This window comes from Haloplanus sp. GCM10025708 (assembly GCF_042663985.1).
GTDB classification, from domain to species: domain Archaea; phylum Halobacteriota; class Halobacteria; order Halobacteriales; family Haloferacaceae; genus Salinirarus; species Salinirarus marinus.
This window is the reverse complement of record NZ_JBHSZA010000011.1, coordinates 1,454,867-1,564,872: the sequence shown is the minus strand read 5'-3', so window position 1 is coordinate 1,564,872 and position 110,006 is coordinate 1,454,867. Positions and strand designations below refer to the sequence as shown.

Below are 110,006 nucleotides of genomic sequence, written 5' to 3'. Positions count from 1 at the left end.
TGGTCTTCGGCGACGGCGGGGAGTTCGTCGACTTCACGAAACTGCTGACGACGCCCTACGTGACCGGCCTGCCCGGCGGCGGGCGGACGTGCTTCCAACCGCTCTGGGTCGGCGACCTCGCGCCGATGCTCGCCGACGCCGTCGAGGACGACGCCCACGTCGGCGGCGTCTACGAACTCGGCGGCCCCGAGGTGCTCACGCTCGCAGACGTCACGAAACTGGTCTACCGGGCCGACGGCAGAGCCGTCCGCGTCCTCCCGGTGCCGATGGCCCTCGCGAAGGTGGGCCTAACGCTCGGTGCGCTGCTCCCCGGGTTCCCGATGGGGTCCGACCAGTACCGGTCGCTCCGACTCGACAACACGGTCGACGAAAACGACGTCCGGGCGCTCGGGCGCGAGCCGTCCGACCTCCGGACGCTCGACTCCTACCTGACGGGTGACTGACGCCGCCGAGGGCGGTCCCGACGGAGCAGACCACGACGAGCGCCGGGGGCTCCCCGTCGAGCGCCGTCGGTCACCGCGTTATCGTCCGGTAGAACGCCACCGAGAAGACGCCGAAAAAGCCCCCGACGAGCGTACCCAGCGCCACGACGACGAGCGCGACGCCGAGCGAGGCGGCCAGCGACAGGTGGGGGAGCGCGGCGACCTCGGGCGGCTGGGGCGAGGACAGCAGCGACAGCAGGCCGAAGCCGAGGCCGGCGAGTCCGCCGATCACGATGACGACCGCCGTGTAACCGAGCGTGCTCACGAGGTTGTTCCGGACGACGGCGACGCTGTGTTTGAGGCCGTCGAGCGCGCCGTATCCGTCGAGGACGATGGCCTGTCCGTAGAACTGGACGAGGAAGACGAACACGATGTAGGCGAGGACGACGACGAGGGCGACGACGCCGAGGACGGCGATGATGCCCATTCCCACCGCGCCGAAACTGGCACCGCCGAGGAACGCGAAGCCGCCGACCAGGGCGGCGACGAACGCGACGAATCCGAGCACGAAGTTGACGCCGACGATGAGCAGGTAGGCGACGAGCACCGACACGTAGTTCGATTTGCCGTCGTCGACGAACGTCGAAAGCGACGTCCGGCCGCCGAGAGCCTCGTCGGCCATGCCGATGACGCCGGCCATGAAGAACGGCGTGAGGAACACGAACACGAGCGAGATCGCGAGCGAGACGACGCTCGCCAACAGCGGATGCACCGACCGCAAGATCAGTTGCGGGAGCTGGAGCAGCATCACGACCAGCACCGGGACGAAAACGACCGGGTTGCGCTGGAGGGCGCGCGGCGTCTGTCGGAGGGCTTTCAGGACGGACATGTCTCGTGGTTCGAGTGACGGCGGAGAAAAGTGTTTTCAAACCGATCAGTGCGACGCGGCTCCGCGTCCGTTCAGTCGGCGACGTACAGATACGCCGTACAGACGGCGAGCAGGGTTTCCGCGGTCTTCGCGACGACGGCCATCACGTTCAGTTCCGGTCCGCGGTAGAACGCCGCGAGGAACTCGATCTCGCTCCCGGGCGGCCACACGAAAAACGCCACCAGCGTGAGGAGGCTGTAGACGGCGGCGACGAGGAACAGTTCCCGGCGCCAGAACCGGGACAGATACACGAGCAGACCGACCAGGAAGCCGATCCCGTTGAGCGCGAAGAGGGTGGCGAGCGTCTGGCTGAAGCCGACCACCTGCGGTGCCAGCGTCAGGTGGACGATCCCCGTGACGAGAGCCAACGCGATCGCGACGTATCCGATCGGAGTCTGCGGGAGGTTCACGAGCGATTCGCCGCCGGTCGCCGTGCCGAATTCGGTTCGTGCCATACCAGTACTGTCAGATGAAGAAGTAAAAGTACGGGTGGTCCGATTCTCAAACACTGGGACCGGCGACGAACGCTCCGAAGCCCCTATCAACGTCCGCCGTCCAACTCCGACTATCGTGTGTGGTTCCGGTGAGAGACGAGCGACGTCGGGCGGTCCAGTCTCGACTCCATGAACGACAGACGCCGTCTCGCGGCCATCGTCTGGAGCGTCCTCGTCTCACAGGTATTTCTCTATCCCGGCCTCGAGGATACGGTCGCCGCACTGGGCGGTGACGGCGACATCCTCGCCGGCACGTGGTTTCTCGTCGCCGAGTTCGGGGCGTTCGTCGTCTGTGCCGTCCTCTGGGGCGTCGTGAGCGACGCCCTCGGTCGGCGGACGCCGCTGGTCGCCCTCGGCGCGGCCGGCGGGGCCGCGAGCTACGTGGCCGTCTCGCTGGTCCCGCGAACGGGCCTCGGATTCGGCACGGTCTTGCTGTTACGGGTCGTCGGCGGCGCGTTCACCATCGGCGCGTTCTCGCTGTCGGTCACGATGCTGATGGACCTCTCCGGGGGACACGGGCGGAACATGGGGGCGGCCGGCACCGCCATCGGCCTCGGCGCGGCGCTCGGATCGGTCGTCGGCGGACAGCTCGCGTCGCTCGATCCGCTCGCCCCGCTGTACGGCGGGGCCGCCCTGCTCGCCGGTGCCGCGGCGCTCGCGCTGACGATCCCCGACCGCAGCCCGGGTGACGGGCTGCCCTTCGACGCCCTCCTCGACCGCGTCTATCGGCGGCCGACGCTGCTCGTGCCGTACGCCTTCGGCTACATCGACCGTCTGACTGCGGGCTTTTTCGCGCTGACCGGCGTCGCCTACTTCCGGGAGACGTTCGGCATCGACGCGGCACAGGCGGGGATCACGCTCGGGTTGTTCTTCGTCCCCTTCGCCGTCTGTCAGTACCACGTCGGGGCGCTGTCGGACCGTATCGGCCGCTTTCTCCCCGTCGTCGTCGGGTCGATGCTGTACGGCGTAACCATCGTCGCCGTCGGCCTCGCCCCGGGGTACGCCGTCGCCGCCGCCCTGATGGTCGTCGTCGGCGTCTGTGGCGCGTTCGTCTCGCCGACGACCATGGCGCTCGTGACCGACGTCGTGCCGGCGTCGGAACGCGGCGTCGCGATGGGCGGATTCAACGTCTTCGGGAGCCTCGGGATGTTGAGCGGGTTCCTCGTCGGCGGCGTCGTCACGGAGCTGTACGGCTACTTTCCCGCGTTCGTCGCCGTGGGCGGTCTGGAACTCGCCATCGCCGTCGTCGCGTCCCGGTCGGTCCGGCGGATCACCACGGACCAGGGGCGTTCTACGGCGCGGTGAGAGGCGGTCTCCGTCGCGTAACGGGCCGGCCCCTACAGTCGGCCACCGCCGACGTACGCGAGCGCGAGGCACCCGACGAGAATCGCTCCGCCGAGGACGACGTCCGGGACCGGGAGACGTGACTCGCCGACGAAGCCGACGGCGACGAGCGCTCCCGCGACGACCGTCGGGCGCGGATGCGACCGTAGCTCCCGGCCGAAGGCACGGAACGACCAGTAGGCCGTTTCCGGCACCGACGCGATCGCGGCTCGGAGTGGCCGATTGCCGTCGGGATTCCCGGCCGGATCGAACGAGTCGAACTCGCCGGCGCTGACTCTCACGACGTCGCCGGTGTGGACCCGGCGGCCGTCGGCGTCGCCGACGCGGAGCAGCGTCACCGTCTCCCGCTTCGACCGACGACGCGGTAGGTGCCGTCGGGACAGTCGGCATCGGTCGGGCGGACGTGGTCGTAGACGGCGGGCGAGGTCATGCGTGGGTGGAGCGTTCGTTCGCGGCGGCGGAAAGAATTGCGTTGGTGTCCCGTGCGACGCGTGGAATCTGACCTGCCGAAGCTCCACGCTGACGGATCGCTACGGCGGTCGCTCGAACTCGTTGCGTCGGTAGGAGTTGTGCGTGGGTGATGTCCCGTGAAGGAATCACCCGCATCGTGTCCGGTGGAACGTGGTTCCACCCGTGCGATGCGTGGGACCGGATTTGAACCGGCGGACCTCTACAGGACAGCGCCCTCAACGCTGCGCCGTTGGCCTGGCTTGGCTACCCACGCTCGCTGTGTCTTGTGCACTCTTCCGTACCGTGGCCCCGATTAAATGACTTTCCTTTCGCCCGTGACGCGGCGGGCGGTCACACCCAAACAGTACCGCGTTCCCGTGGGATTTTGACGGTGGAGGCCCACCGTCCGCGCATGGAACTCCGGGCCCGCGATCGCGTCCCCGAACTGACGGTACTGCTCACCGCCGCGTCGCTGGCGCTCGTCTTCGGGGCGGTCCTCGGTGTCGTTCCGCGCGGGATCTTCCCCCGCGCCTCCGACGCCGTCGTCGCGGCGATCCCCCACGTCAACGCCGTCGTCAGCACTGCGGCCATGTTCACCATCGCTGCCGGCGTCGCGTTCATCCGCCGCGGCGACGTCCGCAAACACCGCGCCTCGATGGTGGCCTCGCTGTTTCTGTTCGCCGTCTTTCTCCTCCTCTATCTCTACAAGGTCGTCCTCGAAGGGCCGGCGGACTTCCCCGGTCCCGCGTCGGTCCACCAGTTCGTCTACCTCCCCTGCTCGCCGTCCACATCGTCCTCGCCATCGTCTGTATCCCCCTTCTCTACTACGTGTCGCTGCTCGCGCTGACGCGGCCGGTGTCGGACGTCTACGACACGGCTCATCGGACCGTCGGTAGGGTGGCGGCGACGCTGTGGTTCGTCTCGTTCGTGTTGGGGAACGCCGTCTACGCCCTCCTGTACGTCGTGTACTGAGTCATTCGACGTACAGCGAGTAGATGATGACCGCGAACCCGAGGAGCGTGAGGCTGCTCTCGAGGGCGACGCTGTAGGCGAGGCCGAACGGCGACAGTTGGTCCATCACGCCGGCCAGTATCGCGCCGAGCGTGACGATGCCGAAGCCGATGGAGAGCGCTCGAAGCGACGGCGACCCCGTCCGCCGATACGCCTTGAACGACAGGTAGGTGATGAGGCCGCCGAGGATGAGCGTCAGCGTCTTGATGACGACGACGGCCGTCTGGACGTAGCTCATGTCTCCTTGCGCACCTCCCCCAGAGCGACGCCAGCCGCTCTTCCGCGGTCCGCGCGGGTCGGCTGATGGAGACGTCGAGGTCCTGACTCTCGGTGAGGCCGAAACAGACCTCGTCGAAGTCGATCTCGTACCGCGTCGCGTGGTGACCGTCCGGCCGAATCTCGGTGGCTTCGGACAGGAGCGACGCGTCGGCTAACAGGTCGAGTTTGCGGTAGGTGGTGGACATCGGGATATCACACTCCTCCGACACCTCCGTGGCCGTCATGGGCTCGTCGAGGTGTCTGATGATGGTCCTGCAGTCGGCGTCGTCCAGTGCGTTCAGGACCGACTGCAGGTCGGGCGTCTCATCGCCCGATAACGGGTCACGCACCATGGCGGGCACTCGCGAGGGGAGCTACTTAGACGCCTCGCTTCGCGGTGCGTCGCCCCGAACATGTTCGCACGTACCCTTTCGGGGGTTCGCGTCGTCGGGATACGTATGAGCGCGAGTCGGACCCATTCGGAGACGACGGCCACGAAGACGACGGTGACGGTGCGTGCCACCGGTCACGTGCTGACGGCACTGGGCACCTCCGGGATCGAATTCACGTTCGAGGGCGACACCCTCCGGGAGTTCCTCGAGGCCTTCTTCGCGGACCACCCGGAACTGGAGGAGATGCTCATCGCCGAGACGGAGGCGGAGGCGACGACGCGGGGGTGGGCGAAAGCGCCCGACGACCTCCCGGGGACGTGGCGGAAAAATCCCGAAGGGGAACAGACGCGCACGTACGCCCGAGTCCTCGTCAACGGCCGTTTCAACGAGAACCGTGACGGCTTCGACACGAAACTCGAAGATGGCGACCGGGTGAGCCTCGTCTATCCGTTCATCTTTTGTTGTTGAGGCGGCCGTTCGAACACCGCCCCGACCGTCCAGGCGTCGAGAGCGGTCTCTCCGTGCTTCGGGTTGGCCGGTGCAGATCCGAACGCGACGCGAGTCCGTGGACGCGCCGGCGAGCGGCTGGCTCGGTGCGCTGGTCGTCGCCGCCGGCGGCCTCGGTAGCATCCGACTCGGTGCGGACAGTCACCTCGACGGCGCGCTCTGGTCGCTCCTCGGCGAGGGCCCGGATGCCCCGACCGAAGCCGGCCCGTTCCCGAGCCGATCCCACCGTTCCCGAGCCGACCCCACCGCTCCCGATCGCCGACCCCACCGCTCCGACGGCAGTGATACGTTCGTCCACTCCTTCCGTCCTTTATCACAAACCTCAGAACATCTTCGGGATCTGTCTTCGGAAATGGGAACCAGATACCCGTCTTATGGTGATCCTCGCCCTCTCTCGAACTGTGAGGTGACCACCAATGCTCGAAACGACGCGGCGTCGGACGCTCAAGGCGATGGGCGTCGGCGGTGCGACGGCGGTGGCGGGTTGTGCGACGAAAGCCCCCTCGGCCGCGGAGTCACAGCGGCAACGCGAGACCATGGAACAACAGTCCAAACCCAAGACCGACCGCGTGGCGGCCGATCCGACCGACATCCCCGGTCCGATCACCCGGAGCGAACCCGCTGAAGTCGACGTGACCCTCCGCGCGGAGGAGGTGACCGCCGAGATCGAACCCGGCGTCACGTTCGACTTCATGACCTACAACGGACAGATTCCCGGACCGTTCGTCCGCGTCCGCCAGGGCGACACGGTGAACCTCACCTTCGAGAATCCGGACTCGAACGTGATGCCCCACAACGTCGACTTCCACGCCGCCGCCGGGCCGGGCGGTGGCGCGGAGGCGACGATGACCGCCCCGGGCGAGACGACCCACCTGAGGTTCAAGGCCACCTACCCCGGCGCGTACATCTACCACTGTGCCGTCCCGAACATGGACATGCACATCAGCGCGGGGATGTTCGGCATCATCCTCGTCGAACCGCCGGCGGGGCTCCCCGAGGTGGACCAGGAGATATATCTCGGCCAGCACGAGATCTACACCGACGGACAGGCCGGCCAGGAAGGCCACCACAGTTTCGACGTGGCGTCGATGAAAAAGGAGGAGCCGACGTACGTGCTGATGAACGGCGAGAAGTACGCCTTCACGCCGGACGTCTACGGCCCGGCGGCGACGCTGGAGACGGGCCAGAAGGCCCGCGTCTTCTTCGTCACCGGCGGTCCGAACCTCACCAGTAGCTTCCACCCCATCGGCAACGTCTGGGAGGAGTACTACCCGCAGGGGTCGCTGAGTACGGACCCGCAGAAACACATCCAGACGTCGCCCGTCGTCCCCGGGAGTACGGCCATCGCGACGATGTCGTTCCCGGTGCCGGGCGACTTCAAAATCGTCGACCACGCGCTGACCCGCGTCGCGCGCCGGGGCTGTATGGCCGTCGTCGCCGCGGAGGGCGAGGAGAACCCCGACGTGTTCGACCCCAACCCGCAGTCGAACGCGTCGGCCTGATGGCCTGATCCCCGTCCTCCCCGAATATATTCGGGAATTCATATACTGCTCCGCCACGTAGGGTGTCGCATACGACGATGCCAAACGCGAAACTCAACGTCACGCTCCCGGAAGGGGTGTGGATACGCGACCTGTCCAGCGAATTTCCGGACGCGACGTTCCGCGTCCTCGCGGCGCTTCCGGACGAAGAGACGGGCGTCGGTCTCGTCGAGATCAGATCCGACGACCTCCGGAACGTCATCGAGACGATGGACGAGCTGGAGGGCGTCTCCGCGATCGACCCGCTCCGGGTCGTCGAGGACGAAGCCCTCGTCCAGTTCGAGACGGACGAACCGCTGTTGTTGCTCTCGATTCGGGACTCCCGGATCCCGTTCGAACCGCCGGTGACCATCTCCGACGGCGCGGCCGCCGTCGAGATCACGGCCTCGCGGGAGCGGCTCTCGGAACTCGGCGAGCAGTTGCGCGCGTTCGGGATGCCGTTCGAGGTGGAGTACATCCGCCAGTCCATCGACTCGCGCGACCTCCTGACCGAACGCCAGCGCGACCTCCTCCGGACGGCCGTCGAGAACGGCTACTACGACACGCCGCGCCGGTGTACGCTGACCGAACTCGCGGAGAACGTCGGCATCGCCAAGTCGACGGCGAGCGAGCAGCTCCACCGCGCGGAAGAGACGGTCGTCAAGGAGTTCGTCTCGGACGCGTTCGGCGACTCGTTCGACGACCAGTAGGCCTACTGCGGGCCGCGGCCGTGGGTCTCACCGTTGCCGCGACTCCGCTGCTCGTCGTATTTGATCAACAGGAGGACGCCGAACAGGACGGGCGAGAGGAACGCGCCGACGACCGTTCCGCTGACCACGAGCGAATCGAAGCGGCCGATGCGCAGGCCGCCCGACTGTCCGCCGCCGTGTTGGCCGCTACTGGATTCCGAGCCGCTTCCACTGCCGGAACCACTCTCACTACCGGAGCCGCTTCCACTGCCGGAGCCGCTTCCCGACCCGCTCTCGCCCCCGCTGCCGAGGGCGACGTCGCCGACGACGACGGCCCCTTTCATGCCCATGGCGAGATGCGGCTGGCAGTAGTACTTGTAGACGCCTTCGGTTTCGAACGTGTGTTCGTGTTCGAAGCCCTCGTTCTCGATGGCTTCGTGGCCCGCCCAGTCAGCGTCCGAGGGCTGCTGTTCTATCAGGATGTTGTGCGTGTCCGACATCCACGAGAACGTCACCGTCGTCCCGGGGTCGACGCGGACGGCGGCGGGCGTGAACCCGTACGGCCCGCCGTTCGCCTCCGTGCCGACTTCGACGGTGACGGCGTCCGCGCCCGTCTCGTCGACGACGCCGTCGTAGTTCCCCGTCTCGCCGCCCGTGTTGCCGCCGAACCACTGGTCGAGCGTGGTCTGTGCGCCGGCCGTTCCGACCGACCCGAGCGCCACGCCCGCTCCGACGGCCCCGGCGGCCGCTCTGAGGACCGTTCGCCGACCGACCCGCGTGTCGTGTGCCTCGCTCATCTCGGTTGTTCGTAGGCGACAGTCCCTTCAAAAGCGTTGTCAGTTGCGTCCGGTCGGGCGTTCGCGGGCGGTCGTCGCGGGACGTCCGCGTTAATCGTCGGCCGTCACGGGTTCGTCGCCGATGGGCGGCCGCGTGACGTCGCGGTCCGTCGTCTCGCCTTCGATGTCGTAGGGGTATTCGCCGGTGACACAGCCGAGACAGAGGTCGGCCCGCGACTCCCCGAGGACGTCGGCGACGGCGTCGATAGAGAGGTAGGCGAGGCTGTCGGCACCCACGGCGTCGCGGATGTCCGCCGTGCTCTTGTCGGAGGCGATGAGTTCCTCGCGGGTCGCCATGTCGATGCCCATGTAACAGGGGGCGACGATGGGCGGCGCGCCGATGCGGACGTGGACCTCCTCCGCTCCCGCCTCGCGGACCAGGTCGACCAGCTGCGTCGAGGTGGTCCCGCGGACGATGCTGTCGTCGATGATGGTCACCGTCTTCCCCTCGACGGTGCTTTTGATCGGGTTGAGCTTGAGGCGGACGGCGCGTTCGCGTTCGTCCTGTGTGGGCATGATGAACGTCCGGCCGACGTAGCGGTTTTTCATCAGGCCCTCCGCGAATTCGACGCCGGCACCGTCTTCCTCGTTCTCCGCGGCCTTGGCCGCCTCGGCGTATCCCGAGGCGAACGCGCGCCCGGAGTCGGGGACGGGCATCACGACGTCCGTCTCGATGCCGCTCTCCTCCCAGAGCTGCCGGCCGAGATTCCGGCGCACCTCGTAGACGAGGTTCTCGTCGACGACGGAGTCGGGGCGGGCGAAGTAGACGTGTTCGAAAAAGCAGTGGGCGGTGTTGTCGCGGTCGACGAGCTGGTAGGAGTCGAAGCCGGAGCCGTCGGCCTCGAGGACGACGAGTTCGCCGGGGCGGACGTCGCGGACGAGGTCGCCGTCGAGCGTGTCGACGGCGGCGGATTCGGAGGCCAGCACGTAGCCGTCGTCGAGTTCGCCGATGCAGAGCGGGCGGTTCCCTTCGGGGTCGCGCACGCCGAGCACCGTATCGTCGTGCATGATGGTCAGCGAGTACGATCCGTGGATGCGCTCCATCGTCCGCTTGACCGCGCGGATGAGGTCGCCGTCCAGGAGATTCCGCGCCATGTCGTGGGCGATGACCTCGGTGTCGCCGTTCGAGGTGAAGGCGTGACCCTCGGCTTCGAGTTCGTCGCGGATCTCGTCGGCGTTGACGAGGTTGCCGTTGTGCGAGAGGCCGAGCGATCCCGACTTGAACGAGACGGCGAACGGCTGGGCGCAGTCGGCGTCGACGGATCCCGAGGTCGGGTAGCGCACGTGGCCGATGCCGGCGGCCCCGTTCAGGTGGTCGAGGGCGTCCTCGTCGAAGACGTCGCCGACGAGGCCCATCCCGACGTGGCTGTGCTGCTGGAACCCGTCGTGCGTGACGATGCCCGCGGACTCCTGGCCGCGGTGCTGGAGCGCGTACAACGAGTAGTAGAGGGGCCGCGCGACGGCGCGGTCCGCGAGGGCGACGCCGACGACGCCGCACTTCTCGGTCATCCCGTCCGGGGAACGCTGATGGTCCCGCCCTTGAGGCATACGCGTCGGTTGTGCGTCCGGGGGTAAAAATCCTCGTAGTCGTGTCGAAATCCCCCGTCGCCGTCGTCGAATTATTCACATATGTGCATACCCGAGCTCGGGTCGGCCCGCGTCGAACGGCGGTCACCGTGACCGTCGCTCGGCGGCCGCGAGGCTCCGGGCGTGCGTCGACGGGAGAGAGAACGGAGAGTTACTCGCCGGCTTTGGTCTGCCACTCGTAGTCGCGGCGTTTGGCGGACTTGCCGAAGCCACAGGACGAGCAGACTTTCTTCTTGACGTGATACGATTTCTCGCCACACCGACGGCACTTGACGTGCGTGGTGGTGTTTTTCTTCCCCTGGCTCGGGGTTCCTGCGCCAGTCATGTCTTGATTGTCACGACGTTATCGCCGCGTATAATGGTTGTGTCTTCGATTGCTTCGACTTCGAGTTCGCCGAGAGCGTCGCCGTCGACGTCGCCCGCGGGGTCGAGGACGACGTTCATGTGTTGGTCGTAGCCGGCGAGGCTACCGTGGAACGCCCGGCCGTCTTTGAGGTGAACCGTCACGGCTGCTTCCAGCGACGCTTCGAGAACGTCGAGAGGTCGTCCGCTCATGCTCCGAACGGGGTGTGTTTGGCTATTAAACGTACCGAAGCCGCTATCGGCGGTTCGGACCGTGGCCGACGCCGCACGCGGAACGAACATCGCCAGGAAAGCCCGGGCCGCTCGGGTGGCTGTTCCGCCTCGCTCGGCGGAGCCCGCCCAGTCGATCTCGGGCGGGACGTCGCTCCGGGCGACCCCCGCGAAGCGAGGTTCACGGGCCGTAGACGGCAGCGAAACGCGGGAACGGCGGGCGTTCGAGCGCCACGCGACCGTCCGGCGCGTAACCGAATCTCTCCACCTCTCCCCGTCACCGACCCAATCAGTTTTTAATACCCCGGTGTGTAGGGGATAGCAAGAACGCCCGCGGGTAAGTGCGACGACGCGTCGCACGCGGGGACCAGCGACCGACGTGCTGTAAGACGCCGGGGCCGGTGGCCCCCGAGCCCTGCTTTCAGTGAGCACCGTTGCCACGTACGTGGCGTTTCAATGCTCGGATAACCATGGAAATCGAAATCGCAACCATAGGCGGATACGAAGAAGTCGGGCGGCAGATGACTGCCGTCCGTGCCGGTGACGACGTCGTCGTCTTCGACATGGGCCTCAACCTCTCGCAGGTCCTCATCCACGACAACGTCGAAACCGAGAAGATGCACAGCCTCGATCTGATCGACATGGGTGCCATCCCCGACGACCGGGTGATGAGCGATCTCGAAGGCGACGTACAGGCCATCGTGCCCACGCACGGCCACCTCGACCACATCGGGGCGATCTCCAAGTTGGCCCACCGCTACGACGCCCCCGTCGTCGCCACGCCCTTCACCATCGAACTGGTCAAACAGCAGGTCGAAGGGGAGAGCAAGTTCAGCGTCGGCAACGACCTGGTGAAGATGGAGGCCGGCGAGACGATGCAGATCGGCGAACGCTGTGAACTGGAGTTCGTCAACGTCACCCACTCCATCATCGACGCCATCAACCCCGTCCTCCACACGCCGGAGGGTGCCGTCGTCTACGGCCTCGACAAGCGGATGGACCACACGCCGGTCATCGGCGACCCCATCGACATGAAGCGGTTCCGCGAGATCGGCCGCGAGGGAGAGGGCGTCCTCTGTTACATCGAGGACTGTACCAACGAGGGAGACAAGGGACGCACGCCCAGCGAGTCCGTCGCCCGTCGCCACCTCCAGGACGTGATGTACAGCATCGAGGACTACGACGGCGGCATCGTCGCGACGACGTTCTCCTCGCACATCGCCCGCGTCTCCAGCCTCGTCGAGTTCGCGAAAGACATCGGCCGCCAGCCCGTCCTGCTCGGGCGGTCGATGGAGAAGTACTCCGGCACTGCCGAACGCCTCGACTTCGTGGACTTCCCCGAGGATCTGGGGATGTACGGCCACCGCAAGTCCGTCGACCGGACGTTCAAGCGCATCATGAAAGAGGGCAAGGAGAACTACCTCCCCATCGTCACGGGCCACCAGGGCGAACCGCGCGCGATGCTGACGCGGATGGGCCGCGGCGAGACGCCGTACGAACTCGACGACGGCGACAAGGTCATCTTCTCGGCCCGCGTCATCCCGGAGCCGACGAACGAGGGCCAGCGCTACCAGTCCGAACGGCTCCTCCGGATGCAGGGCGCGCGCATCTACGACGACATCCACGTCTCCGGTCACCTCCGGCAGGAGGGCCACTACCAGATGCTGGACGCCCTCCAGCCCCAGCACGTCGTCCCCGCCCACCAGGACCTCGCCGGCTTCGCGCCGTACGTCGATCTGGCCGAGGGACAGGGCTACGCGCTGGGCCGCGACCTGCACGTGACGCGCAACGGTAACATGATTCAGCTGGTGGAATGACGTCGGACGCGACGGAACGGCGGGTACTCGACACCGTCCAGGAGCGACGCGCCCTGGTCAACGAGGCCATCGACGACTACCTCCCGATGGCCGACCCGGAACGCCTCTACGAGGCGTCGCGCTACCTGCTGGAAGCGGGTGGCAAGCGGCTCCGGCCGACGGTCACGCTGCTCGCCGCGGAAGCCGTCACCGACGTCGAACCGCTCTCGACCGACTACCGGGAGTTCCCCACCGTCTCCGGCGACGTCATCGACGTGATGGCCGCCGCCGTGAGCATCGAGGTGATCCAGTCGTTCACCCTCATCCACGACGACATCATGGACGACGACGACCTGCGCCGAGGCGTCCCGGCGGTCCACGAGGCCTACGACACCGAGACGGCCATCCTCGCCGGCGACACCCTCTACTCGAAGGCCTTCGAGTTCATGACCCAGACCGGGGCCGACCCGGCCAACGGGCTGGAGTCGACCCGGCGACTCGCGACGACGTGTACCCGCATCTGCGAGGGGCAGGCGCTCGACGTCTGCTTCGAACGCCGGACCGAGGTGCTCCCCGAGGAGTATCTCGAGATGGTCGAGTCGAAGACGGCCGTCCTCTACGGCGCGTCCGCCGCGATTCCGGCCGTCCTCGTCGACGCCGACGACGACGTGGTCGACGCGCTCTACCGCTACGGCATCGAGGCCGGGAGCGCCTTCCAGATCCAGGACGACGTCCTCGATCTGACCGTCCCGAGCGAGAAACTCGGCAAGCAGCGCGGATCGGACCTCGTCGAGGACAAGGAGACGCTCATCACGCTCCACGCCCGACAGCAGGGCGTCGACGTCGACGGCCTCCTCGACGCCGACGACCCCGAGGAACTCACCGAGGAAGCCATCGAAGCCGCCGTCGCCGAACTCGACGCCGCCGGCAGCATCGACTACGCCCGCGACAAGGCGGAGTCGCTCGTCGACCGCAGCCAGGAGCGCCTCGAAATCCTCCCCGACAACGCGGCGCGCGCCCGCCTCGCGGACATCGCCCGGTATCTCGTCACCCGCGGCTACTGACCGCGCGGGGCGATCCACGGCTGTTTTTAGCGGGCGGCCGGAATGGTGGCGTAATGGACTCCGAACTGCGCGAGCGGGTCGAACGCGAGGCGCGAAAACACGCCCTGCTCAACGCCGTGAAATACGACAGCGAGGCCGACGTCGGCGCGGTCATGGGGCCGCTGATGGGACAGAACCCCGACTTCCGCCCCCACGGCGACGAGATTCCGGGCGTCGTCGCGCAGGTGGTCGCCGAGGTGAACGACGCCTCGCCGGGGAGCGACGCGAGCGGCTGGCCGAACTCGCGCCGGATCTCCTCGAAGAGCTCGAAGCCGAGGAGGAGGGCGAAACGCAGGTGTTGCCGGACCTGCCGAACGTCGACGGCTACGACGAGGTGCGGATGCGCGCCGCGCCGAACCCGAACGGGCCGTGGCACCTCGGCCACGCCCGGATGCCCGCCGTCATCGGGACGTACAAGGAGATGTACGACGGCTCTTTCGTCGTCCGCTTCGACGACACCGACCCCGAGACCAAGCGCCCCGACCTCGACGCCTACGACGCCATCCTCGACGCCATCGGCTACCTCGGCTTCGAACCCGACGAGGTGCTTCGCGCGAGCGACCGCCTCGAACTCTACTACGACCACGCCCGTCGCCTCGTCGAGCTGGGCGGGGCCTACACCTGTTCCTGTCCGGGCGAGGCGTTCTCCGAGAAGAAGAACGCGGGCGAACCCTGCCCGCACCGCGACAAGGACGCCGAGACGACGATGGCGGAGTTCGAGGCAATGGTCGACGGCGAGTACGACGCCGGTGAGATGGTCCTCCGTGTGAAGACCGACATCACCCACAAGAATCCCGCGCTCCGTGACTGGGTGGCCTTCCGCATCATCGACACGCCCCACCCGCGCCCCGAAGCAGCGGAGTACCGATGCTGGCCGATGCTCGATTTCCAGTCCGGCGTCGACGACCACCTCACGGGCGTCACCCACATCATCCGCGGCATCGACCTACAGGACTCGGCGAAACGCCAGCGGTTCGTCTACGACTACTTCGGCTGGTCGTACCCCGAAGTCGTCCACTGGGGCACGTCCAGGTCGACGAGTACGACGTGAAACTCTCCACCTCGACCATCAAGGAGCTAATCGACCGGGGCGAACTCGACGGTTGGGACGACCCGCGCGCGCCGACGCTGGCGAGTCTGCGACGGCGCGGCATCCGCGGCCAAGCCATCGTGGACGCGATGATAGAACTCGGCACCTCCACGAGCAACGTCGAACTCTCGATGAGCAGTATCTACGCCAACAACCGCGACGCCGTCGACGACGAGGCGAACCGCTACTTCCTCGTCCGCGACGGCGTCGAACTCCCCGTCGTCGGTGGTCCCGACGCCGGCCATCCGCCGTTGCACCCCGACCACGACGAACGCGGGACGCGCGAGGTTCCCGTTCCCGGGGCCGTCCTCGTCGAACCCGACGACGTGCCGCCGAACGGCAAGCGGGTCTGGCTCAAGGGGTACGGCTGTGTCCGGCACAACCGCGACGCCTTCGAATACACGGGCGACGACATCGACGCCGTCCGCGAGGAGGACGTCCCCGTCGTTCACTGGGTCCCGGCCGACGGCGGCGTCCCCTCCGCTTGCGGACGATGGACGGCGACGTCGACGGCGTCGCCGAACCCGACTTCGCCGACGCGGCCGTCGACGACGTCGTCCAGTTCGAGCGCGTCGGGTTCGCTCGCGTCGACGCCCGCGGCGACGACGAGTCGGTGGCGTACTTCGCGCACAAGTAACGAATCCGACGGACGGCGCGCGTTCGTGGTCATCCTGGTCGGTGCGGTTCGATCCGAAGATGGGGGTACATTTATCCCGCAATAGGACTCTTTCAAGATATGAGCCACGGGAAAGTCCGTCCCGAGAGCGGGGCGATTCCGCACTGGTACACCGCGGGCGACGACGTCGTCACCCTCACCGAGGGCGACGGCGCACGCGTGTACGACGACGAGGGCAACGAGTATCTCGACTTCGTCGCGCAGCTCTACTGCGTCAACGCCGGTCACAGCGAGCAGCGCATCGTCGACGCCATCACCGAACAGGCCCAGCGGATTCCGTACGTCGCCTCCGCGAGCGGCAACGACACGCGGGCGGAACTCGCCGCACGCATCGGTGACGTCACCCCGGGCGACCTCTCGGAGGTGTTTTTCTCCGTCTCCGGGAGCGAGGCCAACGAGATGGCCGTCCAGTTCGCCCGCGAGTACACCGGCGGCCGGAAGGTGCTGACGCGCTGGCAGTCCTACCACGGCGCGACGTACGGTGCGGCGTCGCTGACGGGCGACCCGGCGACGCGAAACGCGATGGAGCGCTACGGCGGAACCGCCTCGACGAAGTTCCTCCCACCGTTGACCTACCGGTCGCCGTTCGACGGCGACACGCCCGAGGAGATCGGCCGGCAGGCGGCCGACCACCTCGAGTTCGTCATCCGGAACGAGGGCCCCGACGACGTCGCGGCCGTGATGATGGAGCCCGTCGGTGGGTCGAGCGGTGCCTACACCGCGCCGCCGGGGTACTTCGAACGCGTCCGCGAGATCTGCGACGAGTACGACGTTCTGCTCGTCGCCGACGAGGTCATCACCGGCTTCGGCCGGTGTGGCGGCTGGTTCGGCGTCGGCACCGAAGACGTCGTCCCGGACCTCCTCACCTTCGCCAAGGGCGTGACGAGCGCCTACGTCCCCCTGGCCGGCGTCGTCGCGCGCCCGCCGCTGGGCGATTTCCTCCGCGAGGAGGGGATCGAGGTCGGACAGACGTTCGCCGGCCACCCGCTGGCGTGTGCGGCGGGCGTGGCCGCGCTCGACGTCTACGCGGACGGCCTGGTCGAGAACGCTCGCGAGGTCGGCGCGTACCTCGGCGAACAGCTCGCGGAACTCGAAGCGCACGACGTCGTCGGCGACGTCCGCGGGCGGGGTCTCCTCCGGAGCGTCGAGTTCACCGACCCCGAGACGGGAGAGCCGTTCCTCCACCCGTGGGCCGAAGACGGCGACAACCCCGTCGACGAGGTCAAAGAGCGGATGAAAGAGAGGGGCGTCCTCGTGGGGAGCGGCCGGCCGAACGTACAGCTCCTGTTCTCGCCGCCGCTCTGTGTCGATCGAGCCGACGTCGACGCGGCGGTGTCGGCGCTCGACGAGTCGATCGCCGACGTGTTCTAGATCGTTTGGGCACCATTTAATACCGCGCGGCCCCGCCTACCGGATATGCTACACGCCGAGGGACCACTCCTATCCATCGACGTCGGCGACCGGACGACGGAACTCGAAGCGATCGACGACGTCCTCGAATCGTTCGTCGGGGGTCGGGGCGTCGGGACCAAACTCGCCCACGACCGCGTCCCGTTCGACGCCGACCCGCTCGGCCCGGAGAATCGCCTCTTTTTCACGACCGGACCGATGCAGCTCTCGCAGATGAGTTTCACCGGTCGGATGAACGTCACCGGCGTCTCGCCGCTCTCGAACGGCCTCGTCTCGTCGAACGCCGGCGGCTTCCTCTCGCGCAACTTCGCGGGCGCGGGCAACAGCGCCGTCGAACTGAAAGGCGAGAGCGACGAACTCGTCGCCGTCCACGTCCGCGAGGACGGCGTCGAGTTCGAGGAGGTGCCGGAACTGGCGGCGGCGACGGTTCCTGAGGTGACCGAGTACGTCGAGGAAGAACACGGACTCGGCGAGGACAGCGTCGCCTGCATCGGTCCGGCGGGCGAGAACCGGGTCCGCTTTTCGGCCATCATGACGACGGAGAGTCGGGCCTTCGGTCGGGGCGGCCTCGGGGCCGTCCTCGGGTCGAAGAACGTCAAACTCCTCACGTTCGACGGCGACGCCGACCCGCCCGTGGAGATCCCGTCGGTACAGATGGACGTCCACCGCGACGCCGCCACCAGCGACAACATCATGAAACGCCAGGGAACCGCCAGCGTCACCGACCTCGCCAACGAGATGGGCACGTTCCCGTCGTACTACTTCGAGGACGTCCGCTACGAGGGCTTCGAGGGGATCAACGGCGACGCCGTGGAGTCGAAGAAATACGAGAAAGGGACCTGTTCGGCGTGTGCGTTCGCCTGCAAACTCCCGACCCGGGACGAGGAGACGGGCCTCGAAACCGAGGGGCCGGAGTTCGAGACGATCATGGCCTTCGGCGGCAACTGCGACGTCGACGACATCGTCTCGGTCATGCAGTCGAACGAACTGTGTGACACCCTCGGGATGGACACCATCTCCTGTGGCAACGCCGTCGCCGCCTACCTGAAGGCCAACGGCGAGTTCGGCAACGACGACCTGATTCACGAACTGGTCGAGAAGATCGCCTACCGCGAGGGCGACGGCGACGTGTTGGCCGAGGGGATCCACCGCTTCGCCGACGATCTCGGCGTCGACGACTGGACGGTCAAGGGCATGTCGTTCTCCGCCCACGACGGCCGCACCCTCAACGGACAGGGGCTCGGGTTCGCGACGGCCAACCGCGGCGCGGACCACATGTACTCCACGTTCTACGCGTTCGAGTACCCCCTCGTCGACAAGGAAGACGCCTTCGACCCGTCGGGGCTCTCGGCCGCGAAGGCGCGCAAGCTGGTCGAGCAGGAGAACAAGCGCGCCTTCGAGGACTGCGGCGTCGTCTGTCGGTTCTCTCGGGGAACGATGACAGACGAACGGTTCGAAGCGCTGTTCGACGCCGACTTCGACGACCTCCTGTCCGTCGGCGCGCGAACCATCGAACTCGAACGCCACTTCAACAACCAGCGTGGCTTCGACCGAACGGACGACACCCTCCCGTACGAACTCCCCGACTTCGACGACGCGCTCGACGCCTACTACGAGACGCGCGGGTGGACAGACGAGGGCCGCGTCCCCGAGACGGACGCCGCCGGCGCGACGGCGGATTAGTCGGGACCGATCCGTCTGGCGCTCTCCCGGCCGCCGCTACGCTCGCGCAGACCTGCTCGGCGGCATATTTTAATAGCCGGCCTCTCTGTTCGTAGCTAGCAATGCCCATCGACCCGAACTTCGAACAGAACCGCGAGAAGGTAGGCGAGGAGGACGGCGTCGCGGTGTGGGGACCGGTGGACCCGCCGGAACAGCTCGGCATCCACGGGACGCACGTCGCCGTCGACTTCGACATCTGCCTCGCGGACGGGGCCTGTCTGGAGGACTGCCCCGTCGACGTCTTCGAATGGGTTGACTCGCCCGGCCACCCCGAAAGCGAGATCAAGGCGAATCCGACCCACGAGGACCAGTGTATCGACTGCATGCTGTGTGTCGACGTCTGTCCCGTCGACGCCATCGACGTCGACCCCGGCCGCGCCGGGCGCATCTGAGAGGCCGGCCGTCTTCTCCTCGGCAGCGACGTCCGTCGCGGTTCGACCGGCGTATCGACGGACGTCGTACCGACGGCGTACGAGCGTCGAGATAGTAAGAACCGTGATAATAAAAGACTATTACGTTATGATGCCGACGTTTCGGCACACTCATGGTAGCATTGCACACGGCAGTGTTGACGAAAGGCGTCCCCGACTTCCGCGAGGGACAGGTCTCCTTCGACGAGGAAGGGCATCTCGAACGGGGGAAGACGCCGACGGTGATGAACCCGAACGACCGCTTCGCGCTCGAAGCGGCGCTCCAGACGCGGGTCCGACACGGAGGGACGGTCAGCGTGATGAGCATGGGACCGCCGGGCTACAAGGACGTCCTCCGGGAGGCGATGGAGACGGTGTACGCCGACGACCTCTATCTGGCTTCGGATCGCGAGATGGCCGCCGCCGACACGTGGGCCACCGCGATCACGCTGAGTACCGCACTCGAAAAACTGGGGGGACTCGACCTCGTGATCGCGGGGTTCAAAACGGCGGACGGCGAGACGGGCCACACCGGCCCGCAGGCCTGCTGGGCGCTCGACCTCCCCATCGTCACGCACGTCGTCGCCCTCGACGTCGACCCGGAGGCCGAGCGAATCCGGGCGAAGCGACTCGTCGAGGGCGATATCGAGGAGATAGAGACGGTGGAAGCGCCGCTCCCGGCGTTCGTCGTCACCGACCCCGAGTTCGATCCGTCCTACCGGACGGCGGGCGACCGACTCGAACTGAAGGACCTCCGCGAGGAGACCCAGAAGCGCGCCGAGAACTTCGAGGATCACCTGACGACGTGGGACCACGAAGCCCTGAATCTCGACCCGGACTACATCGGCCTCGACGGGTCGCCGACCATCGTCTCGTCGGTCGATCCGATTCCGAAAGCGCCCGCCGAACGCGAGGCGACGATGGTCGACCCCGACGACGAGGAGGGGATGCAGGAGATTCTGGAGACCGTCCAGCCGTTCGCGGGGGTGACTGAGCGTGGGCGACCCACTCGACCCGAGCGATTACACCGTCGACGAACTGCGCGAGGAGCTAGAGACGGTGGAGACGGCCGACGAACTCGAATCGGTCCTCGAAGCCGAGCGGACGAGCAAGAACCGCAAGACTGCGCTGGAGGCGATTCGCAACCGCCTCGACGACCTCGGCGTCCCCGAGGCGGAAGCGATCGAGGAGGACACTGACACCGAAGGCGAGTATCTGGAGGCGGGCGGCGAACCCCCTTCGACCCCGCCGAGTTCGACATCGCCGAACTGGGACCGAAACTCAAAGACGTGGAGGACATCGACGCCCTCCGTGCCCTCCTCGACGCCGAGGAGTCCGGAGAGAACCGCGACAGCGTCGTCACCCTCGTCGAGAGCCGCATCGACAAACTGAGCGAGAGCGAAGTCGAGGGGAAGTCGACCCGACGGAACTGAGCGTGGCGGAACTCGGCAACGCCGTCCAGAACGTCGACGAGGTGGAAACCCTCGAAGCCATCCTGGACGCCGAGGAGTCGGGCGAGAACCGCGAGACGGCCAAGAACCTCATACAGAGTCGCATCGAATCGGTGAGCGGGGGCGAGCGCGAGGAGGCGGAGGCGGCCGTCCCGCCCGAGGAGAAACACCCCGACCTCGACCACCCGACGGCCGACAAGCGCCACGTCCGCGCGCTGGAAGACGGCACCTACGGCGACATGTGGGTCTACTGCGAGACGCAAGCGGGAGCGCTGATCGACGTCTCGCGGGAGATGCTCGGGAAGGCCCGCGAACTGATCGACGGCTACAACGACGACTACGACGCGGACGAACGCGTCGTGGCCGTCCTCGTCGGCGACGACGTCGAGAAACACGCCGAGGAGTGCATCGCCTGCGGCGCGGACGTCGTCGTCTACCACGAGGACGACCGACTCGATCGCTTCCAGCACAAGGCCTACACCGAGATCTTCTGCGACATGGCGCGGTGGGGCGGCGACCCGGGCGAGGGGAACCCCGGCGAGGCCGACTGGCGCGACTACGACGAACCGCGCTACGTCGTCTTCCCGGCGACGAACAACGGCCGCGACCTGTCGGCGCAGGTGCAAGCCGAACTCGACAGCGGTCTCGCCTCGGACTGTTCGGGCCTGTTCATCGAGGACGCGGTCATCTCGAACCCGGTCAAGACGGGACAGCCGGGGACGAACAAGACGTTCGAGCGCGTCCTGCACATGAAGCGCCCGGACTTCAGCGGCTTCGAGTACTCGACCATCCTCTGTCTGGACAACCCCAACCGGGAGTTCCACCCGCAGGGGGCGTCGGTCATCCCCGGGAGTTTCGAGCTCCCCGACCCGGACCCCGACCTCGAGGGCGAGGTGGTCGAACACGACGTCGCCCTCGACGACGGCTGGTTCCGCGTCGAGGTGACGGAGTTCGACCAACTGGAGGCGGGCGTCGACCTGACCGGCCACGACGTCATCGTCGCCATGGGCCGGGGCATCGGCGCGGATCCGACTCGCGGGATGGAGCTGGCCGTCGACCTCGCGGACTGCTTCGAGGACGCCGAAATCGGCGTCACCCGCGGTATCGTCACCGGGTCGTACAACTTCGAGGGCCACGTCGAACAGTACACCCAGGAGGAACGACAGATCGGAGAGACGGGACAGGTCGTCGAACCCGACCTCTACGTCGCCGCGGGCATCTCGGGGGCCGTCCAGCACAAAGTCGGGATGGACGAGTCCGACACCATCGTCGCCATCAACACCGACCCCGAGGCGCGCATCCGCGACTTCTCGGATTACTTCATAGAGGGCGACCTCTTCGAGGTGTTGCCGCGTCTCATCGACGCTATCGAGACGGGCGAATTGGACCTCGGTGCGGTGACGGACGGCGGACGCGACGCGAGCGAAACGACTGCGAGCGACGAAGGTGATACCCATGAGTGACGAACACGAACATTACGAAGCGGTGGTCGTCGGCGCGGGGCCGGGCGGTGCGGCGGCGGCGGCGGCCCTGGCGAACTACGGCGTCGAAACGCTCGTCCTCGAACGCGGTGTGGACGCGGGGTCGAAGAACGTCTCCGGCGGCCTCATCTACGCCGAGGAGTCGGCACCCTACACCATCGACGACCTGTTCCCCGACTTCCGCGAGGAAGCGAGCGAACGCCCGGTGACTGAGTATTACCTCCACAACGTCGCCGGCGACAAGGTCAAGACGGTGGACATCACCGACCTGCACGAACACGACACCGAGTGGTCGGATTCGGTCCTCCGCCGGCGGATGGACTCGTGGCTGGCCGAACGCGTCCACGAGATGACCCGCGAGACGGGGGCGGCCTCCTGACGGACGTGCGGGTCAACGGTCTCCTGCGCGAGGGCGGCGAGATCGTCGGCGTCACCTGCGACGAGGTCGACCCCATCAGGGCGGACCTGGTCGTCGCCGCCGACGGCGTCAACTCCGAACTCGCCCGCGACGCCGGCCTGATGGACTGGGAGGACCCCGAGGAGTGGTTCCAGGGCGTCAAGGCGGTGGTCGACATGCCCCCGAAGTCGTCGCCGACCGGTTCGACGTCGGCGAGGACGAGGGCGTCGCCCACCTGTTCTCGGGCGACCTGTTCGAGGACGTGCGCGGCGGCGGCTTCCTCTACACCAACGAGGATTCCGTCTCCATCGGGACGGTGTTCCACCTCAACAGCCTCGTCGCCGAACGGGCCGAACCCCACGAACTGCTGGACGCCCTGCTCACTCACCCCCTCCTCGCGCAGTGGTTGGGCGACGACTACGAGGAGCGCGAATATTCGGCGAAGCTCGTCCCCGACTCGAAGAAGGTGGCGCTGAAAGAACCCCACGAGGGTCGGCTGGTCGTCGTCGGCGACGCCGCCGGACAGATGCAGGCACAGGGGCCCATCATCAAGGGGATGAACCACGCGGTGTCGGCGGGGGCGCTGGCCGCCGAGGCGTTCGCGGAGGCGAAATCCCGCGACGACCCATCGTCGGCCGGACGGCGGTACGCGAAGAAACTCCGCTCGGAGGGCGTCATGAAGAAACTCCGGCCGCCCCAGTACCGCGCCGTGAGCGCCCTCGGCGAGCGCGACGCGGTGACGAACGTCGTCGACGGCGTGCTCACCTCCGGGGTGGGCCGCACTGCCATCAAGGCGCTCTCGGGACAACTCGACCGGCTGTTCGGGTCGCCGTTCCTGACGTCGATGGTGCCGGACACCCGAACCTCGTACGTGACGCTCCCGACGATCATCGCGGAGGAACTCGGGACGCCGGTTCGCGAGGAGAGCACCGTCGAACCGCCGACGCTCGCCGACCGCATCGGCGACCTCACCTACGACACCGACATCGGCAACCCGCACATCAGGCTGGTGGACAACTCCGTCGACGCCAGCGGCGCGGCCGTCTCGGCGTGTCCGGTCAGCGCACAGGACTTCGGCGGCGGCTGTTACCGCGAGGAGACGGTGACGTCGAACGGCGACGAGGAACGCGTCGTGAGCCTCGACACGCAGCCCTGCGTCGAATGCGGCACCTGCGCCGTCGTCGCCGACACCGAGTGGGAGCATCCGCGCGGCGGGAAAGGCGTCGAGTTCCGCGAGGATGAGCCGGTTCGAGGAGCGCGTGCGGTCGCTGGCGGCCGAGGCCCACGAGGAACGCGAATCGTTCGACCCTCCGGAGTCACCGCCCGCGCCGGACCGGGCGCTCGACTACCTCCAGGAGGGCCTCGCTCCCGTCCTCTCGCTCTACATCGAGTCGCGGACGGGCGACTACGTCGCCTTCTCGGAGGCCGAGTGGGTGCTCCTCGAACGGGCGCTGAACGGCTGGCTGGAGTGTTACGCCCGCTGTTACGGCGTCGCCATCGACGCCGAGTTCTCGGTGCGCGAGGCCGCCGAACTCCTCGTCGAGACGCACGACTTGCGCGACACCGCGCAGTTGCTCACGCGCGTCCCCGAACGGGGGAGGCGACGAAGAGTTAAGTGGCATTGCTGTGTGACATCATGGGACATGGAGCTCACCGACGACCTGGAGTTCGACAACGAGGACCGGAAGGACATCTACGCGTACGTCGAACGGCACGGGACGGTACGCGAAAACGAGGTCAGGCGGGCGCTCAACCTCGATCCGGAGGCGTTCGGTAGCCACGTCACCATTCTCCGGCGCGACGGCTACCTCCGGAAAGACAACAAGAAGCTACAGGTCGCCTATCAGGCCGAAGACGAGGAGACACACGAGGTAGACGGCACTACCTACACGATCCGGGCGGCGTCTCAGCGCGACCTGTCGGGTCTCATCGACGTCATCCGCGAGGTGGCCGAGGAGGGGACGTACATCGAGGCGGAGACGGTGGCCAATCTCATCGACCACGAGGAGGTGGTCCTCCGGCACACCGAAGTCCGGTCGCGGATGGTCTTCGTCGCCTGCGTCGACGAGGCGGTGGTCGGGTGGGTCCATCTCGACCTGCCGGAAGCGGAGAAACTCGCCCACACCGCAGTGTTGACCGTCGGGCTCCTGTCCGAGTACCGCGGTCACGGCATCGGGAGTGCGCTCCTCGAACGCGGCGTCCGGTGGGCGCGAGACCACGACTACGAGAAACTGTACAACAGCATTCCGGCGACCAACGACGCGGCCATCGGCTTTCTCGAGGCCCACGGTTGGGAGACCGAAGCGGTCCGCAGCGACCACTACAAGATAGCGGGGGAGTACGCCGACGAGGTGATGATGGCCGACTTCCTATAGCCACGCGTCCTCGGCCCCGTCGAGGGGTTCGGCGACGACACCCTCCTGTCGGGCGATGGCGCGGGCGTGTGCCGGGCAGACGTCTCTGTCCGCCTCCCACGGGACGTACACCCGGACGGCCGCGGGGCGGTCACAGTCGTCCTCCGCACACTGCTCCATACCCGCCTCTCGTTGCTCCGTCCTAATCGGTGTATCGCCCGCGTTCGGCGCGTGCGTACTCGTCGCCGTAGCGATCGACCAGCGGCTGGAACGCCTCGCCGAGCGCGCGCATGCACTGTCGCGTCGACACGTAGTCGAGTTCGCCGGCGACGACGTCCCACGGCGCGGCCTGCAGGGGTTTCCGGACGAGCAGTCGCTCCTGACGGGGCGCGAGTTCGACGTCGCCGTCGAGGAGGTGGGCCAGGGCGAGTCGCCGGAACGCGCCGGGCGAGGTGTCGTACAGCCCCGGGCCGTAGGCGGCCCCGACGACGACGCGCCACTCGTGGGCGGTCAACGCGACGTCGACTCGCCCGGCCGTCCCCGCGAGGGCGGCCCGAACCACGTCGGGGTCGGCGTCGTCGAGGGCGTCGAGGAGCACGTCGGCTACGCGGTTTCGGAACCAGCGGGCGTGTCGGTCGTGGAGCGCCCATCCCGCGTCGCTCGTCGGCCGGAGCAGCAGCGCGGAGTACTCGCCGCTGGTCGCGTTGCGGGTCGTCGAGAGGTGTATCGTCCGGTAGTCGTTGCGCCGCCAGAAACGGAGGAGGCGCTGCGTCGCGCCGAAACCGACGCCGAGCCAGTCCACCCGGTCGGCTACGCCGTCGTGAACCCGGTCGAGGAGGCGGGAGCCGAGGCCGGTCGAGCGAACGGCGTGGTGGGTCGCGATGCGGAGGACGCGGTAGCCGACGGGGGCCGCGGCGACCGGGTCGCGCAACTGACTCGTCAGTACGTCCGGGAGCATGTTGCCGCGGACGCGAGCGCCCGTGTACATCTCCGCTCTCCGTTCCGCCGAGAGGCCGCCCTCGCGGGCGAGCAGCGCAACCGAGACGACCCAGCCGTCGTGTTCGAGGACGCGGAGTTCGACGTTCGGTGCGTCCAGCAGTCGGGCCAGATCGTCCGGCTCGGTCCGGTAGTGTGCGAGGACGAGGAGGCCGAACACCTCGCGGAGCAACTCCTCGTCCTCGACCAGCTCCGCGCCCGAAACCGCGCGATAGGTCGTCGTTTCGGGCGTCGCGTCGGCGACGACCTGGTCGACCGCCGGGCGGGCGTCGAGCAACAGCGCCCGGAACGCCCACACCTCGACCGGATCTCCCGGGGCGTACCGGATGGGTTCGTCCATCCGCACTTCGGCGACGTCGACGTCGCTCTCGACGAGCCGGTCGCGAAACCGGACGGAGAAGCCGCGGCCGGCCCCTCGTAGCCGTGGACGGTCGTACAGAACCCGGCGGCGGGGGCGTCGAGGAACCGCGCGAGGAGTCGAACCGGGAGCGCCGCCGCCTCGTCGACGAGGACGACGTCCGGATCGTCGGGGAGGTCGGCGGCGGTCGGTGGCTCTTCGAACCGGATTCGGCCGCCGGCGTCGGTCTGTAGGCGGCGGTCGTCCGCGCCGTCGCCGGCGACCGTATCGAGCGCCGCCAGCGTCTCGCGGGCGCGGGCGAACACCTCGCTCGCGTTTCGGAACTGTGGCGCGGTGACGAGGACGTCCCGTCCGTCGGCGGCGAGACAGGCGGCGGCGATGCCGGCGGCGCTCGATTTGCCCCGGCCCCGATCGGCCTCGACGACGACGGCCCGCCCCGGTTCCCGGAGGCGTTCGAGGGCGGCGACGGCCTCGGCCTGGTCGGTCGTGAGACACGCCTCGTAGGCGGCGTCGGGGAAGGTGCGGTCGGGCGGGAGGTCGACCCGGCGGTCGGTCGTCGCGGGCGGCGGGTCCGTCGTTCCGTCTCGTTCGACCGTCTCGCCGTCGACGTCGACGACGGCGACGCCGGGATGCGTGCGGAGCGTTTCGACCAGTCGCGCCCGGAAGCGGCCGGTCACGTCGTCGACGTCGAAGGGCGGGACGGCGAGCGTCGCATCGAAGTTGCCGCGGCGGGCGGGCCAGTCGTCGAGCGGCGGCGTCAGGAGGAGGAGGAGGCCGCCGCCGTCCACCGCGCCGACGACGCGGCCGAGGGCGTTCGGCGAGAACGCCTCGTGGGCGTCGAGGACGACGGCCTCTCGGGTCGTCCCGAGGAGTCGACCGGCGTGATCCGGGTGGAGGCAGTCGTCTCCGGCGTCGGAACGAGTCGTGACGAACGCCGCGTCGGCGACGTCCGCGGCGTCGACGACGGTGTGCGCGGCCGCGAGGCCGGTGTCGCGATCGCCCGCGAGGACGACGAGGCGGCGTTCGTTCGCCCGCGTCGCCTCCGCGCGGAGCGTGGCGGCCAGTCCCGCGAGGTCCATGGCCGTGATTTCGTCGCCCGACGCAAGGACCTTTCTCTCCGGAATCGCTCGCCACCCGTGTGTCGACCTCGCACGGCGTCTCGGCTTTGAAAGCGCTTTTATGGGGAGAACTGCTACTGATCCGTACACCCTGTCCGGGGTTGATGATGCTCCCCGCCATCAGGGACCGGCCATCTGGTGGGGGGCGCGAGCCCACGGAGAGGAGAGGAAACACCATGTCAGTTTACGTCAACTACGATGTACCAGCGGATCTCGCGGAGAGCGCGCTCGAAGCGCTCGAAATCGCGCGAGACACGGGCACAGTCAAGAAAGGAACCAACGAGACGACCAAGGCCGTCGAGCGAGGCAACGCGGAACTCGTCCTCATCGCCGAGGACGTGAGCCCGGAGGAGATCGTGATGCATCTGCCGGAACTCGCCGACGAGAAAGGCATCCCCTACGTCTTCATCCAGACCCAGGACGACCTCGGCCACGCCGCCGGCCTCGAAGTCGGCAGCGCCGCCGCCGCCATCGTCGACGCCGGCGACGCGGACGACCAGGTCGAGGACATCGCCACCAAGGTCGAGGACCTGCAGTAAGCGACCATGAGTGCCGAAGAAGGAGCCAGCGACTCGACGTCCGCCGAGGTCATCGAGATCGTTGGCAAGACCGGGATGCATGGCGAGGCCATGCAGGTCAAATGTCGAATCCGAGAAGGATCGAATCAGGGTCGAATCATCACTCGAAACGTGCTGGGGCCCGTCCGCGAGGGCGACATCCTCCAGCTGCGCGAGACCCAGCGCGACGCCGACTCCATCGGAGGGCAATAATGGTCGAGAAACGCACCTGTGACTTCAGCGGCGACGAAATCGAACCCGGTACGGGGACGATGTTCGTCCGTACCGACGGAACCATCCTCCACTTCAAAGATTCGAAGGCCGAGAAGAACTACTTCCTCGGCCGCGAACCGCGCGACCTGGAGTGGACACGAGAGGGCCAGCGACAGGGCGGCGAGGCCGAGGAATGAGCGACCACGAACGCACCTTCGTGATGGTCAAACCCGACGGCGTCCAGCGCGGCCTCGTCGGAGACATCGTCTCCCGATTCGAGGACCGCGGGCTGAAACTCGTCGGCGCGAAGTTCATGCAGATCTCCGACGAACTCGCCCACGAACATTACGGCGAACACGAGGGCAAGCCCTTCTTCGAGGGGCTCGTCGAGTTCATCACCTCGGGCCCCGTCATGGCGATGGTCTGGGAGGGACAGGACGCCACGCGGCAGGTCCGCCGCATGATGGGTGAGACCGATCCCGCCGACTCCGACCCCGGAACCATCCGCGGCGACTACGGACTCGACCTCGGCCGGAACGTCATTCACGGCTCCGACCACGAGGACCCCGGCGCGAACGAGCGAGAGATCGACCTCTTTTTCGACGAGGACGAACTGCTCGATTACGAACGCGTCGACGAAGGCTGGCTCTACGAATAAGCGACCGACGCCGCCACTTTTACGCGCGGTAGCTCTCGAGGATTTCTCTGTCGTTCGCGTCGCTACCGCCCCGTCCGTCGTATCAGAGACACATCACTATCTTTCATTATGGATGCTCACCAACAGTACTCGCCATGAGCGATACCGAATCCTCGGCGGATGCTCACGAGCATCACCACGACCACCACGAGGGACCGGGATACGCGACGCCGGCCGAGATGCGGACCGAATCGACCCGCGAGAAGACGGCGTTCGTGATGGCCCCTCGGGTCGGGATGGACGTCGACGGGCCGGACTTCGTCGGCGTCGTCGACGTCGACCCCGACTCGCCGACGTACAGTGAACTCGTCGACACCGTCGAGATGCCGAACCGCGGCGACGAACTCCACCACTTCGGCTGGAACGCCTGCTCGTCGTCCTGTCACGCCGAGGGCCTCGCCCGGGACCACCTCGTCGTCCCCGGTCAGCGCTCCTCGCGCATTCACGTCCTCGACGCCGAGGACCCGCGCGACCCGACTATCGAGAAAGTCATCGAACCCGAGGCGGTGTTCGAATACGATCTGTCTGCGCCCCACACCGTCCACTGCGTGCCCGAGGAAGGTCATCATCAGTATGCTGGGCAACGCCGACGGCGAACTCCCCGGCGGCTTCCTCCAGCTCGACCAGACGGATTTCTCCATCGACGGCCGCTGGGAGGCCGACCGGGGCGAGATGGAGATGAACTACGACTACTGGTATCAGCCGCGTCACGGCGTGATGGTCTCCAGCGAGTGGGCCGCCCCGAGACGTACTACCCCGGCTTCGACCTGGCGGACGTGGAGTCGGGGAAATACGGCGACAGCATCCACATCTGGGACTGGGAGAGCCGCGAACACGTCCAGACGCTCGAATTCGGCGAGGCGGGGCGGATTCCCCTCGAAGTCAGGATGAGCCACAACCCCGAGGAGACCCAGGGATACGTCGGGGCGGCGCTCACCTCGAACGTAATTCGGTTCTACGAAGACGCCGACGGCGTCTGGGACTGGGACGTCGTCATCGACGAGGAGGCCCGCGACCACCCCGACTGGGAGATGCCGGTGCCGCCGCTCATCACCGACCTCCTTCTGTCGCTCGACGACCAGTATCTCTTCTTTTCCAACTGGCTCCACGGCGACGTCCGGATGTACGACGTGAGCGACAGCGCGAATCCACGGTTGGTCGACCGGGTGTGGGCCGGCGGCAACTTCGGCGACCGGCAGACGGTCGGGGAAAGGACGTCCGCGGCGCGCCCCAGATGCTCCAGCTCAGCCGCGATGGGCGACGGCTCTACTGGACCACCTCGCTGTTCTCCTCGTGGGACGACCAGTTCTACCCCGAACTCGGCGAGGAAGGGTCGCTGATGCTGAAAGCGGACGTCTACCCGGAGGAGGGCCGGATGGAACTCGACGAGGAGTTCGTCGTCGACTTCGGCGAGGCACCCGGCGGCCCCGCCCGCGCCCACGAGATCCGCTGGCCCGGCGGCGACTGCACCAGCGACGTCTGGCAGTAGATGTCCGTCCACGAGGTGACGCTCCGCCGTCGCGACGGCGGGGAGCTCCCTCCGCGTCGCTGCCGACGAAACGATTCTCGTCGCCGCCGAACGCGACGGCGTCTCCTCCCCTTCGGCTGTCGCTACGGCGCGTGTGGGACCTGTACCGGCCGCCTCCTCGACGGCCGTCTCGCCCACGCCGAACCCCGCGCGCGCTGAAAGACCGCCACCTCGACGCCGGCTACGTCCTGCTCTGTGTCGCCGAACCCCGTTCGGACTGCCGAATCGAGGTCGGCGCGAGCGTGCAGGCCGATCTCGTGTCGAATCCGTGGAAGTGATTACGCTTTCCAGACCGGTTCGACGCCCTCGCCGAACAGTTCGCGCATCAGGCCGACGACGCCCTGGGGCGGGAACTGTCCGCGCTCGGTGACGACGGCGTCGACGTAGCGCGGCGGCGTCACGTCGAACGCCGGATTCGCCACGTCGACGTCGCCGAGTTCGGCCCGCGTCTCCGCGTCGATCACCTCCGACTCGTCGCGGTGCTCGATGGGAACCGTCTCGCCCGTCAGCGTCCCGGGATGGAGTTTGATGGTCCCCGCGGCGACGACGACCGGCGTGTCGCGGTCGCGGGCGTTGACCGCGAGGCCGCTCGTTCCGATCTTGTTGACGACGCTCCCGTCGGCGGCGACGCTGTCCGCGCCGACGAGGACGTGGTCGACGTCGTTGAGATACTGCCGAGCGGCCCCGTCGACGACGAGCGTCACGGACACTCCGAGATCCGAGAGCGCCTTCGCCGTGATGTGGCCCTGTTTCAGCGGTCGGGTCTCCTTGACGACGGCCGAGAGCTCTTTCCCCTGGTCGACGGCCGTCTCGATGCACGCCATCACGGCCGTCGAGTGGCAGTGGGTCATGACGGCGTCGCCGTCCGACAGGCGGTTCGCGCCGACGGTCCCGAGGTCGTCCCGTGCGGTTTCGAGGTCGGCACGGAACGACTCGACGCCGGCGACGACGCTCTCGCGGAGTTCCGCGACCGTCTCTCCGCCCATCTCCGAGAGGACGGACCGGAGGGCGTTCGGGAGACTCACGGCCGTCGGTCGCGTCGCTTCGAGACGCCGGGCCGCTTCGTACATCGCCTCCCGGAACGCGTCGGGCGCGTCGGCGTCACCCTCGACGGCCTGCGTTCGGAGGGCGCGGGCGGTGGCGTCGGCGATCGTCGCCGCGCCGCGGATCTCCATGGATTCGATGGCCGCACACGTCTCCTCGACGTCGGGGTGGATGGCTTCGGTGCCCATGGCTCGCTCGTAAGCCCCGCACGCAGAAGGGGGTTCGGTCGGGCGTCGAAACGGCGTCTCTCAGGCCGCGTCCGAACGGAGCGCCTCGGCGTCGAGTTCGCCCGAGTCGAGTTCGGCCTCGATTTCGCGCGTCGCCTGTACCATGTTCGCCAACTTCTGGTAGGCGACTTCGCGAGGCAGGAGCTTCACGCCGCAGTCGGGGGAGACGGTGAGTCGCTCCGGCGGGACGATCTTGAGACCCTCCTCGATGTTCCCTTTGATCTCCTCGACGGACTCCACGTCGGCGGTGTGGACGTCGACGACGCCGAGCGCGAGGTCCATCGTGAATTCGGGGTCGGTGAAGACGTCGACCTGTTCGTAGCCGCCGTTGCAGAGTTCGACGTCGAACTCGTCGATGGGGTAGTCGAGCAGTTCGGGGTAGATCCGGGAGTAGTCGCCGTAACAGACGTGCAGGCCGATGCGCACGTCGTCGTCGATGTCGGCGACGATCCGTTCGAGACACTCGCCGACGATGGCGTGGTCGTCGGGCGTCGTCGCCAGCGCGGGTTCGTCGATTTGGATGTAGCGTGCGCCCGCGTCGACGAGTTTCTCTATCTCCTCGTTCACGAGGTCCGCGAGGGCGTAGGAGAGTTCCTCGTCGGAGTCGTAGGCCTCGTTGAACGACCAGCGCGCGAGCGTGTACGGGCCCGTGATGGGGACTTTCACCGGCTTGGCGGCGGCGCTGGTGGTGAACTCGAACTCGTCGACCAGCCACGGCTCCTCGTAGCTCACTTCCTCGACGACGGAGGGTTTGTCGAAGTAGTTGTGTCCCCACACTTTGACGGGGCCGTTGAACTCGTAGCCCTCGATGCGATGGGCGAAGTACTCGACCATCTCGTTGCGGCGCATCTCGCCGTCGCAGACGGTGTCGAGGCCGGCGCGTTCGTGTTCGTCGACGATGACGCGACAGGCGTCGTCGTGGGCCTCCTTCAGGTGCTCCTCGGTGAACTTCGACTCCTCGTCTTCGGCCAGATCCGAGACGCGGTTGAGCCACTTCGGCTTCGGGTAGCTGCCGACCACCGAGGTCAGGAGGAAGTGGTCGTTCTCGTGGTCCTCGGGACGGAACTGCTCGCGGGTGCTCATGCGTTCACCTCCGTCGCCGCGGCGTCGCCGAGCGACTCCAGTTTCGCCTCGTACTTGTTGACCGGCAGGTAGAACAGTTCGGTGTTCGAGGTGACGTACGTCCGATCGAACGTCTGTGAGGGGATTTGGCCCTGTATCCATTCGACGCGTTCGGCGATGGTCTCCGGGCTCTCGACCAGCGTGTTCTGGCCGTCGACGAGGCCGAGGGCGACGTCGTCTTTCGTGCCGTACTCGGTGATGTTGTACAGCGATCGGTCCTGTTCGGTCACGAAGTCGAAGCCGATGGCGTCGACGTCGGCGTCCATCAGGTGCGCGTAGACCTTCTCCTCCAGCGCGCCCCAGTACGTCTGGACGACGACGTCGGCGTCGGTCGCGGCCGCGACGCGGTCGATGGCCTCGCTCGCGCGTACGTCCGCGCCTTCGCCGGGCGGGTTTTCGACGAGCGAGGGTTCGAGCAGGAAGAGCGTCTCGTGGTCGGGGAACGCCTCGATCTCGACCGCGAGGAAGTCCGCGACCGCGGAGAGGAAGTCGGCGTCGTCGCCGTAGAACTCGTCGGTCGCGAGGTCCGCGAGGGAGTACGGACCGGGGAGGACCGCCTGCAGGCCCTCGTCGGCGACGTCGGCGAGGGCCTCCAGCTCCCGCCCGACGTCGCCGGAGAAGGTGAGCTCGTCCCGTACCTGCGGGTCGCGATAGAAGTTGTTGTTGTCGTAGTAGCGGACGATGCCGCCCGTCTCGACGTTCTCGTGGACGGTCAGCGGGTGGGCCAGCATGTCGTCCCAGCGGAGTTGCCCTCGACGACTCGGTCGAGGCCGGCGTCTTCCTGCGTCTGGACGACTTCGCGTCGGGCGCGGTCGTAGACGCCGACGACGGATTCGTCCTCGTCGCCGCTGATGAGGTCACCTTTCTGGTGGCCCTTCAGGTCGGATAGCTCGTCTTTCGCCCAGTCGGGTAGAGGATACAGTCCGGGTGTCGTGGCGACCAGTTCGGTCATCGGTACGACGTTCGTAATGACGTCGCTTAATATTTGCTAAAGGGAAATATGTTCAGTGGTTATTCGAGGAGGAGGATCGAGAGCGTCTCGAAGGGGTACGACTCCTGGCGCACCTCCTCGACGGCGAACCCTTCGCTTTCGGCGCGTTCGACTACCTCGTCGAAGCCGGTGAGGCTACTGACGAGGACGAGGACGCGCCCGTCGGGTGCGAGGACGCGCCCGACGGAGTCGAGAAACGGATCGAGGACGGCCCGGCCGCTCTCGCCGCCCGAGAGGGCGCGCTCCATCCAGTCGCCCCACTCGTTCTCGGGGTCGGTCGGGAGGTACGGCGGATTGAAACAGACGGTGTCGAAGGCGTCGTCGCGGAAGGGAGCGACGAGGTCCGTCCGGACGACGTCGAGACCCCGGTCTCGCGCCTCCCGGCAGGCGTGGGGATTGACGTCGCTCGCGACGACGCGGGCGTCCGTCTCCGTGGCGACCTGTTCGGCGACCCACCCCGACCCCGTGCCGACTTCGAGCGTCAGGCCGCGGGCGTGCTCGACGGCGGCGTCCGCGAGGAGTCGGGAGTCCTCGGCCGGCTGGTAGACGGCCGTCTCGACCCCGACGGTCGGCGAGGTCCGTCACTCGCCGTCGCCTCCGCCGTCGCTGCCGCCGTCGGCGGTGGCCGTCGTCTCGCGTCGCCCCGCTACCGAGAAGCCGCCCTCCTCCGGCCGGGCCATCAGTTCTCGCTGCGGGAACGGGATCTTGATGCCCTCGGACTCGAAGGCCGCTTTCACCGCTTCGATGGCCCGTGTCCGGGCGCGCCACTGCCGGCGGGCGCTGGGGTTGTCGATCCAGAACCGGACGCCGAGGACGACGGCCGAGTCGGCGAACCGCTTCATCACCACCTGCGGCGCGGGGACGGGCATGATGCCGTCGACGTCCTCGACGGTGTCGAGCGCGATGTCGGCGGCCCGACGGGGGTCGTCGTCGTAGTCGACGCCCACCTCGACCTCGATGCGGAGTCGCCCCTTCCGCGTCCGGTTGGTGATGGCGTGCCCGGAGACGGTGTCGTTGGGGAGGATCACGTACTCGCCGTCGAACGTCTGGATGCGCGTGTTGACGATGGTGATTTCGGTGACGATACCCTCCTGGTCGCCGACTTCCACCCAGTCGCCGATTTCGAACGGCCGCGAGAACATCAGGACGAACCCCGCCAGCACCGCGCCGAGGGTCTGTCGCGCGGCCATGCCGATGATGATGCCGAGAAAGCCCGCCCCGACGAGGAGGCTGCCGAGGTCCTTCGTGAACAGGCCGACGATGACGAGGACGGCGACGGTGTAGAGCGACACCTGCGTCAGCCGATAGAGGATCTCGCGTTCGTGTTCGCTGATGGCGTTGCGCGACCCCGTCACCTCGCCGATGACTCGGCCGATGAAACTCGTCAGGGCGTACGTCCCCGCGAGGATGACACCCGAGAGCAGGAGTTTTCCGGCGAGGTTCTCCAGGCCGAGGCTCGCGAGCGAGGCCCGGAGCGGCCCGACGAGGTTCCAGAGGTAGACGAGGGCGACGACGCCCGCCCCGGTCACGAGCGACACGCCCGCCGACACCGACACCCGAAGCGCCGACCGGCCGCCCGCGTCGGTGCTCGACTGCCACCGGCCGGCGAGATATCTGACGGCGACGACGACGGCGACGAACGCGAGCGTGAGCGCCGTGCGGATCGCGACCGACTGCGGCGGGGACGGGATCGCCTGGAGGACGTCAGCCATCACCCTCACCCCGCCCGTGGACGGCAGCGAGGCGCGCGAGTTCGGCGAATTCGTCGGGGGCGAGGTCGCCCGCACGCCGCCGGAGGTACTCCTCGTCGGCGGCGTCGACGACGGCGTCCGGGTCCGCCAGTCCCGAGATGTGTGCCGTGTTGCGGATGCCGTTTCTGACGGTCTTGCGGCGCTGGGTGAAGACGGCTTTCACGAACCTGAGGAAAAACTCCTCGTCGTCGACGACGTAGTCCGGATCGCGGGGCGTCGTCCGGACGACGGCGCTCTCGACGGCCGGCGGCGGCGAGAACGCCTCCGGGGGACGATTTCGACCACCTCCACGTCGGCGTAGTGTTGAGCGCCCACGGACAGCCGACCGTACTCGCTCGTCCCGGGCTCGGCCGACATCCGCTCGGCGAACTCGCGCTGGAACATCAACACCGCGGGGCGCTTCAGCGGTAACAGCCGGAACGCGATCTCGCTGGAGACGCCGTACGGGAGATTCGAGACGCAAGCCGAGAAGTCGGGAAGCGTCAGTTCGAGGGCGTCGCCTTCGAGGACGTCGAGTCGCCCGGCGTCGACGTCGGCGGCGAACTCCTCCCGGAGGAACGCCGCCAGCGCCCGGTCGCGTTCGACGACGGTCACGCGGTCGGCGACCCGGAGCAGGCGGTCCGTGAGCGCCCCGGTCCCACCGCCGATTTCGAGGACGTGGCTCGCGTCGGCGTCGTCGGGGAGATACGTCGGGACCCGGTCGAGGACCCGGTCGTCGACGAGGAAATGCTGGTCGCGGTCGGGGTCGCCGCGGACGCCCGCCCGGCGGATGAGGCGGTCGGGGTCGCGTCGGTCCCGCGAGCGAGTGGCTGGGTCCGACTCGGTCATTACCGTCGGTAGCAGGCCGACGGGTGTAAACCTCCCGCTTAAACGTCGGCCTCGCGCCCCACGAACGTCCGGTATTTCAGGTCCTCGTCCCGGAGTTCCTCCATGATGCGGTCGACGAGTATCTCCTTTGGCTTGTGGAGCCCCGACACGCGCTCTTCGAGGTCCTCGAAGTCCGCGAACGGTTTCCGCTTTCGCTCGTCGAGGATGTTGTTCCGGAGTTTCTTCCCGATGCCGGGGAGGAGGTTCAACTGGTGGAGGCGGAGCGTGATCGGCTGGGCCTCGTTGTAAAACTCCACGAAGCGGTCCGCCTGTTCGTCGACGATGTCCTCGACGACGTAATCCAGCTCCGACCGAGCGCCGTTGGAGATGTCCTCGTACTCGACGTCGCGCAGCCGCTCGACGGCGTCGCGTTCGGACTCGGGCTCGATGACGACCCGGTCGCCGATGGTCACGTCCGCGTCGTCGGCCATCGTCAGCTCGAGAAGCCGGAACTCCACCTCGCCGAGAGCGTACGCGAGCGGCGATTTCTGGTACTGGGGCCGTTCGTCGTCCGGTTGGCCGTGCGGGAGATAGTCGAGGATGACGGCGTACGTCCGGTCGGTATCGTCCCCGGATTCGTCGCTCTCGGCGGGAGCCATATCGTTACCCTACGGTAACCAGCTACTTAAAAATCGCCCGACTACGCGTATTTTGCGACGACGTTGAGTATCTCGTCGAGTTCGTCGCCGTCGAGGGCGTACCGCTGTTTGGCGAAGACGGTCCGGAGTTCGTTCCGGTCTTGGGGGAGCAGGTCGGCGATCTTGAACGCCGTCGGCTCGTCTACCTTCTCCAGTTCCAGCAGGTCCTCCACGAGTTCGCGCGACTCGGCCGCGTCGAGGAAGGCGAACGTGTTGACGTGGTCGATGGCGCGGGCGAGTTCGTAGCGCATCTCGCGCTCCTCGTCCGCCGCGCGTTCGGCTTCCACTTCCTCGAGGAGGTCCTTGACCTCCGACGTGGTGAGAAACTCCTCGTCGACTTTCTCTTTGAAGATCGTCATCTCACTGCTGGGCGCTCAGGTGCGCCGGCCGCGTGATGACGGTCTTGGTCTTCGATCCGTCGGTGATCTCGACCTTGAAGGCGCGGCCCTGTTTCCCGGTGACTTCGCCGGTCAGCCCGTTGAAGCGGGGATGGAACCGCCCGTCGGGAACGCTCGGATCGAGCTTGAGATGTACCTTCTGGCCTTCGTCGTACTCCTGAATCGCCCGCTGGGGCGGAGATGTACCGCGATCGCGCGGTTTGTTCGAGAGCTTCCCTCGCGTCCCCTTCAGCGGCCCGTTTGAACTCGGCATGGTCGTACGGGCCAGTAGTTCGCTTTCGATTATAAATGGTGCGTTCCGTCGCGGGGACGAGACGACCTCACACGGACGGCGAAACGCCGGCGTCGATCAGATGCGGCCGACGTTCTCGACGGAGACGCTCTCGACGCCGTCGACGCCGAGGAACGACTCTTCGACGGCTTCCGTCCCGCCGGCGTCGTCGGGGACGATGACCGTCGGGAGGAGGGCGACCAGCCCGAACGCCACTTCGTCACGCTCGAAGCCGTTGATCTTCGCGCCCTCGGGGAGCGCGTCCTCGAGCCGTTCTTGGAGTTCGTCGAGGTCGATCTCCGGGCTCTGGGGCATGACCTTGACTTTGGCGGCGACTTTCCCCATCGTTAGGGCCCCCGGAACCCGCAGTCGGGACACTCATAGAGGTTGCTCTGCTTGCGGCATTTCGCACAGCGGTACACTTGCCGACCGCATTCGGGGCATTTGAACGACGCCGCGCTCATGCCCGAGATGTTGATGCCACAGGAGATACACTGGCGCTCCTGTCGCTGTTCTGCGTTGCTCATACCGATAACACCCCGTCACGACTTTTAATCGTTGTCTTTCGACCCGGCGCTACCCCTCGCGTCTCACGCGTCGGCGGCGCATCTACACACCTACCGCCAACGGGCCGACGAGGACCCCATCAAGGGTGTATGAACGGCTAATACTCTACTGCGCTCGTATCCACTGAATCGTCGGTAAGATCGCCCTCGTGAACGCCTCCCGGTATGTTCTGCTCATACAGCCTCGGGTGTCGATAAGATAGCATGGTCGTGCTGAATACGGGGCGCATACGTCGCACGCGTCGATCGCGACAGCAACGACGGTCCACGAGAGGGGCAGGCGGTTCGGAAACGACCGGCCGGCCGCTCCCGATTCGTGCACCGACTACGAACCTATCGACGCCGAGATTGTCAGCGCGGTGTGTCCTCGTCGGGAGAGACGCTTTCGGCCTTGGACTCCGACTCGTCGCGTAGTCGTTGCTCTATGCGCTCCATGGCTTGCCGGGTGGCGCGGAGTTCTTCGATTAGTTCGTCCATTCCCTCGGTCGTGGGGGCGGTTGCTCCCGCCTGTTCGTCGCCCGTCGCTTTCGACTGCCGGGCGGTGGTGGAGTACTCGTTGCTCAGGCTGGTTATCGTTTCCCTGACATCGCGAGCGTTTTTGATGTTTCGGAGGCTGATTTCGGCTCCGGAACTGCCAGCCGTACTGATATCGATGCTCCCGAAGCCAAACTGCTTCCCCCAGAAGGACTGGCTGTACTCCGTGTTCTGGATCTTGTCGAGAGCGACGCTCTCGATGTTCGTACTCAGGACGCCTTTCTTGACGTACAGAGACTTGTTGGTTACCACGTAGTCGGTGTTCTTGATCGAGAACCAAGAGAAAGGGAGCGTGAGAAGGATGAGAAAGCCGATGAGAACGACGGTGAGGATCAGACCCCAGACGGCCGTCCCGACGATGCTAATCGGGACGGGTTCGCCGATCCACTGGATCTGTTCGTCGTCTTCGAGCGAAAGCCACTCGGGAACCTCGTATTCGGTCTGTGTCGATGCGGCGACGTCGGGTGGGGTGGTCTCGTCGGTCATACGTCTGTTAGGTGGTGTTCGATGGTCTCTGTGGCTTCGCGCAGTTGTTGTGCTTCGTCGACGAGGGTTTGGATCGTCTCGGGGTCGACACTACTCCGACGCTGCCCAGATCTGTCCGGCTCCCGATCGCGGGCCTGTGTCATCTTCGTTCGGAGTTCGGTGCGAAGTTCGTCGGGATTGTCCAAATCCTCGATCGCCATCTCGACCCCACCCCCGCCAGCCGTGCTAATGAGAATCGTGCCGTAATCGAAGATTTTCCCGGTGAAATCCTTCTTCAACTGCGTGTTCTGGATATTCTCTAACCTGATGCGGGTGACGTTCTCCGACCAGACACCGGTCTTCTTGTAGACGTTCTTATCGGTGAGGAGGTAATCGGTGTTTTTCGTCCGTAAGTACGCCTGTACCGGCCCGATAGCCTGGAGCAACGTCCACAGGACGGCGACTCCCCACACAGCCCGATTCGGGAGTGGGAGATCGACGCTCAGGACGCTCGTGAGAGCAAATGCAGCCACGAAAGCCGCTATCGACCAGAACGCGGACGTTGCGACGTTCGAGATGATTCGGCGCACTCGCGGTTTCCCCGCCCAGACGACTTCCTCATCCGGATCAAGTGTAAGCCATTCAGGGTTTGGTACCATACCAACCCAAAGAATATCATGGGACTAATCAATTATGCCCGACAGAATTCACTAGCCCAGTAGAACTCGGCTGCATAGACTTGAACGGGAATTTCGTATCGCTCACGCAATTTCTGACAGCAGTCGCGCAGGTCGAGAGTAACCAGGCTGCACACACCGCGCATATTCAGCACCGTCGCCGCTCCGACCGAGCATGGGGTTGAAGGCAAGTACAGAGTGTTCACATACCGCCATCCCCTGGTTGGCTCTTCTCCGGTGTCTACTAAGACGTAGGCCAGGACGGCAAGCCCTGTGGCGACCAGTATGCGGTCGGGGCTCGATAGAAAAACTGTGACAGTTCCGCAGGGGTAGTGCTGGTTTGAATGAGGCGACCGAACGCCGGCCCGGCTGTGATGGCGAGGTACCCCGATATTCGGTTGTTCAGTGCCGGGGAGATATCCACACTGCACAGCTGATTCAGCAGGGAGAATCTGAAGGAAACGAACCCGTTGTCCTGACTACACCCGCTCTATTCGGCACCCGATTTCGGACAAATGACCGTTGATTCGTCGAGGCCCTGCTACATCGGGGTCGCGTATGCAGCACAGGGTGTCTGATCGTAGCAGAGAACGTCTACCGTGCATCGACGTACTCTCCTCTCTGGACTGATCGTTTCGATATAGCAGATTTGCGGTCCGCCTCGGCTTCTACGGAAACAGTATTGCTGGATACAAAACCCCCATCAGGTGGACGCGGCGGGTGCCGACGCGGGGCGGGACGAGGCCGAGACACGTCGCGACGCCGAAAACGAGGACGCCGACGCCGCCGGCGAACAGATACGAGACGACCACCAGCCCACAGAGCGTCGCGTACGAGAGCACGTCGGGGTCGACGCGGCCGACGGTTCGGAGGTAGTAGTCGCCGATAGTGAGGACGAGCACGAAGCCGAGGCTCGCCGCGAGCGCGACGGCCGTGAGGAGGGTCGGAAGCGACAGGGGGACCCGCGCCCGGTCGAGCGCGACCATCACGCCCGTTCGAGGCATCCCGAGGGCGACGAGCGCGAACAGTGCGAAAACCGTATTCGCCGTATTCGCTCCGCTCGTCGCCACCAGAAACCCCCGCGCCCCCGTGCGGCCGGGGACGAACGGCAGCGACAACACCGCGCCGATGGCCGCGGAGACGCCGGGGAGGTAGCCCACGAGCGCGCCCGCGCCCGCACCGGCCGCCGCCGTCGTCGCCACCGACGCGGGGCGGAGTGTCACGTCCGCGTCCTCCTGTGCGGGCACGCCCGATCCGCCCACGGCGTCGAGGAGGACGGGCGCACCGAACAGCCCGCCGAACAGGGGCGCGAGAATCCCACCGGCCGACAGCGGTGCCGACGGCGACACGTCGAGGGAAACGGCCCCGAGCACCGCCGCCAGCGCGAAGACGGCGAGGCCGGCGACGGCGGCACGGACCGAGGATTCGGTCACCGCGAGGGCGACGACGACGCCCGCCAGCAACGCCGGCAGCCACGCCCGGAGGGTCGGATAGGCGACTTCCATCGCCCGCGTGAGCGGGATGGCCAGCGGCACCGCGAGCAGGACGGCGAGGCCGCTCCCGAGCGCCGAGAGATACAACGCCTCCCGTCCCCGGCCCGCGAGGACGAGACGGTGGCCCGGGAGCGCGCTCGCGGCCATCGCGGCATCGGGGACGCCCAGCGCCAGCGCCGGCACCACGTCGAGGAACGTGTGGACGACGCCGGCGGCGAGCATCGCCACGCCGACGGCGAGCGGCGACCCCGGGAGCGCGGGCGCGAACGACGCCAGCATGAGCGCGAAGTTGTTTGCGTGGAGGCCGGGCGTGAGGCCGCTCACGACGCCGAGCGAGACGCCGGCGAGAGCGAACGCGAGCGTCGTCGCCGCGTCGAGAGCCATCGAGACGAGGTGGCCGCGTCATCGCAGATAAGGCTACGCGAAGCTACGGGCGGGTGAAAAATCGAGAGTGGTCGGGTCGTCGCTCAGCCGAAGAGTTCGCCGAGGCCCTCGCCGCTGGCCTCGTCTTCCTCTTCTTCGCCTTCCTCTTCCTCGGCGGCTTCCTCCTCTTCGACTTCTTCCTCTTCGGCTTCCGCTTCTTCCTCTTCGGCACCGGCGGCGGCACCGGCGGCACCGGCGGCACCCGCGGCGGGCGCGGCGGCGGCCGTCTGGATGGCCTCCTCGATGTCGACGTCCTCCAGCGCGGCGATGAGCGCCTTGACGCGGGATTCCTCGACGTCGACGCCCGCGGCTTCGAGCACCTCGGTGACGTTGTCTTCGTTGATCTCTTCGCCCGATTCGTTCAGGATGAGTGCTGCGTAAACGTATTCCATGAGTTGTCTCCGTTGTTAGCCGAACATTTCGCCGAGGCCTTCGGCACCGTCTCCTTCGTCGTCGTCGTCTTCGTCTTCGGCTTCGACTTCGCTTTCGGCCTCGGCAGGTTCTTCGTCTTCCGTTTCGTCCGTTGCCTCCGCCGCGGGGGCTGCGGGCGCTTCCACGCCGCGAAGCTCCTCGGGGAGGGCTTCTTCGTCGTCGATCTGCGCCGCGAGCGCGCGAACTTGGGCGTCCGCTCGCGTCACGAGTTCGGGCACGAACTCCTCGTCCTCGATGGCGGCGAACAGGCCCACGGCCTTCGCGTCGCCGGACGCCTTCGCGACGAGCGTCGAGACGGTCCGGGCCGTCGGGTAGACGGCGTTGACCGAGAGATTCCGCGCGGCCGCCGCGGCCGACTCGACGTCGGCGCGGTACTCGCCGACGTCGATGGCGAGTTCCTCGGGTTCGAACAGCACGCCCTCGGAGTAGACCGAGCGCAGGTCGAGACCGACTTCCTTGGGCTCGATGCCGAGTTCGCCGAGGACGTTCGAGAGCTCCTCGCTCACTTCCTCGCCGGCTTCGAGCACCGTGCTGTCCTCGGTGACCTTGATCGAGCCCTCCATGATGCGGGCGGACGCGCCCACCTGCTGGAGTTCGCCCACGAACGGCCCGGGGTCGACGCCGGTGTCACCCTCGGGGATGACGACGTCGTTGGGGGCGACTTCGCCCGCGTTGATGGGGGCGGGCGTCTTCGAGGCTTCGAGTTCCTTGTACAGCCCGAACGGGTTGTCGTTCGTGCCGATGAGAGCCACCTGGCCCGAGACGAACTCCGAGAGCTGTTCGACGCCCTCGTCGACCTCCTCGAGCGCGCGGCGCACGAGCGTGTTGCGGCTCATGCGGACTTCGGCGCTGCCGTGCAGGTCTCGGCGCATGTTCTGCAGCTGGCGGCTCGGGATGCCGGCGACGCCGACGACGCCGACGCTCGCGTAGCTCTCGATGAACTCGACGAGGTCGTCGACTTCCTCGCGTTTCCACTCCGGGATGGTCTCCGTGCGGCGGGCCGCCTGAGCCTCGCTCATGCGGGCACCTCCACGGAGGGCCCCATCGTCGTCTTCACGTACATCGAGTCGATGTTGAGCGGGCCTTTCTCGAGGTCCGCTTCGAGGCGACGTACGATGACGTCGATGTTATCGGCGATGTCGTCGGCGGACATGTCCTCCGCGCCGACGCGCGTGTGGAACGTTCGCCGGTCACGGCTCCGCACCTGGACGGTGTTTTTCATCCGGCGGACCGTTTCGACGACATCGTCGTCGGGCTGGAGCGGCGTCGGCATCTTACCGCGCGGTCCCAGCACGGTCCCGAGGTAGCGACCGATGTCTTGCATCATCGGTGCCTCGGCGATGAAGAAGTCGGTGTCGTCGGCGAGATCTTTCGCGGCGTCGCTGTCGTCACCGAGTTCTTCGAGTTCGTCCGGGCCCAGCACGTCGTCGGCGACGTCCTCGGCACGGAGTGCGGTTTCACCGGTCGCAAACACCACGATGTGTGTTTCCTGGCCGGTGCCGGACGGGAGCACGATGCTCTCGTCGACACGATTCGACGGATCGTTGAGATCGAGATCGCGCAGATTGACGGCGAGATCAACCGTCTCGCGGAAGTTCCGCGGCGGCGACTCGTCGAGTGCGCGAGATACTGCTTCCTCTATTGTGTCTGCCATTATTCACCTCCGTAGTACGCAGGGATGCTCCTACGGGTCAGTGAAACAGGCGTATGCCTGCCTCACCGGAACGAGGGCGAAGGCGGACTTAAAGCCGTCGAACCGTCGATCGAGTGCCACCCTGATGGGTGACCGGCAACCGCCGTGGTCACGCTCGAATCGCCTCCTCCCGGCCGTCCATGTAGTAGAGGCGATCCGGCGGAAACGTGAGCCACATCTCGTCGCCGATGTCGGGAGAGACGTCGGCGAACGCCTCGATAGCCTCCCCGTCCACCGACAGCGTCAGTCGGTTGGTCGCGTCCTCCCGAACGACCCGTTCGACGGTCGCACGAACGTCGCCACCGTCGCCGAGTTCCACCGCCTCCGGCCGGATCGAAATCGCGTCGTCCTCGGTTCCGCCGAGTGCGCCCCTGAGCGACGGCGTCTCCGCGAGGTCGACGTAGTTCGACCCGGTGAAGCGGGCGACCATCGGCGACGACGGGCGCTCGAAAATCTCCTCGGGGGTGCCGAGCTGTACGATTCGACCGTCGTTCATCACGGCGATGCGGTCCGCGAGTGCCCGCGCAGTCGTCCGATTGTGGGTGACGTAGACCGCAGTGGCGTCCGTCAGCACGTCCGCGAGGTCGTCTCGGAGGTCCTGCCGAGTGGGGACGTCGAGCGCCGCCAGCGGTTCGTCGAGCAGCATTACCTCCGGTCTGATCGCCAGCGCTCGTGCCAGCGCGACTCGCTGTTTCTCGCCTCCCGAGAGCGTCGGTGGATAGCGGTCGAGCAGGTCGTCGACGCCGAGTTCCGCGAGTAGGTCGATCGGATCTCGCGTCTCGTCGTGGTAGCGGCTCCCGTAGTCGGCGTTCTCGCGGACGGTCATGTGCGGGAAGAGCGCGTAGTCCTGGAAGACGAAGCCGAAGTCGCGCTGTTCGGGTGGCGAATCGCTCACGCGTCGGCCGTCGAGTGTGACCGTTCCGTCGTGGGAGTGAAAGCCCGCCACGGTCTCCAACAGCAACGTTTTGCCGCTCCCGCTCGGTCCGAGAACGACCAGGCTCTCGCCGCGTTCGACGTCGAACTCGGCGTCGACGTGGAAGGTGTCCGCCCCGTCGGCGGTGAACGTCGCGGAGACGTCGGCGTGGAGGCCCATCAGACGACCCCTCCCGTGGTCGTACTGTCGCCGGTGAGATAGCGGATGATCAGGAAGATGATCCCGGACACCGCGAGCAACAGGAACGCCACTGCCCCGCTCTCCGCGAGGCCGCCCTGCAGATACGTGTTGTAGACGAACACCGGCGCGTGCTGGGCGGTCACCTTCTCGCCCGCCGGCAGGTAGAAAAAGGAGACGCTGTACGCGACGACCGCGACCGCGCCGAACTCGGAGACCGCTCGCGCCCACGCGAGGACGCCGCCGGTGACGATTCCCCGCACCGCGAGCGGGCCGGTCACCCGACGGAACGTCTCCCAGCGGTTCGCGCCGTGGATGCGTGAGGCGTACTCCAGCCGGTCGTCGATGGCCTCGAAGGCTTCCCGTGCGGCGTTGACCGCGTAGGGAGCGCTCACGAACGCCATCGCCAGCACCATCCCGACCATGGTCCCCAGGATGGAGACGTTCGGAAACGCGCCGCCCTTGCCGAAGCCGAAGAGAATGAGAATGCCCGCCACGCTGTGGGGGACGACCAGGGGTAGATCCACCAGGCTCTCGACGAGTGGCTGACCGACGAAGCCTTCCGAGAGCAGGTGCGCGAGCGGTACGCCGAAGACGAGACTGACCAGGGCGGCCAGTAGCGGGCCGTATACGCCGAGATATATCATACGGTGGACGTCCGAGTCGAGCGTTTTCTCGACTATCAGCGAGGGGGACTGCCGGGCGACGAACAGAAAGAGCGGTAACGCGAGTGCGATCATCAGGACGCTCCCTAACGTCGCCGCCGCGACGACGAAGGTGTCGCCCTGGAGCACGTACGCGGTGACCGCCGTACTCCCGACCATGAAGAAGGCGTACCACGTCGGACGACCCGTGGTGTACGCGGCCACGAACGCCAGTATCTGCATCGCGACGAACGCAACTGCGAGTGCCCCGCGTCCGATTCCGTCCAGTGATACTCTCGTTTCAGTTCTCGTTGCCATTTTTGCCGTTGTTCACGTTCGGGAGCATATGTATGTCGGAGCGCCCTCTACAGTTCGAGTGGGCCGAGGTTGCTCTTCGCGGAGGCGACTTCCATCACCCGGTCGGGCACCGCGTCTCGTCCGTTCTCGGGGACGACGACGGGGTCGACGGGGACGAGTCCCTGTTCTTCGAGGATCGCCCGGCCGGGATCGGTGGCGAAGTACTCGACCCACTGCGCCCCGCGGCCGGGGTGTTCGGCGACGCTCGGGACGGTGATACCGTAGGCGATGGGTGCGCCGGTGAACGTCCCGCTGTCGGTCTCGACTTTCGCCTTGGCGTAATGTTCGGCGTACTTGCTCGTCGCCTTCGAGAGGTTGACCTGGGGTTGCAGGTCGACGTACGGCATATCCGACGTACTGGAGATGGACTGGTAGTAGAAGGCGTAGTCCAGCGAACCCGTCTGCAGTTGTCCTCGAGTTTCGTCTCCGTCCCCGTCGGCACCGTCGAGTTCTCGCGTATCTTCTGGAACGTGGAGTCGTCGTAGAGTTTCTCGCCCTCGAATTCGTATTTACCCAACTGCTGGGTCATCACCGCTCGGTAGCCACCCGGGTCGACGGCGGGATCGGCGTGACCGACCGTGACGTCGTCGCGCGAGAGCACCTCCCACCAGTTGTCCGCCGAGATCTCGTCGGCCCCCGGCGAGTCCTCGCGATACTGGAGGGACATCGAGTTCGTCGTGAAGATGGCGTACCAGTCGCCGTAGTCCGGGAGGACGCGATTGCGAATGAGCCGGAAGTCAGAGACGCCGAGAACGTCCGCGTTCCGTCTCTGTTGGACGATTTTCTGCGTCGAGGCGACCGATCCCTTGGCCTCGCGCGTGACGTCGACGCCGTACCCCTCCTCGAACTGGGGCTCGGCGGCGCTGAACGGTGGAGCCAGGCTCCCGGCGTGGAAGATGGTCATCGAATCCGCCATCGGCGTCTCCGTCGGCGTTGACGTGGCGGTCTGCGTGTCGCTTCCGCCATCCGAGTCGTTCGGGGTACTCGTCGGCGTCGCGGTCCCGCCCGATCCGCCGCTACCGCCGGAACAGCCGGCGAGTCCCGCCAGCCCAAGCGCCCCCGCGTTCCGGAGAAATCCCCGCCGTGAACTGCCGGCGACGACGCGCTTCCAGTGTTCGTACTGCTCGCGTTTTCGTTGTTCCTTCATTAGCATAACGGCGTTATTCAGCGTTCGACATAACCTCTTTGGTCACACATCCCGTCGCTCTTCGTATGGAGTTCACGCCCGAGTTCGACGCCCGACTGGGACACGGTGACGTCACCGTCACCGACCGGGGTCGAGTTGCTCCGGGCCATCGACGAACGTCGCTCGCTCAACGCGGCGGCGGAGGCGCTCGGCCGGTCGTACTCGCGTGCGCAACAGCGCGTCGTCGAACTGGAGGGCGCGTTCGGCGACCTGGTCGAACGCCGTCGCGGCGGGTCAGGTGGCGGCGGCAGCGAACTCACTGACGGCGCGCGCGCACTCCTCGAACGCTACGAGCGCCTCCGCGCGGAGTTCTCGGGCGTCACCAACGTCGACGAAACCGTCCTCTCCGGGACGGTGTGGGGGCGCGACGGCGAACTCGCCACCATGGGGACGGCGGCGGGACTCGTCCGGGCACTGGTTCCCGAGGAGGGCGACAAGATTCGCCTCACCATCCGCGCCGACGCGGTGACGCTCCACGCGACGGACGATGCGCCGTCGGGCGATCGGACGAGCGCCCGCAACCGACTCGAAGGCCACGTCACGGACGTGGACCGCGGGGAGGCCGTCGCTCGCATCTCCGTCGACGTCGGTGGGGCGACCGACGTGGTGGCGCTCGTTACCCTCGACAGCGTCCGCAACCTCGCACTCGAACCCGGCACCTCCGTCGTCGTCTCGTTCAAGGCAACTGCGACGCGGGGCGTCCCCGTCTCGTCGTAGCTACAGCCGTCGTTTCAGCCAAGCCAAGAACTAATGTCCGCCCTCTCGCGGTGTCTGGTATGTCCGAAAGTCCTCGCGCAGACGAGTCGGAAGGATGTCAGAAATGCGGCCACACCGACGCGAAGGTGGGGAGCATCTCGACGACCGGGAGCGGCCTGAGCAAGATGTTCGACATCCAGACGAACAAGTTCAGCACCGTCACCTGCACCAACTGCGGCTACACCGAACTGTACGCCGACGTCGGATCGTCGGGGAGTGACCTCGTGGACGTCTTCTTCGGGTAATGGCCGCCGCCGTCTTCGTGGTGGTTGTCCTGTTCGCCGTGATCGCCCCACTCGTCCTCTACGCGTTCGTCCGTGAAGAACGGAGGCGAGGGGAACAGATGGACCGCCGGTCGGCCGAACGCGCCGCCCGACGGGACGGCGACGAGCGCTGACCCGCTGGGAGACGCGGTCGGCGGCGCGTCCGTGCCGCGATAGAGGAACGCACCGCCGGTTTCGAGGGGCCTTTCGAGCCGGCGGCCCTATCCCCGTTCGTGTCCGCAGACCTGTTCACGCCGCTGGAACTCGGCGGTATCGAACTCCCGAACCGCGTGATGGTGTCGCCGATGTGCCAGTACTCCTGTGAGGCGCGCGACGGGATGCCGACCGACTGGCATTTCTCCCACCTGACGAGTCGCGCCGTCGGCGGGGCCGGACTCGTGATGAGCGAAGCCACGGCGGTCGAGCCGCGGGGGCGCATCACGCCACACGACCTGGGTATCTGGAGCGACGACCACGCGGACGCCCTCGCCGACGTCACGGCGTTCGTCCGCGACCAGGGGAGCGTTCCGGGAATCCAACTCGCCCACGCCGGTCGGAAGGCGTCGAAGACGCGGCCGTGGGAAGGAGTCGGCCGCTCCAGCCCGACGAGGGCGGCTGGGAGACGCTCGCTCCGTCGGCGACGCCGTGGCCCTACGACGGGACGCCGCCGGCGACGCGGAAGATGACGAAATCCGACGTCGAGGACGTACAGGAGTCTTTCGTCGCAGCGGCGCGTCGCGCCGACGAAGCCGGCTTTCAGGTGGCCGAACTCCACGCCGCACACGGCTATCTCACCCACGAGTTCCTCTCGCCGGTCACGAACGACCGGGACGACGAGTACGGCGGGTCGTTCGAGAACCGGACGCGCTTCCTGCGCGAACTCGTCGCCGCCGTCGACGACGTCTGGCCCAGTGAGAAGGCCCTGTTCGTCCGCATCTCCGCGACGGACTGGCTCCCCGATCGGGACTCGTGGACCGTCGAGCAGTCGGCCCGCCTCGCCGACGACCTCGGCGACCTCGGCGTCGACCTCGTGGACGTGAGCGCGGGCGGCGTCCACCCCGATCAGCAGCTCCCCGCGTCCGGTCCGGGCTACCAGATCAAGTACGGCCGGCGCGTCCGCGAGGGCTCCTCGGGCGTCGCCGTCGGTGCCGTCGGCGGTATCACGTCGCCGGAACAGGCCGACGCACTGATCCGCAACGAACGCGCCGATCTCGCCGTCATCGGCCGAGAACACCTCCGCGACCCCTACTTCACCCACCACGCCGCACGGCGGCTCGGCCGCGAGGAGGAACTCGACGTGCCCGTGCAGTACGACCGCGCGTTCAGGTCTCGTCGCCCTCGATGACTTTCTCGACGGTCGGCGGTTCGTACACCTCGAAGGCGTCGAGCAATGCTTCGGAATCGGCTTCGACGTGGACGATGTCGCGGTGGTCCGGACGGACGAACGACTCGTCGGTGGCGTGGTCGAGAAACGCTGTCAGGTCGTCGTAGTAGCCCGCGACGTTCAGGAAGCCACAGGGGTTGCCGTGAAAGCCGAGTTGCGCCCACGTCAACACCTCGAAAATCTCCTCTATCGTTCCCAGGCCGCCGGGGAGGGCGGCGAATCCGTCCGCGAGGTCCACCATCCGTTGCTTTCGCTCGTGCATCGATCCGACGACGTGGAGTTCCGTCAGGCCCGTGTGGGCCTCTTCCTGGTCGGCGAGCGCCTCGGGAATCACGCCGACGGCCTCGCCGCCGGCGTCGAGGACGGCGTCGGCGATCGCGCCCATCATCCCGACGTGGCCGCCGCCGTAAACCAGTCCGACGTCGCGGGCGACGAGCGCTTCGCCGAAGGCCGTCGCCGACTCCACGTACGCCGGGTCGCGCCCGGGGTTCGATCCGCAGTAGACACAGACGCGATCCATACTCCGCCTCCGTCCCCGCCGGCCCTCAATCTACTGCCTCTCGACTGACCGAACGCTCCCGGTCGCCGCCGGTCTCGCCGGCCGTTCGAGTACGGGCGGCATCCGCCGCTACGCTCGACACGGTCTTCGTACCGCAGTCGGACGGCCTCGTGCAGGCCCGCTCAGACGAGACGCTTCGCTGGCAGTTCTTCGAGCAGTACGCACGGTTCTCGGAGACGGCCGTCGTCGGGTCCGCGCTGTTCGTCGGGACCGACGACGGCCGCCTCTACGCGTTCGCCGAACCGGGGTAGTCGGAGGACAGAACGGAGTCGGTTACGCTTCGGCCGCGAACTTCTCGTCGTACTCGCCCGCGTCGATGCGCTCTTTGAACTCGCGGGGGTCGTTCCCCTCAATGGTGACGCCGAGCGAGACGCAGGTGCCGACGACTTCCTTCGCCGCGTTCTTCAGGTCGTAAGAGAGCAGGTCGGACTGCTTCTGTTCGGCGACCTTCTGCACCTGATCGACCGACAGGTCGGCGACGAAGTTCTCCTGGGGTTCGCCGCTGCCCGTGTCGAAGCCCGCCTCGTCTTTGATTAGTTCGGCCGTCGGCGGGACGCCGACCTCGATGGTGAACGAGCCGTCGTCCTCGTAGTCGACGGTGACCGGCACCTCCATCCCGTCGAACGCCTCGGTCTGGTCGTTGATCTCCTGGACCACTGCCTGGACGTCTACGGGCGTCGGTCCGAGCTCGGGGCCGAGCGGCGGGCCGGGTGTGGCCTGGCCGCCCGGAACGAGCGCTTCGATAGTTCCAGCCATACTTCATCACACCCCGCGGCGACTTTTAACGGTTTTCTTTCGGCTCACGGCCGTGTGACGCGCCTGCACGTGCTACACGTCGACGGCGAACGGTGCGAACGCCGGGGCGGCGTCCGCCATCTCCCCGAGGAGGTCCGCGAGGTCGGTCAGGTCCTCGGCGTCGACGACTTCGACCGGCGTGTGCATGTACCGGTTCGGCAGGCCGACGTCGACCGTCGGGACGCCCCCGCGACTCGTGTAGAAGGCGTCGGCGTCGGTGCCGGTGTAGGTACCCGTCGCCTGCAACTGCACGTCGACGTCGCCGGCGTCGGCGGCCGCCCGCGCGAGGTCGACGAGCGCGGGGTGGTTGGCGCTCCCGCGGGAGACGACCGGCCCCTCGCCGAGTTCGACCGGTCCCCGCTGGGCCGTCGAGATGCCGGGCGTGTCCGTCGCGTGGGTCACGTCGACGGTCACGAAGGCGTCCACCTCCAGGTCGAAGCCGACCATCATCGCGCCGCGCCGGCCGACCTCCTCCTGGACGGTGCTGACGGCGTAGACGGGCCCCTCGACGCCCGCCTCGACGGCGCGACGCAGGCCCTCCGCGGCGGCCCACGTCCCGATTCGGTTGTCCATGCCGCGGGCGGCCAGGCGCGTCCCGTGGAGGTCCTCGACCGTCGTCGCGTAGGTGACGGGGTCGCCCACCTCGACCAGCGACTCGGCCTCCTCCTCGCTCGTCGCGCCGACGTCGACGTACTGCTCGCCGAGTTCGTCGTACTCCTCTTTGCCTTTCTCCCGGAGGTGGATGGCCGTCTGCCCGACGACGCCCTGCACCGGGTCGTCGGCGTGGACGGTGACGTGCTGGCCCTTCGAGACGGTCCGATCCGCGCCGCCGATGGGGCCGACCCGGAGGAAGCCGTCGTCCTCGATTCGTTTGACGACGAACCCGATTTCGTCGGCGTGTCCGGCGAAGGCGAGACGCGGCCCGTCGCCCGACTCGTCGTGGACGGCCACCGCGTTGCCGTAGGCGTCCGTCCGCACCTCGTCGGCGAACGCGGAGACGTACTCTACCCACACCCGCTGGCCGCGCGCCTCGTAGCCCGACGGACTCGGCGTCGAGAGGAGTCGTTCGAGGAAGTCGCGTCTGTCTGCATCCATGATCGGGGATGTGCCGGTGTGGCAATCAAAGCGACGGTGTCGCCGCCGATGTCACAACGGCTATATCCCTCCTGACCGAATCCCCGTCCATGGCTGACAAGAAGTTCACGCTCTTGGAGCTGCATCTGGACGAGGGGTCGATCCAGTTCGGCCCGTCACAGATGGGCGACGTCGTGGGCAAGCGAAAGACGGAGGCCGCACCGACGGGCGATGGCGACGCGAACGCGGACGCGGACGAATCCGCCGACGCCGGGGGTGTAGCTGTCCCGGCGGCAGGGCCGGCAAACTCCTCGCCGTCCTCGTCGTCGCGCTCGTCGTCGCCGTGGCGGCGAAGAAACTCCTCGGGGGCGACGAGGCGCTGGACGAACTCGACGAACTCGACGATCTGGCGGAGTGACGCGGCGGTGGAGCGCACCGCTTAAGCGCCCGCCGTCGAACACCAGTCCATGACCGTTTCGAGCGCACCGGGCAAGGTCTACCTGTTCGGTGAACACGCCGTCGTCTACGGCGAGCCGGCGGTCCCCTGTGCCATCGAGCGGCGGGCCACCGTCTCCGTCGAGGCGCGCGACGACGACCACGTCCGCGTGACGGCCGAAGACCTCAGCCTCGACGGCTTCACCGTCGAGTACGCCGGAGGGACCGACGGCCGCCCGGACGTCGCCGTCCCCACCCCACTGGTCGAGGCGGCGATGGGCTATGTCGACGCCGCCGTCGCGCAGGCCCGTGACGCCGCCGACGCGCCCGACGCCGGCTTCGACATCACCGTCGAGAGCGACATCCCGCTCGGTGCCGGACTCGGCTCTTCCGCGGCCGTCGCCGTCGCCGGCATCGACGCCGCCGCCCGCGAACTCGGCGTCACCCTCCCGCCCGAGGAGATCGCCGACCGGGCCTACCGCGCCGAGGCCGACGTCCAGGAGGGCGAGGCCTCCCGCGCCGACACCTTCTGCTCGACCATGGGCGGCGCGGTCCGCGTCGAGGGCGACGACTGCCGGACCGTCGAGACGCCCTCCCTGCCGTTCGTCATCGGCTTCGACGGCGGCGCGGGCGACACGGGCGAACTCGTCGCCGGCGTGCGCGCGCTCAAAGAGGAGTACGGCTTCGCCGCCGACACCGTCGAGACCATCGGCGACATCGTCCGCCGGGGCGAACGACTGCTCGCCGACGCGGACCCGGCGTCGACGCCCGACGACGACTTCCTCGCGGAACTCGGCCGCCTGATGAACTTCAATCACGGCCTGCTGGAGGCGCTGGGCGTCTCCTCCCGGTCGCTCGACAGCATGGTGTGGGCGGCCCGCGAGGCGGGCGCACACGGCGCGAAACTCACCGGCGCGGGCGGCGGTGGCTGTATCGTCGCCCTCGACCCGACGCCGGAGACGGTGACGGCGCTCTCTCTCACGCCGGACTGCGAGGACGCCTTCCGCGCCGAACTCGCCGACGAGGGGGTGCGACGCGTCGAATGACCGTCGTCCTCAAACTCGGCGGGAGCGTCATCACCGAGAAAGGGAGGCGAGAGACCCTCGACGGGGAGGCCCTCGACGCCGCGGCCGACGCCGTCGCGAGCGCCCGAGTGGACCGCCTCGTTCTCGTCCACGGGGCGGGGAGTTTCGGCCACCACTACGCCGACGAACACGGGACGACGGTGACCGACGGGACCCGCGACGCCGCCGCGGCGATGGACATCCACGGCGCGATGACGACGCTCAACCGCTTCGTCCTCTCGCGACTCCACGACCGGGACGTCCCCGCGCTCCCCGTCCACCCGCTGTCGGCGGCGGCGCGCGACGCGGACGGCGACCTGATCCTGCCCCTCGACCAGGTGCGGACGATGCTCGACGAGGGGTTCGTCCCCGTCCTCCACGGCGACGTCGTCGCCCACGCCGGCGAGGGCGTCACCATCCTCAGCGGCGACGAAGTCGTCACGCGCCTGGCGACCGGCCTCGACGCCGACCGGGTCGGCCTCTGTTCGACCGTCTCCGGCGTCCTCGATGAGTCGGGCGAAGTGATCCCCGAACTCACCGCGTTCTCGGACGTGGCCGACGCCCTCGGCGGGAGCGACGCGACGGACGTCACCGGGGGATGGCCGGCAAGGTGCGGACGTTGCTCGACCTCCCGACGCCGGCACACGTCTTCGGCCCGGCCGACCTCGACGCCTTCCTCCGCGGCGAGTCGCCGGGCACCCGCGTCCACCGCGACTAGCGCGAGGGGCGACCGAGCAGTCGCTCGGGCGTTCGCCGTCGACTCCGCGCTCCCGAAGCGTCGCTCACGCGAGAGAAATTCGGCGAGAGCGACGTCGGCGGCGACGGCCCGGCGTGTCGTCGCCGAGGGTGTCCGGGCTATTCAGCCCCGTCGATTTCGAACCGGAGGCCGTCGCGCGCGAACCGCACGTCGCCGTCGAACTGGCGTTCGATCGCGTCGAGCATCTCCCGGTGTGCCCCCTCGGTGTGGGGGTAGAGATGCGTCAGGTAGACCCGACCGACGTCACACCCCGCGAGCGCCTCGCCGAGCTGCGTCGCCGTCGGGTGGTTGGAGACGTCTACCTCGTCGGGGAACGAGCAGTCGTGGGCCAGCACCGCCGACCCGTCCGCGAAGTTCGTCAGGCCGTCGAACGCCTCGCTATCACCGCTGAAGGTGAAGTCCCCGTGGGCGGACTCGAAGCGGTAGGCCAGACAGTCGACGGAGTGACGCGTCTCGTAGGCCGACACGTCGAAGCCCGCCACCTCGAACGCGCGCGCCCCGACTTCGCGGACGCGCAGGTCGACCCGGCCGTCGAGGTAGTCGTGGACGTCCAACAGGCCGTCGAGGAGCGCCTTCGTCCCCGACGGGCCGACGACTTCGAGGTGGTCCTCGCCCGCCAGCCACCGCGCTTTCAGGAGGGGAGGAGGTCGGCGACGTGGTCCAGGTGGTGGTGTGTGAGCAGTACGGACGACGCCGCCTCGTAGCCCGGATCGGTCTGTGACAGTCGGTGCAGGACACCCGCACCGCAGTCGACCAGCAGCGTCCGCCCGTCGGCTTCGAGCAGGACTCCGGTCTGAACGCGCTCGGCCGTCGGCATCGCGCTCCCCGTCCCCAGAAACGTCACGCGCATACGTCACCTCGGGGTGCGGGCGAGGAAATGGCTTCGGGTCGCCTGTGCGTCCGGCCGCAGGGGGAGCGGCTACCTGGCCGGCCCTCGAACCCCCGGACATGAGACGGCGACGGAGCGTGCGGTCTCTCCTCCTGTTGACGGTGCCGACGTTCGGGTTCACGCTCCTCGACAACCACGGATGGCGGCGTGGGAGAACGAGCTACGGACGCCCCCAACTCGCTGGAGGTGGTGTTGCGACCGTTCACGACGACGGGGTACGGCGAGGACGCGCCGTCGGCGACGCCACCGATCCGGCCCCCTCGAACGCGACGGTGAGTGGATCACGGACGTCGTCCCCGACGTCGAGTTCCGAGCCGACGACCGACTGCTCGTCGCCGGCACCGACGACAGCCTCGCCGCGTCCGACCGCGAGTTCGCCTGACGGCGGCACAACGCACTTCCCCTTCCGGCACCGACGATCACCTCATGACCGGACGCGGCGTCGACGCGCTTCGGAACGCGGACGTGGAGTTCGACCCCGAGGCCCAACCTATCGCCGACGCCGAGGTCCTCCACTCGCTCCAGCCCGCCGTCCGCGAGTGGTGGGTCGAGCAGTTCGGCGCGTACGTCCCCGAGAACGGCGGCTTCTTCACGCCGCCCCAGCGCGAGGCCATCCCGCTCGTCCGCGACGGGCGGAACGCCCTCGTCTGTGCGCCGACGGGGAGCGGCAAGACGCTCGCTTCCTTCACCGCCGTCGTCGACGACCTGTTCCGGCGGGAGCGAGCGGACGGCCTGGAGAACTCGGTCTACTGTCTCTACCTCTCGCCGCTGAAGTCGCTCGCCAACGACGTCCACCGGAACCTGGAGACGCCACTGGAAGCCGTCGCCGCCCGCCTCGACGAACCCACCGCCGTCCGCCACGCCATCCGCCACGGCGACACCGACGACGCCGCCCGACAGCGGATGCTCGGGGAGACGCCGCACATCCTCAACACGACGCCCGAGACGCTCGCCATCCTGCTCGACTCGCCGAAGTTTCGCGAGAAACTCCGCACCGTCGAGTACGTCGTCGTCGACGAGATACACAGCCTCGCGGCGGACAAGCGCGGCACGCACCTGTCCGTCTCGCTCGAACGACTCGAAGCGCTCGCCGACGGGTCGCCCACGCGTATCGGCTGTTCGGCCACCGTCGAACCGCTCTCGACGATGGCTGACTTCCTCGTCGGCCGCGAGACGCCCGGCGGCGACGCCCGCGACTGCGAGGTCGTCGACGCGCGGTCCGTCCGCGACTTCGACCTCCGGTTGGAGTGTCCGGCCGCCGATCTGATCGGGACCCCCGTGAAGACGTGCAGCGGCGCTTCTACGACCGCCTCGACGGACTCGTCCGCTCGCACGAGAACACGCTCGTGTTCACCAACTCCCGATCCGGCGCGGAGCGCGTCCTGCAGGCCCTCCGCGAGCGATTCGACTACGACGAGAGCGACTCCGCCTGCCACCACGGCAGCCTCTCGAAGTCGCGCCGACAGGACGTCGAGGAGCGCCTCAAGGCGGGAACGCTCGACGTGGTGACCACCTCGACGAGCCTCGAACTCGGCGTCGACATGCCCCACGTCGACCTGGTCGTGCAGGTGGGGTCGCCGAAGTCGGTGGCGTCGCTCCTCCAGCGCGTGGGTCGGGCGGGCCACCGCGTCGGCCGCACCGTCCAGGGGCGCGTGTTCGCTCTCGACGCCGACGAACTCGTCGAGTGTGCGGTGATGCTCCGGAGAGCGGCTGAAGGGTTCGTCGACCGGGTGTTCGTCCCCGAGAACGCGATGGACGTCGCCGCCCAACACGTCTACGGCATGGCCATCGAGGGGCCGCGGTCCGAAGCCGAAATCCGGGGCGTCGTCCGGCGGGCCTACCCCTACCGCGATTTCACCGACGCCGACTTCGAATCGCTGTTTCGCTACCTCACCGCCAACTACGACGGACTGGAAGCGAACAACGTCTACCCGAAGGTGTGGCGGGACGAAAACGACCCGCCGGACGGCGACCACCACTACCCCGACTTCGACGTGGGCGAACCCCTCGTCGGCAAGCGCGGCCGCCTCGCGCGCGTCATCTACATGACGAACGTCGGAACCATCCCCGATTCGTTCACCTGCGACGTGTTCGTCCGCGGGGAAGACGAGTGGGTCGGCGAACTCGACGAGGCGTATCTCGACACCTTGGACCCCGGCGACGTGTTCGCCCTCGGCGGCGACCGCTTCGCCTTTCGCTACCGCCGCGGATCGAACGTCTACGCCGACCGGACCGACGCCCGGCCGACGGTGCCGTCGTGGTTCTCCGAACGCCTCCCGCTCTCGTACGACCTGGGTCGCGAGATACTCGCCTTCCAGCGCGACCTGCTCGCCCGCCTCGACGCCGGCGGGCGGCCGGCGGTCCGCGACTGGCTTCGGGGTTCCCACTCGACGAGAACGCCGTCCGCGCCGTCGCCCGCACGTACGACCAGCAGGTGGCCTTCGCCGGCCCCGAGAGCGTCAGCACGCCCGACCGCATCGCGATCGAGGTCGAACGCGACCGGGACGCCTACCGCCGGCGATACTACGTTCACACCGTCTACGGCCGGCGGTTCAACGACGGCTTCTCGCGGCTCCTCGCGTACCACTGCGCCGGGCGGTCGAACGCCGACGTCCAGGTGGCCGTCGCGGACGAGGGGTTCGTCCTCTCGATGCCGTTGAATCGAAAGGTGGATCTCGCGGGCGTGATTCGCGGCCTCGATCCGACGGCCGCGCGCGAGGACCTGCGGGGCGCACTCGACGGGACGGACCTCCTCAAGCGCTACTTCCGCATCGACGCCACGCGCGCGCTGATGGTGCTCAAACGCTACAAGGGAACGGAGAAATCCGCCGCGAAACAGCAGGTGCAAAGCGAGATGCTCCTCTCGCTGGCGCAGGGACTCGACGACTTCGCCGTCCTCGAAGAGACCTACCGCGAGATCCTGGCGGACGAACTCCACGTCGCCCGTCTCGAAGACGTCCTCTCGGCCGTCCGGACGGGGGACATCGACGTGGTTTCGCGGACCGTCGAGACGCCGTCGCCGCGGGCGTTCGGCCTGGCGACGCTGGCCGACAGCGACGCGGTGCTGGCCGACAGCGAACAGGAACTGCTGTGTGACCTCCGCGAACGGGTAGCAGAGGCCGTCGACAAGGGCGAACGGGTCGAGGACTGACCTACTCGGGAGACACGACCAGCGTGTTCAACGCGTCCGGGACGACGAGCACGTCGCTGCCGGGGACGACGGCGTCGGCGACGGTCGGCGCGGCGTGCATCAGACACTCCTCGACCACCTCGGGATAGTCGCTGTTCGTGACGTAGACGTCGGCCATCCGGAGTGTGCGCGCGACGACGAACGCCCGTTGTGCGCCGGGTTCGTATCCTTCGCGCATCTCCTCGTAGAGCGTTTCGGCGTCCGTTGCCGTCCGCAGTCGCTCGTAGAACCGCCGTTCGCCCGTCCCCTCGCCCGCGCCTTCGGCCAGCGTCGCGGGCAGGACGATGCGGCCGCCCGCCTTCACAGGGTTCCTGTCGCCGAGTGCGAGATACGTCGCGGCGCGGGTCGTCTGGTAGAGGTTGGCGTCTTTCGGCGCGCCGACGCCCGCGACGACGGCGTCGTACTCCCGGTCGACCGGGACCGAGAGCGCTTCGCGAGCGACGGCGGTGAGGTCGGCCACCACGTCGCGCGGGCGGCCGGCGGCCGCGCCGAGGACGCCCTCGGGGCCCTTGGTGACGTTGAGACAGAAGTCGAGGCCGACCACGTCGCCCGCGCGGTCGATCGTCTCGCGGAAGGGGTTGCCGTCGATGCGACCGAGGCGGACGCCGGACCGCGACAGCATCTCCGGGCCGTGGGTGTAGCGGATCATCGACTCGCTCCCCGCGCCGATGACGACGGTCTTCGCGCCGCCCGAAAAGCCCGCGTACTGGTGCGGTTCGACCATGCCCGTCGAGAGCAGGAGGTCCGCCTCGGCGACGGCGGGGTGGGCGTCCACGTCGTGGCCGTCCACCTCGCCCATCGTCACCGTCGCCTCGGGGTCGTGATTCACCGCAAGGTCGGCGTAGTCGCCGAGGCCCTCGCGGATCTCGGCCTCCGTCATCGGGCGGTGGAGACCGAGGCCGATGACTATCCGGATGTTCTCGCGGGGGACCGGCAGGTGGTCGACGAGGACGTCCACCAACACGTCGTCCGGCGTCGCCCGCGTCACGTCGGTGACGACGACAGTCACCTCGTCGTCGGGGTCGGCGAGCGACTCGAGGTCGGGGCCGTGCGGATCGGCCATGGCGTCGACGGCGGCGGTCCGCGGGTCGACGGCCGTCCTCCCCGGCCGTTCGAGCACCGTCACGTCGCAGTCGGGGAGCGCTACCGCGACGGAACCGGTGCCCAGCGGCAGGTCCACTTCGTCCATACCGTCGGATCGTGGGACGACGCCTCAAACCTGTCGGTCGACTCACCGGCGCGCCCAGTCGAGCATCCGGGCGTAGAAGGAGTCCGACTGGAGCGCCCCGGCGTCGCCGACGAGGACGAGCGCTTTCTTGGCCCGCGTGAGGGCGACGTTCACCCGGCGGGTGTCCTCGAAGATCGGGCTCTCCAGGTCGCCGGTGGCGACGAACGAGACGACGACCACCTCCTCGCTGGACCCCTGGAAGCGGTCGACCGTGTCGACGGTCACGTCGACCCGGCGGGCGATCTCGGCCACCTGCGCGCGGAAGGGGGCGATGACGCCGACGTCGTCGGGGTCGACGCCGGCCGAAACGAACGAGTCGACGGTTTCGGCCACCCGGTCGGCCTCGACGGGGTTGGTGTTGCCCTCGCGGCGGCCGTCCGGGTCGACGAAGCTCACCGAATCGCGGAGTTCCGGCGGTAGAGCGCCGGAATCGACGCCGGGCAGGTCGGAGAGTCGCTGGGCCGCCACCTCGCCGGTGGCCGGGCGGAGTGCGCCGTCGTAGAACTCCGCCGAGGAGAAGGCCTGAATCCGCTGGGCCATGCGGTACTGCCGGTCGAGCATCACGGACGCCTCGGGGTGGGCGTCGTGGAGGCGTTCGAACAGGGAGCGCGAGAGCGTCTCGTCGCCCGACTGGACGACCGGCGGGAGTTGCTGGTGGTCGCCGACGAGGACGAACCGGTCGGCGAGGTTCACTGCCAGCAACGACCCGGGTTCGGTGAGTTGCGACGCCTCGTCGACGACGGCGACGTCGAACGACGCTTCTTTCAGCGTTCGAGAGCCGCAGGCGGCCGTCGTCGCGGCGACGACGGGCGCGTCCCGGAGTTCGGCCGCCCGGTCGTTCGGGTCGCCGCTCTTTTCCAGGCGGACGTCCTGCATGTCCGCCCGGACGCCCGTCACGGTGCCGATCCGGACGACATCCTCGAACCCCTGGTCCCGGAGGGCTTCGAGGGCGTTGTCGACGGCGCGGTTGGTAAAGGCCGACAGGAGCACTCGCTCGCCGCGGTCGACCAGCGCGCGCACGAGGCGGGCGATGGTGTAGGTCTTGCCCGTCCCCGGCGGGCCGTGGACGAGGGAGAAATCCTCGGCGTCGACGGCGCGGGCGACGGCCTCGTTCTGCGCGTCGTTGTTGTCGACGTAGATGGGATGGTCAGCGTCCCCGAACGTCGGCTCTCTGCGTCCGAACAGGACGTCCTTCCGATCCGGGTCGCCTTTCAGGACGGCGTCGTGGAGCGCCGTCAGCATCCGGTCGACGGAGAGTTCCGAGGGGTAGACGTCGAGGCGGCGGGGTTCGACGGGTTCGTCCGCGGTGACCACGACCTCCTCGCCCAACTGCTGAATGCGGACGATTTCGGCGTGGCCGGTGACCGGATCACCGTCGCTCGCCATCGCGACGTCGCCCTCGCGGAGTTTCGAGACGGCGTCGCCGGGTTTCCGGGCGCGGAGTTCCCACCGCCCGCCGTCGAGTTCGCGCCGGTCGACGGGTTCGAGATCCAGGAGCGCCCGGTCGGCGTCGGCGCGCTCCTCGGCCGACTGCTCCCAGAGTTTGCGGTACTCGTCGTGGACCGCCCGGCGTTCGCGTTCGATGGCGCGGTAGGTCCGGTCGAAATAGTCGCGTTCCTCCTCGGGAACGGCCGTCCCGATCTGTCCCGCCTTCGACTCTTGGTCGAGGCGACCGGAGACGACCATGCAGGCGTCCTGTTCGAAGCAGTATTCGCATTTGGCGTCCGCCTCGTATCCCGTCGGCACCGACGCGTCGAACTCCATCGCGGCGATTTCGTTGCGCGTGCGGACGACGAACTCCAGTAGCCCGTCACCGACGGAGAAATCCTTCGCCGGGGAGAGGTCGCCCGTCTCCTCGCTCCGGTCGAGGGTCTTGTTTTTCGTGTAGAGGAGCGTCCCCGTGTCGGCGGGGACGCCCCGTTCGTCGAGCATCAACGCGTAGGCCGCCGCCTGGATCTTGTCCTGGAACCGCGGGTCGCGTTTCGTGTTCTTGCCCGTCTTGAGTTCGACCGGCGTCCCGCGGCGGAGGGCGTCCGCCCGGCCCTTGATGCCGAAGGTGGGCGAGATGAGCGTCTGCTCCGAGCGCCAACTGTCCTCGTCGGTGAGCGTCCCCTGCGAGAGCCACCCCTCGATCGCGGCGGCGTTCCGCCGCACCTCGTTTTCGACTTCGTCCGCTTCGTAGCCGAGCAACCCGAGTTCCAGCGCCGACCCGGAGACGCGTTCCTCGACGGCGTCCTCTAGGTCCCGGCCGCGGAGCAGGTCGCCGAACACCTCGTGGACGATGGTCCCTTTGACGACGGGGTAAGCGAGGGGAACGCCCGAGAGTTTGTTCAGGTAGTACATCCGGGGACACTGCACCCACGAGCGGACGTCCGTCACGTCGACGAGGAAGTCGGGTTCGAGCACGACGTGGGAGTCGCCGCTCGTCGCGTACCCCGACTCGCCGTCGAACGTCGTCTCCTCGACGTCGGTGACGAGCAGTTCCATCCCCGGTTCGGCGTGGTCGGCCGTGTGTGTCCACTTCCCCCAGAGCGTCACCGTCGTCGCGTCGTCGGCCCCGCGGTCCGGTCGGATCACGATTTCGACGAGTTCGCGGTCGCCGTAGCGCGTACTGACCGTCTTCGGGTCGCGGACTTCGAGTATCGGACCCCGAACGTTCACGCTACCGCCTCGTCGTCCGCGGCGAAAAACGCTGTCGGTCGGGTCACTACGTGTCGATCAGGTCACTCCTCGTCGTGACGGAGGTCGCGCAACCGTTCGACGGCGTCGTCGGCGTCCGATATCGACGTCGTCTTCTGGCCGACTGGCTCGGCCGCCTCCGTCTCAGCGGATTCGTCGCCCGCCGAGTCGTAGACGTCGCCCGCGTCGTCTGCGGGAGCGATCTCCGAGGAGTGACAGAGCGGGCAGTGATCGTCCGGCGTCTCCACGCCGGTTCCACAGACCGTACACCGATAGGCGTAGTCGGTCGGGGACGGTTCGGCGTCGTCGGCCGCTGTGCCGTCGGTTGCTGTACCATCGGTCACCGAGTCGTCAGTCGTCGCCGCGTCATCGGTCTCCGATCCCGCCGCCGCGTCCGTAGCGCCGTCCCCGTCCGCCGTCGCCTGGTCCGCGACCGTCGTCTCCTCGGCCGGCACTCGCACCGTCTGCGGACCGCCTTCGAGTTCGAACGGCGAGTCCGCCGCGCCGTCGGCGTCGTCGGCGCTCGGGGTCTCCCGTCTGACCGTCTCGGTCGTCGGCGTCGCCTCCGCGTTCGCTATCGCTTTCTCCAGCGCCTCCGCGGTCACCTCCGCCGTCGATTCCGGCGTTTCATCACCTGCCGACGTCGATTCCGGCGTCGCACCGCCTGTCGTCGATTTCGCCGTTTCTCCGTCCGGTTCGTCGTCCGACTCCCCCGCCCCGAACAGCGATCCGATCCACGCGCGGACGCGGCCCAGCGGTCCAGTCATCGGTAGTGTTCGAAGAGGAGGGCCTTCACGTCGTCTTTGGTTCGGACGTGTTCGGTGGACCCGTCGGGGAGTTCGACCGCGTAGCGTTCGTCGGCGGCCGACGACTCCTCCCACTTGTCGTCGTGGGTGTTCAGGAGACTCAACATCGCGTCGAGCATCGAGTCGTCGCCGGCGGCGCTCTCGCTCGCCGTTTCGGTCTCCGTCCCCGTCGACGTGATCGCATCGTCGGCCGACGCGGACGGTTCGGCGGTCGCGGCGTCGTCCGCCTCGGGGTCGTCGACGACGCGCGCGACGGCTTCGCCGCCTTCGTCCGCTTTGCCGCCCTCGTCCGTTTCGTCGGCCGTCGACGCCGCGGCCGTCGCCTCGTCGTCCCCTGCACCGGCGTCCGAGGCGTCGTCCCCGTCGTGCTGGTCGAGGAGATACTCGACGGCGTCTTTCGGGCGGACGTGCCCGTACTTGCCGACGACGTCCCGGGCGAGGTCCTCCTGGAGGGCGCGGAGTCGGTCACGCTGCTCCGGCGTAATCTCGATTTCGGGCATCCCTGTCCGATGGATTCGACCCCGCGAATATGAATGTGGGCGTCGCGGCCACGTCGCCGCAGACGGTGACCGTTAGACTCACTTCGATCGACGTCCAACGGCCGCGTATGCGGATCCGAGACTGGCAGGACATCCTCGAAGACGTGACGGAGCGCGATTCCGACCGCGACGGCTGGCGCGCCGTCGCCGGACAGCGACGGGACGGCGTCGGCGAGGACCTCTACCTGGGCCATCCGTCGGTCGGCCTCTACCAGCTCAAGACGTACGCGAAAAACCCCTACGAGGTCCGCGGCGTCGGCGCGCGGGTCGCCCGAAAGATCGACGACAGCATCGATCCGTTGCTCCCAGACGTCGACCACGAGGGGCGGTTCGCGGTCCAGACGCCCCCGAGGACGAGGACGACGCCGAGGAGGCGGCCAGACGCCTCGAAGAGACGGTTCGCGTCCACGCCGAGACGCCGACGACGCCCGACGACTTCTTCGCGGACGTGATGGACGCCCTCGACAGCCCGGCGTTCGGGCCGATGGCGTTCGAGTTCGCCGACCGACCCGACGAACTCGACGACCTCGTCGAGGAGTTCGACGAGGCCGAACGGCTGCTGACCGAGGAACTCGACGCCCTCGTCGAGGAGGACGACGTGGGACGCGGTTTCTACTGAATTTATTATCGGCGGGCGTCTCCTCGCCTCCATGAGCGCCGAAGCGACCGTTCGAGACTACTACGAGGCACTCCGTCGGGGGAACCGCTCTACCCCTACTTCGCGGAGCGCCCCGACGTCGTGAAATACGGCGTCGGCGAACGACTCGTGGGCTACGACGAGATCGCCGAGGGTCTGCGCGACCAGACCCGAACGACGACGGACTGGCGCGTCGAGAGTTCGACCCTCCGCGTGACCGAACGCGACGCGTTCGCTTGGTTCTCGGATGCGGTGTCCATGCGCTGGACGGACGTCGAGACGGACCGCGAGCGCGACTTCGAGACGCGGTGGAGCGGGACGCTCGAACGGCGCGGCGACGACGAGTGGCAGTTCGTGGGGCTGCACGTCAGCACCCCCGTCGAAGGGTGATGGTCGGCCCGAGTCTCACCGACGACGAGCGACGCGTCGCCAACCTCCGTCTGCGAGTCGTCTTCGTCCTCCTCGTCGGCGTCTCGGCGGGCCTCGTCGCGTTCGGCGGCGGGGCGACGGCGGTCCAGGCCGGCGGTGCCGCTCTCGCCGGCCTCGTCGTCGGCGGCGTGTTGCTCTGGTTCCTCGTCCGAACGGGTCGACAGATTCGCGCGCCCCGCTAGCTCACGCCGACACCCGCGCCAGCCACCGCTCCGGCGCGTCGAGTTCCGCGTCGGTCGGGAGGTTCTCCGGCTGCTCCCAGACGGCGCTCGCGGCGGCGAGGCCGCGTTCGTCGGCGACGTGCCGGAAGAAGGCCGCGCCGCGTTCGTACTGCCGGCGCTTCAGACCCAATCCCAGCAGTCGTCGGACGAGCCGCGCGAGCGGCCCCCGCCCTGCCTGCGCGCGTCGAGTTTCTCCCGCAGATCGCGGTACTCCTCGTCGAACGCGCGGTCCATCAGCAGTTCGGCGTACCCCTCGACGGCGGTCATGGCCGCGTCGAGTTCTTCGAACGCCTCTCGATCCAGGCCGCCCGTCGCGAGGGCCTCGACGCCGCGTTTCATCCGGGATTCGATATAGCCGGAGAGCCACGGGGCCGCGCCGAACTCCGCGGCGTGGGCGACTTCGTGGAAGGCGATCCACCGCCGGAAGCGAGGGAGCGCGACGCCGAGGCTGTCGGCGACGCGGACGATGTTCGGGTGGACGAAATAGAGGCTGTGTTCGTCGGCGTCGTCGCCGTCGGCCAGCAAGAGGGGGTCGTACTGTCCGAGGACGTGCCGACCGAGGAAGGCGAGGAGAAACGCCATCGATCCGGTGTTGATAACGCGCGCCGCCTCGGGGAACGCCGACTCCCCGTGTCGTTCGATGGGGCGCATGACGCGTTCGAACGTCGTCACGTTCGTCTCGATCCAGTGGTGGCGGTTCTGGATCTCGACGACGCGGGGCAGGTCGAATCGGACGTCTCCGACCGTCTGGAGGCGTTCGCGGGCGTCGCGGACGTCGGACGCGTACGCGTCCCGGTCGGCGGCCGACAGGTCGAGCGTTCCCGGTCGGGTGCTCGCTTTGGCCGCCTCGGCGACGGCGTCCCAGCCGACGGTCCCGTCGCCAGACGCGTCCGTCACCGCCCGGACGCTCCGAAACAGATTCATGGGGTACTGTCGGACGCGGCGGGACAAAACGCTTCGGCCACACCAGTGTTTTGTCCCCCGGGCGCGACGGCCGTGGCATGGGTTCACCCACCATCGATCACGTCGCGTTCGCGTGGGACGACTTGGACGACGTCCGCACGGCCGCAGAGGACGTCGGGTTACCGACGGACTACGGCGGGGAGCACGGCCATCGGCCCGCGCACAATGCGCTCACCGGCTTTCCCGACGGGTCGTATCTCGAACTCCTCGCGCCGACGCCGGGAACGGACCCGCGGGACGCGGGCTACTGGAAACAGCATTTCGCCGACCGGGCCGGGCCGTGTGCGTGGTGCGTCGAGGCGGACGACGTCGCCGACGCGGCGAAGGCGGCCATCGACGCTGGCTTCCGCGTAGACGGCCCGCGCTACGCCCAGCGCGACCGGCCCGACGGAGCGAAAGTCGAGTGGGACGTCGCCTTCCAGGACGGCACCGCTGGTCCCCTCCCGTTCGCCATAACCGACCGAACGCCTCGCTCGTATCGCATCGAACCGACCGATGGAACGGACGTCCTCACGGGCGTCTCCGAAGTGGTCCTCCTCGTCGACGACGTCGAGTCGGCCGCCTCGACGTTCGGCCGCCGGTATCGGTTCCCGACGCCCGTCGCCGTCGAGACGCCGTTCGAAGGGGCGGCTGCGACGGTGCCCGGCCAACCCGTGACGTTCGTCGCTCCCGACGGCGGCGACCTCGCTGACCGACTCGACGCCGTCGGTGCCGGGCCGTGTGCCTACCTGCTCGGGACGCCCGACTTCGACCGGGCGGCGACGGCGCTGTCGCTCACCGACCCCGAGACGTGGGGCGACGGCCGAGTCGCGTGGCTGGACGCGGGGCCGTTCCGGGGAACGCTCGGCGTCTACTGCGACTGATCGCGGGAGAAATCGAAACGAAACGACCCGACTAAATCTCGGCCTCGAAGTCTTCGAGGGCGTAGGCGGGTTCCGCGCCGCGGCGGTCGAGCGTCTCGTTGGCGAGCAGCCAGTAGACGACCGACAGGGCGCGTCGACCCTTGTTGTTCGTCGGGATGACGAGGTCGACGTTGCTGACCTGGTTGTTCGAGTCGCACATGGCGATGACGGGGATGCCGACCGTGATGGCCTCCTTGACCGCCTGCGAGTCGCCGATGGGGTCGGTCACGACGACCACGTCGGGTTCGATGTAGCCGGCGTAGTCGGGGTTCGTGAGCGTCCCCGGGATGAATCGCCCAGTGCGGGCGCGCGCGCCGATGGCGTCGGCGAACTTCTCGGCCGGATAGCGGCCGTACTGCCGGGAGGAGGTCACGAGGACCTGCTCGGGCGAGTAGTTCGCGAGGAAGTCGGCGGCGACGCGGATGCGCTTGTCCGTCTGGCTCACGTCGAGGACGTAGAGGCCGTCGTCGCGGACGCGGTGGATGAACCGCTCCATGTCTTCGGTCTTCTGCTGGGTCCCGATGTGGACCCCGGCGGCCAGGTAATCCTCGACGGGGATGAGGAGGTCGGCCTCCTCGTCGGGCATGACGTCCTCGTCGAAGGGCGTCGCTGCCTCCTCTGGCGCTTCTTCTGGTTCGGCCTCGGCGGCCTCGGTGGCCTCCTCGGCGACTGTTTCCGGCTGTTCGGCCTCGGCTTCGGGTTCGGCGTCCGGTTCGGCCTCGGTGGCCTCCTCGGCGTCGACACCCTCGTCCGCGGCTTCGAGTTCGTTATCGTTTTCCGTCATACTGCGTCCTCCGCGATGCGGATGAGTTCGTTGAGTTTGGCAGTTCGCTCGCCGCCGACCGCCCCCGTCTTGATGAACGGGGCGTCGGTCGCCACGGCGAGGTGTGCGATGGTCGCGTCTTCGGTTTCGCCCGAGCGGTGGGAGACGACCGCGTCGTAGCCGTTTCGGGACGCCAACTCGACCGCGTCGAACGCGTCCGAGAGCGTGCCGATCTGGTTCGGTTTGACGAGGATGGCGTTTGCCGCCCCCGCGTCGAGTCCGCGCTGGAGACGCTCCGTGTTCGTCACGAACAGATCGTCGCCGCAGACGACCGTCCGGTCGCCGACGCGGTCGGTCAGGTCGGCGTAGCCGTCGAAGTCGTTCTCGTCGAGGGTCCTCGACGTACGCCAGGTCGTGGTCGTCGACCAGCGTGGCCATATACTCGACCTGTTCGTCCGGCGTCCGTTCCTCGTCCGCGTAGCGGTAGACGCCGTCGTCGGCGTCGTAGAGTTCGGCGGCCGCGACGTCGAGACCGAGACGGATTTCGAAGCCGACGTCGGCTTCGACTTCGTCGGCGGCCTCGGCCATCAGTTCGAACGCGGTAGCGTCGTCGATGGGGGTGCCCACGCACCCTCGTCGCCTTTGTTCGCGGCCGTGCCGCGTTCGTCGAGCAGGTCACCGACCGCCTCGTGGACGGCGGCGTTGGCGAAGACGGCCTCCGACACGTTCGGCGCGCCGACGGGGACGGCGTGGAACTCCTGGATGTCGGTGGCGTCTTTCGCGTGTTCCCCGCCGCCGATGACGTTCCCCAGCGGAACGGGGAAGTTCTCGCCCCGGAACGCCCCGCCGAGATGCTGATACAGCGGTGCGCCGAGGACGTCGGCACCGGCCTTCGCGGCGGCCATCGAGATGGCGACGGCGCTGTTCGCGCCGAGTTTCGAGAAGTCGTCGGTGCCGTCGGCTCCGCGGAGCGCCTCGTCGACCTCGCGCTGATTGCCCGCGTGTACCTCGTCGACGAGACGGGGGACGGCGAGGCGTCGCGCGGCGGCGATGGCCTCGCTCGGCGGGAGTTCGATGGCCTCGTACTCGCCGGTCGAGGCACCGCTTGGCGCGGCCGCCCGCCCGAAGCCGCCGGATTCGGTCAGCACGTCGGCCTCGACGGTCGCGTTCCCACGGGAATCGAGGATGCGACGCAACGAGACGGACGCGATGCGCGTCATTTCTCCTCCCGGTTCACCGTAAAGGGCAACACGCCGGCGTCGTACTCCTCGGCGGCGATGAGGATCGGTTTGGTCTGCTCCGTCTCCACCAGCACCGGTGCGCCGTACGACACCTGCAGCGCTCGCGCCCCGAGGATGCGCGCCTTCTCGTACCGGTTGTAGCGTTGTTTCGTCGTCATTGGTACGGGGAGACCACGTCGACCAGGTCCTTATGCGAGACGAGCATCCGCCGACAGCAGTGTCTGTCGACGCCCAGGTCGTCGAGGACCTCGGCGGGGTCTTCGCCCTCCGCGGAACGGGCCTTGAATTCCTCCCAGTGTTCTCCGACGACGTTGCCGCACGTGAAACACCGGACCGGTATCATCATGGTCTGCTCACCTCAGCGGTAGGATTTCTGGTAACGGGCCCGCGCACCGGGACCGCCCCACTTTTTCGGTTCGGACTGCCGGACGTCGTTGACCAGCAGCGACCGGTCGAACTCCATGAACGCGTCGCGGAGTTCGGCGTCGTTGAGATGCTGCACCAGTCCGCGGGAGATGGCCGTCCGGACGGCGTCGGCCTGACCGCTGAACCCGCCGCCGTTGACGGTGACGTCGATGTCGACCTCCGAGCGGAGGTCCTCACCGGCGATGCGGAAGGGTTCGAGCATCTTCAGGCGCGCCGTCTCCGGCTCGACCAGCTCCACGGGTCGGGAGTTGATTCGCACGCGACCCTCGCCGTCGCGAACCGTCGCGCGGGCGATGGCCGTCTTCTTCTTGCCGCTCGTGTTCGTTACCATGTGACGTTAGCACCCAGATTCTCGGAGACGTCTCCGAGGGAGACGAACTTGATGTTCGACAGGCGGTCCAGCGACGTGCCTTCGAGCACCTCCCCGTCTTCGTCGAACGGGTTGCCGACGTAGACGCGGATGTTCTCGAACGCCTCGCGGCCGCGCTGTTTCTTGTGTGGGACCATCCCGCGAATCGCGCGCTTGAAGATGCGGTCCGGACGCTTGGGGTAGTAGGGTCCGCGGTCCGAGCCGAGCTCCGCGCGCTTGCGGTAGGTCGACATCGTCGCTTCCTCGTTGCCCGTGATGACCGCCGCCTCGGCGTTCACGACAGCGACGCGTTCGCCGTCGAGTGCGCGCTGGGCCACCTCGCTGGCGACCCGGCCCATGATGCAGTCGCGCGCATCGACGACCACGTCGGCGTCGAATTCGGCGAGATTCATCGGATCACCCGGACGTTCGATCCGTCGGGATTCTGTTCGGCTAGCTGTTCGAGGCCCACGGTGTCACCGACCTGTTCGATCTTCTTCCGGGCCGTCGTGGAGAAATCCACGGCGGCGACGGTGACGTTCTTCTGGAGCACACCGCTCCCCAGCACCTTGCCGGGGACGACCACGGTTTCGTCTTCCCGGGCGTATCGTTCGATACGCCCGAGGTTGACTTCCGCGTGTGTGCGCCGGGGCTTTTCGAGGCGGTCCGCGACGTCCTGCCAGACGCCGGACCCGGACTCGCGGGAGACCGCCTTCAACTCGGCGATGAGACTCTGTAGTCTCGGGTTCGTCTTACTCATAATCTACCTCCTGTAACGGGAAAAATCGACGCGTGGCGACCAGCGGTCGCTCGCCGTCGAGAATCGAAGAGAAGTGCAGGGAGCAGGATTTGAACCTGCGGACTCCTACGAGACAGCGCCCTGAACGCTGCGCCGTTGGCCAGACTTGGCTATCCCTGCACGCATATCGCAGTATCCCGCCCCCACTCAAACCACTTTCGGTCCGCCCGTCCGGCTGGCGGCGCGCGGCGTCACCTCGAATCCGGCGGCGCGCGGCACCGTCCCAGCGGCGACTGGCGTCGCTCTCGGGACGAGCGGACGACCGGTTGGTGGGGGCGGATATCATCTTACACTGCGACCTTCTCTTCCAGTTCTGCCGCGCGGTCACCGATGGAGTCGGCGGCGCGCAGGACCAGTTCCTCTGCGGTGACCGACCCGTCCGTCTCCACGTGGAAGACGAACGCGCCGGGCACGTCGTGTACCTCGACCTCTTTGCCGGGGTAGCGTTCCGTGAGGTCGTTGTCGAACTCGTCGGTCAAGACGAGTTCGTCGTCCTCCGTCTCGATGACCCCGCGGAGGATGTTCGACTCCTGTTCGTCGAACTCGCCGGCGTCGCCGACGACGTCGACTCGCTGGAGATGCCGGTAGCCGACGGCCACGCCGCCCTGGTGTTTGGCGTGTTCGCGGCCGCGGTCGAGCACCGCGTCCGCTTCGAGTTCGAGCCGCTGTCCCTCTTTCAACTCGATGATGGGGATGTTCTCGTCGGCGGGCTGGACCAGGTCGTCGGACGATCGAAGATCGCCCGAGTAGGCGGTCGCGGGCCCCTCGACGTCGAGCGCCAGCGTGGCCGTCTCGCCCGTCTCGTAGTCGTCGAGCGGCGTCGTCAGGGCACCAGCCCCAGCCGGAGGCCGATCATCTCGTCGAACATCACCGACGAGTTCTCGACGAACCGGACGGTGTCGATGGACATCGTCGGCACGTCGGCGATCATCGCCCGGCGGATGCCGTTCGCGAACGCGGGCGTCAGCCCGCGGACGACGAACCGGGCGTTCCTGTCGTCGCGTTCGATGAACTCGACCTCGAAGTCGGATGCCATGGTTATAGTCGGCTGTTCTTCGGCGCTCTGGTGCCGTCGTGCGGGATGGGCGTGACGTCCTCGATGCGGCCGATTTCGAGGCCGGCGCGAGCCAGCGCTCGGATCGTCGCCTGTGCGCCCGGTCCCGGGCTCTTGTTCTGGTTGCCGCCCGGGCCGCGCACGCGAACGTGGACGCCCTCGACGCCGGCGGCCAGCACTTCTTCGGCCACCTTCTCGGCCATCTGCATCGCGGCGTACGGCGACGCCTCGTCGCGGTTCTGTTTCACGACCGCACCGCCGCTCGATTTGGCGATCGTCTCCGCGCCCGTCTGGTCGGTGACCGTGATGAGCGTGTTGTTGAACGACGCGTGGACGTGGGCGATGCCCCACTTGCCGCCTTCGGCTTCACTCATTGTTGACCCTCCGCGCGTTCGGGGTGGAGTTCGTCCGCCAGCGGACTGGTCTCGTCGAAGGCGACGGAGTCTTCCTCGTCGACTCCGACCTTCCGCGACGGCGTCTGGACGCGCGCACCGTCGACGGTGACGTGACCGTGGGTGATGAACTGCCGCGCTTGCTGTGGCGTGTGTGCGAGGCCCTGTCGGTAGGCGACGGTCTGGAGACGACGCTCCAGGATGTCCGTCACTTCGAGCGACAGCACGGTGCTGATGTCGTCGCTCTCCGAGAGGATGCCGAGCCGGCGCAGGCGAGCGATGAAGTCCGCGCCCGCTCGCTGGGCGATTTCGACGTCGCCCTGGGCGTCGCCGAGGAGGCGTCGGGCCTCGCGGCGAATCGAACGCAGTTCCGACTGGGCGCGCCAGAGTTCCTCCTTGTTCTTGAGGCCGTAGCGGCCGAGGAGGTCCGCCTCCTGGGCGATGCGCTCACCCTGATAGGGGTGATTCGGTGTCTCGTAGAATTTGGTGTTCTTTCCGGTCGTCATTCTTCTTCAGCAGCCTCCTCGGCGGCCTGCTCTTTGATGGCCTCGACGTTGACGCCGATGGTGCCTTCGGAGCGACCGGTGGATTTGGTCCGCTGACCGCGCACCTTCTGGCCGCGCTTGTGGCGCACGCCCTTGTAGGAGCTGATCATCTTCATCCGGTTGATGTCCTGCTGGCGCGTCTGGCTGAGGTCGTTGCCGGTGATGTGGTCCGTCTCGCCCGAGAAGAAATCGTCTCGGCGGTTGACGAGCCACTCCGGCACTTCGTCGGCGTACTCCTCGACGGCCGCGACGACGCGTTCGATTTCGTCGTCCTCGAGGCGGCCGAACGTGGCCTTCCGGTTGACCTCGGCCGCTTCGGCGATGATTCTCGCCGTGCGCTGACCGATACCGTTCATGTCTGTCAGGCTTCGCTCTACGCTCTTCGTCCCATCGAGGTCCGTCTGCTCGATGCGGACGAAATACCGGAGGTCTTCGTCCTCCTCCGTAGAGCCGTCCTGTGGTTCTTCTGCACTCATGGATAGTGTATGTGCGAGCGTTGCGGCGGGGATTCGAACCCCGGGGGCTTACGCCACTGAGTTAGCAACCCAGCGCCTTGGGCCAGGCTTGGCTACCGCAACACCGTGTTCGTATCGTCGCCCTCTCGGACTCGGGACGTTCGCCCCTACAGCGTATTGCAACAGAATCAACTCGGGTTGGCTACTTAAACATCACGAAAGCGCCGACGGGTGCAACACCGCCTCACACCGGGTCGTGAGACCGGTTAGCCGTCCGATGCCCGCTGCGACGGCGTCGGCGGCGGTGGCGCCTCTTTGCGTTCGTCGCGCGGTGCCGGCGCGCACGACGAGTGACCGCCGCTTCAGGCCCCGATGTACTCCTCGTTTATCTCCCACTCGCCGTCGCCGTTCTCGACCATGTACTCGCCGTAGTAGGGGACGCGATTCGCGACCGTCTCGCGGAACGTCTCGCGTATCTCCTCGCGCGTCATCTCGCCCATCGACCGCAGGTCGTCGTTGCGGTTGAGACAGCCCTTGAGGTAACCCTCGTGGGTGACGCGCACCCGGTGGCAGTTCGCACAGAACGTCGGGTTCTCCACGGGGTCGACGATCTCGACCATCCCGTCCTCGCCGCTCTCGGACCCGCCCACCCAGTAGCGCTTCCGGTCGTGCATCTCCCGGTGTTCCACCCGATCGGCGATGTCTTCGAGCCAGTCGTGGACCCGCCCGATGTCGATGTTCCACTCGGGCTTGCCCGTCAGCTCGGGCATGTACTCGATGAGCTGCAACTGGAGGCCGTCGTTCTCGGCGACGTGGTCGACCATCCCCTCGACGTAGCCGGCGGTGTGTTCGAAGACGACCATGTTGAGCTTCACCGGTGCGAGCCCGGCGTCGAGGGCCGCCTCTACGCCCTCCATCACGCGGTCGTACGCCCCGGCTTTCGTGATCTCGGCGAACGCCTCCCGGTCGAGAGCGTCCTGTGAGACGTTCACCCGCTCGAGGCCGGCCGCTTTCAGATCCGCCGCACGACCCGGCAGGTAGGTGCCGTTGGTCGTCATCGACACCTCCATCGAGTCGGGCGTCCGGCGGATGATCTCCTCTAAGTCGTCCCGGAGCATCGGCTCGCCGCCGGTGAACTTCACGCTGTCGACGTCGAACTCCTCGGCGACCTCGAGAAAGCGGACGACGTCGTCCGTACTCATCTCGTCGTCCTGTGGCTCCATCGGACCGCGCGTGTCGCCGAGCCCCTCGTTGTGGCAGTAGACGCAGTCGAAGTTACACCGGTCGGTGAGAGAGACACGAACACCGGTTACCTCTCGACCGAAGTCGTCCGCTAACATCGTAGATGAGTCTACGTGCCGCGACGCATAAATCGGCAGGCCGATTCGAGCGCGACGTAACCGGACGTGGTTACGCGCCGGCGTCGCCGTCGGTGATTCCGCCGCCGGCGGCCGGGACAAAACCCTTATCCGCCGCTCTCCCGGAGTGATCCCATGGACGAAGCCGAGGTTCGCAGCCTTCTCGGGGAGATCTCGGATCCCGCACTCGGCGACGACATCGTCTCGCTCGGACTCGTCAACGCCGTCGAGGTGGACGGGGACGTCGCCCGCGTCTCGCTGGCCCTCGGTGCGCCCTACGCGCCGGACGAGACGGCGATCGCAGACCGGGTTCGCGAGACGCTCGCCGCCGAAGGCCTGGAGGTAGAGCTGTCCGCAAGCGTCCCCTCGTCGCTCTCGCGGGACGAACAGGTGTTGCCCGACGTGAAAAACATCGTCGCCGTCGCCTCGGGGAAAGGCGGCGTCGGCAAATCCACCGTCGCCGTCAACCTCGCGGCCGGCCTCTCGAAACTCGGCGCGCGCGTCGGCCTGTTCGACGCCGACGTCTACGGGCCGAACGTGCCGCGGATGCTCGACGCCGACGACCACCCGCGCGCCACCGAGGACGAGACCATCGTCCCGCCGGAGCAGTACGGCATGAAACTCATCAGCATGGCGTTCATGGTCGGCGAGGACGACCCGGTCATCTGGCGCGGACCCATGGTCCACAAGGTGCTCACGCAACTCGTCGAGGACGTCGCGTGGGGGTCGCTCGACTACATGGTCGTCGACCTACCGCCGGGCACCGGCGACACGCAGTTGACGCTCCTCCAGACGCTGCCGATCACCGGGGCGGTCGTCGTCACGACGCCCCAGCAGGTGGCGCTCGACGACGCCAACAAGGGGCTCCGAATGTTCGGCAAACACGACACCAACGTCCTCGGCATCGTCGAGAACATGAGCACGTTCGTCTGTCCCGACTGCGGGAACGACCACGACATCTTCGGCTCCGGCGGCGGCGCGGCCTTCGCCGAGCAGAACGACCTGCCCTTCCTGGGGAACATCCCTCTCGACCCCGCGGTCCGGACCGGCGGCGACGAGGGGAAACCCATCGTCCTCGACGACGACTCGGACACCGCCGACGCCTTCCGCGTCCTGACCGAGAACGTCGCAAACAACGTCGGCGTCGTCAACCGCCGCCGCGCACGACGGCGTTCCTGAACGCCACCGCTTTTGTATCGTCAGGACTAGCCACGTCTGTGGACCCGAATCAGGACCGCCTCGACAACCCGTTCGGCATGGACGAAGACTGCGCCAACTGTCCGGCGCTCCGTGACTCCCGGTCGACGGTCGTCCACGGCTACGGCGACGTGACCGCCGAGTTCCTGTTCGTCGGCGAGCGACCGGGGACGGGTGCCGACCGGACCGGCGTCCCCTTCACCGGCGACGAGGCGGGCGAGCGCTTCCAGCGCGTCCTCTCGGAACTCGGCTTCTCGGTGTCGCCGCCGGCGGCCGACGAACCCGAACTCCGGAACGCCTACCTGACGTATCTCGCCCGGTGTCACCACCCCGACCGCGCCCCGACCGACGAGGAGGTCGGCAACTGCGAACCCTACCTCACCGCCGACGTGCGGATGATAAACCCCGAGATCATCGTCCCGATCGGACAGCGGCCGCTCGAAGAGCTGGCCTTCGAGTACACCACGCGCGACCCGTCGTCGTTCGACGTTCGCGAGGAACACGCGACGACCATCCGCGGGCGCGGGTTCGAGTTGATTCCCATGGTCGCGCTCGACGACCAGACGGACGCACAGACGGCGGCGTTCGTCGATCACGTTTCCGAGTCGGTGTTCGGACGGGATTACCGCCAGACGAAGGGCCGCCGGAGTCGATGAGCGCCGCCCGTCGCACGCGAGTCGACACCGGCGACTTCAAGGGCCGCGACGGCGACACGCGGATATGACCGTCGTCGCCGTTCTCGCCGACCCCCGCGCGAGGGACTCGTCCTGCCGGCCCTCGCCGAGACGAGTCCGCTCACGGAGTCCGAGGCCGCGGAGTGTTACGCCGCGATGCTCAAAGACGTCCTCGTCGCCGTCGAGCGCTCGGGCGGGGATCTCCTCGTGAACTACCGGCCGGACGACCTGCTCCCCGAGGAGTACGTCACCGACACCAGCGCCGAGGCGGAACTGCGCGCGCTCGCCGCGTCCGCGCTCGACGACGTCTCCGAGGCGCGATTCGAACCACAGGTCGGTTCGACGTTCTCCGCCCGCGCCGGCAACACCGTGACCCACCTCCTCCGCGAGGAGGGGTGACGTCGGCGGCCGCCGTCCGGGGAACGCGCCGTTTCTCGCGCGGACCATCGTCGACAGCGCGGCGATGAAACTGCGACGCTCCCCCGTCGTCCTCGGGCCGTCGACGGACGGCCGGGTCTACTACGCGGCCTTCACCGAGCCGGTGGACTTCGAGAACGCCTACCACGACCCGGCCGTCGAGACGCTGACCGACCGCGGACGCGACGCCGGCCACGAGGTGGATTACATTCCCATGACGCCGGTCGTCGAACGCGGCGAAGACCTGTTGACCGCGCTCCCGTTCCTCTCTGCGCGACTCGCCGCCGAACGCATCGTCCCCGCGTACACCGCGGCGTTCGTCGACGAACTCGGTCTCCACGTCGTCGGCGACGAGCGCCGGGTGGCGAGAGCGGACTGACCCCGTCGGAGATTCGCTAACCGACACGCCTTTTTCGCCCGCCCTCGAAGCGCTGGCCGTGGTGGGATGGCGGAGTGGACTAACGCGCCTGCCTTGAGAGCAGGTGGCCTTCCGGCCTCCTGGGTTCAAATCCCAGTCCCACCGTTCGTTCCGTCCCCTCCGGGGCGCTCGCACACCACCGACTGCCGGTCGATTCCGTCAGTTTTATTGTGAAACTGTCATAACTGACCGACTACCCATGCCCTGAATGCATGGGTCTTCCGTGAGGTAGCCCTCCCCCTCCTCACGTCCCCCTTTTCGCCCCCTCGCCGCCGGAGCCGGTGCTCCGCTTCCTTCGGCGTTCCGTAACGGCTTTCATACCCCCGTCCGACCCACGCGTATGGACTGGCCACACGACCCGGACGGTGAGAAAGGGAGCGAGGGCAGGCGCAAGTACGGCCACGCCATCGTCGCCAAGAAGATCGACGAGGAGGAGGACTTTCCGCTCTCCAAATCCGAGTTCGTCGACGAGTACGGCGACGACCCTGTCCGCATCGACCACGAGACGGTGGTGTCGCTCCGCGAGATCTTCGAGAACGTCGAAGGCGAGGAGTTCGAGGACTTCGTCGAACTCCACCAGGCCCTGGGTCGGGCCATGCGCGAGGCTGGCTACTGGTTCTACGAAGGCCCGGAAAAATTCGTCGAGAGCGCCTAAACCCGTCCGTTTGTCGCCGAATACGGGTGTCTCTCGTGGTGTCTGCGGACGTGCGGGTGATTTAAACATCCCTTCGTTCCGTGAAATTTATCTCCGCAAGCGCGCATCGCCGCCGAAAAGCGTTCGCCCCGGGCGTGCGTAGGGACGTCCGCCGATGGAGATAACGACGCCCGACGCCGCCGACGTGAACGCGATCGCAGACCTGTGGGTCGAACTGGCGCGCGACCAGCGAGCGCACGGATCGACGCTCCGCCCGACGGCCAACCGCGCCGCCGTCCGCGAGGAGATCGCTCGGCACGTCGTCACCGACGGCATCCGCGTCGCCGCCGACGCCGAACTCGTCGGGTTCGTCACCTTTCGCCTCGAACCCGGCCGCTACCAGCAGTCCGTGACCCCTGGCGTCGTGAGCAACCTCTACGTGCGCCCCGCGGCGCGGAACGACGGCGTCGGCGCGGCGTTGCTCTCGGCGGCCGAGACCGCACTCGCCGACGCCGGAGCGGATGTCGTCACGCTCGAAGCGATGGCCGACAACGACGACGCCCGGCGGTTCTACGATCGGCACGGCTACTCGCCCCACCGCGTCGAACTCCGGAAATCGCTCGAAAGCGATACACACTCAAAGGAGGACGGGTAAGGCCGAACTGCGCCAGGGGAGCATGGGCGGTTCATGCACTCGACTTGTAATCGAGATTTCGTGGGTTCGAATCCCACCCTGGCTATCGACTCCCCGTTCACGATCCCTGGTCGAGGGACCGTTCGCCGGGACGTCTCTTCGACGACCGGATCGAGACGCTCCGTGACGAAATCCAGTAAGTGCTCGGCGTGTGCGATCCTCTGCCGGGGCGATTCCCGCTGTGCCGTTTCACCGAGAAGGTAAAGCGGGCTTCTCACCGAACCAAATTAACTATGTCTCTCGATACAGTCAACACGACCGACGGTCATGAAACTCGCTACAATCGGTGTCGGCAACGCCGGAAGTAAGGTCGTAGATCGGATGGTCGAATTCGAATCCGAGACCAACCGGAACCTCTGTCGGCACGTCCACGCGATTAACACCGCCCGAACGGACCTCGCCAAACCCGAGTACATCCCCGAAGAGCAGCGTGTTCTGGTCGGCGACACGAATCAGAAGTCGAAGGGCCACGGCGTCGGTGGCGACGTAGAGATCGGTGCCGAGGTCATGTCGGCAGATATCGACGAGATACGTCGTGCCTTCGACGACATAGAGATCCACAACGTCGACGCGATCCTCGTCGCTGCAGGCCTGGGCGGTGGCACCGGGAGCGGGGGCGGCCCCGTCGTCATCGACGCCCTCCAGGATATGTACGACGAGCCGGTGTACGCCCTCGGTGTGCTTCCCGGCGAGTACGAGGGTGGACGCCCGGCGCTGAACGCCGCCCGGTCCCTCCAGCCGTTCGTCAACAAAGTCGACAACTTCATCGGCTTCGACAACGACGCCTGGCGCGCTCGAGAACAGACGATCGAAGAAGGATACGAGGAGATGAACCGCGAGCTGGCGGCCCGGATCGTGACGCTCCTGGCGGCGGGCGAAACCGACGACACGGAGGTCGCGGAGAACGCGATGGACTCGAGCGACATCATCCGAACGCTCGCCACCGACGGGGTATCCTCGATCGGCTACGCCGCCACGGCGGTCGACGCACAGCCCGAAGGGCTCCTCGACAGGTGGGGCAGCAGTGGTGCCGACGAGGATCCCCTGGACGACGCCAGCCAGGCGACGAAGATCAAGTCACTCGTCCGCCGGGCGACGAACTCGCGGCTGACGCTGCCCTGTGAGGTGTCGAGCGCCGAGCGGGTGCTCGTCGTGTTGTCCGGCCCGCCCAGCGAATTCTCCCGGAAGGGAATCGAGAGCGCTCGCCAGTGGCTCGAGCAGGAAGCCGAGACGGTCGAGGTTCTCGTCGGTGACGATCCGCGGGAGAACTCGTCGCGACTCGCTGCGGCCGTGCTCCTCTCGAACGTCTCGGACGCGCCACGGATCGATACGATTCAGAACCAGGCCGTCGACGCGCAGGAACAGATCGCCGAGCAGCAAGCCGCTCGCGAGGACAAGATCACCAACCTGATCACCGACGAGAACGACGATCTCGACCCCGTCGTCTGAACCGTGTATCGAACTGATCGCGCTCCGGTCCTGCGACGAGGGCGGCAATGAAGCTCGCGCTAATCGGCGTCGGTGGTGCCGGCAGCCGGCTTGCCGATACGATTCGCGGTATCGAGGCCGAGGGCGGCCGGCAGCTGTGCTACGGGAACCTGCTAACGGTCGACATTTCGCGTACGGTCGGCGGCGGTTTCGATCACGTCCCGCAGGAGCAACACGTAACGATCGGCGACACGCACCGTGACGTCGAGGACGGTGTCGACGGCGATCAGGACCTCGCCGTCGAGGTCACTCGCACCGACTCCCCGAGATACACCGCGCCCTCGACTCGATCACGATGCGCAAACTGGACGGCGTACTGGTCGTGGCGAGTCTCGGCGGCGGCACCGGGAGCGGGGCCGGAGCCGTGCTCGTCGAGCGGCTGCAGGAGATGTACGACAAACCGGTGTACGTCTTCGGCGTCCTTCCGGCCGCAGACGAGGGTGGACGCCCGGCGCTGAACGCCGCCCGATCGCTCAGGTCGATCGTCCCGACCGCCGACAGCACCCTCCTGTTCGACAACGACCGGTGGGTCGACACCGATAGCGACGCCGACGCCCCCGACGAACGGTACGAACGGGCGAACCGCGAACTGGCTTCCCGAGTCGTTACACTGTTTGCCAGGGGCGACCACGATCCGTCGTCGATCGGTGCGAACACGTTGGACTCGAGCGACATCGTCCGCACGCTCTCGCCGGGCGGCGTCGCGTCGGTCGGATACGCCGCGACCGAACTCGACGACGGCGGAGGGTTGTTGTCGTGGCTCCGTTCGATCCTTCCCGGCGTCCGAGAAACCGAAACGTCGGACGAGCGGACTGACGCGGAGAAGGTTCAGAGCCTCGTCCGGCAGTCACTCGGTTCGCAGCTGACACTGCCCTGTGAGGTGTCGAGCGCCGAGCGAGTGCTCGTCGTGTTGTCCGGTCCTCCGGACGAACTCTCCCGCCGAGGCTTCGAGAGTGCCCGCCAGTGGCTCGAAGAGGAGACGGAAACGGTCGAGGTGCTCGCCGGCGACGACCCACGGACCGGGTCGTCGACCATCGCGGCCACAGTGTTGCTCTCCAACGTCACCGAGGTTCCCCGGATCAACTCGCTGCAACAGCAGGCCGTCGAACACGAACGCGTCGGTGATACATTACGGGCCGACGGGACAGACTGACTGTCCGCGCCGTCAGCGACCTACCGTCGCCCGTCTCCGTGGGGGCGGACCGCGTTCGCGAACGTGACGAGGAGGCCCAGTCCCCAGCCGATCGGCACAGCGAAGCCGGACCACATCGCTACGAACGCGAACCCCGACAGATCGAACTGCTGCCGGACGACCGCGTTGAGATCACCGACTACCAATACATTGTCGAGTATCCACGCAGCTATCGACGTGCTCCTCGGGAGGATAACCTCGCCCAGCGTGGGGGAAAAGAGCGCGGCCGTCACGGGTGGCAGGAAGATCGCTGCGACGACGAACGGATACGCGGCGAGGAGGGTCAGCCGCCGGCCGCCGACGCGAGCGGTTCCCCAGGCGAGCCCGGCCGACGCCGTCGCGACCACGCTCGCCGTAAGCACGGCCTTGAATCCAGCGGCCGGGAGGTTCCCCCACGCCAGCGCCGTCAACGCGCTCCAGGCGACGGCCACGGCGGCGACGATCGCGAGCAGACCCAACCCAGCCGCGACGCGATTGAGTCGTCGGGTCACGTATCGTACCCAGAACCCGGCGACTGCGAACGGGTACGTAGCGACGATCAGCACGGATCCCAGTGCGCTCCACATCCAGAAAGCGAGACGGTCCCGGTGGTCCGGGGTCGCCACCGAGTTCGAACCGGATGATCGGTCGAATTCACCGAGAACAAAAGCCCGCGCCAGGCGGTCAGCAGCCGAAGGAAGTCGGCCTTGACCGCAGTGACGAGTTCGGATTCCGTCTGCATCGGTCCAAGGTACGCAATAGGACGGTTAACAGTTTTTGTTCGACAACGTCGTTTGTGCAGCTATCGCGCTCGTCCCCCGGGTCATCGGACGGGGTGACCGTACGCCACGAGGTCGTGGCGTTACGGCCAGTTCGGCTCGCTCTCTCATCTACTCCCGCGACAGCCGTGCGACGACGAGACAGAGCTGGCCGACGCCGCCGGCGAGGACGCCGACGCCGACGGTGGTCCAGCGAACGGCATCGACGAGGCCGAGCGCCGGGGTGAGCGCGGTCACCACGACGCCCATCCCGATCGGCGTCACTGTCGAGGCGACGCGACCGAGCGACTCGGCGATGCTGACGAGACTGCCCCGGAGTGTCGCGGGCGCGAGGCCGGTGACGACGCTCCGATACAGCGACAGCGACACGCCGAAGCCGAGACCGAGAACCCCGCTCCCGACGCCCGCGACGGGCAGCGCGGGCGCGAACGCGACGACGGCGAGTCCGACGCCGAGCGCGACGTTGGCGACGACCAGCGGCCACATTCGCGAGTCGGACATCGCGGTGATCCGCCCGGCCTGACTCGCCCCGAGCGCGAGCGTGACGCTGTTTATCGTCACCAGTATCCCCGCCTCCGCCGCCGTCCCGTTCATGGCTCGCACGACGAGCAGGGAGTTGTAGGTGAGAAAGCCGACCCACGCCAACATCGGGAGCGCCCGCCCGACGATCAGCGACAGGACGCGCGGCCGGCGCACCAGCCGAAGGAGCTCGCGGACCTGGCTTTCGCCGCCGTCGCTCTCGGGGTCGTCCGCCGGGCCGTCGTCCCCGCCGTCGGTGCGACGCCCGGCGAGCGGTTCGTCGAACCACAGATAGACGGCGGCGGCGGCGGGGAAGGCGAGCGCGTAGATGAGAAAGGGGTACTGCCACGCGACGCCGACGAGGACGCCCGCGATGGGCGGGAAGATGGCCTGATAGACGCCGGAGCTGGTGAATCTGAGGCCCTGCGCGGTGGCTTCCCGGGAGCCGCCGTAGAGGTCGCCGAGGCTCGTGATGATGATCGGCGTGAGCGCGGCGAAGCCGATGCCCTGGAGGAACCGGAGGGCGACGGCGACGCGGAACTCGGTGGTGAACGCGATGCTCGTCCCGCCGATACCGTAGAGGAGGATTCCGGCCAGCAGAAGCGGCTTCCGGCCGTAGCGGTCGGCGAGGACGCCGACGACGGGAATGAGGAATATCGGCGGGGCCGTGTAGGCGGAGATCAACAGGCCGACGCGCGTCGTCGAGACGCCGAACGGGCCCGCGAGCGAGTTCAACAGCGGCGACACCAGCGGGATGCCCAGCGGCGCGAGCAGGTTCGCTGCGAGCATCGCCCGAAAGTCCCACTCCCGGAGGATGTCGGCGTCCTCGCCCAGCAGCGACCGGAGTACCATTCAGGCGGGCTACGTCGAACGCGGGTAATAATGTGGGGGTCGGCCTCGCTGTTGCCGGATTTCCTCTACCGGCCGCCCGCTAATTTCCTCACCGACTGCCCGCCAACTCCTCGAAGGCACGCGCGTCGTCGGGCGTCGTCACGAGGACGTGGTCCTGCGCGACCGTCGGCCGCGCGAACGCCGCCGCCGACTGGTGTTCGACGCGCGTCCGTCCGGTGGCCGCGTCGACGACGGCGAGGGCGCGAGGGGCGTCCGCGAACGTGACGAACAGGAACTCCCCGGCGCGGGCGACGCCCGTGATCTCCCCGTCGTCGTACCACTCGCGCCACGCGGCGTCGCCGTCGGGAGCGACTGCCGCGAGCGTCGACTCCGAGGCGACGACGATCGGATCCCCGACGACCAGCGACGACCCGCCGCCCGCCCGTCGCCAGTCGAACTCGCCCGTCTCCGCGTCGGAGACCGCGAGTTTCGACTCGGTGAGGGCGTAGAGTCGGCCGTCGACGACGGCGAGTGCCCGCGGCGGTGCAGTCAGAAAGCGGTCGAACGCGACGCGTTCGGCGGCGAGGTTCGCCGAGACGACGCTCCCGACGGGGTCGCTCGACACCGCGGCGTACGCCCGCCGCCCGCCGAGAGCGAGATCCGTCACCGGTCCCGACGTCGCCACCGTCAGACAGCGCGTGCCGCCGTCGCGAGCGAGGACGACCATCCCCGACTCCGTCCCGACGACGACGGCGTCCGACGTGAGGCGCGGGGGCGTCGTCGGCGTCGAATCGAGGGCTGCCTGCCAGCGACGCTCGCCGGACTCCGGATCGAGTGCGAGCACCGCCCCGCCAGCCGTCGGGGCGACCACGATTCCGTCGGCCACGGCGACGCCGACGCCGGCACTCTCGATGCGGACGGTCCACTGCGCTCGGCCGTCCGTCGGAGACAGCGCGCGCACGGCGGACGTCGTGCTCACGTAACAGCGCGTGCCGTCGCTCACGACCGGCCCGGTCGGCGTGCCGCCGGCGGTCCAGCGTCTGACCACCGGAATCGAGTTCGGCGCGTTCGCCGTGGGGGCGACGCCCGCGTTGCCGGCGTCGTACCGCGCGGTCGGCCACGCCTTCCACTCGGGCGTCGCTGGCGTCCCGGAACACGCCGCTGGACCGGAGACGACGGTGGGGTTCGACGTCGCCGTCGACTGCGTGGTCCGATGCGACGTGGTCGCCGTCGTTCGCGTCCTCGTTCGGGTGGCCGTCGCTGGCCGGCCCGTCGGTGTCTCCTCGCGGGCCGAGCGTCCACACCCGGCGAGGAGCGTTCCGGCGGCGACGAGGAGGCGTCGCCGGGTTCGAGGTCCGGACATGCCCGCGAGTCTGGGATCGACCGGCAAAGGTCCCCCGGTAGAGCGGCCGATTGGAAAACACTTAGCACGACGCTGCGCGAGGGGTTCGGTATGCCCGAGTTGCAGTCGTGTTACTTCTGTGGCACGGTCAGCGAGTCCCTTCGCGAGTGCGCGACGGTCCCCGAACGCCTCGCTCCGCCCGGTGAGGAACAGCGAACGGTCGTCCTCTGTACGTCCTGTCAGGAGAAGCTCCGCCGCGTCGTCGACCCGCTCGTGACGCGCCTAGATGCCGCGGCGACGACACCGGACGCGTCCGAACGCACCCGGACGGACGCGTCCGAACGACCGCCGACGGACGTCGCGTCCGGCGGGAGCGCCCACCAGGAAGTCACCTTCGACGCCACGTCCGACGATCCGACCGCGTCGGGCGCGGCCGGGGCGGCGACCGACCCGGACGACGCGGCGGAATCGACGGCGGAGGCGGACGTCGAGCGCGACTCGTCGGGGACCGACGCGGCCGGTGACGCCGACGACGGAGGCGGCCAGGGTGACGAGGCGTTCGGCGACGACGCGGCCGCCGAGGCGGGCGAATCGAGCGCCGGCGACGCCGACGGCGGGGGCGACACAGCGGCCGACGCGGGAGCGACCGACGCACGCGAGACCGGCGCGACGACCGACGGCGTCCCTGACGACTACTACAAGGTGATGCGACTGCTCCAGAACCGCGAGTTCCCCATCGACCGGGGCGAGCTCACGGCGCTCATCACGGGAGCGTACGACGTCTCGGACCGCGAGTGCGAGACCATCCTCGAAACGGCGAAAGAGCGGGGCATCCTCGCCGAGGAGGACGGCTCGCTCCGACTCGGGAGCTGCCCCGACCGAAGATACAAGCCCCTGTCCGGTCCTCGTCTAAACGATGTCGAACGAACCACCGGCGCGTCGACGGCCGACGCCCCGAGAGCAGACGTGGCTCGACGCCGTCGACGACGTGCTCGACGCCATCATCGACCGCGAGGAAGACCTCGAGTGTTCGTTCGAGGAACTGACGGTCGACGTTCCGATTCGGATGGGCCCCGAGTCGGACGTGGCGCGGTGGCGCGTCGACGGCACGCTCCGGGTCAGCGTCGACGGCGCGGACGGCCCGCTCGCGGAGTGGCTCCGCTGGTGGTCCAGACAGCTGCGTGACCCGCCCGCCGGCGTTCGACCGCCGTGGACTCGCGCGGCGTCCGCTCGGTGGTCGTCCGCTCGATGATTCTCCGCTCGGACCCGTCTCCGACCACGCCGACGTCGGGCCGAAACGGGACGTTCGACGGCTGGCTCAGTAATTATGGTTAGCTTATATATGTGTTCCATCCAGACGAAATCCCGTATGCCAGAGTGTCAGAACTGCGGGTCGTTCGTCACCCCAGATTACGCGAGAGTGTTCACGCCCGACGAAGTAGAGGAGCCCCGTGTCTGTCCGAGTTGCGAGGATATGGTCCGTGACGGTGCCACCGTCAGGGAGGCGCGCTCGCCCCGCCACTCCTGACTGACACGTGCGACGAATCGATCGCCGACCGACGTCTTCTCCCGCTGTGTCGCCCGGATAACCGGGGTGGCGAGCGGGACGCGACGGGGCCGTCGCGAGTCAGTAACTCCGCACTTTCGGTTCGTAGGTCTTCTCCTCGCCTTCGAGGACGACCGGCTTGTACCAGAGTTCGGGCGATCCGTCGTTCCACGAGAGCATCGTGTGTTTGAGCCACACGTCGTCGCGCCGTTCCTGTGCCTCCTTGCGCCAGTGCGCGCCGCGGAACTCGTCACGGGCGAGCGCGCCCACGGTGATGGTCTCGGCGACGTCGAGGAGGTTGCGCGTCTCGATGGTGTGGATGAGGTCCGTGTTGTACGTTCGCGAGGGGTCTTCGACGTAGACGTCGCTGTACCGCTCACGGGCCTCGCGGATGTCGCGAAGCGCCTCCTTCAGCGCGCCCGCCTCGCGGAAGACGTTGACGTTCCGGGTCATCGACTTCTGGACGTCGGCCCGGATGGAGGCGTGCTGGACGCCGTCGTCTTTCTCCAGGAGTCGTTCGATGCGGTCGCGCTGGCGTTCGAGGGTGCGCTCGACGACTTCGTCGGCGGTTTCGGCCGCCGAGCCGCCGTCCGCGACGGCTCCCGAACCGGGTTCGCCGAGTTCGACCGGGGAGTCGACCGTTCCTTCTCGTAGTCGCCGGTCTTGCCGGTCGTGATCTTCGGTTCGCCCATCTCCTCGCCGGCGGCGTGACGGCCGGCGCGCTTGCCGAAAACGGTGAGTTCGGGGAGGGCGTTGCCGCCGAGACGGTTCGCGCCGTGGACGCTCGCACAGGCGCACTCGCCGATGGCGTAGAGTCCCTCGACGCACGTCTCGCCGAACTCGTTGGTTTCGATGCCGCCCATCGCGTAATGCTGGCCGGGCTTGACCGGCATCGGCTCTTCGAGGCCGTCGACGCCCTCGAAGTCTTCCGCGAGATGAAGGATGTTCTCCAGCCGGTCGAGGATGCGCTCCTCGCCGAGGTGGCGCATGTCGAGGTGGACGTACTCGTCCTCGATGCCGCGGCCCTCGTTGATCTCGGTCAGTTCGGCCCGCGAGACGACGTCGCGGGAGGCGAGCTCCCCGTCGTTGTTCGCGTAGCCGTGCTCGAACATCAACCGCTCGGAGTTCGCGTTGTAGAGGATGCCGCCCTCGCCGCGGACGCCCTCGGAGATCAGGACGCCCGTCGAGGGGAGCGTCGTCGGATGGAACTGGATCATTTCCATGTCCTCGATGGGGACGCCGGCGCGGTAGGCCATGGCGACGCCGTCGCCCGTGTTCGCGACGGCGTTGGTGGTGTGATCGTACACCTGACCGAGGCCGCCGGTGGCGAGGATGACGCCGTCGCGGGCGGTGAACGCCTCGACGTCGCCCGTCGCCAGCTCGTAGGCGACGACGCCGTGGCAGGACCGCTCTTCGGGTTCGTCGTCGTCGGTGACGGCGACGTCGAGGACGTGCCACTCGTCGAACACTTCGATGCCCCGTTTGACCACCTGTTCGTAGAGGGTGTGCAGCAGGTGGTGGCCCGTCTCCGCGCCCGCGTAGGTCGTCCGCGGGAACGAGAGGCCGCCGAACGGTCGCTGGGAGACGCGGCCGTCCTCGTCGCGCGAGAAGGCCATTCCCCAGTGTTCGAGTTGGATGACTTCTTCGGGGCTCTCCTTACAGAGCGCCTCCACCGCGGGCGCGTCGCCGAGATAGTCCGACCCCTTCATCGTGTCGTAGGCGTGGTCGGTCCAGCCGTCGCCCTCGCGGAGCGCGGCGTTGATGCCGCCTTCGGCCGCGCCCGTGTGACTGCGGACGGGGTGGAGTTTCGTCACTATCGCCACCTCGGCCCCTGCTTCCTGTGCCGCGATTGCGGCCCGGAGGCCGGCACCGCCGGCACCGACCACGATTACGTCGTATTCGTACATATTACCAGAATTTCAGGTTGCTCTTGACTGCTTCGCGCTTCAGCGCCTGGATGTGCTCGGTCAGCGGGATGTCCTTCGGACACACCTCGGTACAGGAGAACTGGGTCTGGCACCGCCAGACGCCGTGTTCCTGTTCGATGATCTCCAGACGGCGCTGTTTCATGTCCGCGCCCTCGCGCTCGTCCATGGCGAACCGGTAGGCCTTGTTGAGCGCCGCCGGGCCGAGATACTGGTTGTCGCCGGCCGCGATGTTACACGAGGACATACACGCGCCACACCAGATACACCGGGTCGACATCTTCACCTTCTCGCGGTTCTCGCGGGTCTGGTGCTGTTCTTCGAGTTCGTCGTCCGGCAGGTCGTCCGTCTGGAAGTACGGCTCGACCGCCTCCATCTGGTCGTAGAAATGCTCCATGTCCACCACGAGGTCCTTGACGACCTCCTGGTGGGGGAGCGGTTCGACGCGGACCGGGTCGTCGAGGTCCGACACCTGCGTCTGACAGCCGAGGCGCTGGGAGCCGTTGATGAACAGGGCGTCGGAGCCACAGATGGCCTGCCGACAGGAGTGCCGGAAGGTCAGGCTCGAATCGTAGTTGTCGCGCGCGTACATCAGCGCGTCGAGGACGGTCATCCCCTTGTGGAAGGGGACGTAGAAGTCGTCGAAACGGGGCTCCTGTTTGCCCTCGACTTCGGGGTCGTAGCGGAACACCTTGAGATGGACGGTGTTCTCGTCGGCGGCGGCGCGTTCGGCCGCTTCGGCCTCGCGCTGTTCCCGTGCCGCCGCGCGCTGGCGCTTTTTCTCCAGCCGCTGCTGCTGTGCGGGCGACGTCGTCTCGAGTTCGCCCTCGCTCTCGTCGTCTTCCTGGGTTTCGGGTTGTTGTGTGCTCATGTTAGATGATGGGGAGGAGGTCGATGCCGGCCCACGCGTTCGCGGTGCGGAGTCCCTGCACGATGAGCAACAGACTCGCGACGCTGAGTGCCGCCTTCATCGCTCGCTTTCGCGCGCCCGTCAGCCCCATGTTGACGAGGGCGTTGTAGACGCCGTTGACGCCGTGGAACGTCGCGGTGATGAGAAAGAGGACCATCAGCGAGTAGTAGATCCACTGTTGCATCCGGCCGGCGCTCATCTGGAAGGTCACTTCGTTCGCGTGGTTGACGAAGTGCAGCAGGAAGAAGTGGAACGCGAGGACGACGATGAGGAACGCGGCGGTGACGCGCTGGAGGAGCCAGCGACGGCCGCCCTTCTCGAACGAGGAGTAGCGCTCGGCCATCAGAACGTCACCCCGGCGAGGAACGTCGGCACGCTCGCGACGGCGATGACGCCCGTCAGGACGAGCGACGCGTAGAAGCTCCGGTCCTGTGCCTCCAGCCCGATGCCGAGGTCGACCAGGAGCAGTCGGATGCCGTTCAGGATGTGGAAGACGGCGACTGCCAGCAAGCCGACCTCCAGGATCCGAACGACCAGCAGGCTCTCCAGCGCCCGAATCGTCTGCGTGTAGACGTCGTTGTGTGCGGCGATGGTGCTCGGATCGGCGTTCGCCGCGGTGAGCGCGGTACTCAGCACGGCGATATGGGTGAACAGGTAGCCGATCAGCACCCAGCCGGTGAACTTGTGGAAGATCCAGGCCCACATCCCGGCCGAGAACTCCCGCCACCGGCCGAAGTCCTCGATACGGCCTCGATTGTAAGACTGACTCATACTCAAGAGGGACCTGCGGACCGTGAGGCAATAGAAGTTACGTGTGCGAGTTCGTCGGCCGACGGTCCGTCGACGCGACGCGCGCCGCTACGTCCGCGACTGACTCCGTTCGACGACGCGTCGCGTCTCCTCGCCGAGTTCGACGAGGTGACAGAGCGGATTTCCGGGGTAGACGACGGGGTTCTCCAGGACGCCGACCACCAGCCCCGTAAACGGCGCGCGGACGGGGACGTTGTCGTCTTTGAACGGGTTCGTGATCGTACAGATCCGCTCGCCTTCGTGGACGAGCGCGCCCCGTTCGTGGTGCATGTCGACGATGCCGCCCGCGTCGGACCGGATCCACGTCTTCTCCTTGTCGTCGGTGATGACGGTCCGCCACCCCGGCCAGCGGACCGGCGTGTCCGCCTCTGCCCGTACTCGGCGAAGACGCTCCTGACGCCGGCGAGGGCGTCGTCGATGAGCGACCGCTGGAAGCGGTGTGCCTCCCCCATCTCGACGGTGATGGTCGGCGTGCCCGACGACGTGGCCTCGCCGCGGAGCGTCCCGGACGACCCCTCGCTGTCGATGATGACGTTCGTCCCGAACGCCTTGGCGAGGCGGTGGCAGTCTTCGTGGGCCATGTCCGCACGGACGTGGAGCATGTTCGTTCGCCCGCGCGTCGAGGTGTGGAAGTCGAGGCCGAAATCGCAGGGCGAGATGAAGTTCTCGAATATCTCGTGGGCCATCCGTTTGGCGCTGGTCGAGTCCGGCGCGCCCGGGAACGAGCGGTTCAGGTCGCGGTCGTAGATGGGGAGATAGCGCTGCTGGGTGAGAAACCCCGGCACGTTCAACACCGGCAGACAGACGAGCGTCCCGGCGAGCGTCGAGAGGTCCCAGCCGAACGCGACCTCCCGAACGACTTCGATGCCGTTGAGCTCGTCGCCGTGGGCCGCCGCCGAGAGGAACACCGTCGGCCCCGTCCGGTCGCCGTTGATAATCGTGACCGGGATGCGAACGGGATCACCGAGATACGTCTCGCTGATGCCGTACCGGATGTTCTGCGTCTCGCCGGGGCTGACCTTCCCGCCGTTGTACGTAAAGGCCCCGTCTGCGGACATACTCCCACACCCGTCGCCGGGACGTAAAACGTCTCCTCCTCGGCGGCGGAATCCGCGTCCGATCGAGGCAGACGCCGACGGCCCGGGCGGAGCGGGCACCGTGTCCAGTGGATCCCTCGCCGTTCGACGTGCGGTCGCCCCGACGGCCCGTCCGCGACGAGCCACCTTCCGGTGCCCGAACGCGCCGGGATGCTCACGGCGTCGAGTCGACCGGTGTGGCAGTCCGCCTTCCGACGGGAATCGTCGTAACCGGTCGACTCCGTCCCCGATTCCGACGCTGACTGTCGCCCCGTGCTCGCGCGTTCTCGTGCCGACCGGCACGCCTTTGAAACCCGACTGAAATAGAGGGTCGTATGCCAGGAACCGACCGGGAACAGGTACGGGTCGGGGTGTTGTCACTCCACAACAGCAAGGAGACGAAAGCCATCCTGAACGCGGTCGAGGATCTCGGCCACGAACCGGTGTGGCTCCGCCGCGAGAACACCGCCGTCTCCATCGAGGACAGCGAGGTGACCCTCGAACCGGACGTCGACGTCATCGCGAACCGGTTGCTGCTCTCGAACACGGAGGAACCGGCGGAACTGCTCGGCCTGGCGACGACGTTCAACCGCATCCGGCCGATGCTGAACGAACCGGAGACGGTCCTCACCGCCATCCACAAGTTCGCGACGGCGACGACGCTCGCCGACTGGAACATCCGCGTCCCCGACGCCCTGCTCGCGCTCTCGAACGACCGACTCAATCAGGGACGCGAGCGGTTCGGCGAGGTCGGCGTCTACAAGACGGCCATCGGCACCCACGGCGGCGGGACCTGGAAGGTCGACCTCACCGACCCCGTCAACCCTCGCGTCGGCAACCGCCAGGCGTTCCTCCAGGACCTCGTCGAACGCGACGAGACGGAACACCGCGACCTCCGCGTCTACGTCGTCGGCGGCGAGATCGTCGGGGCGATGTACCGGTACGCGCCGGAAGGCGACTGGCGAACCAACGTCGCCCTCGGCGGCGACGTCGAGGACGCCACCGAAACGCTTCCCGAGAGCGCGGCCGAGACGGCGCTGTACGCGGCCGAGATCATGGACCTCGACTACGCCGGGATCGACCTCATCGAAGGCCACGACGGCTGGTTCGTCCTCGAAGTGAACCCCACGGCGGGATTCAAGGGTCTCTATCGGGCGACCGGGACGAGCCCGGCCCCTCACATCGCCCGTCTCGCCATCGAGCGCGGCGGCGGCGACGTCGCCGCCGGTCGCGTCGCCGAACTCTCGACGTCGCTCGACGACTCGACGCCGTCGTGTAAGCCCCGCATCGAACGCCCCGAACAGGAGTCCCTGCCCGTCATCGGCTACATCGAGGAGGTCCACGTCTCCGGCACCAGCGGGTCGACGCAGGTGTTCGCCAAATCCGACACCGGCGCGACCCGGACCAGCATCGACACGAGCCTCGCCGCGGAAATCGGTGCCGGGCCGATCAAGAGCATGACGCGCGTGAAATCGGGGAGCGTCAAGGGAGGGAAGGCCCGCCCGGTCGTCGACCTCGTCATCGGCATCGGCGGGACCCAGCACACCGTCACCGCCAGCGTCGAGGACCGCGGTCACATGGAGTACCCCTTGCTCCTGGGCCGCGACATCCTCGAGCATTACCGCGTGGACGTGCGCCGCCGCGCCGACGAGGACGTCCGGAGTCCCACCGACGAGGAGATGCTGGAGGAGTAGTCGCCGAACGATTCTTCTCCCCCGGCGTGATAGAGCACTCCATGTCGTCTCGAACCGTCGACGAACGAACCGACGCCGTCGCCCACCTCGTCACCGACCCGGTGATGGCCGAACTCGTGGACCGCCACGGCGTCCTCACCGTCGACCCCGCGACGGACACTTTCGAACGACTCGTCGTGGCGATTCTCCGCCAGCAGGTGTCGATGGCCGCCGCGGAATCGATGCGAGAGAGCCTCTACGAGGCGTTCGACATAACTCCCGAACGGATCGCCGACGCCGACGAGGAGGCACTCCGGTCGGTCGGCCTCTCTCGGCAGAAGGCGGGGTACATCCGCAACGTCGCCGCGGCGTACGTCGAGAACGACTACGACGCGGCGTACTTTCGCGATCTGTCGGACGACGAGGTGACGGACGAACTCACGGCCATCTCGGGCGTCGGCCCGTGGACCGCGAAGATCTTCCTCCAGTTCTGCCTCGGCCGACCGGACGTCTTCCCCGTCGAGGACCTGGGCATCCGGCGGTCGATGCAGGATCTCTTCGACCCCGACATGACCCGCGGGGAGATGCGTGACCGGGCCGAGGCGTGGCGGCCGTATCGCTCCGTCGCCAGCCTCTATCTCTGGCGACACACGGAGTGACGCTCGACCCCCGGTCGCCTGTCACTGACTCCCGCCCCCGAACGCGTTTGGACGGATTTATAACCGAGTAGTCCTTCCCTCGGAACGCGAAGGTTAGCCGACCCGGACCGCTCGGTTGGTGTAGTCCGGCCAATCATATCGGCCTTTCGAGCCGATGACCGGGGTTCAAATCCCCGACCGAGCATGCTTCTGAACGGGCGAGTCGCGCAGCGAGCGGAACAGAACCCCTCCGGCGCGTCGATCGGACGGGGTCGTACTTTCGCGTAACAGATTCTTTATACCACCCCTCGTCGTAGTAGTCTCTACTTCATCCAGCGGGGTTGGGACCAAGGGAATGTCTGCAAAGAGCACGTTCGCGGAGGGGGCGACGAGGGACTGTCGCGAGACGTCATCTTCTCGATGCTGAGCAACCAGCGGCGTCGATACGTCCTGAAATATCTGAAATCGGACCCCGGGCCGGTGCGCATCCGGGACCTCTCCCAGCAAATCGCCGCGTGGGAGAACGACGTCGACGCCTCCGAACTGAACTACAAGCAACGGAAGCGCGTCTACACGTCGCTCCACCAGACGCACCTCCCGAAACTCGACGACGCCGGCGTCGTCGACTACGACCAGGACCGCGGCACTATCGAACTCGCCGAACGCGCGGCGGAGTTAGACATCTACCTCGAAGTCGTCTCCGAACACGACATTCCGTGGTGTGACTACTACCTCGGCCTGTCGCTGCTCGTGTTGGTGGTGCTCTCGGCCGCCTGGTTCGATCTGTATCCGTTCTCGCTCGTCCCCGATCTGCTGCTCGCCGGCGTCATCACCGCCGTGTTCGCGCTCTCGGCGGGGGCCCACTCCTACTACACCCACCGGAGCCGCGTCGGCAGCGACGCCGCCGTCGACGAAGACTGAACTCGCGTCAGAACGGCGAGGGGGCGACTCCGTCCCCGTCGCGAGCTGATAGGCGGCCGCGAGCGCGACGACGGCCAGCGAACAGCCGCCGACGACGGCCGCCTGCCCGGCGAGCAGCGGGACGCCCGCGGCGGCAAGGGCGACGCCGACCAGGCCGACCAGGCCGACGCTGGCGAAGAACTCCGCCCACGCCGCCTGTGCGTTCGACCCCCGTCCATGTAGGGGGCGACTCGCTCGGCACCGGCGGCCAGCGACACCGTCTTCTCGTTCGGATCGTACGTGACGATGCCGAGTTCGTCGAGTTTCGGGAGGTGCGTCTGGTGGAGCGAGACGTAGACGCTCTGGCGGACGTTCCGGGGCGGTGGCGACGTCCCCGCCTCCACCGCCGCGACGAACTCGGCGAGTTCGGCGACGGTTTCGGACCCACCGCGGTTTCGGAGCCGTTCGAGAACCAGCCGACGCCGGTCGTTCCGGAGGACGTCGTGAATCTCCCCTTCCGCGAGCGTGGCGTCGGACTCCGCCGTCGGCCGCTCCCGGCTCCCGGTGGCGCTCATGTACCCCGACTTCCACGCTCCAAAACAATCAAGTTATGGAACGCGCGCCGCCCCGAAATTCGGGGACGCGTCAGCCCAACCACTCCTCGGGTTTGGTGTCGTAGTCGACGTCGGCGGCGGCGATGCGTTCCCGCAGGTCGTCGTCGAGGTCGTGGGTCTCGAAGCGGTCGCCGTCGTACCGGATCCGCGTTCCGACTTCTATCGGCTCGGGTTCCCGGTTGCGCCGCTGGGCGACCTCCACGTCGTGGTCGTCGTACTCCTTGACGATGGTCATGAGATTCACCGGTCGACCCCAGAGCTGGTAGGTGCGTTCGAGGACGCCTTTCGCCTGCTCTACGTCCAGCATGACGCCGTTGTACTGGTGGCCCAACAGCAGTTCGTTTCGGTTCCCGAAGTTGCCGTCGTAGACGGCGATGGTGGGCTTTCCGAAGTTGGTGAACTGCAGGAGGAGCTTCTTTTTCACGTCCCGGTAGTCGTCGGAAGCGGCCCGGAAGTCGCCGGTCGCCCGCGAGTACTCGTAGGTGAAGTAGTCGTTCTCGGTGACGAACTCCTCGGAGAGGAAGGCGTCGATGAACGTCACGTCGTTGTGGCTCTCGCGAACCTCGAACAGCCGGTCCCAGCCCGCCGTGTAGTCGACGTCGTCGAGGGCCGCCTCGACGGTGTCGTACTTCTCGTCGTCGAACATGTACCGGGCGATGCGTTCGAGATCCGACCGCCGGATGCGTTCGAGGAACCCGCGGTTCTGGCGCTTGACGAGCGAGAAGTGCCGCTCGGCCAACCCCTCGTAGGTCAGCACCTTCCACGGGTAGCGCTCGACGTCGACCGCGTCCTCGCGTGCGCGTTCGAGCGCGTCGGCGTCGACGCGCGGGTCGTCACCGAGGGCCGCGAGATCGGACAGCGAGTCGGGAGCGACGCCCTCGATGGCCGAGTGGGGTTCGAGGGCCGCCCGCACGTCCTCGAAGTCGACGACGTCGTGGAAGTTCCGCCACGTGATCCCGCGGACGCGCAGGAGGTTCTCCGCGACTTCTTCGCGATTCGCCGTGTTCTCGACGTACTCCCAGAGCTCCTTGCCGAGTTTGTAGGGGTTGAGCCCCGGCGATCCGAGGACGCGCGCCTGGTGGTCGGCGTAGGTGAGGAACTCGTCGTCGCCGGCGAAGCGCTCGTCGCCCATCATCAGCGACTCCCAGTAGGCAGCCCACCCCTCGTTCATCACCTTCGTCATCTTCTGCCCGGCGAAGTAGTACGACTCCGTCCGGAGCATGTCGATGACGTCTTTCTGCCAGGGTTCCATCTCCACGGCGCGTTCTTTCTCCTCGTCGTACTGGCGGCCGTGGTCGCGCAGGTACGCCAGCACGTCCTCGTGGGGTTCGTCGATGCGGGCCTCGCGTTCGCGCTCCGCGAACTCGTCGAGCCACTCGTCGTCGAACACCTGTCGCTGGACGTCCTCGGAGATGTCCATCTCGTCGAGGCGGTCGCGAAGGTCCTCGTACTCGCCGGGGTCGCGGCGGTCGTCCTCCGCGGTGAACGCCCGGTGCTGGTCGATGGTGTCTTCGAGGCACAACACCGCGTCGATGAAGCGCTCGACCTCCTCGCGGTCGACGTCGGGGTCATCCATATACCCCGAGATGGTGTCGCCGTGGCGTTCGAGCATCGCCGTCGCGTCCAGGTCGCCCTCGGCACCGGCGTTTTTGAACAGGCCGAACCACTCGTTGTTGGCGAAGAAGTCGGCGTGGGCCTCGACGTGGGTGATGACCGCCTTCTGATCGGCCAGCGAGTTCGACTCCTGGAGGAAGGCGTGAGAGGGATCGTCGTTGTTGACGATCTCGAACGCCTTTCCCATGCCGAACTGGTCCTGTTTCTGCTGGCGGTCGTACTGCATCCCCCACCGCCAGTGGGGGTAGCGGTTCTGGAACCCCCGTAGGCGATGAGTTCGTTCATCTCGTCGTGATCGACGACCCAGTAGTTGACCGGGTACGGGTCGAGGCCGAGCTTTCGGGCGAGTGCCGCGGCCTCGCGGACGGGCTCTTCGAGGCGATTCGCTGCTCGCTGTGCGTCGATTCTGTCGTCTTTCATGAGTCCTCGGTGCTCAGTATCTCGTAGATGGCGTCGATCACGTCGGCGGGGTCGGAGACGTACGTCACCGCGACGTTGTCGGCGTCGCCGAGTTCGCGCTCGACCTCCTCCGCGTGGGTGGCGTTGATGGCGGTGCCGCCCGGCTGCGTCTCCACGTAGGCGTGGAGGTTCGCCGGTATCTCCTCCATCAACGGGATGACGTTCTCCGTCGTGTCGTTGCTGGAGTTCTCGCTGTCGCCGGCCGCGAAGACGTAGCGGTTCCACTCGCTCCACGGATAGCGCTCTTCGAGGAGGTCCTGGGCGAGTTCGTAGGCGCTCGAAATGCGCGTCCCGCCGCCCGACTGGATGCCGAAGAAGTTCTCGCGTTCGACCTCCCAGGCCTCCGCGTCGTGGGCGATGTAGACGAACTCCGCGCGGTCGTACTTCCCGGTGAGATACCAGTCGAGCGGCGTGAACGTCCGCTCGACGAGTTCGCGCTTCTGTTCGCGCATCGACCCCGAGACGTCGCGGATGTTGACGACGACGACGTTCCGCTCCTTTTTCTCGACGACCTCGGGGTGGCGGTAGCGCTCGTCCTCGCGGCGGAAGGGCACCTCCGTCAGCCCCTCGCGCCGGATTCGCTGGACGGTCGTCTCCTGGTCGACGTTCCCCTCCATCTCCTCGAAACTGTCCCAGGTACCGCGTTCCTCGGCTGGGACGTCGTCCCAGGCGTCCTCGACCCACGCCAGCGAGACGAGGACGTTCCGTTCGCGACACCACTGGTACACCTCCCGTGGCGTCGTGTCGGCGACTTTCATCGCCTCGCGGACGTACTCCTCGTCGAAATCCGTCGCCAGCTTCCGCTTGAGGCCCTGTTTGAACAGGCGTTCGAAGTCGAGCGTGCTGTTCGGTCCCGTCCGGGTGACGTCCGTGTAATCGCCCTCGATCTCCTCGACGACTTCCTTCCCCTTGGGTTCCAGATCGAGGCCGAGTTCCTCGTCGAGTTCCTCGGCGAACTCCTCGGGGTCCATCTCGTAATACTCGTGGTCTCCCGCCTCTTCGCCGGGGTCGCCCTCCTCGCCGTCGTCGCCGTCGCCGGGTCGTGGCTGGCCGACGGGTTGGCCGGCGTCGGGCGTGCCGTCCTGGCCCTGGCCGACGCCGCCCTTATCGAGTCGGTCGTACTCGAACTCCGGGAGGTCGACCACCTTGATCGGGATCTTGATGCTGTCGGGGTCGCTGCTGCCGAGGTTGCCGTAGCTGATGAACTCCTCTAAGTCCTCGCGTCGCTGTTCGCCCACTTCGCGGAACCGTTCGAGGTCCTCTCTCAGTCCCATCGGTAACTCACCTCGCGCATGACCTTCCGACTCGTCAGTTCGGCCGAGGCGGCCGAGTAGCCGCGGTCCTGCATGTGCTCCAGCGTCCGGGCTTTCACCCGTTCGGTCTCCGTCTCGGAGGGCGGATCGTCCCACTGTCGGGGGTCGAAGTCCTCGAAGAGGCGTTCGACGTCGGCCCAGTCGTGGGTGTCGAGCACCGCCCGAATGACGGGAATCTCGCCGAAGTCGACGTCGCTGACCTGGAAGCCGTCGTCGCGGTTCTCCCAGGCGTAGCGGTTGAGCGCCGTGATGATCTTCTCCCGGCGGAACGTCTCCACCCGGTCGGTCGGGTCGTTGCCGTCGTAGGCCTCCTCGCCGAACCGACCCAGATGCTCCGTCTCGAACAGTTTCATCAGGAGGGGGTCCGGATCGACCGGTCCCCGATCGGTTTCGACCCGGTCGTCGCTCGCCCACGCGAAGACGTGTTCGACGTACTCCGCGACCGTCTCCTCGTCGACGCCTTTCTCCGCGAGGACGGCGTCGAGGACGTCCGCCTCCTGCCGTTCGGTGATGTAGTTTTTGACCATCGCGAGGCGGTTCTCGTACTCGGCGGCCTCGGCCCGCGAGAACACCGGCGCGTCCTCCAGACCGTCGGCCATCGCGTCGAGCACGTCGTCCGGCATGACGACCGCCTCCACGTCGAGGTCGGCGTGCTGTCGGTCGGTCTCTCCCTGGAGCAGTTCGGCGACGACGTCGCGGGTGTGGGTCACGGGGATGCCGTGGCTCCCGTCGTCGCCGTCGAAGTCGAACTCGTCGGCGTCGATTCGCTCGTCGCCCCGCTGGATGTAGCCCCGGTCGAACAGCAACGCCTTGTCCACAAGATCGAGGCTTCCGGGCGTGTCCTCGCCGTCGAGGCGCGTGACGACGCTGTAGAGGGCCGCCGCCTCGACGGCGTGGGGCGCGAGTTCGCGTCGCCGGGTGCTGCCTTCCCTGTCTCGAACGTCGATTTCGAGCGCCTGTCGCACCGTGGCGGCGAGTTCTTCGTAGCTCTCGGCCTGCCAGACGGCCGTCTCGTTCGTGAGTTCCCGCCGGATGAGTTCCGCCTCCAGCGAGAGGTTCGTCAGGTAGCCGAACTCGTGTTTGTCGAGGCGGCGTTTGAGCGCCTTCAGCGGATCGCGGCCGTTCCGGTCGGAGTACTTGTCGAGTTCGACGTCGAGGTCCGGGTTCGAGATGATGACCAGCTGGGTGTCGATGTCCATCCCGACGCCCTTGTCGAGTTTGACGCGCTCCTCGTCGGGGACGTTCAGGAGCTTCTGGAGCAGGTCGGCGTGCTGGGCGGCGTCCTCGACGACGGTGAGCAGGCCGTTGCCCTGCGAGAGGACGCCGTCGTAGGAGAACGCCTGGGGGTTTTTCCGACCCCTGGAGTCGAGCTCGCGGAGCATCCCCGTCATCCAGCTACCGACGAGGCGCTCCTTGGGCGATCCGTCGTCCTCCGAGTGGAGGACGCCGATGCCCCGTCCGACGTCGACGACGTAGTTCTTGACGCGGAGGTGGCGCGGATCGGTCACCGCCGAGAAGATGTCGGTCTGGCCGTTCCGGCGGTACTGCTCTTCGAGGTGGTCGTAGGCCTCCCGGCAGAACGGGTCGAGGTCGGCGTCGACCCGCGTGGGAAGATCCGTCGCCCCGTTCAGGTCGTCGAGAAGTCCCTCGCGCACCGTCTCGGGGAAGACCGAGAGCGGATGCGACTGGACGGGGCTCTCGTACCAGTCGTCCTCGCGGTCGACTTCGTCGCCGTAGCTCAACCCCGGGTGTCGCTGGCGCTGGCGACGTTCCATTCGATCGTGTAGCGGCGGCCCTCGTCGGTCTTCGAGTACTCGCGTAGGCCGTTGACGAGACACCGCTTCAGCTCGGATTTGCCGGTGGCCGTCGGGCCGTCGAACCAGATGATCTTCTCGCTTTTGCCCCGGTCCGAGGCGATCGTCCGCAGGTCGTCGACGAACGCGTTCAACACCTCGGTGTTGCCGAGGATGGCGTGTTCGCCGTCGTTGGCGGGGTCGTCGAAAAAGCGGTAGCGCTCGCGCTCCTCGCCCTCCTCGACGACCGTCCGGGTCCCCATCGACTCGACGGCCTGCAGGATGTACTTCGAGGCGTGGGCGGCGATGGACGGCTGTCGGAAGGCCGCGTCGACGTACGATTCGAGGCTCATCGGCTCCTCGTAGGCCTCGCGGAGTTCGTCGTCCGCCGCGCGGATGTAATCCCGTCGCATCAGCTCTCCAGTTCGCTTTTGGCGACCTCCGCGCCGGCGAATTCGAGGACTTCCTTCGCGCCCCCGCGGGAGTATCCCTGTTCCATCAACGCGTCGATCCACGCGTTGCGCTCGTCGTCGTCGAGTTCGTTCGCGCTCACGAGCGCGGAGAAGTTGATGTTGTGTTTCTTGTCCTCCCAGAGTTTCCGCTCCAGTGCCCGCCGCAGGCGGTCGTTGTCCTGCGGGTCGAACCCTTCCCCTTCGCGGGCGCGACGCGACACCCAGTTGGAGACTTCCTGCCGGAAGTCGTCCTTGCGGTCGGTGGGGATGTCGAGTTTCTCCTCGACCGACCGCATGAACGTCTCGTCGGGTTCTTGCTCGCGGCCGGTGAGGCTGTCTTCGATGGTGGCGTCGTCGATGTAGGCCATCACGTGATCCATGTACTTCTCGCCCTGGCGGCGAATCTCGTCCAGATCGTACGCCAGGGCGTGCCGGACGTCCTCGATGGCCCGCTCCTTGTACTCCTCGCGGACGAACTCGAGGTAGCGATGGTAGCGGTCGACGTTCTCCTTCGGGATTGAGCCGTGGTTTTCGAGGTTCGCCTCGAAATGCGAGAACACCGACAGCGGCGAGAGGTACTCGCGCCCGCGGTGGGTCGAATCCATGATGGCCTCGGCGATCTCGTCGCCGATGAACCGTGCGGAGACGCCGTCCATCCCCTCGGCGACGTCGGCCGCCTTCTCGCCTTCCTCACGGAGTTTCTTCACGTCGATGTCGTCGCTCTCGTCGATCTCGCCGTTGTAGGCTTTGGCCTTCTGTAACAGGGTGACGTTCTCGCCGTCGGGTTCAGTGAGTCGCGTCAGGACGCCGAACAGCCCGGCCATCTCCAGGGCGTGCGGTTCGATGTGCATGTCCGGCACGTCCGCGTTGCGCAGCATCTTCCGGTAGATCTCGGCCTCCTCGCCGTATTCGAGGACGTACGGGAAGTCGATGCGTTTCGTTCTATCGTTGAACGCCTCCATCTTCTCGTCGCCTTTCTTGTCCCGGTATTCGGGCATGTTCGTCCGGCCGACGATGACCTGGTCGATGTCGATCCGGGGGTTGTTCTTCGGCTTGATGGTCTGTTCCTGCGTCGCGTGCAGGAAGTCGTAGAGGAACTCTCGCTGGAGTTTCAGCAGCTCCTCGCCGGAGAACAATCCTCTATTAGCGTTACAGAACGCCCCGGAGTAGTCGAACGCCCGCGGATCGGACTCGCCGTAGACGGCTATCTTCGAGTAGTTGACGTCGCCGGTGAGTTCCGTCTCGTCCTGATTTTTCTTGTCTTTCGGCTCGAACGTCTCGACGCACTGTCGTTTGTTCTCGCTGGCGACGAGGCGGACGACTTCGACGTGGTCGTCGAGGACGGCCTTCAGGTCGTCGTCGTAGTGAGCGAGCAGGCGGTCCATGTAGAACTCCGAGGCCGGATCGAGCGACTGCTCGTTGCGGACCGTGTACGGCGCGTCGAGGTTCCCGTTGAGCCGGTCGATGACGTGGTCGCGCTGTTCCTGGGGGAGCAACACGAGCGGGTCCTGATTCATCGGCGACTGGACCACGTCGTCGGAGGGGTCCTGGTCGCGCACGATGTCACCGAGATTGACCCACCTGAAGGTGTACATCCGCCCCGCATCGCACATGGTGTAATCCTCGAAATACCGGCGGACCATCCAGTCGAAATGCGACTTGCCGGAGCCGACCGGTCCGAGGAGGAGTTTGATTCGTTTTTCGGGCCCGAGGCCGCGTGCCCCACTTTTCACCTTGTTGACGAACTCGTGAATCGCCTCGTGGACCTCACGGCCGTAGAAGGTGTTCTCTCCGTCGTGTAGCGGGTCGTCCGACGCCATTCGATACTCGACGACGCCGGCGTCCTCGTCGTACTCGGTGCCGTAGTGGTCGAACATGTCGGCGACGCGCTGGTGGGCGTTTCGGGCGATCCGCGGGTCGTCGTAGACCTCGCTCAGATACCAATCGAAGCTCTTCGCCTCGCGGAGATCCGACGGAACCGAATCCTGGTAATGCTGGCTGAGGTCTTCGAGGGTTTCGAATTCGCTCGTCATTGTGTGTTGACGGTCCCGGTTCGGGCTATCGCCCCGATCCCTCGACATCCGCTACCCGCGACCGGACCGTGGTGTGTTCAGACGTACCAAACCACGGCGCGGGGCGACGCGGCGTCGGCAACGTAACGACAAAACGTCGGTCGATCGGCGGATGGTTCGTGGTCGGGTGGCGATACTCGGCCGAATCCCGAGACTATTTAGTGTGTGGGTGGTGTTACCATATAACTCTTGCTCCAAATCGCGGCCTCTCTCGTCTCCGTCGGTGGACGCGGGACGAGCGTCCACAGCCGATTTACCCCAGTCGGCACACCACGTCCACTACTGCCGCGTTCGGCTCTCGGAGTCCGGAACCGAGAACGGGAGGCCTTAGGGCGACGGGGACGTAGCTCCGAGCATGAGTTTCGACGCCCTCCCCGAGGGGTGGACCGTCTGGAACGAGGATCCGGACGGGCGGAGCATCCTCGCGTATCGTCCGGACGTGTTCGATTCGCAGGCGTTTCCCGCGCCCTGCCTCCCGACTATTTACGTCACGAACGGGTCGCCGCGTCAACGCCCGGGCGCGAGGCGAGAGCCGTCCGAGTGGTCCGTGACGCTCTTTCTGGAACCCGACGTCGACCGATCGGTAGCGACGTACGACTCCCGCGAGGCGGCCGTCGAGGCGGCGACCGAGCTCGCCGAGCGGTTCGCCGACGGCGACGTCGACTACCGGGGCCTGTATCAAGTCCCCCGCGAGGCCTACCTCGACCGACTGGACGAGTTGACCGGGCGCGGGACTTAACCTTTCGAGGCGAGAACTGCCGCCCATGTCGAACGTGACGCTCATCGGGACTCGCCTCGCCGACGTGGGCCGGGAGTTCGTCTTTCGGGGCGAGTCGAGTGGCTGTGCCGGGTGTCCGTACCGGAATCAGTGTCTCAATCTCACCGAGGGGACGCGCTATCGGATCACCGACGTCCGGCAGAACGCCCAGACGCTCGACTGTGCCGTCCACGACGACGGGGTACGGGCGGTCGAAGTCGAACCCGCGCCGGTCCCCGCCAACGTCGCGAGCCGCAGTGCCTACGCCGGGAGTAAGGCGAAACTCGAAGGGCCGTGTCCCCACACCGAGTGTCCGAGCCACGAATACTGCGTTCCGGAGGGTGCGACGTTCGACCGCGAGTATCGCATCGCCGAGGTGCTCGGCGATCCGCCACACGACCACTGTATGCTCGACCGGGACCTGACGCTCGTGGAGTTCGCGCCGCCCGAAGACGGTTAGTCGCCGGCGCTCACGCCGGGACCGGCCGCCGAGACCGACCCGACGCGTTCGCCCGCGTAACCGAAGACGCGTTCGTAGCCGTACGGCGACATGAGAACGGGATAGAACTCCTCTTTGGCCACCCACGGGTCGCCGTCGGCGGCGGCGAACGTCTCGCCTTCGGCCACTCGCTCGAAGTTCTCGGCGAACACCTCGTACTCCTCGCGTCCGGCCGGTTTGGACACGCGTTCGGTAAACCGGAAGACGGGCACGTCTCGCGGCGTCGACGAGGCCGGGAGGACGCCCGTCGCTCCGAGGAACTCGCGAACGAGACGGAACGCGTTGTCGGCAGCCGAATCCGACCCCTGATAGCCACACTCGACTTCGACGGTTCGGGGGTAGGAGATGAGCCGGCCGTCGGCGAACGGCCCCGTCTCGACGACGGCGTCGATAGAGAGGGCCGCACAGATCGCCCCCGTCTCCTCGCCGACGGCGTCGACGAGGGCGAAGGGGTCGCCGTAGGACTGCGTCGAGTGGAGCGCCAGCGTCGTACAGCCGTCGAGTTCGCGTTCGAGCGCCGCGGCGAGCCGTGCCTCGTGACTCGTCGCCGCCGGGTCGCCCGGGAACGCCCGATTGAGGTCTTCGTCGACGTATCGGTCGTCCCGGTCGGACGCCAGTTCGTTGGCGACGACGAGTTTCACCGGGCGGGACACCACCGGCGGGTCGGCGAGCAGTCGCGCGACCGCTCGCTCTCCGCAGGGTTCGTCCCCGTGGACGGCGGCGACGACCGCGACGTCGGGGTCGCCGTCGCCCAACTGGTGTACTCTCATCGTGTGCTCCGTAGCATCGAACGCTAAAGTGCGTTCGGAATCGGACGGGGACGGTCCGGTCTCCCGGGCGTCCCCACCGACGGACGTCCCTACCGCGTCCCTACCGACGGACGTCCCCACCGACGGACGTCCCTACCGCGTCCCTACCGACGGACGTCCCCACCGACGGGATTACCCCAATCGGGCACCACACGCCGGACATGGACGAGCACACGCGCGACCCGAGCGTGGCCCCACCGCTCGGCAATCCGTCCGGGTGGATCGGCGACCGGCGGGTGTGGGAACACGCGACGCTCCGGCGCGCGACCGAACACGGCGTTCGCCTGTTCAACGCCGGCGACTACCACGAATCGCACGACTGTTTTGAAGCAGAGTGGTTCAACTACGGGAGTGGATCAACGGAAAGTGCCTTCCTCCACGGGATGGTTCAGGTCGCCGCCGGCGCGTACAAACACGACGACTTCGAGGACGATTCGGGGATGCGCTCGCTGTTCGCGACGGCACTCCAGTATCTCCACGGCGTCCCGGGCGACTTCTACGGCGTCGACGTGGACGACGTGCGCGCGACGCTCGACGCCGCCCTCGACGATCCGTCCGCCCTCGACGGGTGGCAAATCGCCGTCGACGGCGAACGCGTGACCGCCTACCCCGCCGACTACGAGTACGCCGAGGCCCTCGACTGAGTCGCCCGCCCGAATCGGCCGACGAGAGACGACGCCGATGGGAAATCGGTGGCTTAAACTCCGGCGAGGGCATCGACTGGCCCACGTGCGAGGGTAGCCAAGCCCGGAAACGGCGGCGGACTCAAGATCCGCTCCTGTAGAGGTCCAAGGGTTCAAATCCCTTCCTCGCATCGCGGGGCTCACACCCCGGCACGGTGGTCAGCGCCACCCTGTCAGATGCGGAAGACGCTCTCGGAGCGCTCTTCCTCGCAACACTCCTCCCGACGCTGTTCGGCGCGTGACGGCGTTCGGATAGCGCGCTCGGCGTTCGAGCGTCGCTTCGGACGCTCAGTGCATTTATCACCACGCAGCGGTCAGCATCGGGAGATGGCTACTCGGTTCGAGGTCCTCAGCGTTCTGGTGGCGCTCGAATTCGTCGTGATGTCCGCCGTCGTGCTCCTCTTACTCCCGCTCGAAGTCGCAGCGCCGCTCGTCCCGCTCGTTCTGGTCTTCTCGGTCGCGCTTCTGGTGTCTCGCTCGTGACTCCCGACACGTACTACCGGGCGATTCGGGCGTCGCCGTTCCGTCGAGGGGCGGCGTTCGGCGGTTAGCGCGACCGGCCCACGGGGAACTTCACGCGCTCCGGGTGGTCGTTGAACGCGTCCAGGATCTCCCTGTAGAGGTCGTTCCGGACGCGTTGCCCCCGTCGCGGGTGGACGAGATAGCGAAGCCGTAACTCGACCCAGGACTCCTTCTGGACGACGTTGACCGACGGCCCGTCGTTCACTTCGAGTTCGACGGGCGTCTCGGCGAGGCGGTCGCGATACTCGCCGACGCGTTCCCGCATCTTCGCGCCGAGGTAGTCGTCGGCCACGCCGCGCATCGTCTCCGACGCGAACGCCAGATCCGTCTCGTAGGCCACCTGAATCGCCAGTTCGTTCCAGACGTAGGGAAAGCCCTCCCACGAGTAGTTGTAGACGTGCGAGGAGAGGACGACGCTGTTGGGGAGGGTGATGATGCGACCCGAGGGCTGGTTCGTCGTGACGAGTTCGCCGTTCATCTCCCAGAGCGTCGTGACGAAGAAATCGACGTCGACGACGTCGCCTTTCGACCCCTCGATGGCCACCCGGTCGCCCACCTGATAGGGGCGTTTGAGCATGATGTAGAACCAGCCGATGAGGGAAAACAGGGGCTGTTGGAGGGCGAACGTCACCGCGACGCCGATGACGCCGAACGAGAACAGCAGGCCGATCCACTGCTCGGTGAGGATGCCGAAAAACGAGACGACGGTCGCGACGCCGAACACCAGCCGCAACACGTTCCGGGCGTTGTGCCGGCGTCGCTTGCTCGTCGCCTCGCCCGCGACGAGGGAGTAAACGAGGACGTAGAGGCCGTAGAAGACGGCGGCGACGCCGACGGCGGTGAGGGATTTGACGGCCAGAAACTCCATCGAGACGCCGTCGACCGTCAGCGCGGGCGACGTCAGCGAGTCGAGGACTCGAGCGGCGACGACGAGGGCGACGCCGAGGACGATCCCGAGGTAGCCGGCGGATCGCTTCATCGTCCGTCCCTCTCGGAGCGGTCACAAAACGGTTGTGACCCGGCGTGTCGTCTGGGTGCAAATATTTATCCCCAAACACGTCGAACGCTGGAGATGCTATGGACATCGACCTCGAAGCAGCGGCGAAATATCCGATGCAGTCGGAGGACTGGCTCAAGACCATCGGTATCGGGGGAGTGCTCATGCTCCTCTCGATTTTCATCGTCCCGATATTTCTCCTGTACGGCTACTTCGTGCGGGTGCTCCGGGCGGGGATGCGCGAGGAGCGCGAACCGCCCGCTTTCGGCGACTGGGGCTCTCTCCTGAGCGAGGGGTTCTGGGCGTTCGTCGTCATCTTCGTCTATCAGTTGATCCCGCTGATCGTCTTCGCCGTCACGGTGGGCGGGTCGGTGCTGGCGATGGCCGGCGGGGTCGAGCGGGGGCCGGCGTCGGCGTGGCCGGACTGCTCGGCGGCATGACCATCTCGGCCCTGCTGGCGCTCGTGTTCGGTTACGTTGGCCTCGTCGGCGTCGCCAACTACGCTCACGGCGGGAGCCTCGGCGACGGCTTCGACTTCGGCGTCATCAAGCGCGTGGGCCTGAGCTGGGACTACGCCGTCCCGTGGGTCGTCGGCGTCGTCGCGATGTTCGTCGCCGGTGCCATCGCAGCATCCTCGGTATCGTCCCGATCATCGGAGCCATCGCCGGCGTCTTCGTAACCTTCTACGGCTACGTCGTCGCCGGCAAGATCTGGGGGCAGGGGTACGCCGACGCTCTCGGTCTCGCGTCGCCCGACGCCGGCACGTCCGAACCCGGGACGTCCCCGTCCGTCGACTGACCTCACTCCCCGTCGACGAGTCGCTCCATCGCGTCGAGATACTCCGCCGCGACGAGCGGTTCGTCGTCGACGAGGCCCTCGACCGCTCGACACCCGTGTGCGAGCCGTTCGGCCAGGGCCTCGTCGTCGACGCTCTTTCGTACCAGACGTTCGACGTCGTCGAGCGCCGTGCGAACGTCCGCCTCCCGTCGCTCCCGTGCCGCGTCGCTCGCCTCGGCGAGCAGTTCTAGGAGGCGGTCACGGACGGCAGATGGGAGGTCCGTCACGGCGTCGAGTCGGTCGCTCGGCCCCATAAATCGGTCGCGTTCGACGCCCGCCGGGTCGGTACGCGATACCACAATCCTCAAACGCACCCGCGTCGGCATTCGACTATGGCAACTGTCGCAGAGCGCCTCGGCGTCGACCCCGAACGGCTGTGGGCGGGGAGCGTCCTCGCGCTACTGGTCGCGCTGGTCGGCGGATCGCTCGCCTTCCCGCGCATCGTCTACGACAGGTTCGTCTGGCACTACTTCTGGGGGCCGGTACAGGCCGACGCCAACTCGGCGGTCTGTGCCGTCCGGGAGGGCGGCGTCACCCGCTATCTCGACAGCACGAGCGCCTGTGCCGCCGCGCCCGAACCGGTCGCGTATCCGGGCTACACGCTCGTCTCCGAAGTCGGCTACGTCGTCGTCCTGCTGATCGCGCTCACGGGGCTCGTCTTTCTCCTCCAGCGACTCGACGTCGGCGAGGACCGCGAGCTGTTTTTCGCTCTCCTGCCGTTCATGTTCTTCGGCGGAGCGCTCCGCGTCGTCGAGGACGCCAACGACACCGCCGGGGCCGCTGACGCCCTCATCTCCTACCCGTGGAACACGCTCATCATCAGCCCCATCATCTACTTCACCGTCTTCGCGATCACGCTGGCCGCCCTCGTCGGGAGCGTCTCCTCGCGCGCCGCGGCGTCGTCGCCGACTACGGCCGCCCGCTGTTCGCCACCGGGTGCGCCGTCCTCGCGGCGACCGTCGGCTACCTCTTCGTGATGGCGCTCGCTCCCGGCAACGACGTGACCTTCTACCCGCAGGTCCTCGTCGTCACCCTCCTCGGCGCGACGCTCTCGACGGCCGTCGTCTGGTGGCTGGTGACGACCTACTGCCCCGGGGTCAACGCGGGGACGGGCCGCATCGGCGCGGTCATCATCTGGGGTCACGCCGTCGACGGCGTCGCGAACGTCGTCGGCCTCGACTGGATGGTCGCGCTGGGCGCGGGGCCGAACCTCGTCCCGAAACATCCGGTCAACCGCGCCATCGTCGAGTTCACGGGGGCGACGCTCCCACAGTCCGTCCTCGCCATCACCGGCGACACCTGGCCGTTCCTCGTCGTGAAGCTCGTCGCCGCGACGCTCGTCGTCTCCATCTTCGACGAGCAGATCTTCGAGGACAGCCCCCGATACGCCATCCTGCTTCTCGTCGCCATCCTCGCCGTCGGCCTCGGACCGGGGACTCGGGACATGATCCGGGCCACCTTCGGCGTCTGAGGGCTACGGATAGGGGTGGAACGGTCGATCCGGGCGCGGTTCGTAGCCCAGCTCTTTCGGAACCGTCTCCGCCCTCGCTCCGAAGAAGGGGTCGCCCGTGAACAGCGGTTGCGCCGAGGGGACGAGTGCGCGGACGGCCTCGAACCCGAGGCGCTCCACGTCGGTCGGCGTCACGCGCGCGGCGTACGCCGAGAGGCCGGCGTCGCCGAGTCTGTCGAGGAGCGCCGACAGTTCGGCCTCGCCCGACGGCACCGGGTCGGGGCCGACGGTCCCGGCGGGGACGCGACTCGATACGTCGACGAACGCCCGCGCCGGATCGGGGAAGTCGGCGTACTCGCCGATCGCACCCTCCTCCTCGCTCGCGCCGTCGGGGCCCATCGCCCGCAGTTCCATCCAGTTCTGGAGCGCTTCCGCGAGCGCCGACCGGGCGGCGGCGGCGGCGTCGAGGCTGGCACCGGATCCGACGGCGAACCGCGGCCAGTCGCCCTCGCGATGGACGGCGACGGCGACGACGGGGACGTCGACGTCCTGCGTCACCAGCAACGGCGTCACGGTGAGTTCTTCCGCGCGGGCTCGGGCCGCCAGCGCTTCGAATCCGTCGTCGTCGACGCCGAGCCCGAGCGGGTCGAACGTCGAGTACCACGCCAGCATCGTCGCGTCGCGTTCGACGACTTCGTACAGTCCCGCGAGGATGGCCTCGACGCCGCTGTTCCCCAGCCCCAGCCCCGTCGTGATGGCGGGCTTGTGACGCTCGTCCGGCGGCGGGTAGTGGACGAACTCCGCCGGGAGCGACACCGTCTCGCCCGTGTCCAGGTCTTCGCCGTCGACCCAGGGGATGCGCTCCTCGGGGTCCGGCGAGCGGTACGTGTCGGGCCGGACGAACTCCGCGGGCGAGACGGGGCGGGCGCGGTTCGCCTCCGGCGCGACGACGAACTCGGCGCGCCGGTAGACGCCGGCGCTGTAGCGTTCGAGGCCCTCGCCGAGGGCTTTCATGAACGCGCGATCCCAGTCCACGTCGACGCCGGCGGCGAACGCCGCGGCCCGGGCGTCGCTGAACGCCGTCGTGTCGGCCGTCCCCGCGAGATAGTACGGCACCGGGAACGACTCGCGCTCTCCCACCTGTTCGAGGAGGCCGACCCGCTGGTCGACGGCCCGTTCCGCCCGTTCGAGCGCGTCGTCGAGCGCCACGTCGCGGTAGTCGTGTCGGAGCGACCGGTCGCGGTCGGACGGGTCGGGGACGGGGAGAAACTCCCGTTCGTCGC

The 110,006-nt window shown here is 67.4% G+C and carries 97 protein-coding genes, 6 tRNA genes and 29 pseudogenes (2 of these 132 running past the window's edge); 58 read left to right on the top strand and 74 right to left on the bottom strand.

The genetic code is table 11. The features are described 5' to 3' along the window. Nucleotides 1-443: pseudogene (locus tag ACFQJD_RS11745) on the top strand (complex I NDUFA9 subunit family protein); it begins 441 nt to the left of the window's first position. Between the two features lie 70 nt (nt 444-513). Here the strand turns inward: ACFQJD_RS11745 and ACFQJD_RS11740 are convergent. Continuing rightward, nucleotides 514-1,311 (bottom strand): hypothetical protein, encoded by a 798-nt coding sequence (locus ACFQJD_RS11740; RefSeq protein WP_379798422.1) that lies wholly within the window; start codon nt 1,309-1,311, stop codon nt 514-516. Nucleotides 1,312-1,382: 71 nt separating this feature from the next. Further along, entirely contained in the window at nt 1,383-1,805 is a 423-nt protein-coding gene (locus ACFQJD_RS11735; RefSeq protein ID WP_379798420.1) for a DUF7475 family protein, read from the bottom strand. Nucleotides 1,806-1,973: 168 nt separating this feature from the next. On the opposite strand from ACFQJD_RS11735, the gene ACFQJD_RS11730 reads away from it, so the two are divergent. After that, nucleotides 1,974-3,149 (top strand): MFS transporter, encoded by a 1,176-nt coding sequence (locus ACFQJD_RS11730; protein ID WP_379798418.1) that lies wholly within the window; start codon nt 1,974-1,976, stop codon nt 3,147-3,149. A gap of 32 nt (nt 3,150-3,181) precedes the next feature. Here the strand turns inward: ACFQJD_RS11730 and ACFQJD_RS11725 are convergent, their stop codons facing one another. Both ACFQJD_RS11725 and ACFQJD_RS11720 read right to left on the bottom strand, forming a co-directional pair. Continuing rightward, the gene (locus ACFQJD_RS11725) at nt 3,182-3,526 is read right to left on the bottom strand and encodes a hypothetical protein (RefSeq protein WP_379798416.1); all 345 of its coding nucleotides are present in this window, start codon (nt 3,524-3,526) and stop codon (nt 3,182-3,184) included. Between the two features lie 301 nt (nt 3,527-3,827). Beyond that, a tRNA-Leu gene (locus ACFQJD_RS11720) sits at nt 3,828-3,912 on the bottom strand. A gap of 138 nt (nt 3,913-4,050) precedes the next feature. Here ACFQJD_RS11720 and ACFQJD_RS11715 point away from each other — a divergent pair. Next, nucleotides 4,051-4,610, top strand: a pseudogene (locus ACFQJD_RS11715) (DUF420 domain-containing protein). 1 nt (nt 4,611) lies between these two features. On the opposite strand, the gene ACFQJD_RS11710 reads toward ACFQJD_RS11715, so the two are convergent. Both ACFQJD_RS11710 and ACFQJD_RS11705 read right to left on the bottom strand, forming a co-directional pair. After that, on the bottom strand, nt 4,612-4,887 hold the full coding sequence (locus tag ACFQJD_RS11710; protein ID WP_379798414.1) for a DUF7521 family protein: 276 nt from the start codon (nt 4,885-4,887) through the stop codon (nt 4,612-4,614). Continuing rightward, nucleotides 4,884-5,260: pseudogene (locus ACFQJD_RS11705) on the bottom strand (helix-turn-helix domain-containing protein). The gene ACFQJD_RS11710 and the pseudogene ACFQJD_RS11705 overlap by 4 nt, the downstream one beginning before the upstream one ends. Before the next feature lie 105 nt (nt 5,261-5,365). Between ACFQJD_RS11705 and ACFQJD_RS11700 the strand changes: the two are divergent. Further along, on the top strand, nt 5,366-5,767 hold the full coding sequence (locus ACFQJD_RS11700) for a MoaD/ThiS family protein (RefSeq protein ID WP_379798412.1): 402 nt from the start codon (nt 5,366-5,368) through the stop codon (nt 5,765-5,767). Here ACFQJD_RS11700 and ACFQJD_RS11695 read toward each other — a convergent pair. Beyond that, on the bottom strand, nt 5,751-6,104 hold the full coding sequence (locus ACFQJD_RS11695; RefSeq protein ID WP_379798410.1) for a hypothetical protein: 354 nt from the start codon (nt 6,102-6,104) through the stop codon (nt 5,751-5,753). The genes ACFQJD_RS11700 and ACFQJD_RS11695 overlap by 17 nt on opposite strands. Nucleotides 6,105-6,222: 118 nt before the next feature. Between ACFQJD_RS11695 and nirK the strand changes: the two genes are divergently transcribed. Then, nucleotides 6,223-7,308: a copper-containing nitrite reductase gene (nirK, locus tag ACFQJD_RS11690; RefSeq protein WP_379798408.1), complete on the top strand. Its 1,086-nt coding sequence runs from the start codon at nt 6,223-6,225 to the stop codon at nt 7,306-7,308. Nucleotides 7,309-7,385: 77 nt separating this feature from the next. Continuing rightward, nucleotides 7,386-8,036, top strand: coding sequence for a helix-turn-helix domain-containing protein (locus tag ACFQJD_RS11685; protein WP_379798406.1), 651 nt, complete (start codon nt 7,386-7,388; stop codon nt 8,034-8,036). A 2-nt stretch (nt 8,037-8,038) separates the two neighbouring features. On the opposite strand, the gene ACFQJD_RS11680 is transcribed toward ACFQJD_RS11685, so the two are convergent. From ACFQJD_RS11680 to ACFQJD_RS11665, 4 genes are all read right to left on the bottom strand, one after another. After that, the gene (locus ACFQJD_RS11680) at nt 8,039-8,812 is read right to left on the bottom strand and encodes a halocyanin domain-containing protein (RefSeq protein ID WP_379798404.1); all 774 of its coding nucleotides are present in this window, start codon (nt 8,810-8,812) and stop codon (nt 8,039-8,041) included. 90 nt (nt 8,813-8,902) lie between these two features. Then, complete coding sequence (gene purF / locus ACFQJD_RS11675; RefSeq protein ID WP_379800502.1) at nt 8,903-10,360, bottom strand: amidophosphoribosyltransferase; 1,458 nt, start codon at nt 10,358-10,360, stop codon at nt 8,903-8,905. A gap of 229 nt (nt 10,361-10,589) precedes the next feature. Next, entirely contained in the window at nt 10,590-10,763 is a 174-nt protein-coding gene (locus ACFQJD_RS11670) for a 50S ribosomal protein L37e (RefSeq protein ID WP_379798402.1), read from the bottom strand. Further along, entirely contained in the window at nt 10,760-10,993 is a 234-nt protein-coding gene (locus ACFQJD_RS11665) for an LSM domain-containing protein (protein ID WP_379798400.1), read from the bottom strand. The genes ACFQJD_RS11670 and ACFQJD_RS11665 overlap by 4 nt, the downstream gene beginning before the upstream one ends. A gap of 488 nt (nt 10,994-11,481) precedes the next feature. On the opposite strand from ACFQJD_RS11665, the gene ACFQJD_RS11660 reads away from it, so the two are divergent. The 11 genes and pseudogenes from ACFQJD_RS11660 to ACFQJD_RS11610 all read left to right on the top strand — a co-directional run bounded on the left by ACFQJD_RS11660 (nt 11,482) and on the right by ACFQJD_RS11610 (nt 24,922). After that, nucleotides 11,482-12,828: an RNase J family beta-CASP ribonuclease gene (locus ACFQJD_RS11660; protein ID WP_379798398.1), complete on the top strand. Its 1,347-nt coding sequence runs from the start codon at nt 11,482-11,484 to the stop codon at nt 12,826-12,828. Further along, nucleotides 12,825-13,871: a geranylfarnesyl diphosphate synthase gene (gene idsA3, locus ACFQJD_RS11655; protein WP_379798396.1), complete on the top strand. Its 1,047-nt coding sequence runs from the start codon at nt 12,825-12,827 to the stop codon at nt 13,869-13,871. The genes ACFQJD_RS11660 and idsA3 overlap by 4 nt, the downstream gene beginning before the upstream one ends. A gap of 53 nt (nt 13,872-13,924) precedes the next feature. Further along, a pseudogene (locus tag ACFQJD_RS11650) lies at nt 13,925-15,637 on the top strand (glutamate--tRNA ligase). A 99-nt stretch (nt 15,638-15,736) separates the two neighbouring features. After that, entirely contained in the window at nt 15,737-17,047 is a 1,311-nt protein-coding gene (locus ACFQJD_RS11645; protein WP_379798394.1) for an aspartate aminotransferase family protein, read from the top strand. Between the two features lie 45 nt (nt 17,048-17,092). Then, nucleotides 17,093-18,769, top strand: coding sequence for an aldehyde ferredoxin oxidoreductase family protein (locus ACFQJD_RS11640; RefSeq protein ID WP_379798392.1), 1,677 nt, complete (start codon nt 17,093-17,095; stop codon nt 18,767-18,769). 101 nt (nt 18,770-18,870) lie between these two features. Further along, nucleotides 18,871-19,200 carry a 4Fe-4S dicluster domain-containing protein gene (locus ACFQJD_RS11635; protein ID WP_379798390.1) on the top strand — a complete coding sequence of 110 codons (330 nt, stop codon included), beginning with the start codon at nt 18,871-18,873 and terminating at the stop codon, nt 19,198-19,200. Nucleotides 19,201-19,361: 161 nt separating this feature from the next. Continuing rightward, nucleotides 19,362-20,204, top strand: a pseudogene (locus ACFQJD_RS11630) (electron transfer flavoprotein subunit beta/FixA family protein); the annotation flags it as partial. A gap of 303 nt (nt 20,205-20,507) precedes the next feature. After that, nucleotides 20,508-20,651, top strand: coding sequence for a hypothetical protein (locus tag ACFQJD_RS11625; protein ID WP_379798388.1), 144 nt, complete (start codon nt 20,508-20,510; stop codon nt 20,649-20,651). A 2-nt stretch (nt 20,652-20,653) separates the two neighbouring features. Next, the gene (locus tag ACFQJD_RS11620; protein WP_379798386.1) at nt 20,654-22,132 is read left to right on the top strand and encodes an electron transfer flavoprotein subunit alpha/FixB family protein; all 1,479 of its coding nucleotides are present in this window, start codon (nt 20,654-20,656) and stop codon (nt 22,130-22,132) included. Next, nucleotides 22,125-23,784, top strand: a pseudogene (locus ACFQJD_RS11615) (FAD-dependent monooxygenase); the annotation flags it as partial. The gene ACFQJD_RS11620 and the pseudogene ACFQJD_RS11615, both read left to right, overlap by 8 nt. A gap of 406 nt (nt 23,785-24,190) precedes the next feature. Then, on the top strand, nt 24,191-24,922 hold the full coding sequence (locus ACFQJD_RS11610) for a GNAT family N-acetyltransferase (protein ID WP_379798385.1): 732 nt from the start codon (nt 24,191-24,193) through the stop codon (nt 24,920-24,922). On the opposite strand, the gene ACFQJD_RS11605 is transcribed toward ACFQJD_RS11610, so the two are convergent. Together ACFQJD_RS11605 and tmcA are read right to left on the bottom strand one after the other, a co-directional pair. Further along, nucleotides 24,917-25,081, bottom strand: a complete 165-nt coding sequence (locus ACFQJD_RS11605; protein WP_379798383.1) for a hypothetical protein — start codon at nt 25,079-25,081, stop codon at nt 24,917-24,919. The two genes, ACFQJD_RS11610 and ACFQJD_RS11605, sit on opposite strands and share 6 nt — an antisense overlap. Nucleotides 25,082-25,103: 22 nt before the next feature. Further along, nucleotides 25,104-27,334: pseudogene (gene tmcA / locus ACFQJD_RS11600) on the bottom strand (tRNA(Met) cytidine acetyltransferase TmcA). A gap of 215 nt (nt 27,335-27,549) precedes the next feature. Here tmcA and rpl7ae point away from each other — a divergent pair. From rpl7ae to ACFQJD_RS11570, 6 genes and pseudogenes are all read left to right on the top strand, one after another. After that, nucleotides 27,550-27,912: a 50S ribosomal protein L7Ae gene (rpl7ae, locus tag ACFQJD_RS11595; RefSeq protein WP_379798381.1), complete on the top strand. Its 363-nt coding sequence runs from the start codon at nt 27,550-27,552 to the stop codon at nt 27,910-27,912. Nucleotides 27,913-27,918: 6 nt separating this feature from the next. Continuing rightward, nucleotides 27,919-28,143: a 30S ribosomal protein S28e gene (locus ACFQJD_RS11590; RefSeq protein WP_379798379.1), complete on the top strand. Its 225-nt coding sequence runs from the start codon at nt 27,919-27,921 to the stop codon at nt 28,141-28,143. After that, nucleotides 28,143-28,340 (top strand): 50S ribosomal protein L24e, encoded by a 198-nt coding sequence (locus ACFQJD_RS11585; RefSeq protein WP_379798377.1) that lies wholly within the window; start codon nt 28,143-28,145, stop codon nt 28,338-28,340. The genes ACFQJD_RS11590 and ACFQJD_RS11585 overlap by 1 nt, the downstream gene beginning before the upstream one ends. Further along, nucleotides 28,337-28,801, top strand: coding sequence for a nucleoside-diphosphate kinase (gene ndk, locus ACFQJD_RS11580; protein WP_379798375.1), 465 nt, complete (start codon nt 28,337-28,339; stop codon nt 28,799-28,801). The genes ACFQJD_RS11585 and ndk overlap by 4 nt, the downstream gene beginning before the upstream one ends. A 134-nt stretch (nt 28,802-28,935) precedes the next feature. Next, nucleotides 28,936-30,329 (top strand): annotated as a pseudogene (locus ACFQJD_RS11575) (selenium-binding protein SBP56-related protein). Beyond that, nucleotides 30,330-30,646 (top strand): annotated as a pseudogene (locus tag ACFQJD_RS11570) (2Fe-2S iron-sulfur cluster-binding protein). On the opposite strand, the gene ACFQJD_RS11565 reads toward ACFQJD_RS11570, so the two are convergent. From ACFQJD_RS11565 to ACFQJD_RS11470, 20 genes and pseudogenes are all read right to left on the bottom strand, one after another. After that, nucleotides 30,647-31,600: a ribose 1,5-bisphosphate isomerase gene (locus ACFQJD_RS11565; protein WP_379798373.1), complete on the bottom strand. Its 954-nt coding sequence runs from the start codon at nt 31,598-31,600 to the stop codon at nt 30,647-30,649. A 60-nt stretch (nt 31,601-31,660) separates the two neighbouring features. Then, nucleotides 31,661-32,722: a methionine synthase gene (locus tag ACFQJD_RS11560; protein ID WP_379798371.1), complete on the bottom strand. Its 1,062-nt coding sequence runs from the start codon at nt 32,720-32,722 to the stop codon at nt 31,661-31,663. Continuing rightward, nucleotides 32,719-33,713 (bottom strand): annotated as a pseudogene (locus ACFQJD_RS11555) (5-methyltetrahydropteroyltriglutamate--homocysteine methyltransferase). Before ACFQJD_RS11555 ends, ACFQJD_RS11560 begins: the two are co-directional and overlap by 4 nt. A gap of 59 nt (nt 33,714-33,772) precedes the next feature. Then, nucleotides 33,773-34,312, bottom strand: a pseudogene (locus ACFQJD_RS11550) (HemK2/MTQ2 family protein methyltransferase); the annotation flags it as partial. Nucleotides 34,313-34,333: 21 nt separating this feature from the next. After that, entirely contained in the window at nt 34,334-35,464 is a 1,131-nt protein-coding gene (locus tag ACFQJD_RS11545) for a mechanosensitive ion channel family protein (protein WP_379798369.1), read from the bottom strand. Beyond that, a pseudogene (locus ACFQJD_RS11540) lies at nt 35,457-36,331 on the bottom strand (16S ribosomal RNA methyltransferase A). The gene ACFQJD_RS11545 and the pseudogene ACFQJD_RS11540 overlap by 8 nt, the downstream one beginning before the upstream one ends. Before the next feature lie 38 nt (nt 36,332-36,369). Next, a complete protein-coding gene (locus ACFQJD_RS11535) occupies nt 36,370-36,969 on the bottom strand; it encodes a DUF655 domain-containing protein (protein WP_379798366.1) in 600 nt (199 codons plus the stop codon). 41 nt (nt 36,970-37,010) lie between these two features. Further along, entirely contained in the window at nt 37,011-37,367 is a 357-nt protein-coding gene (locus ACFQJD_RS11530; protein WP_379798364.1) for an RNA polymerase Rpb4 family protein, read from the bottom strand. A gap of 1 nt (nt 37,368) precedes the next feature. Further along, entirely contained in the window at nt 37,369-37,659 is a 291-nt protein-coding gene (locus ACFQJD_RS11525) for a 50S ribosomal protein L21e (protein ID WP_379798362.1), read from the bottom strand. Between the two features lie 96 nt (nt 37,660-37,755). Then, nucleotides 37,756-38,022 carry an elongation factor 1-beta gene (locus ACFQJD_RS11520; protein ID WP_379798359.1) on the bottom strand — a complete coding sequence of 89 codons (267 nt, stop codon included), beginning with the start codon at nt 38,020-38,022 and terminating at the stop codon, nt 37,756-37,758. A 2-nt stretch (nt 38,023-38,024) separates the two neighbouring features. Continuing rightward, on the bottom strand, nt 38,025-38,204 hold the full coding sequence (locus ACFQJD_RS11515) for an HVO_2753 family zinc finger protein (RefSeq protein ID WP_379798357.1): 180 nt from the start codon (nt 38,202-38,204) through the stop codon (nt 38,025-38,027). 390 nt (nt 38,205-38,594) lie between these two features. Further along, nucleotides 38,595-39,263, bottom strand: coding sequence for a PH domain-containing protein (locus ACFQJD_RS11510; RefSeq protein WP_379798355.1), 669 nt, complete (start codon nt 39,261-39,263; stop codon nt 38,595-38,597). After that, a complete protein-coding gene (locus ACFQJD_RS11505) occupies nt 39,260-39,901 on the bottom strand; it encodes a PH domain-containing protein (RefSeq protein WP_379798353.1) in 642 nt (213 codons plus the stop codon). The genes ACFQJD_RS11510 and ACFQJD_RS11505 overlap by 4 nt, the downstream gene beginning before the upstream one ends. 686 nt (nt 39,902-40,587) lie before the next feature. Continuing rightward, nucleotides 40,588-41,796 (bottom strand): tripartite tricarboxylate transporter permease, encoded by a 1,209-nt coding sequence (locus ACFQJD_RS11500; protein ID WP_379798351.1) that lies wholly within the window; start codon nt 41,794-41,796, stop codon nt 40,588-40,590. An 83-nt stretch (nt 41,797-41,879) separates the two neighbouring features. Then, a complete protein-coding gene (rpl12p, locus tag ACFQJD_RS11495; protein ID WP_379798349.1) occupies nt 41,880-42,227 on the bottom strand; it encodes a 50S ribosomal protein P1 in 348 nt (115 codons plus the stop codon). A gap of 15 nt (nt 42,228-42,242) precedes the next feature. Further along, the gene (locus tag ACFQJD_RS11490; RefSeq protein ID WP_379798347.1) at nt 42,243-43,286 is read right to left on the bottom strand and encodes a 50S ribosomal protein L10; all 1,044 of its coding nucleotides are present in this window, start codon (nt 43,284-43,286) and stop codon (nt 42,243-42,245) included. Next, nucleotides 43,283-43,921 (bottom strand): 50S ribosomal protein L1, encoded by a 639-nt coding sequence (locus ACFQJD_RS11485; protein WP_379798346.1) that lies wholly within the window; start codon nt 43,919-43,921, stop codon nt 43,283-43,285. The genes ACFQJD_RS11490 and ACFQJD_RS11485 overlap by 4 nt, the downstream gene beginning before the upstream one ends. A 148-nt stretch (nt 43,922-44,069) precedes the next feature. Then, complete coding sequence (locus tag ACFQJD_RS11480) at nt 44,070-45,053, bottom strand: ABC transporter ATP-binding protein (protein WP_379798345.1); 984 nt, start codon at nt 45,051-45,053, stop codon at nt 44,070-44,072. After that, nucleotides 45,053-45,958, bottom strand: a complete 906-nt coding sequence (locus tag ACFQJD_RS11475; protein WP_379798343.1) for an ABC transporter permease — start codon at nt 45,956-45,958, stop codon at nt 45,053-45,055. Before ACFQJD_RS11475 ends, ACFQJD_RS11480 begins: the two co-directional genes overlap by 1 nt. Before the next feature lie 169 nt (nt 45,959-46,127). Then, nucleotides 46,128-47,219: a substrate-binding domain-containing protein gene (locus tag ACFQJD_RS11470; protein ID WP_379798341.1), complete on the bottom strand. Its 1,092-nt coding sequence runs from the start codon at nt 47,217-47,219 to the stop codon at nt 46,128-46,130. 105 nt (nt 47,220-47,324) lie between these two features. On the opposite strand from ACFQJD_RS11470, the gene ACFQJD_RS11465 reads away from it, so the two are divergent. The 4 genes and pseudogenes from ACFQJD_RS11465 to ACFQJD_RS11450 all read left to right on the top strand — a co-directional run bounded on the left by ACFQJD_RS11465 (nt 47,325) and on the right by ACFQJD_RS11450 (nt 49,622). Then, the gene (locus ACFQJD_RS11465) at nt 47,325-47,975 is read left to right on the top strand and encodes a TOBE domain-containing protein (RefSeq protein ID WP_379798339.1); all 651 of its coding nucleotides are present in this window, start codon (nt 47,325-47,327) and stop codon (nt 47,973-47,975) included. A 59-nt stretch (nt 47,976-48,034) separates the two neighbouring features. After that, on the top strand, nt 48,035-48,259 hold the full coding sequence (locus ACFQJD_RS11460) for a zinc ribbon domain-containing protein (protein WP_379798337.1): 225 nt from the start codon (nt 48,035-48,037) through the stop codon (nt 48,257-48,259). Beyond that, complete coding sequence (locus ACFQJD_RS11455; protein ID WP_379798335.1) at nt 48,259-48,411, top strand: hypothetical protein; 153 nt, start codon at nt 48,259-48,261, stop codon at nt 48,409-48,411. The genes ACFQJD_RS11460 and ACFQJD_RS11455 overlap by 1 nt, the downstream gene beginning before the upstream one ends. Before the next feature lie 99 nt (nt 48,412-48,510). After that, nucleotides 48,511-49,622: pseudogene (locus tag ACFQJD_RS11450) on the top strand (NADH:flavin oxidoreductase/NADH oxidase). Here the strand turns inward: ACFQJD_RS11450 and ACFQJD_RS11445 are convergent. Further along, the gene (locus ACFQJD_RS11445; RefSeq protein WP_379798333.1) at nt 49,600-50,181 is read right to left on the bottom strand and encodes a TIGR00730 family Rossman fold protein; all 582 of its coding nucleotides are present in this window, start codon (nt 50,179-50,181) and stop codon (nt 49,600-49,602) included. The pseudogene ACFQJD_RS11450 and the gene ACFQJD_RS11445 overlap by 23 nt on opposite strands. 149 nt (nt 50,182-50,330) lie before the next feature. On the opposite strand from ACFQJD_RS11445, the gene ACFQJD_RS11440 reads away from it, so the two are divergent. Then, nucleotides 50,331-50,471 (top strand): PQQ-binding-like beta-propeller repeat protein, encoded by a 141-nt coding sequence (locus ACFQJD_RS11440; protein WP_379798331.1) that lies wholly within the window; start codon nt 50,331-50,333, stop codon nt 50,469-50,471. A gap of 22 nt (nt 50,472-50,493) precedes the next feature. On the opposite strand, the gene ACFQJD_RS11435 is transcribed toward ACFQJD_RS11440, so the two are convergent. Both ACFQJD_RS11435 and ACFQJD_RS11430 read right to left on the bottom strand, forming a co-directional pair. Next, the gene (locus tag ACFQJD_RS11435; RefSeq protein WP_379798329.1) at nt 50,494-50,976 is read right to left on the bottom strand and encodes a 50S ribosomal protein L11; all 483 of its coding nucleotides are present in this window, start codon (nt 50,974-50,976) and stop codon (nt 50,494-50,496) included. Between the two features lie 72 nt (nt 50,977-51,048). After that, nucleotides 51,049-52,110, bottom strand: coding sequence for a M20/M25/M40 family metallo-hydrolase (locus ACFQJD_RS11430; RefSeq protein ID WP_379798327.1), 1,062 nt, complete (start codon nt 52,108-52,110; stop codon nt 51,049-51,051). Nucleotides 52,111-52,199: 89 nt separating this feature from the next. On the opposite strand from ACFQJD_RS11430, the gene ACFQJD_RS11425 reads away from it, so the two are divergent. The 3 genes and pseudogenes from ACFQJD_RS11425 (at nt 52,200) to ACFQJD_RS11415 (ending at nt 54,306) form a co-directional block, all read left to right on the top strand. Continuing rightward, the gene (locus ACFQJD_RS11425) at nt 52,200-52,532 is read left to right on the top strand and encodes a hypothetical protein (RefSeq protein WP_379798325.1); all 333 of its coding nucleotides are present in this window, start codon (nt 52,200-52,202) and stop codon (nt 52,530-52,532) included. 24 nt (nt 52,533-52,556) lie between these two features. After that, entirely contained in the window at nt 52,557-53,570 is a 1,014-nt protein-coding gene (mvk, locus tag ACFQJD_RS11420; RefSeq protein WP_379798323.1) for a mevalonate kinase, read from the top strand. Further along, nucleotides 53,567-54,306 (top strand): annotated as a pseudogene (locus ACFQJD_RS11415) (isopentenyl phosphate kinase). Before mvk ends, ACFQJD_RS11415 begins: the two are co-directional and overlap by 4 nt. A gap of 137 nt (nt 54,307-54,443) precedes the next feature. Here ACFQJD_RS11415 and ACFQJD_RS11410 read toward each other — a convergent pair. After that, a pseudogene (locus ACFQJD_RS11410) lies at nt 54,444-55,195 on the bottom strand (MBL fold metallo-hydrolase). A gap of 178 nt (nt 55,196-55,373) precedes the next feature. Here ACFQJD_RS11410 and ACFQJD_RS11405 point away from each other — a divergent pair. Beyond that, a complete protein-coding gene (locus tag ACFQJD_RS11405; protein ID WP_379798322.1) occupies nt 55,374-55,616 on the top strand; it encodes a hypothetical protein in 243 nt (80 codons plus the stop codon). 44 nt (nt 55,617-55,660) lie between these two features. Further along, a pseudogene (locus tag ACFQJD_RS11400) lies at nt 55,661-58,385 on the top strand (ATP-dependent helicase). A 1-nt stretch (nt 58,386) separates the two neighbouring features. On the opposite strand, the gene ACFQJD_RS11395 reads toward ACFQJD_RS11400, so the two are convergent. The 4 genes from ACFQJD_RS11395 to ACFQJD_RS11380 all read right to left on the bottom strand — a co-directional run bounded on the left by ACFQJD_RS11395 (nt 58,387) and on the right by ACFQJD_RS11380 (nt 63,637). Next, nucleotides 58,387-59,604 (bottom strand): lactate racemase domain-containing protein, encoded by a 1,218-nt coding sequence (locus ACFQJD_RS11395; protein WP_379800500.1) that lies wholly within the window; start codon nt 59,602-59,604, stop codon nt 58,387-58,389. A gap of 51 nt (nt 59,605-59,655) precedes the next feature. After that, nucleotides 59,656-62,313 (bottom strand): AAA domain-containing protein, encoded by a 2,658-nt coding sequence (locus ACFQJD_RS11390; RefSeq protein WP_379798320.1) that lies wholly within the window; start codon nt 62,311-62,313, stop codon nt 59,656-59,658. Between the two features lie 62 nt (nt 62,314-62,375). Further along, nucleotides 62,376-63,098, bottom strand: a complete 723-nt coding sequence (locus tag ACFQJD_RS11385) for a hypothetical protein (protein WP_379798317.1) — start codon at nt 63,096-63,098, stop codon at nt 62,376-62,378. Beyond that, nucleotides 63,095-63,637, bottom strand: a complete 543-nt coding sequence (locus ACFQJD_RS11380; RefSeq protein WP_379798315.1) for a hypothetical protein — start codon at nt 63,635-63,637, stop codon at nt 63,095-63,097. Before ACFQJD_RS11380 ends, ACFQJD_RS11385 begins: the two co-directional genes overlap by 4 nt. 107 nt (nt 63,638-63,744) lie before the next feature. Here ACFQJD_RS11380 and ACFQJD_RS11375 point away from each other — a divergent pair. The 3 genes and pseudogenes from ACFQJD_RS11375 (at nt 63,745) to ACFQJD_RS11365 (ending at nt 64,924) form a co-directional block, all read left to right on the top strand. Then, a pseudogene (locus tag ACFQJD_RS11375) lies at nt 63,745-64,295 on the top strand (hypothetical protein). A gap of 31 nt (nt 64,296-64,326) precedes the next feature. After that, nucleotides 64,327-64,703 (top strand): annotated as a pseudogene (locus ACFQJD_RS11370) (nuclear transport factor 2 family protein). Then, on the top strand, nt 64,703-64,924 hold the full coding sequence (locus ACFQJD_RS11365) for a hypothetical protein (protein ID WP_379798313.1): 222 nt from the start codon (nt 64,703-64,705) through the stop codon (nt 64,922-64,924). The pseudogene ACFQJD_RS11370 and the gene ACFQJD_RS11365 overlap by 1 nt, the downstream one beginning before the upstream one ends. Nucleotide 64,925: 1 nt before the next feature. Here ACFQJD_RS11365 and ACFQJD_RS11360 read toward each other — a convergent pair. Further along, a pseudogene (locus ACFQJD_RS11360) lies at nt 64,926-65,887 on the bottom strand (zinc-dependent metalloprotease). Nucleotides 65,888-65,964: 77 nt separating this feature from the next. Here ACFQJD_RS11360 and ACFQJD_RS11355 point away from each other — a divergent pair. Further along, nucleotides 65,965-66,789, top strand: coding sequence for a VOC family protein (locus ACFQJD_RS11355; protein WP_379798310.1), 825 nt, complete (start codon nt 65,965-65,967; stop codon nt 66,787-66,789). 31 nt (nt 66,790-66,820) lie between these two features. On the opposite strand, the gene rpsB is transcribed toward ACFQJD_RS11355, so the two are convergent. The 14 genes and pseudogenes from rpsB to moaA form a co-directional block, all read right to left on the bottom strand. Next, complete coding sequence (rpsB, locus tag ACFQJD_RS11350; protein WP_379798308.1) at nt 66,821-67,612, bottom strand: 30S ribosomal protein S2; 792 nt, start codon at nt 67,610-67,612, stop codon at nt 66,821-66,823. Next, nucleotides 67,609-68,811, bottom strand: a pseudogene (eno, locus tag ACFQJD_RS11345) (phosphopyruvate hydratase). Before eno ends, rpsB begins: the two are co-directional and overlap by 4 nt. Further along, entirely contained in the window at nt 68,808-68,990 is a 183-nt protein-coding gene (locus ACFQJD_RS11340; RefSeq protein WP_379798306.1) for a DNA-directed RNA polymerase subunit K, read from the bottom strand. Before ACFQJD_RS11340 ends, eno begins: the two are co-directional and overlap by 4 nt. Then, nucleotides 68,987-69,178 (bottom strand): DNA-directed RNA polymerase subunit N, encoded by a 192-nt coding sequence (locus ACFQJD_RS11335; RefSeq protein ID WP_379798304.1) that lies wholly within the window; start codon nt 69,176-69,178, stop codon nt 68,987-68,989. Before ACFQJD_RS11335 ends, ACFQJD_RS11340 begins: the two co-directional genes overlap by 4 nt. A 12-nt stretch (nt 69,179-69,190) precedes the next feature. Then, nucleotides 69,191-69,589: a 30S ribosomal protein S9 gene (locus ACFQJD_RS11330; protein WP_379798300.1), complete on the bottom strand. Its 399-nt coding sequence runs from the start codon at nt 69,587-69,589 to the stop codon at nt 69,191-69,193. Further along, on the bottom strand, nt 69,583-70,020 hold the full coding sequence (locus ACFQJD_RS11325) for a 50S ribosomal protein L13 (protein ID WP_379798298.1): 438 nt from the start codon (nt 70,018-70,020) through the stop codon (nt 69,583-69,585). Before ACFQJD_RS11325 ends, ACFQJD_RS11330 begins: the two co-directional genes overlap by 7 nt. Further along, the gene (locus ACFQJD_RS11320) at nt 70,017-70,367 is read right to left on the bottom strand and encodes a 50S ribosomal protein L18e (RefSeq protein WP_379798296.1); all 351 of its coding nucleotides are present in this window, start codon (nt 70,365-70,367) and stop codon (nt 70,017-70,019) included. The genes ACFQJD_RS11325 and ACFQJD_RS11320 overlap by 4 nt, the downstream gene beginning before the upstream one ends. Nucleotides 70,368-70,441: 74 nt before the next feature. Then, nucleotides 70,442-70,526, bottom strand: a tRNA-Leu gene (locus ACFQJD_RS11315). Between the two features lie 167 nt (nt 70,527-70,693). Further along, nucleotides 70,694-71,442: pseudogene (locus ACFQJD_RS11310) on the bottom strand (DNA-directed RNA polymerase subunit D). A 2-nt stretch (nt 71,443-71,444) separates the two neighbouring features. Beyond that, nucleotides 71,445-71,834, bottom strand: coding sequence for a 30S ribosomal protein S11 (locus ACFQJD_RS11305; RefSeq protein ID WP_379798294.1), 390 nt, complete (start codon nt 71,832-71,834; stop codon nt 71,445-71,447). Next, nucleotides 71,831-72,358, bottom strand: coding sequence for a 30S ribosomal protein S4 (locus ACFQJD_RS11300; protein WP_379798292.1), 528 nt, complete (start codon nt 72,356-72,358; stop codon nt 71,831-71,833). The genes ACFQJD_RS11305 and ACFQJD_RS11300 overlap by 4 nt, the downstream gene beginning before the upstream one ends. Then, nucleotides 72,355-72,873 (bottom strand): 30S ribosomal protein S13, encoded by a 519-nt coding sequence (locus tag ACFQJD_RS11295; protein WP_379798290.1) that lies wholly within the window; start codon nt 72,871-72,873, stop codon nt 72,355-72,357. Before ACFQJD_RS11295 ends, ACFQJD_RS11300 begins: the two co-directional genes overlap by 4 nt. An 18-nt stretch (nt 72,874-72,891) precedes the next feature. Further along, a tRNA-Ser gene (locus tag ACFQJD_RS11290) sits at nt 72,892-72,975 on the bottom strand. A 239-nt stretch (nt 72,976-73,214) separates the two neighbouring features. Further along, nucleotides 73,215-74,192 carry a GTP 3',8-cyclase MoaA gene (moaA, locus tag ACFQJD_RS11285; protein WP_379798288.1) on the bottom strand — a complete coding sequence of 326 codons (978 nt, stop codon included), beginning with the start codon at nt 74,190-74,192 and terminating at the stop codon, nt 73,215-73,217. A gap of 153 nt (nt 74,193-74,345) precedes the next feature. Here moaA and ACFQJD_RS11280 point away from each other — a divergent pair, with 153 nt between their 5' ends. The 8 genes and pseudogenes from ACFQJD_RS11280 (at nt 74,346) to ACFQJD_RS11245 (ending at nt 80,885) form a co-directional block, all read left to right on the top strand. After that, nucleotides 74,346-75,389, top strand: coding sequence for an Mrp/NBP35 family ATP-binding protein (locus ACFQJD_RS11280; protein WP_379798285.1), 1,044 nt, complete (start codon nt 74,346-74,348; stop codon nt 75,387-75,389). Nucleotides 75,390-75,466: 77 nt separating this feature from the next. Next, entirely contained in the window at nt 75,467-76,063 is a 597-nt protein-coding gene (locus tag ACFQJD_RS11275) for a uracil-DNA glycosylase (RefSeq protein ID WP_379800498.1), read from the top strand. A gap of 64 nt (nt 76,064-76,127) precedes the next feature. Next, nucleotides 76,128-76,877, top strand: a pseudogene (locus ACFQJD_RS11270) (hypothetical protein). 60 nt (nt 76,878-76,937) lie between these two features. Then, a tRNA-Ser gene (locus tag ACFQJD_RS11265) sits at nt 76,938-77,021 on the top strand. 235 nt (nt 77,022-77,256) lie between these two features. Then, a complete protein-coding gene (locus tag ACFQJD_RS11260) occupies nt 77,257-77,571 on the top strand; it encodes a DUF5785 family protein (protein ID WP_379798283.1) in 315 nt (104 codons plus the stop codon). Between the two features lie 154 nt (nt 77,572-77,725). After that, a complete protein-coding gene (locus ACFQJD_RS11255; RefSeq protein WP_379798280.1) occupies nt 77,726-78,205 on the top strand; it encodes a GNAT family N-acetyltransferase in 480 nt (159 codons plus the stop codon). A 306-nt stretch (nt 78,206-78,511) separates the two neighbouring features. Beyond that, on the top strand, nt 78,512-79,693 hold the full coding sequence (locus tag ACFQJD_RS11250; protein ID WP_379798278.1) for a tubulin/FtsZ family protein: 1,182 nt from the start codon (nt 78,512-78,514) through the stop codon (nt 79,691-79,693). A gap of 334 nt (nt 79,694-80,027) precedes the next feature. After that, a complete protein-coding gene (locus tag ACFQJD_RS11245; RefSeq protein ID WP_379798277.1) occupies nt 80,028-80,885 on the top strand; it encodes a cell division protein in 858 nt (285 codons plus the stop codon). A gap of 20 nt (nt 80,886-80,905) precedes the next feature. Here ACFQJD_RS11245 and ACFQJD_RS11240 read toward each other — a convergent pair whose 3' ends face one another. The 4 genes from ACFQJD_RS11240 to ACFQJD_RS11225 all read right to left on the bottom strand — a co-directional run bounded on the left by ACFQJD_RS11240 (nt 80,906) and on the right by ACFQJD_RS11225 (nt 84,395). Next, nucleotides 80,906-81,382 (bottom strand): hypothetical protein, encoded by a 477-nt coding sequence (locus ACFQJD_RS11240; RefSeq protein ID WP_379798275.1) that lies wholly within the window; start codon nt 81,380-81,382, stop codon nt 80,906-80,908. Between the two features lie 80 nt (nt 81,383-81,462). Further along, on the bottom strand, nt 81,463-81,645 hold the full coding sequence (locus ACFQJD_RS11235) for a hypothetical protein (protein ID WP_379798273.1): 183 nt from the start codon (nt 81,643-81,645) through the stop codon (nt 81,463-81,465). A gap of 148 nt (nt 81,646-81,793) precedes the next feature. After that, on the bottom strand, nt 81,794-83,053 hold the full coding sequence (locus tag ACFQJD_RS11230; RefSeq protein ID WP_379798271.1) for an MFS transporter: 1,260 nt from the start codon (nt 83,051-83,053) through the stop codon (nt 81,794-81,796). A gap of 88 nt (nt 83,054-83,141) precedes the next feature. Beyond that, nucleotides 83,142-84,395: a PQQ-binding-like beta-propeller repeat protein gene (locus ACFQJD_RS11225; RefSeq protein ID WP_379798269.1), complete on the bottom strand. Its 1,254-nt coding sequence runs from the start codon at nt 84,393-84,395 to the stop codon at nt 83,142-83,144. Between the two features lie 90 nt (nt 84,396-84,485). On the opposite strand from ACFQJD_RS11225, the gene ACFQJD_RS11220 reads away from it, so the two are divergent. Continuing rightward, entirely contained in the window at nt 84,486-85,559 is a 1,074-nt protein-coding gene (locus tag ACFQJD_RS11220) for a hypothetical protein (protein WP_379798267.1), read from the top strand. A 184-nt stretch (nt 85,560-85,743) separates the two neighbouring features. Then, nucleotides 85,744-85,902, top strand: coding sequence for a DUF7563 family protein (locus ACFQJD_RS11215; RefSeq protein ID WP_379798265.1), 159 nt, complete (start codon nt 85,744-85,746; stop codon nt 85,900-85,902). Between the two features lie 99 nt (nt 85,903-86,001). Here ACFQJD_RS11215 and ACFQJD_RS11210 read toward each other — a convergent pair. The 5 genes and pseudogenes from ACFQJD_RS11210 to ACFQJD_RS11190 form a co-directional block, all read right to left on the bottom strand. Further along, nucleotides 86,002-87,827: pseudogene (locus tag ACFQJD_RS11210) on the bottom strand (FAD-binding protein). Between the two features lies 1 nt (nt 87,828). After that, nucleotides 87,829-88,716 (bottom strand): succinate dehydrogenase/fumarate reductase iron-sulfur subunit, encoded by an 888-nt coding sequence (locus ACFQJD_RS11205; RefSeq protein WP_379798263.1) that lies wholly within the window; start codon nt 88,714-88,716, stop codon nt 87,829-87,831. A 1-nt stretch (nt 88,717) separates the two neighbouring features. After that, entirely contained in the window at nt 88,718-89,098 is a 381-nt protein-coding gene (locus tag ACFQJD_RS11200) for a succinate dehydrogenase (RefSeq protein ID WP_379798261.1), read from the bottom strand. Beyond that, nucleotides 89,098-89,526 carry a succinate dehydrogenase, cytochrome b556 subunit gene (sdhC, locus tag ACFQJD_RS11195; RefSeq protein ID WP_379798260.1) on the bottom strand — a complete coding sequence of 143 codons (429 nt, stop codon included), beginning with the start codon at nt 89,524-89,526 and terminating at the stop codon, nt 89,098-89,100. Before sdhC ends, ACFQJD_RS11200 begins: the two co-directional genes overlap by 1 nt. Nucleotides 89,527-89,613: 87 nt before the next feature. Further along, nucleotides 89,614-90,623: pseudogene (locus tag ACFQJD_RS11190) on the bottom strand (succinylglutamate desuccinylase/aspartoacylase family protein). Between the two features lie 353 nt (nt 90,624-90,976). Here ACFQJD_RS11190 and ACFQJD_RS11185 point away from each other — a divergent pair. The 4 genes from ACFQJD_RS11185 to ACFQJD_RS11170 all read left to right on the top strand — a co-directional run bounded on the left by ACFQJD_RS11185 (nt 90,977) and on the right by ACFQJD_RS11170 (nt 93,873). Next, complete coding sequence (locus ACFQJD_RS11185; protein WP_379798257.1) at nt 90,977-92,335, top strand: RimK/LysX family protein; 1,359 nt, start codon at nt 90,977-90,979, stop codon at nt 92,333-92,335. Nucleotides 92,336-92,376: 41 nt separating this feature from the next. After that, nucleotides 92,377-92,973 (top strand): DNA-3-methyladenine glycosylase family protein, encoded by a 597-nt coding sequence (locus ACFQJD_RS11180; RefSeq protein WP_379798255.1) that lies wholly within the window; start codon nt 92,377-92,379, stop codon nt 92,971-92,973. A 109-nt stretch (nt 92,974-93,082) separates the two neighbouring features. Then, nucleotides 93,083-93,157, top strand: a tRNA-Glu gene (locus tag ACFQJD_RS11175). A 215-nt stretch (nt 93,158-93,372) separates the two neighbouring features. After that, on the top strand, nt 93,373-93,873 hold the full coding sequence (locus tag ACFQJD_RS11170; protein WP_379798253.1) for a DUF7344 domain-containing protein: 501 nt from the start codon (nt 93,373-93,375) through the stop codon (nt 93,871-93,873). Here ACFQJD_RS11170 and ACFQJD_RS11165 read toward each other — a convergent pair. The 5 genes and pseudogenes from ACFQJD_RS11165 to ACFQJD_RS11145 all read right to left on the bottom strand — a co-directional run bounded on the left by ACFQJD_RS11165 (nt 93,822) and on the right by ACFQJD_RS11145 (nt 102,130). Continuing rightward, nucleotides 93,822-94,427, bottom strand: coding sequence for a DUF7344 domain-containing protein (locus ACFQJD_RS11165; RefSeq protein ID WP_379798251.1), 606 nt, complete (start codon nt 94,425-94,427; stop codon nt 93,822-93,824). The two genes, ACFQJD_RS11170 and ACFQJD_RS11165, sit on opposite strands and share 52 nt — an antisense overlap. Nucleotides 94,428-94,497: 70 nt before the next feature. Beyond that, a pseudogene (locus ACFQJD_RS11160) lies at nt 94,498-96,500 on the bottom strand (SpoVR family protein). After that, a complete protein-coding gene (locus tag ACFQJD_RS11155; RefSeq protein WP_379798249.1) occupies nt 96,497-97,813 on the bottom strand; it encodes a YeaH/YhbH family protein in 1,317 nt (438 codons plus the stop codon). The pseudogene ACFQJD_RS11160 and the gene ACFQJD_RS11155 overlap by 4 nt, the downstream one beginning before the upstream one ends. Further along, nucleotides 97,804-100,061, bottom strand: a pseudogene (locus ACFQJD_RS11150) (PrkA family serine protein kinase). Before ACFQJD_RS11150 ends, ACFQJD_RS11155 begins: the two are co-directional and overlap by 10 nt. Further along, entirely contained in the window at nt 100,058-102,130 is a 2,073-nt protein-coding gene (locus ACFQJD_RS11145; RefSeq protein WP_379798246.1) for a PrkA family serine protein kinase, read from the bottom strand. Before ACFQJD_RS11145 ends, ACFQJD_RS11150 begins: the two are co-directional and overlap by 4 nt. A gap of 394 nt (nt 102,131-102,524) precedes the next feature. Here ACFQJD_RS11145 and ACFQJD_RS11140 point away from each other — a divergent pair, with 394 nt between their 5' ends. Continuing rightward, complete coding sequence (locus tag ACFQJD_RS11140) at nt 102,525-102,908, top strand: DUF5820 family protein (protein WP_379798244.1); 384 nt, start codon at nt 102,525-102,527, stop codon at nt 102,906-102,908. A gap of 25 nt (nt 102,909-102,933) precedes the next feature. Next, nucleotides 102,934-103,386, top strand: a complete 453-nt coding sequence (locus ACFQJD_RS11135; protein WP_379798242.1) for a UPF0179 family protein — start codon at nt 102,934-102,936, stop codon at nt 103,384-103,386. On the opposite strand, the gene ACFQJD_RS11130 is transcribed toward ACFQJD_RS11135, so the two are convergent. Continuing rightward, nucleotides 103,383-104,195, bottom strand: coding sequence for a succinylglutamate desuccinylase/aspartoacylase domain-containing protein (locus tag ACFQJD_RS11130; protein WP_379798240.1), 813 nt, complete (start codon nt 104,193-104,195; stop codon nt 103,383-103,385). The genes ACFQJD_RS11135 and ACFQJD_RS11130 overlap by 4 nt on opposite strands. A 200-nt stretch (nt 104,196-104,395) precedes the next feature. Here ACFQJD_RS11130 and ACFQJD_RS11125 point away from each other — a divergent pair, with 200 nt between their 5' ends. The 3 genes from ACFQJD_RS11125 to ACFQJD_RS11115 all read left to right on the top strand — a co-directional run bounded on the left by ACFQJD_RS11125 (nt 104,396) and on the right by ACFQJD_RS11115 (nt 105,400). Next, nucleotides 104,396-104,878 (top strand): DUF309 domain-containing protein, encoded by a 483-nt coding sequence (locus ACFQJD_RS11125; protein WP_379798238.1) that lies wholly within the window; start codon nt 104,396-104,398, stop codon nt 104,876-104,878. Nucleotides 104,879-104,965: 87 nt separating this feature from the next. After that, a tRNA-Leu gene (locus ACFQJD_RS11120) sits at nt 104,966-105,048 on the top strand. 196 nt (nt 105,049-105,244) lie between these two features. Beyond that, nucleotides 105,245-105,400 (top strand): hypothetical protein, encoded by a 156-nt coding sequence (locus tag ACFQJD_RS11115; RefSeq protein WP_379798236.1) that lies wholly within the window; start codon nt 105,245-105,247, stop codon nt 105,398-105,400. Between the two features lie 64 nt (nt 105,401-105,464). Here the strand turns inward: ACFQJD_RS11115 and ACFQJD_RS11110 are convergent, their stop codons facing one another. Next, nucleotides 105,465-106,418, bottom strand: a complete 954-nt coding sequence (locus ACFQJD_RS11110) for a mechanosensitive ion channel family protein (protein WP_379798234.1) — start codon at nt 106,416-106,418, stop codon at nt 105,465-105,467. Between the two features lie 98 nt (nt 106,419-106,516). Between ACFQJD_RS11110 and ACFQJD_RS11105 the strand changes: the two are divergent. Further along, nucleotides 106,517-107,115, top strand: a pseudogene (locus tag ACFQJD_RS11105) (DUF4013 domain-containing protein). 121 nt (nt 107,116-107,236) lie between these two features. Here the strand turns inward: ACFQJD_RS11105 and ACFQJD_RS11100 are convergent. Continuing rightward, the gene (locus ACFQJD_RS11100; protein ID WP_379798232.1) at nt 107,237-107,572 is read right to left on the bottom strand and encodes a hypothetical protein; all 336 of its coding nucleotides are present in this window, start codon (nt 107,570-107,572) and stop codon (nt 107,237-107,239) included. Nucleotides 107,573-107,605: 33 nt separating this feature from the next. Between ACFQJD_RS11100 and ACFQJD_RS11095 the strand changes: the two are divergent. Further along, nucleotides 107,606-108,744 (top strand): annotated as a pseudogene (locus ACFQJD_RS11095) (DUF63 family protein). 3 nt (nt 108,745-108,747) lie between these two features. Here ACFQJD_RS11095 and ACFQJD_RS11090 read toward each other — a convergent pair. Beyond that, nucleotides 108,748-110,006: pseudogene (locus tag ACFQJD_RS11090) on the bottom strand (YcaO-like family protein); it runs 435 nt beyond the window's last position.

Excerpts from the sequence above, each read along its gene's own strand:
- ACFQJD_RS11740 (WP_379798422.1), bottom strand. The coding sequence starts at position 1,311 with ATGTCCGTCCTGAAAGCCCTCCGACAGACGCCGCGCGCCCTCCAGCGC.
- ACFQJD_RS11735 (WP_379798420.1), bottom strand. The coding sequence starts at position 1,805 with ATGGCACGAACCGAATTCGGCACGGCGACCGGCGGCGAATCGCTCGTG.
- ACFQJD_RS11730 (WP_379798418.1), top strand. The coding sequence starts at position 1,974 with ATGAACGACAGACGCCGTCTCGCGGCCATCGTCTGGAGCGTCCTCGTC.
- ACFQJD_RS11710 (WP_379798414.1), bottom strand. The coding sequence starts at position 4,887 with ATGAGCTACGTCCAGACGGCCGTCGTCGTCATCAAGACGCTGACGCTC.
- ACFQJD_RS11700 (WP_379798412.1), top strand. The coding sequence starts at position 5,366 with ATGAGCGCGAGTCGGACCCATTCGGAGACGACGGCCACGAAGACGACG.
- nirK (WP_379798408.1), top strand. The coding sequence starts at position 6,223 with ATGCTCGAAACGACGCGGCGTCGGACGCTCAAGGCGATGGGCGTCGGC.
- ACFQJD_RS11685 (WP_379798406.1), top strand. The coding sequence starts at position 7,386 with ATGCCAAACGCGAAACTCAACGTCACGCTCCCGGAAGGGGTGTGGATA.
- ACFQJD_RS11680 (WP_379798404.1), bottom strand. The coding sequence starts at position 8,812 with ATGAGCGAGGCACACGACACGCGGGTCGGTCGGCGAACGGTCCTCAGA.
- purF (WP_379800502.1), bottom strand. The coding sequence starts at position 10,360 with ATGACCGAGAAGTGCGGCGTCGTCGGCGTCGCCCTCGCGGACCGCGCC.
- ACFQJD_RS11670 (WP_379798402.1), bottom strand. The coding sequence starts at position 10,763 with ATGACTGGCGCAGGAACCCCGAGCCAGGGGAAGAAAAACACCACCACG.
- ACFQJD_RS11665 (WP_379798400.1), bottom strand. The coding sequence starts at position 10,993 with ATGAGCGGACGACCTCTCGACGTTCTCGAAGCGTCGCTGGAAGCAGCC.
- ACFQJD_RS11660 (WP_379798398.1), top strand. The coding sequence starts at position 11,482 with ATGGAAATCGAAATCGCAACCATAGGCGGATACGAAGAAGTCGGGCGG.
- idsA3 (WP_379798396.1), top strand. The coding sequence starts at position 12,825 with ATGACGTCGGACGCGACGGAACGGCGGGTACTCGACACCGTCCAGGAG.
- ACFQJD_RS11645 (WP_379798394.1), top strand. The coding sequence starts at position 15,737 with ATGAGCCACGGGAAAGTCCGTCCCGAGAGCGGGGCGATTCCGCACTGG.
- ACFQJD_RS11640 (WP_379798392.1), top strand. The coding sequence starts at position 17,093 with ATGCTACACGCCGAGGGACCACTCCTATCCATCGACGTCGGCGACCGG.
- ACFQJD_RS11635 (WP_379798390.1), top strand. The coding sequence starts at position 18,871 with ATGCCCATCGACCCGAACTTCGAACAGAACCGCGAGAAGGTAGGCGAG.
- ACFQJD_RS11610 (WP_379798385.1), top strand. The coding sequence starts at position 24,191 with ATGGAGCTCACCGACGACCTGGAGTTCGACAACGAGGACCGGAAGGAC.
- ACFQJD_RS11605 (WP_379798383.1), bottom strand. The coding sequence starts at position 25,081 with ATGGAGCAGTGTGCGGAGGACGACTGTGACCGCCCCGCGGCCGTCCGG.
- rpl7ae (WP_379798381.1), top strand. The coding sequence starts at position 27,550 with ATGTCAGTTTACGTCAACTACGATGTACCAGCGGATCTCGCGGAGAGC.
- ACFQJD_RS11590 (WP_379798379.1), top strand. The coding sequence starts at position 27,919 with ATGAGTGCCGAAGAAGGAGCCAGCGACTCGACGTCCGCCGAGGTCATC.
- ACFQJD_RS11585 (WP_379798377.1), top strand. The coding sequence starts at position 28,143 with ATGGTCGAGAAACGCACCTGTGACTTCAGCGGCGACGAAATCGAACCC.
- ndk (WP_379798375.1), top strand. The coding sequence starts at position 28,337 with ATGAGCGACCACGAACGCACCTTCGTGATGGTCAAACCCGACGGCGTC.
- ACFQJD_RS11565 (WP_379798373.1), bottom strand. The coding sequence starts at position 31,600 with ATGGGCACCGAAGCCATCCACCCCGACGTCGAGGAGACGTGTGCGGCC.
- ACFQJD_RS11560 (WP_379798371.1), bottom strand. The coding sequence starts at position 32,722 with ATGAGCACCCGCGAGCAGTTCCGTCCCGAGGACCACGAGAACGACCAC.
- ACFQJD_RS11545 (WP_379798369.1), bottom strand. The coding sequence starts at position 35,464 with ATGGCTGACGTCCTCCAGGCGATCCCGTCCCCGCCGCAGTCGGTCGCG.
- ACFQJD_RS11535 (WP_379798366.1), bottom strand. The coding sequence starts at position 36,969 with ATGGCTCCCGCCGAGAGCGACGAATCCGGGGACGATACCGACCGGACG.
- ACFQJD_RS11530 (WP_379798364.1), bottom strand. The coding sequence starts at position 37,367 with ATGACGATCTTCAAAGAGAAAGTCGACGAGGAGTTTCTCACCACGTCG.
- ACFQJD_RS11525 (WP_379798362.1), bottom strand. The coding sequence starts at position 37,659 with ATGCCGAGTTCAAACGGGCCGCTGAAGGGGACGCGAGGGAAGCTCTCG.
- ACFQJD_RS11520 (WP_379798359.1), bottom strand. The coding sequence starts at position 38,022 with ATGGGGAAAGTCGCCGCCAAAGTCAAGGTCATGCCCCAGAGCCCGGAG.
- ACFQJD_RS11515 (WP_379798357.1), bottom strand. The coding sequence starts at position 38,204 with ATGAGCAACGCAGAACAGCGACAGGAGCGCCAGTGTATCTCCTGTGGC.
- ACFQJD_RS11510 (WP_379798355.1), bottom strand. The coding sequence starts at position 39,263 with ATGACCGACGAGACCACCCCACCCGACGTCGCCGCATCGACACAGACC.
- ACFQJD_RS11505 (WP_379798353.1), bottom strand. The coding sequence starts at position 39,901 with ATGGTACCAAACCCTGAATGGCTTACACTTGATCCGGATGAGGAAGTC.
- ACFQJD_RS11500 (WP_379798351.1), bottom strand. The coding sequence starts at position 41,796 with ATGGCTCTCGACGCGGCGACGACGCTCGCGTTCGCTCTCGCCGGCGTC.
- rpl12p (WP_379798349.1), bottom strand. The coding sequence starts at position 42,227 with ATGGAATACGTTTACGCAGCACTCATCCTGAACGAATCGGGCGAAGAG.
- ACFQJD_RS11490 (WP_379798347.1), bottom strand. The coding sequence starts at position 43,286 with ATGAGCGAGGCTCAGGCGGCCCGCCGCACGGAGACCATCCCGGAGTGG.
- ACFQJD_RS11485 (WP_379798346.1), bottom strand. The coding sequence starts at position 43,921 with ATGGCAGACACAATAGAGGAAGCAGTATCTCGCGCACTCGACGAGTCG.
- ACFQJD_RS11480 (WP_379798345.1), bottom strand. The coding sequence starts at position 45,053 with ATGGGCCTCCACGCCGACGTCTCCGCGACGTTCACCGCCGACGGGGCG.
- ACFQJD_RS11475 (WP_379798343.1), bottom strand. The coding sequence starts at position 45,958 with ATGCAGATACTGGCGTTCGTGGCCGCGTACACCACGGGTCGTCCGACG.
- ACFQJD_RS11470 (WP_379798341.1), bottom strand. The coding sequence starts at position 47,219 with ATGAAGGAACAACGAAAACGCGAGCAGTACGAACACTGGAAGCGCGTC.
- ACFQJD_RS11460 (WP_379798337.1), top strand. The coding sequence starts at position 48,035 with ATGTCCGAAAGTCCTCGCGCAGACGAGTCGGAAGGATGTCAGAAATGC.
- ACFQJD_RS11455 (WP_379798335.1), top strand. The coding sequence starts at position 48,259 with ATGGCCGCCGCCGTCTTCGTGGTGGTTGTCCTGTTCGCCGTGATCGCC.
- ACFQJD_RS11445 (WP_379798333.1), bottom strand. The coding sequence starts at position 50,181 with ATGGATCGCGTCTGTGTCTACTGCGGATCGAACCCCGGGCGCGACCCG.
- ACFQJD_RS11435 (WP_379798329.1), bottom strand. The coding sequence starts at position 50,976 with ATGGCTGGAACTATCGAAGCGCTCGTTCCGGGCGGCCAGGCCACACCC.
- ACFQJD_RS11430 (WP_379798327.1), bottom strand. The coding sequence starts at position 52,110 with ATGGATGCAGACAGACGCGACTTCCTCGAACGACTCCTCTCGACGCCG.
- ACFQJD_RS11425 (WP_379798325.1), top strand. The coding sequence starts at position 52,200 with ATGGCTGACAAGAAGTTCACGCTCTTGGAGCTGCATCTGGACGAGGGG.
- mvk (WP_379798323.1), top strand. The coding sequence starts at position 52,557 with ATGACCGTTTCGAGCGCACCGGGCAAGGTCTACCTGTTCGGTGAACAC.
- ACFQJD_RS11405 (WP_379798322.1), top strand. The coding sequence starts at position 55,374 with ATGGCGGCGTGGGAGAACGAGCTACGGACGCCCCCAACTCGCTGGAGG.
- ACFQJD_RS11385 (WP_379798317.1), bottom strand. The coding sequence starts at position 63,098 with ATGACTGGACCGCTGGGCCGCGTCCGCGCGTGGATCGGATCGCTGTTC.
- ACFQJD_RS11380 (WP_379798315.1), bottom strand. The coding sequence starts at position 63,637 with ATGCCCGAAATCGAGATTACGCCGGAGCAGCGTGACCGACTCCGCGCC.
- ACFQJD_RS11365 (WP_379798313.1), top strand. The coding sequence starts at position 64,703 with ATGGTCGGCCCGAGTCTCACCGACGACGAGCGACGCGTCGCCAACCTC.
- ACFQJD_RS11355 (WP_379798310.1), top strand. The coding sequence starts at position 65,965 with ATGGGTTCACCCACCATCGATCACGTCGCGTTCGCGTGGGACGACTTG.
- rpsB (WP_379798308.1), bottom strand. The coding sequence starts at position 67,612 with ATGACGGAAAACGATAACGAACTCGAAGCCGCGGACGAGGGTGTCGAC.
- ACFQJD_RS11340 (WP_379798306.1), bottom strand. The coding sequence starts at position 68,990 with ATGACGACGAAACAACGCTACAACCGGTACGAGAAGGCGCGCATCCTC.
- ACFQJD_RS11335 (WP_379798304.1), bottom strand. The coding sequence starts at position 69,178 with ATGATGATACCGGTCCGGTGTTTCACGTGCGGCAACGTCGTCGGAGAA.
- ACFQJD_RS11330 (WP_379798300.1), bottom strand. The coding sequence starts at position 69,589 with ATGGTAACGAACACGAGCGGCAAGAAGAAGACGGCCATCGCCCGCGCG.
- ACFQJD_RS11325 (WP_379798298.1), bottom strand. The coding sequence starts at position 70,020 with ATGAATCTCGCCGAATTCGACGCCGACGTGGTCGTCGATGCGCGCGAC.
- ACFQJD_RS11320 (WP_379798296.1), bottom strand. The coding sequence starts at position 70,367 with ATGAGTAAGACGAACCCGAGACTACAGAGTCTCATCGCCGAGTTGAAG.
- ACFQJD_RS11305 (WP_379798294.1), bottom strand. The coding sequence starts at position 71,834 with ATGAGTGAAGCCGAAGGCGGCAAGTGGGGCATCGCCCACGTCCACGCG.
- ACFQJD_RS11300 (WP_379798292.1), bottom strand. The coding sequence starts at position 72,358 with ATGACGACCGGAAAGAACACCAAATTCTACGAGACACCGAATCACCCC.
- ACFQJD_RS11295 (WP_379798290.1), bottom strand. The coding sequence starts at position 72,873 with ATGAGTGCAGAAGAACCACAGGACGGCTCTACGGAGGAGGACGAAGAC.
- moaA (WP_379798288.1), bottom strand. The coding sequence starts at position 74,192 with ATGTTAGCGGACGACTTCGGTCGAGAGGTAACCGGTGTTCGTGTCTCT.
- ACFQJD_RS11280 (WP_379798285.1), top strand. The coding sequence starts at position 74,346 with ATGGACGAAGCCGAGGTTCGCAGCCTTCTCGGGGAGATCTCGGATCCC.
- ACFQJD_RS11275 (WP_379800498.1), top strand. The coding sequence starts at position 75,467 with ATGGACGAAGACTGCGCCAACTGTCCGGCGCTCCGTGACTCCCGGTCG.
- ACFQJD_RS11260 (WP_379798283.1), top strand. The coding sequence starts at position 77,257 with ATGGACTGGCCACACGACCCGGACGGTGAGAAAGGGAGCGAGGGCAGG.
- ACFQJD_RS11255 (WP_379798280.1), top strand. The coding sequence starts at position 77,726 with ATGGAGATAACGACGCCCGACGCCGCCGACGTGAACGCGATCGCAGAC.
- ACFQJD_RS11250 (WP_379798278.1), top strand. The coding sequence starts at position 78,512 with ATGAAACTCGCTACAATCGGTGTCGGCAACGCCGGAAGTAAGGTCGTA.
- ACFQJD_RS11245 (WP_379798277.1), top strand. The coding sequence starts at position 80,028 with ATGCGCAAACTGGACGGCGTACTGGTCGTGGCGAGTCTCGGCGGCGGC.
- ACFQJD_RS11235 (WP_379798273.1), bottom strand. The coding sequence starts at position 81,645 with ATGCAGACGGAATCCGAACTCGTCACTGCGGTCAAGGCCGACTTCCTT.
- ACFQJD_RS11230 (WP_379798271.1), bottom strand. The coding sequence starts at position 83,053 with ATGGTACTCCGGTCGCTGCTGGGCGAGGACGCCGACATCCTCCGGGAG.
- ACFQJD_RS11225 (WP_379798269.1), bottom strand. The coding sequence starts at position 84,395 with ATGTCCGGACCTCGAACCCGGCGACGCCTCCTCGTCGCCGCCGGAACG.
- ACFQJD_RS11220 (WP_379798267.1), top strand. The coding sequence starts at position 84,486 with ATGCCCGAGTTGCAGTCGTGTTACTTCTGTGGCACGGTCAGCGAGTCC.
- ACFQJD_RS11215 (WP_379798265.1), top strand. The coding sequence starts at position 85,744 with ATGCCAGAGTGTCAGAACTGCGGGTCGTTCGTCACCCCAGATTACGCG.
- ACFQJD_RS11205 (WP_379798263.1), bottom strand. The coding sequence starts at position 88,716 with ATGAGCACACAACAACCCGAAACCCAGGAAGACGACGAGAGCGAGGGC.
- ACFQJD_RS11200 (WP_379798261.1), bottom strand. The coding sequence starts at position 89,098 with ATGGCCGAGCGCTACTCCTCGTTCGAGAAGGGCGGCCGTCGCTGGCTC.
- sdhC (WP_379798260.1), bottom strand. The coding sequence starts at position 89,526 with ATGAGTCAGTCTTACAATCGAGGCCGTATCGAGGACTTCGGCCGGTGG.
- ACFQJD_RS11185 (WP_379798257.1), top strand. The coding sequence starts at position 90,977 with ATGCCAGGAACCGACCGGGAACAGGTACGGGTCGGGGTGTTGTCACTC.
- ACFQJD_RS11180 (WP_379798255.1), top strand. The coding sequence starts at position 92,377 with ATGTCGTCTCGAACCGTCGACGAACGAACCGACGCCGTCGCCCACCTC.
- ACFQJD_RS11170 (WP_379798253.1), top strand. The coding sequence starts at position 93,373 with ATGCTGAGCAACCAGCGGCGTCGATACGTCCTGAAATATCTGAAATCG.
- ACFQJD_RS11165 (WP_379798251.1), bottom strand. The coding sequence starts at position 94,427 with ATGAGCGCCACCGGGAGCCGGGAGCGGCCGACGGCGGAGTCCGACGCC.
- ACFQJD_RS11155 (WP_379798249.1), bottom strand. The coding sequence starts at position 97,813 with ATGGGACTGAGAGAGGACCTCGAACGGTTCCGCGAAGTGGGCGAACAG.
- ACFQJD_RS11145 (WP_379798246.1), bottom strand. The coding sequence starts at position 102,130 with ATGACGAGCGAATTCGAAACCCTCGAAGACCTCAGCCAGCATTACCAG.
- ACFQJD_RS11140 (WP_379798244.1), top strand. The coding sequence starts at position 102,525 with ATGAGTTTCGACGCCCTCCCCGAGGGGTGGACCGTCTGGAACGAGGAT.
- ACFQJD_RS11135 (WP_379798242.1), top strand. The coding sequence starts at position 102,934 with ATGTCGAACGTGACGCTCATCGGGACTCGCCTCGCCGACGTGGGCCGG.
- ACFQJD_RS11130 (WP_379798240.1), bottom strand. The coding sequence starts at position 104,195 with ATGAGAGTACACCAGTTGGGCGACGGCGACCCCGACGTCGCGGTCGTC.
- ACFQJD_RS11125 (WP_379798238.1), top strand. The coding sequence starts at position 104,396 with ATGGACGAGCACACGCGCGACCCGAGCGTGGCCCCACCGCTCGGCAAT.
- ACFQJD_RS11115 (WP_379798236.1), top strand. The coding sequence starts at position 105,245 with ATGGCTACTCGGTTCGAGGTCCTCAGCGTTCTGGTGGCGCTCGAATTC.
- ACFQJD_RS11110 (WP_379798234.1), bottom strand. The coding sequence starts at position 106,418 with ATGAAGCGATCCGCCGGCTACCTCGGGATCGTCCTCGGCGTCGCCCTC.